This window comes from Vreelandella aquamarina, assembly GCF_020075495.1.
Taxonomy (GTDB): domain Bacteria; phylum Pseudomonadota; class Gammaproteobacteria; order Pseudomonadales; family Halomonadaceae; genus Vreelandella; species Vreelandella aquamarina_A.
The window spans coordinates 1-86,115 of the sequence record NZ_JABYQT010000012.1; the positions used below are offsets into that span (position 1 = coordinate 1).

The 86,115-nt window shown below is 60.8% G+C and carries 70 protein-coding genes, 1 tRNA gene, 1 CRISPR repeat array and 1 riboswitch; of the genes, 34 read left to right on the forward strand and 37 right to left on the reverse strand.

The features are described from left to right. A partial coding sequence (locus HW452_RS14985; RefSeq protein WP_224106903.1) for an SPOR domain-containing protein occupies nucleotides 1–432 on the forward strand: 432 nt, incomplete at its 5' end. 102 nt (nucleotides 433–534) lie between these two features. Here HW452_RS14985 and HW452_RS14990 read toward each other — a convergent pair. The 6 genes from HW452_RS14990 to HW452_RS15015 form a co-directional block, all read right to left on the reverse strand. Next, nucleotides 535–1,272, reverse strand: a complete 738-nt coding sequence (locus HW452_RS14990) for a DODA-type extradiol aromatic ring-opening family dioxygenase (protein WP_224106904.1) — start codon at nucleotides 1,270–1,272, stop codon at nucleotides 535–537. A 63-nt stretch (nucleotides 1,273–1,335) separates the two neighbouring features. Next, nucleotides 1,336–1,755 (reverse strand): DoxX family protein, encoded by a 420-nt coding sequence (locus HW452_RS14995; protein WP_224106905.1) that lies wholly within the window; start codon nucleotides 1,753–1,755, stop codon nucleotides 1,336–1,338. A gap of 86 nt (nucleotides 1,756–1,841) precedes the next feature. Beyond that, nucleotides 1,842–2,762, reverse strand: coding sequence for a LysR family transcriptional regulator (locus HW452_RS15000; protein WP_224106906.1), 921 nt, complete (start codon nucleotides 2,760–2,762; stop codon nucleotides 1,842–1,844). A gap of 11 nt (nucleotides 2,763–2,773) precedes the next feature. Beyond that, nucleotides 2,774–3,394 carry a thiamine phosphate synthase gene (gene thiE, locus HW452_RS15005; protein WP_224106907.1) on the reverse strand — a complete coding sequence of 207 codons (621 nt, stop codon included), beginning with the start codon at nucleotides 3,392–3,394 and terminating at the stop codon, nucleotides 2,774–2,776. Then, complete coding sequence (thiM, locus tag HW452_RS15010) at nucleotides 3,394–4,194, reverse strand: hydroxyethylthiazole kinase (RefSeq protein WP_224106908.1); 801 nt, start codon at nucleotides 4,192–4,194, stop codon at nucleotides 3,394–3,396. Before thiM ends, thiE begins: the two co-directional genes overlap by 1 nt. Before the next feature lie 26 nt (nucleotides 4,195–4,220). Continuing rightward, nucleotides 4,221–4,316: riboswitch (TPP riboswitch) on the reverse strand. An 89-nt stretch (nucleotides 4,317–4,405) separates the two neighbouring features. Beyond that, nucleotides 4,406–4,780, reverse strand: a complete 375-nt coding sequence (locus HW452_RS15015) for a DUF2237 family protein (protein ID WP_224106909.1) — start codon at nucleotides 4,778–4,780, stop codon at nucleotides 4,406–4,408. A gap of 174 nt (nucleotides 4,781–4,954) precedes the next feature. Between HW452_RS15015 and gloA the strand changes: the two genes are divergently transcribed. Together gloA and HW452_RS15025 are read left to right on the forward strand one after the other, a co-directional pair. Further along, nucleotides 4,955–5,488 (forward strand): lactoylglutathione lyase, encoded by a 534-nt coding sequence (gene gloA, locus HW452_RS15020; RefSeq protein WP_224106910.1) that lies wholly within the window; start codon nucleotides 4,955–4,957, stop codon nucleotides 5,486–5,488. Nucleotide 5,489: 1 nt separating this feature from the next. Further along, nucleotides 5,490–5,858, forward strand: a complete 369-nt coding sequence (locus HW452_RS15025; protein WP_224106911.1) for a DUF6164 family protein — start codon at nucleotides 5,490–5,492, stop codon at nucleotides 5,856–5,858. 9 nt (nucleotides 5,859–5,867) lie between these two features. Here HW452_RS15025 and HW452_RS15030 read toward each other — a convergent pair whose 3' ends face one another. The 8 genes from HW452_RS15030 to HW452_RS15065 all read right to left on the reverse strand — a co-directional run bounded on the left by HW452_RS15030 (nucleotide 5,868) and on the right by HW452_RS15065 (nucleotide 13,472). Beyond that, on the reverse strand, nucleotides 5,868–6,533 hold the full coding sequence (locus HW452_RS15030; protein WP_224106912.1) for a cupin domain-containing protein: 666 nt from the start codon (nucleotides 6,531–6,533) through the stop codon (nucleotides 5,868–5,870). Between the two features lie 73 nt (nucleotides 6,534–6,606). Next, entirely contained in the window at nucleotides 6,607–7,779 is a 1,173-nt protein-coding gene (gene ampC, locus HW452_RS15035) for a class C beta-lactamase (protein ID WP_224106913.1), read from the reverse strand. A gap of 157 nt (nucleotides 7,780–7,936) precedes the next feature. After that, complete coding sequence (locus HW452_RS15040; protein ID WP_224106914.1) at nucleotides 7,937–9,070, reverse strand: metal ABC transporter solute-binding protein, Zn/Mn family; 1,134 nt, start codon at nucleotides 9,068–9,070, stop codon at nucleotides 7,937–7,939. A 23-nt stretch (nucleotides 9,071–9,093) separates the two neighbouring features. After that, nucleotides 9,094–9,984 carry a metal ABC transporter permease gene (locus HW452_RS15045; RefSeq protein ID WP_224106915.1) on the reverse strand — a complete coding sequence of 297 codons (891 nt, stop codon included), beginning with the start codon at nucleotides 9,982–9,984 and terminating at the stop codon, nucleotides 9,094–9,096. Beyond that, on the reverse strand, nucleotides 9,968–10,702 hold the full coding sequence (locus tag HW452_RS15050) for a metal ABC transporter ATP-binding protein (RefSeq protein WP_224106916.1): 735 nt from the start codon (nucleotides 10,700–10,702) through the stop codon (nucleotides 9,968–9,970). Before HW452_RS15050 ends, HW452_RS15045 begins: the two co-directional genes overlap by 17 nt. Next, complete coding sequence (locus HW452_RS15055) at nucleotides 10,699–10,848, reverse strand: hypothetical protein (protein ID WP_224106917.1); 150 nt, start codon at nucleotides 10,846–10,848, stop codon at nucleotides 10,699–10,701. The genes HW452_RS15050 and HW452_RS15055 overlap by 4 nt, the downstream gene beginning before the upstream one ends. 130 nt (nucleotides 10,849–10,978) lie before the next feature. Next, nucleotides 10,979–12,700, reverse strand: coding sequence for an HD domain-containing phosphohydrolase (locus HW452_RS15060; protein ID WP_224106918.1), 1,722 nt, complete (start codon nucleotides 12,698–12,700; stop codon nucleotides 10,979–10,981). Between the two features lie 118 nt (nucleotides 12,701–12,818). Next, on the reverse strand, nucleotides 12,819–13,472 hold the full coding sequence (locus tag HW452_RS15065) for a hypothetical protein (protein WP_224106919.1): 654 nt from the start codon (nucleotides 13,470–13,472) through the stop codon (nucleotides 12,819–12,821). Between the two features lie 151 nt (nucleotides 13,473–13,623). Here HW452_RS15065 and cas1f point away from each other — a divergent pair, with 151 nt between their 5' ends. The 6 genes from cas1f to cas6f are packed head-to-tail and all read left to right on the forward strand — an operon-like array spanning nucleotide 13,624 to nucleotide 21,930. Further along, nucleotides 13,624–14,610, forward strand: coding sequence for a type I-F CRISPR-associated endonuclease Cas1f (gene cas1f / locus HW452_RS15070; RefSeq protein WP_224106920.1), 987 nt, complete (start codon nucleotides 13,624–13,626; stop codon nucleotides 14,608–14,610). After that, on the forward strand, nucleotides 14,607–17,936 hold the full coding sequence (gene cas3f / locus HW452_RS15075; protein ID WP_224106921.1) for a type I-F CRISPR-associated helicase Cas3f: 3,330 nt from the start codon (nucleotides 14,607–14,609) through the stop codon (nucleotides 17,934–17,936). Before cas1f ends, cas3f begins: the two co-directional genes overlap by 4 nt. A gap of 34 nt (nucleotides 17,937–17,970) precedes the next feature. Beyond that, the gene (gene csy1, locus HW452_RS15080) at nucleotides 17,971–19,317 is read left to right on the forward strand and encodes a type I-F CRISPR-associated protein Csy1 (protein WP_224106922.1); all 1,347 of its coding nucleotides are present in this window, start codon (nucleotides 17,971–17,973) and stop codon (nucleotides 19,315–19,317) included. Continuing rightward, on the forward strand, nucleotides 19,314–20,306 hold the full coding sequence (csy2, locus tag HW452_RS15085; protein WP_224106923.1) for a type I-F CRISPR-associated protein Csy2: 993 nt from the start codon (nucleotides 19,314–19,316) through the stop codon (nucleotides 20,304–20,306). Before csy1 ends, csy2 begins: the two co-directional genes overlap by 4 nt. A 16-nt stretch (nucleotides 20,307–20,322) precedes the next feature. After that, complete coding sequence (csy3, locus tag HW452_RS15090) at nucleotides 20,323–21,357, forward strand: type I-F CRISPR-associated protein Csy3 (RefSeq protein WP_224106924.1); 1,035 nt, start codon at nucleotides 20,323–20,325, stop codon at nucleotides 21,355–21,357. A gap of 3 nt (nucleotides 21,358–21,360) precedes the next feature. Beyond that, the gene (cas6f, locus tag HW452_RS15095) at nucleotides 21,361–21,930 is read left to right on the forward strand and encodes a type I-F CRISPR-associated endoribonuclease Cas6/Csy4 (protein ID WP_224106925.1); all 570 of its coding nucleotides are present in this window, start codon (nucleotides 21,361–21,363) and stop codon (nucleotides 21,928–21,930) included. A gap of 129 nt (nucleotides 21,931–22,059) precedes the next feature. Beyond that, a CRISPR array of direct repeats spans nucleotides 22,060–25,993; the repeat unit is 28 nt; unit sequence GTTCGCTGCCGCCCAGGCAGCTCAGAAA. Between the two features lie 239 nt (nucleotides 25,994–26,232). Here the strand turns inward: cas6f and HW452_RS15100 are convergent. Then, on the reverse strand, nucleotides 26,233–26,538 hold the full coding sequence (locus tag HW452_RS15100) for a hypothetical protein (RefSeq protein ID WP_224106926.1): 306 nt from the start codon (nucleotides 26,536–26,538) through the stop codon (nucleotides 26,233–26,235). A gap of 63 nt (nucleotides 26,539–26,601) precedes the next feature. Continuing rightward, nucleotides 26,602–27,495, reverse strand: coding sequence for an alpha/beta hydrolase (locus HW452_RS15105; protein ID WP_425348115.1), 894 nt, complete (start codon nucleotides 27,493–27,495; stop codon nucleotides 26,602–26,604). Nucleotides 27,496–27,642: 147 nt separating this feature from the next. Between HW452_RS15105 and HW452_RS15110 the strand changes: the two genes are divergently transcribed. The 4 genes from HW452_RS15110 to ntrC all read left to right on the forward strand — a co-directional run bounded on the left by HW452_RS15110 (nucleotide 27,643) and on the right by ntrC (nucleotide 33,314). Then, complete coding sequence (locus HW452_RS15110) at nucleotides 27,643–28,671, forward strand: acyltransferase family protein (protein ID WP_224106927.1); 1,029 nt, start codon at nucleotides 27,643–27,645, stop codon at nucleotides 28,669–28,671. 481 nt (nucleotides 28,672–29,152) lie between these two features. Next, complete coding sequence (gene glnA / locus HW452_RS15115) at nucleotides 29,153–30,559, forward strand: glutamate--ammonia ligase (RefSeq protein WP_224106928.1); 1,407 nt, start codon at nucleotides 29,153–29,155, stop codon at nucleotides 30,557–30,559. A 272-nt stretch (nucleotides 30,560–30,831) separates the two neighbouring features. Beyond that, nucleotides 30,832–31,890 carry a nitrogen regulation protein NR(II) gene (gene glnL / locus HW452_RS15120; RefSeq protein ID WP_224106929.1) on the forward strand — a complete coding sequence of 353 codons (1,059 nt, stop codon included), beginning with the start codon at nucleotides 30,832–30,834 and terminating at the stop codon, nucleotides 31,888–31,890. Then, entirely contained in the window at nucleotides 31,887–33,314 is a 1,428-nt protein-coding gene (ntrC, locus tag HW452_RS15125; RefSeq protein ID WP_224106930.1) for a nitrogen regulation protein NR(I), read from the forward strand. The genes glnL and ntrC overlap by 4 nt, the downstream gene beginning before the upstream one ends. A gap of 9 nt (nucleotides 33,315–33,323) precedes the next feature. Here ntrC and HW452_RS15130 read toward each other — a convergent pair whose 3' ends face one another. The 9 genes from HW452_RS15130 to fdhF all read right to left on the reverse strand — a co-directional run bounded on the left by HW452_RS15130 (nucleotide 33,324) and on the right by fdhF (nucleotide 44,119). Next, nucleotides 33,324–33,869, reverse strand: a complete 546-nt coding sequence (locus HW452_RS15130; RefSeq protein ID WP_224106931.1) for a YqiA/YcfP family alpha/beta fold hydrolase — start codon at nucleotides 33,867–33,869, stop codon at nucleotides 33,324–33,326. A 5-nt stretch (nucleotides 33,870–33,874) separates the two neighbouring features. Further along, the gene (locus tag HW452_RS15135; RefSeq protein WP_224106932.1) at nucleotides 33,875–34,009 is read right to left on the reverse strand and encodes an entericidin A/B family lipoprotein; all 135 of its coding nucleotides are present in this window, start codon (nucleotides 34,007–34,009) and stop codon (nucleotides 33,875–33,877) included. A gap of 232 nt (nucleotides 34,010–34,241) precedes the next feature. Then, entirely contained in the window at nucleotides 34,242–34,793 is a 552-nt protein-coding gene (locus HW452_RS15140; RefSeq protein ID WP_224106933.1) for a VOC family protein, read from the reverse strand. A 973-nt stretch (nucleotides 34,794–35,766) separates the two neighbouring features. After that, nucleotides 35,767–37,215, reverse strand: coding sequence for a sodium/glutamate symporter (locus HW452_RS15145; RefSeq protein ID WP_224106934.1), 1,449 nt, complete (start codon nucleotides 37,213–37,215; stop codon nucleotides 35,767–35,769). 107 nt (nucleotides 37,216–37,322) lie between these two features. Further along, a complete protein-coding gene (locus tag HW452_RS15150; protein ID WP_224106935.1) occupies nucleotides 37,323–37,862 on the reverse strand; it encodes a phosphatase PAP2 family protein in 540 nt (179 codons plus the stop codon). Next, nucleotides 37,825–38,988, reverse strand: a complete 1,164-nt coding sequence (locus tag HW452_RS15155) for a glycosyltransferase family 4 protein (protein WP_224106936.1) — start codon at nucleotides 38,986–38,988, stop codon at nucleotides 37,825–37,827. The genes HW452_RS15150 and HW452_RS15155 overlap by 38 nt, the downstream gene beginning before the upstream one ends. A 406-nt stretch (nucleotides 38,989–39,394) precedes the next feature. Further along, on the reverse strand, nucleotides 39,395–40,474 hold the full coding sequence (locus tag HW452_RS15160; protein ID WP_224106937.1) for an aldo/keto reductase: 1,080 nt from the start codon (nucleotides 40,472–40,474) through the stop codon (nucleotides 39,395–39,397). Between the two features lie 148 nt (nucleotides 40,475–40,622). Then, nucleotides 40,623–41,153 (reverse strand): DUF1641 domain-containing protein, encoded by a 531-nt coding sequence (locus tag HW452_RS15165; RefSeq protein ID WP_224106938.1) that lies wholly within the window; start codon nucleotides 41,151–41,153, stop codon nucleotides 40,623–40,625. Then, nucleotides 41,153–44,119, reverse strand: a complete 2,967-nt coding sequence (gene fdhF, locus HW452_RS15170) for a formate dehydrogenase subunit alpha (RefSeq protein WP_224106939.1) — start codon at nucleotides 44,117–44,119, stop codon at nucleotides 41,153–41,155. The genes HW452_RS15165 and fdhF overlap by 1 nt, the downstream gene beginning before the upstream one ends. Nucleotides 44,120–44,277: 158 nt before the next feature. On the opposite strand from fdhF, the gene HW452_RS15175 reads away from it, so the two are divergent. Then, nucleotides 44,278–45,921, forward strand: a complete 1,644-nt coding sequence (locus HW452_RS15175; RefSeq protein WP_224106940.1) for a bifunctional metallophosphatase/5'-nucleotidase — start codon at nucleotides 44,278–44,280, stop codon at nucleotides 45,919–45,921. Nucleotides 45,922–45,932: 11 nt separating this feature from the next. Here the strand turns inward: HW452_RS15175 and HW452_RS15180 are convergent, their stop codons facing one another. The 4 genes from HW452_RS15180 to ugpB all read right to left on the reverse strand — a co-directional run bounded on the left by HW452_RS15180 (nucleotide 45,933) and on the right by ugpB (nucleotide 50,200). After that, a complete protein-coding gene (locus HW452_RS15180; RefSeq protein ID WP_224106941.1) occupies nucleotides 45,933–46,985 on the reverse strand; it encodes a sn-glycerol-3-phosphate import ATP-binding protein UgpC in 1,053 nt (350 codons plus the stop codon). Between the two features lies 1 nt (nucleotide 46,986). Then, on the reverse strand, nucleotides 46,987–47,835 hold the full coding sequence (gene ugpE, locus HW452_RS15185; RefSeq protein WP_224106942.1) for a sn-glycerol-3-phosphate ABC transporter permease UgpE: 849 nt from the start codon (nucleotides 47,833–47,835) through the stop codon (nucleotides 46,987–46,989). Nucleotides 47,836–47,850: 15 nt separating this feature from the next. Continuing rightward, a complete protein-coding gene (gene ugpA / locus HW452_RS15190; RefSeq protein ID WP_224106943.1) occupies nucleotides 47,851–48,735 on the reverse strand; it encodes a sn-glycerol-3-phosphate ABC transporter permease UgpA in 885 nt (294 codons plus the stop codon). Between the two features lie 136 nt (nucleotides 48,736–48,871). Further along, nucleotides 48,872–50,200: a sn-glycerol-3-phosphate ABC transporter substrate-binding protein UgpB gene (ugpB, locus tag HW452_RS15195; RefSeq protein WP_224106944.1), complete on the reverse strand. Its 1,329-nt coding sequence runs from the start codon at nucleotides 50,198–50,200 to the stop codon at nucleotides 48,872–48,874. Nucleotides 50,201–50,415: 215 nt separating this feature from the next. Here ugpB and argE point away from each other — a divergent pair, with 215 nt between their 5' ends. Further along, nucleotides 50,416–51,585, forward strand: a complete 1,170-nt coding sequence (gene argE / locus HW452_RS15200; protein WP_224106972.1) for an acetylornithine deacetylase — start codon at nucleotides 50,416–50,418, stop codon at nucleotides 51,583–51,585. A 110-nt stretch (nucleotides 51,586–51,695) separates the two neighbouring features. Here the strand turns inward: argE and HW452_RS15205 are convergent, their stop codons facing one another. Continuing rightward, the gene (locus HW452_RS15205) at nucleotides 51,696–52,007 is read right to left on the reverse strand and encodes a hypothetical protein (RefSeq protein WP_224106945.1); all 312 of its coding nucleotides are present in this window, start codon (nucleotides 52,005–52,007) and stop codon (nucleotides 51,696–51,698) included. A 267-nt stretch (nucleotides 52,008–52,274) separates the two neighbouring features. On the opposite strand from HW452_RS15205, the gene HW452_RS15210 reads away from it, so the two are divergent. The 9 genes from HW452_RS15210 (at nucleotide 52,275) to HW452_RS15250 (ending at nucleotide 64,819) form a co-directional block, all read left to right on the forward strand. Next, on the forward strand, nucleotides 52,275–52,754 hold the full coding sequence (locus tag HW452_RS15210) for a YchJ family protein (RefSeq protein ID WP_224106946.1): 480 nt from the start codon (nucleotides 52,275–52,277) through the stop codon (nucleotides 52,752–52,754). A gap of 68 nt (nucleotides 52,755–52,822) precedes the next feature. Further along, nucleotides 52,823–53,776: a Bug family tripartite tricarboxylate transporter substrate binding protein gene (locus tag HW452_RS15215; RefSeq protein WP_224106947.1), complete on the forward strand. Its 954-nt coding sequence runs from the start codon at nucleotides 52,823–52,825 to the stop codon at nucleotides 53,774–53,776. 38 nt (nucleotides 53,777–53,814) lie between these two features. Next, nucleotides 53,815–57,786: a sensor domain-containing phosphodiesterase gene (locus HW452_RS15220; RefSeq protein WP_224106948.1), complete on the forward strand. Its 3,972-nt coding sequence runs from the start codon at nucleotides 53,815–53,817 to the stop codon at nucleotides 57,784–57,786. Nucleotides 57,787–57,809: 23 nt separating this feature from the next. Continuing rightward, the gene (locus HW452_RS15225; RefSeq protein WP_224106949.1) at nucleotides 57,810–58,091 is read left to right on the forward strand and encodes a GIY-YIG nuclease family protein; all 282 of its coding nucleotides are present in this window, start codon (nucleotides 57,810–57,812) and stop codon (nucleotides 58,089–58,091) included. Nucleotides 58,092–58,297: 206 nt separating this feature from the next. Continuing rightward, nucleotides 58,298–58,651: a hypothetical protein gene (locus HW452_RS15230; protein ID WP_224106950.1), complete on the forward strand. Its 354-nt coding sequence runs from the start codon at nucleotides 58,298–58,300 to the stop codon at nucleotides 58,649–58,651. A 63-nt stretch (nucleotides 58,652–58,714) separates the two neighbouring features. Next, nucleotides 58,715–60,400, forward strand: coding sequence for a VRR-NUC domain-containing protein (locus tag HW452_RS15235; protein ID WP_224106951.1), 1,686 nt, complete (start codon nucleotides 58,715–58,717; stop codon nucleotides 60,398–60,400). After that, nucleotides 60,397–62,712: an ATP-dependent DNA helicase gene (locus HW452_RS15240; RefSeq protein WP_224106952.1), complete on the forward strand. Its 2,316-nt coding sequence runs from the start codon at nucleotides 60,397–60,399 to the stop codon at nucleotides 62,710–62,712. Before HW452_RS15235 ends, HW452_RS15240 begins: the two co-directional genes overlap by 4 nt. Nucleotides 62,713–62,742: 30 nt before the next feature. Further along, nucleotides 62,743–63,519, forward strand: a complete 777-nt coding sequence (locus HW452_RS15245) for a sulfite exporter TauE/SafE family protein (RefSeq protein WP_224106953.1) — start codon at nucleotides 62,743–62,745, stop codon at nucleotides 63,517–63,519. Nucleotides 63,520–63,661: 142 nt separating this feature from the next. After that, the gene (locus tag HW452_RS15250; protein WP_224106954.1) at nucleotides 63,662–64,819 is read left to right on the forward strand and encodes a glycosyltransferase; all 1,158 of its coding nucleotides are present in this window, start codon (nucleotides 63,662–63,664) and stop codon (nucleotides 64,817–64,819) included. Nucleotides 64,820–64,853: 34 nt separating this feature from the next. Here the strand turns inward: HW452_RS15250 and HW452_RS15255 are convergent, their stop codons facing one another. Both HW452_RS15255 and HW452_RS15260 read right to left on the reverse strand, forming a co-directional pair. Further along, nucleotides 64,854–66,182: an ATP-binding protein gene (locus tag HW452_RS15255; RefSeq protein WP_224106955.1), complete on the reverse strand. Its 1,329-nt coding sequence runs from the start codon at nucleotides 66,180–66,182 to the stop codon at nucleotides 64,854–64,856. Beyond that, nucleotides 66,170–66,868 (reverse strand): response regulator transcription factor, encoded by a 699-nt coding sequence (locus HW452_RS15260; protein ID WP_224106956.1) that lies wholly within the window; start codon nucleotides 66,866–66,868, stop codon nucleotides 66,170–66,172. The genes HW452_RS15255 and HW452_RS15260 overlap by 13 nt, the downstream gene beginning before the upstream one ends. 210 nt (nucleotides 66,869–67,078) lie before the next feature. Between HW452_RS15260 and HW452_RS15265 the strand changes: the two genes are divergently transcribed. The 9 genes from HW452_RS15265 to arnF all read left to right on the forward strand — a co-directional run bounded on the left by HW452_RS15265 (nucleotide 67,079) and on the right by arnF (nucleotide 79,250). Beyond that, complete coding sequence (locus HW452_RS15265) at nucleotides 67,079–68,194, forward strand: efflux RND transporter periplasmic adaptor subunit (protein WP_224106957.1); 1,116 nt, start codon at nucleotides 67,079–67,081, stop codon at nucleotides 68,192–68,194. Next, nucleotides 68,194–71,304 carry an efflux RND transporter permease subunit gene (locus HW452_RS15270; RefSeq protein ID WP_224106958.1) on the forward strand — a complete coding sequence of 1,037 codons (3,111 nt, stop codon included), beginning with the start codon at nucleotides 68,194–68,196 and terminating at the stop codon, nucleotides 71,302–71,304. Before HW452_RS15265 ends, HW452_RS15270 begins: the two co-directional genes overlap by 1 nt. 422 nt (nucleotides 71,305–71,726) lie before the next feature. Next, the gene (locus HW452_RS15275; protein WP_224106959.1) at nucleotides 71,727–72,908 is read left to right on the forward strand and encodes an aminotransferase class I/II-fold pyridoxal phosphate-dependent enzyme; all 1,182 of its coding nucleotides are present in this window, start codon (nucleotides 71,727–71,729) and stop codon (nucleotides 72,906–72,908) included. Further along, the gene (locus tag HW452_RS15280) at nucleotides 72,898–73,908 is read left to right on the forward strand and encodes a glycosyltransferase (RefSeq protein ID WP_224106960.1); all 1,011 of its coding nucleotides are present in this window, start codon (nucleotides 72,898–72,900) and stop codon (nucleotides 73,906–73,908) included. Before HW452_RS15275 ends, HW452_RS15280 begins: the two co-directional genes overlap by 11 nt. A 13-nt stretch (nucleotides 73,909–73,921) precedes the next feature. Next, nucleotides 73,922–75,910 carry a bifunctional UDP-4-amino-4-deoxy-L-arabinose formyltransferase/UDP-glucuronic acid oxidase ArnA gene (arnA, locus tag HW452_RS15285; RefSeq protein WP_224106961.1) on the forward strand — a complete coding sequence of 663 codons (1,989 nt, stop codon included), beginning with the start codon at nucleotides 73,922–73,924 and terminating at the stop codon, nucleotides 75,908–75,910. Further along, complete coding sequence (gene arnD / locus HW452_RS15290) at nucleotides 75,903–76,814, forward strand: 4-deoxy-4-formamido-L-arabinose-phosphoundecaprenol deformylase (protein WP_224106962.1); 912 nt, start codon at nucleotides 75,903–75,905, stop codon at nucleotides 76,812–76,814. The genes arnA and arnD overlap by 8 nt, the downstream gene beginning before the upstream one ends. Nucleotides 76,815–76,816: 2 nt before the next feature. Beyond that, nucleotides 76,817–78,469: a phospholipid carrier-dependent glycosyltransferase gene (locus tag HW452_RS15295; RefSeq protein WP_224106963.1), complete on the forward strand. Its 1,653-nt coding sequence runs from the start codon at nucleotides 76,817–76,819 to the stop codon at nucleotides 78,467–78,469. Next, entirely contained in the window at nucleotides 78,466–78,819 is a 354-nt protein-coding gene (locus HW452_RS15300) for an EamA family transporter (RefSeq protein ID WP_224106964.1), read from the forward strand. Before HW452_RS15295 ends, HW452_RS15300 begins: the two co-directional genes overlap by 4 nt. After that, entirely contained in the window at nucleotides 78,816–79,250 is a 435-nt protein-coding gene (arnF, locus tag HW452_RS15305; RefSeq protein WP_224106965.1) for a 4-amino-4-deoxy-L-arabinose-phosphoundecaprenol flippase subunit ArnF, read from the forward strand. The genes HW452_RS15300 and arnF overlap by 4 nt, the downstream gene beginning before the upstream one ends. A 125-nt stretch (nucleotides 79,251–79,375) precedes the next feature. Here arnF and HW452_RS15310 read toward each other — a convergent pair whose 3' ends face one another. Both HW452_RS15310 and HW452_RS15315 read right to left on the reverse strand, forming a co-directional pair. Beyond that, nucleotides 79,376–80,251 carry a glycosyltransferase family 2 protein gene (locus HW452_RS15310; RefSeq protein ID WP_224106966.1) on the reverse strand — a complete coding sequence of 292 codons (876 nt, stop codon included), beginning with the start codon at nucleotides 80,249–80,251 and terminating at the stop codon, nucleotides 79,376–79,378. Continuing rightward, nucleotides 80,248–82,332: an HAD-IIB family hydrolase gene (locus HW452_RS15315; protein WP_224106967.1), complete on the reverse strand. Its 2,085-nt coding sequence runs from the start codon at nucleotides 82,330–82,332 to the stop codon at nucleotides 80,248–80,250. The genes HW452_RS15310 and HW452_RS15315 overlap by 4 nt, the downstream gene beginning before the upstream one ends. A gap of 40 nt (nucleotides 82,333–82,372) precedes the next feature. Between HW452_RS15315 and HW452_RS15320 the strand changes: the two genes are divergently transcribed. Beyond that, nucleotides 82,373–83,440 (forward strand): glycosyltransferase family 4 protein, encoded by a 1,068-nt coding sequence (locus HW452_RS15320; protein ID WP_224106968.1) that lies wholly within the window; start codon nucleotides 82,373–82,375, stop codon nucleotides 83,438–83,440. Here HW452_RS15320 and HW452_RS15325 read toward each other — a convergent pair. From HW452_RS15325 to ispB, 3 genes are all read right to left on the reverse strand, one after another. Then, the gene (locus HW452_RS15325) at nucleotides 83,435–84,622 is read right to left on the reverse strand and encodes an MFS transporter (RefSeq protein WP_224106969.1); all 1,188 of its coding nucleotides are present in this window, start codon (nucleotides 84,620–84,622) and stop codon (nucleotides 83,435–83,437) included. The genes HW452_RS15320 and HW452_RS15325 overlap by 6 nt on opposite strands. A gap of 225 nt (nucleotides 84,623–84,847) precedes the next feature. Next, a tRNA-Pro gene (locus tag HW452_RS15330) sits at nucleotides 84,848–84,924 on the reverse strand. Between the two features lie 88 nt (nucleotides 84,925–85,012). After that, entirely contained in the window at nucleotides 85,013–86,017 is a 1,005-nt protein-coding gene (gene ispB / locus HW452_RS15335) for an octaprenyl diphosphate synthase (protein WP_224106970.1), read from the reverse strand. Between the last annotated feature and the right edge of the window lie 98 nt (nucleotides 86,018–86,115).

Below are 86,115 nucleotides of genomic sequence, written 5' to 3' on the forward strand. Positions count from 1 at the left end.
GCATCTCCCAGCCAGATGATGGCCAGTGTGGATACCACGACTCTTTCGCCGGCCCCAGAAGCGAACATTGATGAGCGGCTGGCCAAGATAACCGTAGAAGGGCCGGCCGAGCCCGCGGTACGCTCCGCCGAGCCTGACCCGCTACAGGCTTTTATGCAGCATGAACAATTGATCGAAGCGCCGCCCACCCGTGGCTGGGGGATTCAGGTAGGTGCGTTCAGCCAGGAAGCCCAGGCCGAGCAGCTTGCTCATCAGGCGGCCCAGCGGCTGACCCGCAATCTGGCCGGCCGAGTGGCGGTGGATACCCTGGAAGGCCAGACGCCGGTCTACCGTGCGCGCCTGATCACGCTCGATGAGCAGCACGCCCGGGAGGCCTGCCGCGAGCTGGAAGTGCAAGGCATGGAGTGCATGGTGGTCAACGCCAGCCTGTAGCCGGTTCTTGAAAGCCCCCGCTGGCCGAGACGAGCGTCACGGCCAGCGGGGGCTTTTTATGAGCGCTAGTGAGCGCGATGGACTAGCAGCGTGCTGAACCGTCTAGGCAAAGGCATAGACATCCATCGCCAGCACGCCATGCTCGACGCTGTGGTGCAGCTGGCTCGACTTGCCGCCTGCCCCCATGGCGACCAGCAGCGGCTGGAAATGCTCAGGCGTTGGGTGATTTTCTCGTGCGTAGGGCGCTTTCTGCCAGTCGAGCAGCGCTTCGCGGTCATTGACCGCCAGCTTGCGGGTGACCCAGTCGGCAAAGTCGGTCACCCAGCTGGGCACCTGGCTGCCTTCCGGCATGGTTTCATACAGGTTATGGGTCAGGCTGCCTGAACAAACGACCAGAACACCCTCCTCCCGCAGCGCCGAGAGGCGCTCGCCCAGGTCCGCCAGTTCATCGTTGCTCCAGCGGATGGGCAGTGATACTGAAACGACCGGAATAGTCGCATCGGGAAACATCAGAGACAGCGGCACCCAGGCGCCATGGTCGAACCCGCGCTCCACACACTGGGCATCCAGCAGCGTTGCCACACGCCTGGCCAGTTCCGGCTCGCCTGGCGCCAGATACTGGCACTCGAACAGCGCACGGGGAAAGCCGCCGAAATCGTGAATGGTTTCCGGCCAGGCGCTGGTGCTTACCTTGGGCGACAGCGTCTCCCAATGGGCGGATACGACCACGACGGCTTTAGGACTCAGCGTCTGGCCCAGCTCACGCAGAAAGCGGTGGGCAGGCGTCGGGGTTAGTGCCAGCATCGGCGAGCCGTGAGAGATGAAAAGGCTGGGTAACATGGCGAATTCTCCTGACAGTAAGCCCCGGCAGAAGGCCGGGGCATGCAGCTAAGTGGGCGAGGGTTAGCGCAAGCGGCGGCTAAGGACGAAGCTTCCGCCGCCAAGACCCGCCTGAACCAGTAGCGCTACACTCCAGAACAGCGGGAATTCCCAGCCGCCACCGGCGTTGGAGAACATCCAGCCGTTACCCAGGTGTACCGAGGTAGCGCCCAGGAGAAGCGGTATCATGGCAAGGCTGACCCAGCGGGTATAGACACCCAGCAGCAGGGCCAGGCCGCCGCCCAGTTCGCCAAGGATAGTGAGGTAGGCCATGAAACCGGGCAGGCCCAGGGACTCGAAATAACCCACCGTGCCGGGCAGGGTGAAAACGAAGACCTTCAGCAGGCCGTGAGCCAGCGCCATCACGCCCAGCGAAACGCGCAGCAGCGCAATGGCATGGGGTTGAACAGCGGAAGTGGTAGCAGCAGTCGACGATACGTTCATGGGGTGCTCCATTGATCAGGGGAGGTGATCTCAATGAAGACACATTACGATGCTCGGGAAAGAAGATAATCCGCAATAGGCGAACATCACTGTTGCGTAATAGGCGACAATCCCATTTCACGCTCCCAGCTGGGCGGTGAGCCCCAGGCATCTGCCAGCAGCTGGGTAAAGCGCTCTACCTTGGCTGGCAGGAAGCGCCTTGCGGGGTAGAGGGCATGAATATCCAGCACCTTGGGAGCGATATGCTCCAGAACCGGTACCAGGCGCCCTTGAATAATACTTTCGGTGACCAGAAAGCTCGGCTGGTGAGCGATTCCCAGCCCCGCTTCGGCGGCATGGGTCAGCACATCACCGTTATTGCTCTCAAGCGGCCCCTGGGTCGTCAGCGTGGTGCTGCCCAGCTGCCAGTCGCCGTTGATAGAGCCGCTGCGATAGCGCAGGCATGGGTGCTGCTTGAGCGCTTCGAGGTTTTTGGGCGTACCATGGCGTGCCAGGTAATCGGGCGAGGCGCAGAACAGCATCCGACAGCGCGTCAAGCGCCGCGCCACCAGGCTCGAGTCCGGCAGGTTGCCGATACGAATGGCCACGTCGTAGCCCTCTTCGAGCAGATCCACACGGCGATCGTTCAGATCCAGGCGCACGTCCAGGCCCGGATGCTCGACCATGAAGCGCGCTACCAGCGGAGAAAGGTGGCGCGTGCCAAAGCTCATCGGCCCGTTGATACGTAACCGGCCGCGCATGTCGGTCACTCCGCTACCCACATCCGCGGCAGCTTCATCCAGCGCCTGCAGGATGCCCTGGGCATGGGCAAGGTAGCGCTCGCCCTCGGCAGTCAAGTGCAAGCGCCGCGTGGTGCGCTGAATCAGGCGCACGCCCAGTGAGGTCTCAAGCGCCATGACCAGCCGTGATACGCGGGTACGCGATAGCGACAGCGCCTCGGCCGCGCGGGTATAGCTCTTCAGTTCGGCAACGCGCACAAAGGCAATGATCGGTTCGAGCTGGGTCATGGCAGGCTCGCTTAGCGCTCAGGGCGCATGAACGCGCGGGCGGCAGCGCAGGGGGCCGGCTGCCCGCAAATGGCTGAAATGACCGCCAATCCGTCGGCGCCGGCCTGAAGGACGCGCTCGGCATGCTCGGCTTTCAGCCCGCCAATGGCGACACTTGGCAGTGGCGAAGCCGCTGCCAGTTGCGCCAGCCCTTCAAATCCCAGTGGCGCGGCGTGGTCATGCTTGCTCTGGGTGGCAAATACCGGGCCAAGGCCCAGGTAATCCAGCAGTGATATCGGCGCGCTGTGCAGCTGCTCGAGGGTATTGATCGAAAGGCCGATGATCGCCTCGGGTCCGAGAGCAGCGCGGGCCTTTTGCACGGCCGTATCGCTCTGGCCCACGTGCAGGCCGTCGGCTTCGCTTTGCAGGGCAACGTTCAGGCGATCATTGATCACCAGCGGTACGCCGCTACCGGCCAGGGCAGCCTTGAGGCGCCTGGCCTGGGTGATCATCTCGGCATCGCTTGCGTGCTTGTCGCGCAGTTGAACAAAGCGCACACCGCCTTCGACGGCTTCCATCACGGTACGCTCAAGGCCATGCGTCGCGCATAGTTCGGCATCCGTTACCAGGTAGAGTGACAGGTCAAAGCGCATCAAGCTGTCTCCAGGCCGGTAAACGATTCAAGGTCTTCAGGTGTCAGCTGATAAAGCGCATCCAGCAAGGCTACCTGAAAGCTGCCGGGCCCTGCAGCCTGCTCGCCGGCGCGGGCACCGGCCACGGCAAAGCTTGCCAGGGCGGCGGCCACCGCGGCTACCGGGCTGGCAGGTGATGCGGCCAGAAATGCCGCCACAGTCGCGCTCAGGGCGCAGCCCAGGGTGGTCACGCGCGGCATCAAGGCATGCCCGCCGGTAATGTACCAGTGCTGCTGGCCGCTGGTGATGAAGTCGCGCTCACCGGTCATGGCCACGATGCAGCCCTGGCGCTTGGCCAGGGCAATGGCTGCTGCACGCGCCTCATCGATAGACGCCGTGGCATCCACCCCGCGGCCTGCATGGGCCAGACCTGCCAGCGTCATGATCTCCGAGGTATTGCCGCGAATCGCGGTGGGAGCGTATGCCAGTAGTTTTTCAGAAAGCGTCTGGCGGTAGCCGGTGGCACCCACTGCCACCGGGTCGAATACCCAGGGTGTGCCGCTTGCCTGTGCAGCCGCGGCGGCCAGTTGCATGCCTTCCGCCCAGTCAGACGATGGCGTGCCGATATTGATCGAAAGCGCGCCGGCCAGGCGAGTAAACTCGGCCACCTCTTCCGGGGCGTGCAGCATCGCAGGCGATGCGCCGATCGCCAGCAGGCAGTTGGCCGTACTGTTCATGGCGACATAGTTGGTCATGCAGTGCACCAGCGGCGTGGTACGTTGTAAAGCGTAGAGCGCATCGCTCAGCGGGAGTGATGTCATGGCTACCTCGCAGCGTAGAGCGCGTATGCCGTAACATCGCGACTTCCTACGCCGGCATTATCCGGTTCAGGTTCAAAGGGTGCATCTCAGCCTGAGCGTGTCAGGCGCCCCTGTCGGTAGGGATACTATCCTTGCCTGGGGCAAGGGTGTAAAGCGCAGGCGGCGGGAAAACCGGTACTGGCTGGTACCGTGGTTGGCCAGGCAGGTGGTGCTAATGCACAAGGTCGAGCGCGTATTGGCGCAGGGTGCTCAGCGTTGTGAATTCAAGAGCACGCTCGTTGGTGCCGGAAAGTATGACCGGCGGTGCCACTCCGGCATCGGCGGCCTGCTGCCAGCGGCTGGCGCACAAACACCAGCGATCGCCGGGGCCAAGGCCGGGAAAGCCGAACTCGGGTCTTGGGGTCGCCAGATCGTTGCCCTGCGCTTTCGAAAAAGCCAGGAACTCCTCGGTCATGATGGCACACACGGCATGTATCCCGGTGTCTTCTGGTCCTACGCGGCAGAAACCGTCGCGGTAGAAGCCGGTTTTGGGTGAATGGCAGCAGGGTGTCAGGGGTTCACCCAGCACATTGAGATCGCGAGACATGTCGTCAACCTGTGATTGGGGCTGGAATAATCGTTACTCTGCCCGCATGGTGAGTTACCACGTATCATGCAAGCCGTGGTGCTATGTCATTACAGGCTTGTACATTGTATCAATTTTGTCAAAGTCAACCGCTCAAGCGATTCGCTGGGCGGCCAACAGCTCAAGGAGTCTACGATGAGTTTTTCAGGTGAGCAGCATCCCGGTGTCAGTGCAAGCGCCCCGCAGACCCAAGGATTCCGGTTGAATCACACCATGCTACGGGTCAAGGACCCTGAGCGCTCGCTGGCCTTCTACTCCCGAGTGTTCGGCATGCAGGTGCTGCGTCGGCTGGATTTCGAAGAGATGCGGTTTTCGCTCTACTTCCTGGCCAATCTCGACGCCGCCGACCAGGTGCCCGAGGAGACCGAGGCACGCACCGCCTGGACATTCAGTCAGAAAGGCCTGCTGGAGCTGACGCATAACTGGGGTACCGAGGAGCAGGAGGAGTTTGCCTATCACGATGGCAATGCCGAGCCGCAGGGGTTTGGGCATATCTGCTTTAGCGTGCCGGACTTGAATGCTGCCCAGGCGTGGTTTGACGAACACGCCGTGACGTTCGTCAAACGCGCCGATCAAGGCAAGATGAAAGACGTGATTTTCGTGAAGGACCCGGACGGTTACTGGATCGAAGTGATCCAGGCCGACCTGATGGCGGCGATGGGCGACTGATATGGCCCATCTGCTGTTTCGGCTGAGCCACGTCACCGACGAGGAGGCCCAGGAGGTGCGCGCGCTGCTCGATGAGCACGGCTTCGATGTGTATGAAACCCAGGCCGGTGTTTTTCGTTTGGGGGTAGATGCCATCTGGCTGCGCGATGAGCGCCAGCGCGAGGCCGCCGAAACGGTACTCGCCGCCTACCAGGCCGAGCGCTTCGATCAAGCCCGGCGCGAGCTGCAGGCAGCCCGGGCAGCAGGTAAGGCGCCTACGCTTGCGCGCCGCCTGCTTGAGCACCCGGTTCAGGTCGTGCTGGTGCTCGTGGCCATCGGCCTGATCGGGGCGCTTGCCCTGCTGCCGTTTCTAAGCCTGATCGATCGCTAAGGGAGCGGTTTACGCGGCCGGTAGATGGCCGCGTTTCAAGTACATCATCACGCCGTCACTCTCGGCGGTCAAAGAAGGCATGGACCCGCTAGGATAGCGGCACCAGCTGCCTGCCGGGTAGGAGCGCTCGCCATCGTTTAACGTGCCTTCCAGCACGAAAAGTTCCAGCCCACCCTTGAGGGTAGGGTAGGCGATCGACGTGCCCGCGGCCCAGCGCTCAAGGCTTACCCGCTCCTGACGGAACGTGTGCAGCATCTTGTAGGCAATGCGCGGGCGCCGGTCCGGCTGCCAGGGCAGACGATGGGCAGGAACGGCCAGGCGCAGCGTATCGGTCAGATCAAACTGGTGCAGCTTGACCAGAATCAGCGCGCCCTCATCGCCAATCTGAGGGGTATGCTGCGTGCCGACCGGATTGCGCAGATAGCTGCCCGCCGGGTAGCGGCCGTGCTCATCGGCAAACACGCCCTCGAGCACCAGAATCTCTTCGCCTCCGCCGTGGGTATGGGCCTCGAACCGGCTATTGGGCGCATAGCGCACAAGGCTCGTCGCCCGCGCTACTTCACCGCCAATGCGGTCCAGCATCATGCGCTCGACGCCTGCGCTGGGGGCATCTACCCACTGGTACTGGTCGGGGGTGACGCAGGCAAACTGCGAAAAATCGGCGTTCAGGTGCATGACGTTCGCTCATTAGCGTATATAAGCTGCCTAGTCTCGATAGATAGCCTGCCAATTGCAACCGCGTATTGGCTCACGGCACTTCGGCCAGGTGGGTCAGGATATGGTAGGCCGCTTCAATACGTGCCTGGTTGGGATAGTTGCGGTTCGCCAGCATGACGATACCTAACCGCTCGCCGGGAATGAACGCCACATAGCCACCAAAGCCATTGGTCGAGCCGGTCTTGTTGTAAAGCGCATCCTGGCGTGGCGGCAGCGGCGGGCTCAGGCGTTCGGCGCGGTTGGCCGCGAGTATCACGTCAAGCGAGTTGCCCGCCAGCAGTTGTTCAAGGGTGAGCGGGTAGGCGTAGCTTTCCCAGCCAAGCCCTTGAGCCATGTCGCCTACGCTGAAGTAGCCCGCGCGAGTATCGGCCAGCGCCTGACGAAGCGGCGCTTCAAGCGCGCTATCTTCCATATTGGCCTCCACCAGGGTGAGTACGTCCGCAGCGGTCGATTTCACACCATAGGCCTGGGCATCCAGCATGCCGGGGTTGACCCGGATAGGCGCATCCTCCTTGGAGTAGCCAAAGGCGTAGTCTGCCTGGTGTGCGTCGGGTACTTGAAAATAGCTGCTCTCAAGACCCAGCGGAGTAAATACGTACTCACTCATCAGCGCTTCAAAGGGCTGGCTCAAACGCTGGGCGGTCAAATAGCCAAGCAAACCAATGCTGGGATTGGAGTAGAGCCGCTGATGGCCGGGCGCGTACTCAGGCTGCCAGTTTCGGTAGTAGTCGATCATCGACGCCTCATCCTGCACCTCGTCGGGAAACTGCAAAGGCAGCCCGCCGGCGGTATAGGTGCCCAGTTCCAGCAGGCTGATGTCATCAAAGGCCGTGCCTTCAAGCGCTGTTAAATACTGGCTGGCGGGGGCATCAAGGGAAATGGCGCCGCTTGCCTGAAGTCTGGCGGCCAGCGTGGCGGTCAACAGCTTGCTGATCGAGCCCAGTTCAAACAGGGTGTGCGGGGTAACGGCCTGGCCGGTTGCCTGATCGGCAACGCCATAGCTGAACTCATGACGCTTTCCGTTCACGCTCAGTGCGACCGCCATGCCGGGAATGCGCTGCTCGGCCATCAGCGGGGCGATGGTGTCATTGACCAGCGCTTCGATGCGGGCGCGATCCATATCGTCAACCGCCCATACCGGGGCAGCGGCCAGCAGGGAAAGCACACTGCTGATACTTGCAGCTTTGAAGAGCACATTGATCATGTCGGCAACCAGTGAGTGATGGAGTGGCAAGGCAGTCAGTAATGTATGAAGCCTTGCACCACCGCACAAGTAACTTGTTGCAAGGCGCTGGACAATAAAAAAGCGCCCGCGTGGGGGCGCTCTCGAAAAGGCAATGATTATTGCCCTTTTCAGGTGCTTAGTGGCTATGCTCGCCGTGATCGTGATCGTGATCGTGATCGTGATCGTGATCGTGATCGTGGCCATGTTCATGACCGTGATCGGCGTGGCCGTGGTCATCGTGACCGGGCTCGGCCAGAGCGTCGTGCAGCATCTTGGCGTTGTGGTGCATCATGCCCAGATAGGTGCTGGCTTCGCCTTCAGAGGCCAGCGCATCGGCATACAGCGTGCCGGCAATCGGCAGGCCCGTCTCTTCGGAGAGCTGCTCGATGACCGCCGGGTTGGTCATGTTTTCATGAAACAGCGCCTGAACGTTCTGGTCGTTGATCACATCCACCAGCTCGGCCATGCTGGCGCCGCTCGGCTCCACTTCGGTAGAAAGCCCTACGGGGGAAAGAAAACGAATGCCGTAGGCGTTGGCGAAGTAGCCAAACGAATCATGGCCGGTGATCACGCTGGTCGAGGCCGGGATCTCGCTGACCAGCTCACGGATCTGAGCGTCCGTTTCAGCCATTTCCGCCAGGTAGCGCTCTGCATTGGCCCGGTACTCATCGGCATGGTCTTCATCGGCGGCTATCAGCCCATCGCGAATGTTGGCGATATAGACCCGCGCCTGGGCCATATCCTGCCAGGCGTGAGGATCGAACTCGCCATGAACATGATCGTGCCCGTGGTCATGTCCGTGGGCATGATCATGTTCGTGATGATGGTCATGCCCGTGATCGTGATCGTGGTCATGTCCATGGCCGTGATCATGCCCGTGGCCGTGGTCATGCCCGTGACCATGATCGTGGCTATGACCTGCATAGGAAAGCGTATCGATGCCGTCGGTCGCGGTGATCAGCGAGCCCCGGTAGTCGCTGGATTCGATCAAGCGCTCCATCCAGCCTTCAAACAGCAGGCCGTTGAACACCACCAGGTCAGCACCCGCCAGGGCACGGGCATCGCCAGGGCGAGGGGAGTAGACATGCGAGTCGCCATCGGGGCCGACCAGTGAGGTAACGTCCACATGCTCGCCGCCTACGTTCTCGACCATATCGGCCAGGATCGAAAAGCTCGTCACTACCTGGACGCGCTCGGCCGCCATGGCCGCCGGCAGTGCCAGCATTGCGGAAACGCCGACCAGCATGCGTGAAGATAACCGTAAAGACATACCTACTCCTGTGTGATGGTGTGCTACATGGACGTCTCGGCGCTGAGCGGGGCTGTCTTGCGCCGCAATCTGGCCGCCAGGCTGTGATAACGCCCGAACAGTGCCGAGAAGAAGTAACCCGCGCCGGCCAGCAAGATGATGCTCGGCCCCGAGGGGATATCGAGATGAAACGAGAGCAGCAGGCCCCCGGTGCTGGCGGTCATGGCGAGTACCACGGCAATCCCCATCAAGCCTTCCAGCCGCTTGCTCCAGAACCGCGCCGCGGTGGCCGGCAGCATCATCAGACCCACCGCCATCAGTGTCCCGAGTGTCTGGAAACCGGCGGTCAGGTTGAGCACCAGCAACCCCAGGAATACGCTGTGAACCCAGCCGTTGCGCCGGCTCTGGCCGCGCAGAAACAGCGGGTCCAGGCATTCCACCACCAGCGCGCGGAAAATCACCGCCAGAATGACCACGATCAACGTGCTGATGCCGGCAATCAGCGCCAGTGCCGTCGAGTTGACCGCCAGGATCGAGCCGAACAGCACGTGGGTCAGGTCAACGCTGCTGCCACCCACGGAGATCAGCATGACCCCCGCGGCCAGCGAAATAATGAAAAAACTCGCCATGGCGGCATCTTCACGCTGGCCGCCCATCTTCGAGACGGCCCCGGCCAGCAGGGCCACCATCAGCCCGAACATCACCCCGCCAATACTCATCACCGGCAGCGAAAAGCCCGCCAGCAGAAAGCCGATGGCGACCCCCGGCAGGATGGCGTGAGCCATGGCATCGCCAATCAGGCTCATGCCGCGCAGCACCAGAAACACCCCCAGCGGTGGCGCGGCCAGTGAAAGTGCCAGGCCGCCCACCACCGCGCGGCGCATGAAGCCATAATCGAAGGGGGCAACAAACCACGCGTTAAGCAATTCCAGCATGGTGGCCTCCCAGGGTAAAAGGCACCGCCTGGGCGGGCGCCTGCTGCTGGGTCAGCGCCGCGGGCGCCATCCAGCGGGCATGGCCGCCGTTCAGCATCAGCACTTCATCCGCCAGGCGCTGCAGGTGGTCCATATCGTGCAGCACCACGATGATGGTGGTGCCGTCATCGGCCATCTGGCGCAGGATGCGGATCAGGATATCCACCGTGTCGCTATCCACATTGGCGAACGGTTCATCCAGCAGCAAAAGCTCTGCTTCCTGCATCAGGGTGCGGCCAATCAACGCGCGCTGGCGCTGCCCCCCGGAAAGCTCGCCCAGCGGGCGGTGGGCCAGGTGTGAAATGCCCAGGCGCGCCATGATGTCTCGGCCCTTGCGGTAGTGCGCCGCGCAGTAACCTTTCAGCGCCCCGTGGCTTGGCCAACTGCCGGTCATGACCAACTCTTCCACGCTCATGGGGAAGGTGAGATCCAGCGCCAGCTGCTGGGGCAGCCAGGCGCGGCGCTCGGAAGGCACGCGGCAGGTCACCTTGCCGTTTACCGGGCGAAGCTCGCCCATGATGGCCTGAATCAGCGTGCTCTTGCCCGCCCCGTTGGCGCCAATCAAGGCAGTGATCGCGTGGGGCTTGATGTCGCCATCCACATGCTCCAGCACCGTACGATGCCCCTGCGCCAGATGCAGGTTTTCAAGCTGCAAGGGCGGTAGCTCGCGCGGATTCATGGCGTCCACCCGCTTGCCCAGGCCACCAGGGCCCAGAGTACTAAAAGCGGCAGTGCCACAAATACCAGCCGTTTGGTGGCCGACAAGGACATCAGGGAGAAGTGGCAAGGCCCTTCCCGGTTATGTCGGTGCGGGTGATGACTCACGGTGTATCCTCTCAACAATAGAATAAGTTATAACATAACATCTGGAGATGCCAAAAAATTGCTGAATATTTTACTCGCTTACTGGCGGGTGGCAATCGTAAGCGAGCTAATCACCTGGCGAAAGCGTTTTTCATAGCCCGTATTGCTCCGGCTGTACCGACTCGACCAGGCGGCCCAACTGATCAAAATCCACGCGGTTGATTTCGTCATCGTAAAATATGCCTTCGCGACGGGTATTGCGCACCACGCGCACCCGGCAGGGCTGGCCGCGCTCATCCAGTGCCAGCACCCAGGCCAGGTAACCATGGGAGAAGCGCACCAGGCTGCCCAACGGATAGAAACCGTGACGCTGCACGTAGCGAGTGACCCAGTGGCGGTCAAAACGCGTTGGGCGGTTATAGAGATAGCGGTACGCCTTCACGGCATTCAGCGCTGGCCGGTCGGCTCTGGAGCGCGTCATGGCATCAATCACATCAATCACCGCGGCCAGCCGGACTACTGGCGAGAGCGCCTCACCCGTCACGCCGCGTGGATAGCCGGAGCCATCCAGCCGTTCGTTAATACCGCCGATAATATCGTGCTCCAGCGTATCAAGCGGGTAGTTGGCTCGTTTAAGAGCGGCCAGCAGGACATCTACATGATTACGCAGACGAAGACGCTGAGCATCGCTCATCTCGCTTTCCAGCGAAGGCAGCGCCTCATCAATCAGCATCGCCTTGCCAAGATCATGAATCAGCGCTGCACGAACGGCGCGGTGAGTATCTGCGGCAAGCGCAGGTTCGGCCAGCATCAGGTCTGCCAGCCGGCCCGCCACGTTGAGCGAGTGCTGCATCCACTGAGGTTCATTGGACAGGCAGGCAAGATCGTAAAAGAAGGTTTGGCGCCCTTTTCCCAGTAGCTTTATCAACTGGTTGGCGTTGCGCTCCAGGCGCTCTATTGGCAAGGGGCGGTCGTTTTGCAGGGCCAGCAGGAACAGGTGCTGGTTGCGGGCAATGTTGCGCAGTGTTTTCAGCCCGCTGGCGATACGTTGTGGCTGCCGTTTGGCCGCCTTGCGGCGCGGGCGGCGGTCAGCGCTGGTATAAAGCGGCGTAGGCGCTGCCAGTCTCGACCCTTCCCCCGAACGCCAGGCGATCTCCCGCTCGGTGGAGGACACCAGGTGGGCCAGTTGGCGCTGGCGAGAGCGATCTAGATGACTAAAGGCAAGACCCACCGCCGCCTGATCGCTACGCGGCACCGGGGTGATATGGCACACCGAGGCCGCAATGCGAAAGCGCTCCCCGCTGGGAAAGGTAAGCGTCACCTCAGGCAGTGCCTGGGCTTCGCTCAGCGACGCGCAGTCGGCAAGTGGCAAACCCACCAGGCAGCCGCCGCTTGAAATATCACGCAAGGTGGCCGTCATGGGCGGCTGGTGTACATAGCGGGTTATCGCAACGCTGACCGCCATGTCCTTGCGCAGGGTGATACGCGCGCTCTGGCGCCGGGCGGCGGCCATCAGGCGCCGGGGGAGCGCGCAGCGCAACTGCAGGTCATCACCGAAGCGCTCGGCTTCCAGCACACGTATGGACTCGAAGCGCAGCGCCTGATCGTTCTCGGCACGCAGTACCAAGCGTTGATCGCCAAGCATAAGGGCATCCAGGCTGCCGGCATCGGTTACCACCAGCGAAAGCTCGCCCGCGGCCGGGTCGAGTCGGTCGAGATGCACCGGATAATCGAACGCTGCCTGGGGTATCTGATCATGAAGTGATACGGTCAGCGCATCGCAGCGATCATCCAGGTTGATCAATACATCGGTAATACGACGCGCGTCATCCACCACCACGCTGTCGTCCTTCGCTGATAGTAGCGTTTCCATCGACGCCTCGTTATTGATTATTTTATCCAGCCATTATCCGCAGCCCGCCTTGCCCTGCCAACGCGGCAGATTGGCGCAAATAGCGTGCCTTTCCCTGCATGAAGTGCAGGTGGACGTATCAGTAACGCCAGGTAGCGCCCAACTGCTGGGGTGACACCATCAGTGCGTATTCCCCCGGAATGGTGACCGGCCCCAGCGACAGGTTGGCGGGCTGGAAGCGGTTGATGGCGGACGAGGCCTGGTTCGGCTGAGTCCAGATCTGCAGCTCGTTGACCAGCATGCCGGTTGCAAAGTTGATCGCCGCATCATCACCACGTCCATCGGCGGCAATTACCGCCCCCGCTACTCCGTTCACCACCAGCGAGCCTACCCGAGCACCCAGGCCGCGGCGCTCGCGTTCGGCCTGGGCAAGCTCCAGCCCCAGCGCCTGCACACCGCTGATATCACCACTGGCCTTCAGGCGCTCATATTCCGCAAGCGCGGCCGGGTGTGGCTGGCGGTCCATCAGCATGCCGCCCAACGCCAGCGCCGATTTCACCACCCCTACCCGGGCATCAAAGCGGTCGTCGCGGTCGCTTGCCTCGCTCGACTGGTAGGCATTCACGGCAAGGCTCGTGCCATAAATCCCCGTCCAGCCCCACTGCCACACATTGGCCTGACGCGCCCCGCTCTCGAACACATCGTCGTATTTTGCCCACTCATTCCCGGTCTGGGCCTGGGCCGGCAGCACCACCGCGCACAGCAGTATGCACAGCAAAGGGTGTAAACGCATGAGCAACATCCTGTCATCAAGGGAAAGTGATGTTAAGCGTAGCATGCAAATGGAAGAGGGCTGCCCGGCAGGTGAAGATCTAAGTAGAACTAAGGTTGATGGTGTTCGAAGGGCAAGAATGATTAGATGAAGAAAAAAAGGGGAACAGGCAGTGGACGATTTTTCACCATCGGATTTAAAAACCATCCTGCACTCGAAACGCGCGAACCTTTACTACCTGCAGCACTGCCGCGTACTGGTCAACGGCGGACGGGTCGAGTACGTCACCGACGAAGGCAGCAAGTCGCGCTACTGGAATATCCCTATTGCCAATACCACCTCGCTGCTGTTGGGCACCGGCACCTCGATCACCCAGGCCGCCATGCGCGAGCTGGCAAAGGCGGGGGTACTGGTCGGGTTCTGCGGCGGAGGCGGCACGCCGCTGTTCGCCGCCAATGAGGTGGACGTGGACGTTGCCTGGCTGACCCCGCAAAGCGAATACCGCCCCACCGAGTATCTGCAGTACTGGGTACGTTTCTGGTTCGACGATAAAAAGCGCCTAGACGCCGCTCGAGCGTTTCAGCAGGCACGCCTTGCCCGTATAGAGGCACTCTGGACCAGCCGGGTAATGAAGGATACCGGCTTCATGATCAACAAGGAGCGCCTGCACGGTGCGCTGGCCCATCACCGCGACGCCATTCATCACGCACCCAGTACGGTGGACCTGCTGACGCTGGAAGCACGCCTGACCAAAACGCTTTTCAAGCTGGCGGTCGAGGCCACCGAGTACGGTGATTTCACGCGCGCCAAGCGGGGCGCGGGGATTGATCCCGCCAACCGTTTCCTTGATCACGGCAACTACCTGGCTTATGGGCTGGCCGCCACCGCCACCTGGGTGCTGGGCATTCCCCACGGCCTGGCGGTGCTGCACGGCAAGACCCGCCGGGGCGGGCTGGTGTTCGACGTGGCAGACCTGGTAAAGGATGCGGTAATCCTGCCCCAGGCGTTCATTTCCGCCATGCGCGGCGATGAAGAGCAGGAATTCCGCCAAGCCTGTATCGAGCGTCTGACGCGCTGTGAGGCGCTCGATTTCATGATCGATACGCTCAAGGACGTGGCGCAGGCACTGGGGCAAGAAGAGGGGAGCGATGCGTCATGAACGTGCTGCTGATCTCCCAGTGCAACAAGAATGCGCTGAAAGAGACCCGACGCATTCTCGATCAGTTCGCCGAGCGCCGGGGCAATCGCACCTGGCAGACCCCGATCACCCAGGCCGGGCTGGATACGCTGAGAAAGCTCTTGCGCAAGACCGCCCGCAAGAACACCGCCGTGGCCTGCCACTGGATTCGCGGCCACGACCACAGCGAGCTTATGTGGGTAGTAGGGGACGCCTCGCAGTTCAACATGAAAGGCGCCACACCGACCAATACCACCCGGCGCAATATCCTGCGTGCCGAGGACGAAAACGACTGGCACAGCGGCCGGTTGATTCACCTGCTGGCCTCGATGGCCGCGCTCTTTCACGACCTGGGCAAGGCAAGCGACGCCTTTCAGCGTCGACTGCAGGGCAAGCTGGAAGGGCGCAACCGCTACCGCCACGAGTGGGGTTCGCTGCGCCTGCTGGAAGCGTTCGTGGGTGACGATGACGATGCGACGTGGCTTGGGCGTCTCGAAACCCTTTCGGACAACGAGGATGCCGCATGGCTGGAAAAGCTGCGCTGCGACGGATTGGCGGACCTGGAACAAGAACGGCCCTTCGACCATTTACCGCCTCTGGCCGCGGCGATTGGCTGGCTGATCGTCAGCCACCACCGCCTGCCGGCACTACCCGCTTACGACGATGATGGTGTGACGCAAAAGTGGTCAGGTGCCAGGGCGCCACTTAATCACGCCAGCCTGCCCACGCTGCCCAGAGACATCACCGCTGCCTGGAACGAACGCGTCGAGGCGGCCCCGGAAAACGAAGTGGCGCCTTACTGGCGCTTTCCCCATGGCCTGCCGGTCAACGAAAAGCCCTGGCAGGAACGGGCGCAGCGCCTGGTGCGTCAGCTGGGGGCGCTGAAGAACCCGATCAAGCCGCTGGAATTCCCCTACGTGATGCACCTGGCCCGCATGGCGCTGATGCTGGCGGACCATCACTACTCCAGCCTGACCGGTGCGGGGCGGCTGGCGGGCCCCTGGAAGAAAACGCTGTATGCCAATACCGCCACGGTCAATAACAAGCGCCAGATGAGCCAGCCGCTGACGGAGCATCTGTTGGGCGTCACGCGCGCGGTCGGTGAAATCACTCATCGGCTGCCCGATATGGTCAAGGCGATGAGCGGTATCACCGGGCACAAAGGATTCAAGGCGCGCAGCAAGAATCCGCGTTTTCGCTGGCAGGACAAAGCCTTTGATCTCGCCGTAGGCGTGCGTGACAAAAGCCGCCGTCAGGGCTTTTTCGGTATCAACATGGCCTCCACCGGGTGTGGCAAGACGATTGCCAACGGGCGCATCTTCTATGGCCTGAGCGAGCCTGAACTTGGGGCTCGCTTTTCGATTGCGCTGGGGCTTCGCACGTTGACGCTGCAAACGGGGCAAGCCTACCGGGAGCGGCTGGGGCTCGGCAGCGACGATCTGGCGGTACGCGTGGGCGGGACCGCCAGCCGGGCACTGTTCGAGCATCAACAGGCGCAGGGCGGCTCGGACTCCCGTGCAGATTTGCTGGACGAACAGAGCCATGTCCACTTCGAAGGCAACGTCGATACGCATCCTCTCTTGAGCAAGGCGGTGGCTGACCCTCGTGCGCGCTCGCTGATCTGCGCGCCGATTCTAGTCACCACCATCGATCATCTGATGCCCGCCACCGAAAGTCTGCGCGGTGGGCATCAAATCGCCCCGATGCTGCGCCTGATGGGAAGCGACTTGGTGCTCGACGAGCCGGACGACTTCGATATCGACGACCTGCCCGCGCTCACCCGGCTGGTCTACTGGGCGGGCATGCTGGGTTCCCGCGTACTGCTTTCCTCCGCCACGTTACCGCCTGCGCTGGTGCGCGGCCTGTTCGACGCCTACTGTGAAGGCCGTGGCGAATATCAGCGCCACCGGGGCGAACCGGGTGTTCCCGTCGAGCCGGTCTGCGCCTGGTTCGACGAGCACGGCTGCGCGCAGGAAAGCTGCGCCGATGGGGTTCGCTTTGAGGCCGCGCATGCTGCGTTCGCCCGCAAGCGTGCCGGCAAACTCGCGGCGCAGCCAGCGCTGCGGCGTGGCTACGTCGTGCCCCTGGCGGCGCCTTCCTCGCCCGATGACATTGCCGAAGTATTGGCCAGAACGATCATCGATCAGGCCCAAGCGCTGCACGAGGGACACCACACCAGCGATCCACGAAGCGGCAAGCGGGTCAGTTTCGGCCTGGTGCGCATGGCCAACATTGCGCCGCTGGTCGCCGTGGCGCAGGCGCTTTACCGCTCGCAGATTCCCGAGGGAAAGCAGATTCATCTTTGCGTCTATCACTCGCAGTTTCCGCTGCTGCTGCGCTCGCGGCTGGAGGCGCGGCTTGATCGAACGCTGGACCGCCGTGACGCGCTGAGTGTTTTCGAGCGGCCCGACATTCGTGCGCGACTGAAGGGGGCGACGAACGATCACCTGTTCATCGTGCTGGGCTCGCCCGTGACCGAAGTAGGGCGCGACCACGATTACGACTGGGCCATCGTCGAGCCTTCCTCCATGCGTTCGATCATTCAGCTCGCCGGGCGCGTTCGCCGGCATCGGCCAGAGGCCATCGATCAACCCAACATCGCGCTGCTCGATACCAACGTGAAGCACCTGGAAGGAAGGCGGCCCGCCTTCAGCCACCCGGGCTTCGAGACCGAGCAGTTCTGGCCGCTGAAGGCACACAGGCTGACCGACGTGCTGCGTGAAGGGGAGATCGACCCTATCGACTCCCGCCCACGCCTGACACCCGCCGAGGTGCTTGAGCCAGCCGGCAAACTGGTCGATCTGGAACACGCGCGGTTGGCCTCGCTGATGGTCGAAGGCGCCGAGCCATCAGGCGCGCCCAGACGGCGCAAGCGTCGGGGAGAGGCTTCAAGAGTCGATCCTGGTGCATATCTTTTCTATCGCCCCGCCTCGATGACGCTTGGCGCCGCTGCCCAGCAGCACGCGCCATTTCGCGAAGACAACGCCCAGGAGAGCGAGTTCGTGCTGCTGCCCGACGAGGCGGAAGAGGATTACCTGTTTTACCGCGTGGAAAAAGACGGCCAGGAAGAAACGCTAACGCTGGTAGAACGGGAGCTGGATCGGCTGCCGAATACGCTGCTGGAAAACCCGCGCCTCACGCCCTGGAACGAGCCGGACTACATGGCGGCCCTCGCCGAGCAGGCCGAAGCCATGGACATGAGCCTGGAACGCTGCGCCAAACGTTTTGGCCGCATTCGACTGAAAACCGACTACGCCCCGTATGGATGGCATTTCCATCCGGCGTTGGGGTTTGTGAGAAGAAAGTAAGCTCAAACGATAAACAGGGAAATAAAGGAGCGTTATGACCGAACCACCGTATCAACCGCCATCGTTGAAAGCGCTTATTCATGGTTTCATTCAGAACCGCTTTGCCACCAAAACCGAGAAGGTGACGCCGGACGATCCCGTCTACCTCAAGCTGCAAGAGCAGTTCGCCCCGCCAACCTGGCTGGCCGATGCTGCGCGGCGGGTCAGCCAGCTGCAGGTCGTTACTCACTCGCTCAAGGCGGTCCACCCGGATGCCAAGGGCACCAATCTTTATGTCGAACCCGGATCGCTCGACCGTGGCAACCTGGTCGGTAGCCATTGTTTGCCGAGTGATTTTCAGGGTGATGTCGTCGGCAATGCCGCCGCGCTGGATGTCTACAAGTTTCTGAAGCTCGAATGGCAAGGCCGCTCGCTGTTGGAACGGGCGCTCGATCACGACAGTGAATTGATCGAAGCGCTCAGCGACAATCAGGACGAGGCGCAGGAGTGGACGCGTGCCTTTGCCAATATCGTGGAGCCAAAGGGAACGCCCAGTTCGCACGCGCGAGGTAAACAGGTGTACTGGCTGGTGGGCGATGAGCCTGCCGAGAACGACGGTTATCATCTTTTGGCGCCGCTTTACGCCACCGCCCTGACGCACCCCTTTCATGCACGCCTCAGCGAAGCACGCTTCGGTGAACATGCCAAAACTGGGCGCAAGGCCCGCCGAGAGGGCGCTGCTTTCGAGGGTGGCTACAGCGATTACCTCAACCTGGCCGTGCAGAAGCTGGGCGGCACCAAACCCCAGAATATCTCCCAGCTCAACAGCGAGCGGGGCGGGCAGAACTACCTGCTTGCCTCACTTCCGCCGAACTGGAAGTCGCGAGAAATCACCCCGCCCATGCGCGAAGCATTTCGTAGTTTCAAGCGCCGCCCGGACGTATGGAAAACGCTTGATGAGTTGAAGCGATTTCTGGAAACCGATCCCAACAGCAACATGCACACACGGGATTTACGTGATGACTACGTCACCGTTCTGATTGACGAGTTAATGCTGTTCACCTTCGATATGCACACGCTAGCACCCGGTTGGACTACTGATAAAAAATGCGAGTTGGTGGAAGAGGAGCAGTTTTGGCTCGACCCGGGGCGCGCCCATCAGGATGCCGACTTCGACCAGGCGCGCCGGCAATCCAACTGGCACGAAGTGATCAGTGATCGCGCGGCGAGCTGGTTCAATCGTGAGCTTGGCTACAAAAGCTCGCTGAGCATGGGCGACACCGAGCACGCCTACTGGGAAAAACAGGTCGGCGCTGTCGTTCAGAACTTCCGCCGGCAACTGGACGATCTGCAGGATGCCCTGCGCGACGATGACGACAACCTGCCAGGAGAACCCTCATGATCGACCATCTCCTGTTGCTTCCCCGGCTGCGCATCCAGAACGCCAATGCCATTTCCAGCCCGATGACCTGGGGCTTTCCGGCCATGAGCGCCTTCGTGGGCGTTCAGCAGGTGCTGGAGCGTAACCTGCCGGACGACATCAAGTTGGTCTTTAACGAGATTGGCGTGGTGTGTCACTACATCGAGCCGCAAGTGACCGAAGGCGGCTTCATCAAGGCGTTTCACCTGACGCGCAACCCGGTCGATAAATCCGGCGGCACGGCGGCCATCGTCGAAGAAGGGCGCGCGCACCTGGAGGTCAGCCTGCTGATCGGCGTGGAATCAAAAGGCGACGATCTCGGCAGCGCCGACCGCCGCCGCGCTATCGCGCAGGCGCTTTACGAGCAGATTCAGGGAATGCGTATCGCGGGCGGCAGCGTCATGCCGTCGCTCGATACCCAGAAGCGCCACCGTCCAGAGCTGGTCAGCTTCAGCGCCCTGGAATCGGACAGGAAGAAACAGTGGCAGCGTCTCAAACGGCGCCTTCTGCCCGGTTTTGCGTTGGTCCTGCGCGACGATCTTTTGGTCGAGCATACCGCCACGCTTAAAGCCCGGGATGAAAACGCCACGGCGCTGGATGCCTGGCTCGATCTGTCTCGGCTGAATCACGAATGCCATACCGAGCAGGTAAAAGCCGACAAGGGCGATAAGGACGGCAAGGAGAAGGAGGTCGTGCGATGGAACGTGCGCCGGCCGTACCCTGGCTGGCTGGTGCCGATCCCGGTCGGCTATGGCGCAATTTCGGATCTCTACTCACCCGGTGAGGTTGCCAATGCCCGCGACCCCGAGGTGCCCTTCCAGTTTGTGGAAAGCCTCTACTCCATCGGCGAGTGGGTCAGCCCGCATCGCCTTCAATCGCCTGATGACCTGATGTGGTTCGTGGACAACGATCTCGAACGCGGCATCTACCGCCTTCAAAACGACTACGCCAATACGCGGCAACAAGACTAATCAAAGGGGAAACGACATGGCCAAGAACGATACACTCAAAACCGCATCCGTCCTCGCCTTCGAGCGCAAACTCGATCCCTCCGATGCGCTATTTCGTGCCGGTAGCTGGGAAGACCGCGCCCAGGTGGCGCAGTGGGGCTTCATTCCGGTCCGCGAAAAATCGGTGCGCGGCACGATTTCCAATCGTTTGAAAGCGAAAGATCAGGACCCACTCAAACTCGATGCCGCGATCGAGAACCCTAACCTGCAAACGGTGGATGTCGCGACCTTGCCACACGATGCTGACACGCTGGCGGTGCGCTTCACGCTACGGGTACTGGCCGGTGCCGGTACGCCTTCTGCCTGCAACAACGCCGAGTACCAGAAGAAGCTTAAGCAGATGGTATCGGCCTACGTCAGCGAACACGGCTTTAGTGAGCTGGCCCACCGCTACGCCTGCAACCTCGCCAACGGACGCTTTTTGTGGCGCAACCGCATGGGCGCCGAGCAGGTCGAGGTCATCGTCAGCCAGATGAAAGACGGCCAGCCCGAAAAGAGCTGGACCTTCGACGCGCTGGCGCAATCGACCCGCAACTTCGACGGCGACGCGCAGACCCAAGAGCTGGGCGCCACCATCTCCCGGGCGCTGGCCGGCGAGCAGTACCTGTTGCTCGATGTCGTCGCGTTCGCCCGCATCGGCGCTGGCCAGGAAGTCTTTCCCTCCCAGGAGCTGATTCTCGACCGCTCCCGTGGCGACAAGAGCAAGACGCTCTACAGCATCGGTGATGACAAGCAGGCCGCCATCCACTCCCAGAAACTTGGCAACGCCCTGCGTACCATCGACACCTGGTACCCGGCACCGGAAGACGGCGGCGATCTTGGCCCCATCGCCGTCGAGCCCTACGGCTCGGTGACTACCCAGGGCACGGCTTACCGTCAACCCAAACAGAAAGTGGATTTCTACAACCTGCTGGATAACTGGCTGTTGAAAGATCAGGTACCTTCCACCGAGAACCAGCACTTCGTGATGGCCACCTTGATTCGCGGCGGCGTCTTCGGCGATGCGGGGTGAGTTATGGATCACTATATCGATATCCGCCTGAGGCCGGACCCGGATTTTTCCGAGCCCATGCTGATGGGCGCGCTTTATAACAAGCTGCACCGCGCACTTTTCGATCTGCAGGAAAACGGGATCGGCGTCAGCTTCCCGCTGTGTAAACACGGCATTCGCGCCCGCACGCTGGGCGGGCACCTGCGCCTGCATGGCACCCGCATGAGCCTCGAGCAGTTGATGGCCGCCAGCTGGCTAACCGGCATGCGTGATCACACAAATGTGAGCGAGGTTCAACCAGTGCCCGCGGATGCGAAGCACCGCAACGTAGCGCGCAGGCAGTTCAACACCGGCAGCCCCAGCCGCGCCAAGCGCTATGCCAAGCGGCACGACATCTCGGAAAGCGAGGCGCGCGAGATTTACGCCAACGTGGCGGAAAAGCGCATCGAGCTACCGTTCGTGCAAATCAATAGCCGCTCGACCCAGCAGCGCTTCGCTCTGTTCATCGAGCACGGAAAGCCGCAGGCAACGCCGGTCGCCGGGGCGTTCAACCATTACGGTTTAAGCCCCACCGCCACCGTGCCCTGGTTTTGACCCTTTTTTTGAACATGAAAAAGGGTAGCCATTAATCAACCACTTAGCGGTATCACTTTCGAAAGGGGGGCTACCGCTTTTTTGGCTAAAGCTCTTTAACAATCAGCACATTATTTTTGATAAGCTCTAGTTCGCTGCCGCCCAGGCAGCTCAGAAATTGATCTGCGTTTCGTCACGTCCGCCTATCAAGTTCGCTGCCGCCCAGGCAGCTCAGAAACAGCACGGAACGTACCGCACTTAGCTAATTTTGTTCGCTGCCGCCCAGGCAGCTCAGAAAAGGCAGCAACAGACGAATTCATCACCCAGTACGTTCGCTGCCGCCCAGGCAGCTCAGAAAGTAGCGCTGGGCAGCGAGGCCGAGCCCGATGGGTTCGCTGCCGCCCAGGCAGCTCAGAAATGCTCAGCCAGGAGGTGGTCGCGGTCGGCTGAGTTCGCTGCCGCCCAGGCAGCTCAGAAATATTGACGATTAAACAGTGGCTGGCGGTTTATGTTCGCTGCCGCCCAGGCAGCTCAGAAATCAATAGCCCGTTCGAGCGCATCGTGCCCGATGTTCGCTGCCGCCCAGGCAGCTCAGAAATCAACTGTTCGCTTCTGCCTTCCGTCTGAAGTGTTCGCTGCCGCCCAGGCAGCTCAGAAATGCGAGCCACAGCGGAAGCGGCAGACGCCTCGGTTCGCTGCCGCCCAGGCAGCTCAGAAACAAAGCCCTGGTTGTAGACCGTGCTTGCTGCCGTTCGCTGCCGCCCAGGCAGCTCAGAAATGACGTTTACACGTTCGATTAATCCAAACACGGTTCGCTGCCGCCCAGGCAGCTCAGAAAAAACGCAGCGCGACTTTGAGCGCAACGGCCCAGTTCGCTGCCGCCCAGGCAGCTCAGAAAAAGAGGGATGCCGTAGTAATCCGCCACCCACCGTTCGCTGCCGCCCAGGCAGCTCAGAAAGCTTCGAACTCGACGATGTTGCCGGGCACGGTGTTCGCTGCCGCCCAGGCAGCTCAGAAAATGCCGAAATCGGGATCTTGCTCGCTCGCCTCGTTCGCTGCCGCCCAGGCAGCTCAGAAATGCACAGGGCCAGCAGGCCAATACGGGCTTTGGTTCGCTGCCGCCCAGGCAGCTCAGAAATATATACCGGCGCACAGAGAATGCGCCTACCAGTTCGCTGCCGCCCAGGCAGCTCAGAAACTATAAATAAATAGCTTTTCAACAAATCAATAAGTTCGCTGCCGCCCAGGCAGCTCAGAAAGTCAGCGGCAAAGGGATTACCAACCTATTTGAGTTCGCTGCCGCCCAGGCAGCTCAGAAAGCCTTCAACACTGTCTAGGGGTGGGCCTGAGAGTTCGCTGCCGCCCAGGCAGCTCAGAAATTCTGATAAGGCAACCGCTGTGGCTATTGCCGGTTCGCTGCCGCCCAGGCAGCTCAGAAATGTCCTGGTGGCATAGGTACTTATATTTCCAGGTTCGCTGCCGCCCAGGCAGCTCAGAAAAAGTGGATTGCGACACAGAGTGATGCTAACCCGTTCGCTGCCGCCCAGGCAGCTCAGAAATCGCAGAACGCCTCCTACCCGGGGGCATTTTGGTTCGCTGCCGCCCAGGCAGCTCAGAAAAAACGCCCATTGCTAGAGAAGAGCGTGCGCAAGTTCGCTGCCGCCCAGGCAGCTCAGAAAGTAATGCCCTCGTCACTAAGCGTTAACGTTACGTTCGCTGCCGCCCAGGCAGCTCAGAAAAGGTAGCAACGCGGGCCGAGCTAACGCTGGTGGTTCGCTGCCGCCCAGGCAGCTCAGAAATTAAAAGGCCATGCGGAGCCATATTCCTCCTGGTTCGCTGCCGCCCAGGCAGCTCAGAAATTGCACACGCCGCCGTCGCAGTGGCGCGTTTTGTTCGCTGCCGCCCAGGCAGCTCAGAAATCGCTGGATGTTGCGTAGCTCGATCACCTCGGGTTCGCTGCCGCCCAGGCAGCTCAGAAAACGTCGTCCAGCACCTCAAGCAACTGGCCGCTGTTCGCTGCCGCCCAGGCAGCTCAGAAATCGCTAAAGAAATTTGGCGATTCGCTTAAAGTGTTCGCTGCCGCCCAGGCAGCTCAGAAAGCAAACATACCTGCGATAACGCCAGCGATGGGGTTCGCTGCCGCCCAGGCAGCTCAGAAATGATCAACTCCGGCTTTCGCACGGTGACGAATGTTCGCTGCCGCCCAGGCAGCTCAGAAAAGGGGCCCGAACCCGGTATGGGCGCGCACCCAGTTCGCTGCCGCCCAGGCAGCTCAGAAAGATAGGTTCGTCGACTGGGAGCGCGTCGGTACGTTCGCTGCCGCCCAGGCAGCTCAGAAAAACCAGTACATGCTGCAGCACTCGCCGGACTGGTTCGCTGCCGCCCAGGCAGCTCAGAAAGGGTTCGGCCCCCTGGTGATCAACGGGCAAACGTTCGCTGCCGCCCAGGCAGCTCAGAAAATCAGCGTGTGCGCCAAGCCCTTTACCGTCAGGTTCGCTGCCGCCCAGGCAGCTCAGAAAAGCTCACCGAAGTTACGGCCCGCCAGTGTTTCGTTCGCTGCCGCCCAGGCAGCTCAGAAAAATTGCAAGATAGCTGTAGCTAGCCGGTAAGCGTTCGCTGCCGCCCAGGCAGCTCAGAAAGTTGCTACATCGTTGCTACGTCTGCGCCCGACGTTCGCTGCCGCCCAGGCAGCTCAGAAACTCAAGCGCGGCGTCGGCGATACCCACCGCTAGTTCGCTGCCGCCCAGGCAGCTCAGAAACACCCGGTCCTTGGGCAACGTCAGTGCCTGCGGTTCGCTGCCGCCCAGGCAGCTCAGAAAAACTCAACGAGGTTACAGACGAGCTTGTACGCGTTCGCTGCCGCCCAGGCAGCTCAGAAAGGAATACTTAACGGTTATCGTGTCTTCGCTAAGTTCGCTGCCGCCCAGGCAGCTCAGAAAAGACTGGCAGGGAGAAGGCGAGCCCCCTTTAATGTTCGCTGCCGCCCAGGCAGCTCAGAAAATGCCTGCAAAGACGCTGTAGAACTCGTCCCAGTTCGCTGCCGCCCAGGCAGCTCAGAAAAGGTCAAAATGCAATTGGGCTGCCTGGTTAATGTTCGCTGCCGCCCAGGCAGCTCAGAAATGGATGACCCGCAAGCCGTCAATTTTCATTAAGTTCGCTGCCGCCCAGGCAGCTCAGAAAATTGCGATGGCACAGCCTGCTGCACCTGGGAAGTTCGCTGCCGCCCAGGCAGCTCAGAAATGTCAGCGGGCGACCGGCGTGCGTGTTGGAGTGTTCGCTGCCGCCCAGGCAGCTCAGAAAAGACACTGTGCGGGCATGGGTCGGTGCCATTTCGTTCGCTGCCGCCCAGGCAGCTCAGAAAGCCTGGATGTTGAGCTCGACGCCTTCGCGCGTGTTCGCTGCCGCCCAGGCAGCTCAGAAATTCCCTTGATCCAAAGTTAGAGCGCGGTTGAAGTTCGCTGCCGCCCAGGCAGCTCAGAAACGCTGCTCGGCGACCCGCTTCGCAGCATTGAAGTTCGCTGCCGCCCAGGCAGCTCAGAAAATCTTCATTTCCCCATTACCTCGCCTGTATCCAGTTCGCTGCCGCCCAGGCAGCTCAGAAATACTGCGCCTGGAGGAGTCGCTGTCCGCTGCAGTTCGCTGCCGCCCAGGCAGCTCAGAAATACCTGACGCGTTCCCAGGCGTGCAGGGTGAGTGTTCGCTGCCGCCCAGGCAGCTCAGAAAACCACCCGACAGGGTCCACTCGATCAGATCGCGTTCGCTGCCGCCCAGGCAGCTCAGAAAACCGCGGGCAGCTGTATAGCGGGCGTTGCTATTGTTCGCTGCCGCCCAGGCAGCTCAGAAAAGCGAGCCCACGCCGATGTAGGTCTGGCCATCGTTCGCTGCCGCCCAGGCAGCTCAGAAAAAGTGGCCGAGATACTCGTTTGCTTCCCCTGCGTTCGCTGCTGCCCAGGCAGCTCAGAAAATCTTGCGGATGGTGGCACGGTCAATGGAGGGGTTCGCTGCCGCCCAGGCAGCTCAGAAACACTGGCCGCCGGTGCTGTGATAGCGCATCAGGTTCGCTGCCGCCCAGGCAGATCAGAAATGACGCTCAGCTTCAGCGCGCACAAACTCCCGGTTCGCTGCCGCCCAGGCTCCCTTAGTCAGATGCAGTGTCTGTGCATGGGGCACCGCTGTGCGGTGCTTCGCGGGTGCGCTGGCGCTTACGCCGCGCTACGGTATGTGCCGTTATCTTAAACCAGTGTAGATACCAAAGGGCTCTATTTCACCAAACACAAAGAGCCCTTACGGGCTCTTTGTTTAAAACAGGGTAACGGGCTTGGCTCAGTCGTAATCTTCCCGCTTCTCGAACGCGCGCTTGTCGTCGGGCAGGCGGACGATGTCGCCGAGGTGGAGGTTGTCCATGCCTTTTAAGCGGTTGCCCTTGGTGTCCAGGATGGCGACGACCTTGGCGATGCTGACGGCGTCTTCTTCGCGGTAGGCTTCCACTTCCACGCGGACGATCTTGCCCTGGTAGCGGGCGGAAAGAATGTCGCCGTCGCCTATCTGGGCGTGGCCGTGATGATCGTTGGCAAACAGTTTGGATACGCTGGCGCTGCCCGGGTCGTCCCATTCAATGTGTCGATGCATCGTTATCTCCTTGTCGGTTGGCCGATACGCCAAGTGTAGTTTGCTTTTTGTTGATTTCACCAATTATTGCCCGGTAGGGGCGCTGCCAATGTGCTGAAACATAAAGGTTAACGCGGCGGGCAGGCTGGCACGCCATACGCGCCAGGTATGGCCGCCAGGGTAGAGATCAAGGCGCACGTCGTTAGGTTGAATGCGCTCCATGGCCTGGCGCAGCTGGCGGGCGTGGAACTCGGCATCGTACACGTCGCGGCGGCCGGCGCTGATGTAGAGCGGCACGGGCGGCACATCGCTCTGCTCGTCGCCGGGGCGTGGGGTTACCTTGATGCGGTAGGCTTCCAGGTAGGCGGTGTAGTTGTGCTGTTCCCACAGGGCGGTGTCGAAGTTGCCCTGCTCGTCCAGCAGCGCCGGGTGGCGGTGGGCGGAGGAGTTGGGCGGTGGGTAGGGCACGTAGCTTGCCGGGCTGAGCGCGGCCACGGCGGCGAACAGCTCGGGCTTTTCCAGGGCGAAGTTGAGCGCGCCGAATCCGCCGGCGGAAAGCCCGCCGACGCCGCGCAGCGCGCGTGTCTGGCCTACCCGGTAGGTGGCTTCCACGTGGGGAAGAAGGTCGTTGAAGAAGGCGCTGCGCGCGGCTTCGTTGTGGCCGTCGATCCACCAGCTGCGGCTGCCCGGCATGATGAAGACCGCCGGTGGAATATGCCCGGCGCGAATCAATCGGTCGGCGGTTTGCGCCAGGTTGCCCTTGGCCACCCAGTCGCGCTCGTTGCCGAACGAGCCGTGCAGCATATACACCACCGGGTAGGGGGTGCTTGCCTGGGCGTCATACCCATCGGGTAAATAGACGGTATAAGGGTAGGAGTGGCCGAGCGTGGGGGAGTCGAAGGTGTGGTGCTGCACCTCGCCGGCAATGGCCGTATTGAACAGGCCCCAGAGGCCAAGTAATGCGGCAAGCTTGATCACAACAGGGAAGCGTGAGCAGCGTCGGCTGCGGAAAAAGGCAAGCAATGACAAGACGCCTCCGGGAATTATTGCCATGGTATAAAGTCGGACCCGCCATCATCATGAGTGTTCAGCGCAAGCCAAGCCTGCGCATGCAGCGGAGTGGGTATGCATAAAAGAATAGAAGAAATTTACTGGTTGCGGGCCTATGGCTGCGTGGCGGTGTTTCTGTTTCATTTGCTGGACCACGTCAATCAGCGTCTGGATAACCTGGCCACCGACCTGATGCGTCTGCCACTGGTGCTGGGTACACCGATCTTTCTGTTCATCTCGGTGTTCGTGTTCGCCATGCGCTACGACAAGGCCGTGCCGCCGGGTTTTCTGGCCCAGCGGGTGAAATACGTCATGCTGCCCTACCTGGTGTACGGCACTATCTACTCTACTGCCGAATGGGTGCGCCTGGGTATGGCCGGGCAGCCGGTAGGCTTTGTGGACAACGCGGTGGAGTATTTCGTGTTTGCCGGCTGGCACGGCTATTTTCTGATCATCGCCATGCAGTTCTACGCGGCTTACTGGCTGTTTACCCGCTGGCGGCTATGGCGCTTCAACCCGGTGCCGTGGCTGTGGCTTGGCTGTCTGGTCAGCATGGTGTACTGGGGCACGGCCTACTGGCTCGAGGTCGAACTGCCCGGGTATCTGCTGTGGATTGCGCCGCTTGGCTGGGTGTATCTGTTCTTCCTGGCCCTGGTACTGGTGCGCTACTACCCCTTCGATTCCTTGACCAGGGCGCCGGCACGGCCTGCGTGGATGCAGCGGCTTTCCCAGCCTGTGTGGCTTGGCCTGTGGGTCGCGCTGCTGGTGGCGGCAAGCGTGGCGGGCTGGCTGCGCTTCTCTTCCAAGGAGGTATGGGTCGTGCCGCTGTTCGTGCTGTTCACGCTGGTGGCCATGCGCTATTTGAAAGATCGCCCGGCGCCCGGCTGGGTGCGCTATATCAATGTCTACTCCTTCGGCATCTACCTGGCCCATCCGATGTTCTTTTCCATCACCGATGTGGTCGTGGCACGCATGACGCTGCCGGTGGCGGTGTATGCCGTCTTGCTGGGCGTGGTGGGCGCAGTAGGGTCGATCCTTCTGAACCGGCTTGCCAATACCACGACTACCGGTGCCATGATGTTCGGCAAGCGCTTGAAGGCGTAGCTCATCAGAGCATCGAGCGAGGCGCCGGCTTCAATTGATTTCCCTTTCTTGCACCAAAGCGTTTCATTTTGAGCGCTTATTGCACTATTTTGGTTCATTGGGGCGGCGTTATGAGAGTTAACACGCCGCCGACCGGCTGCCATGCGACCTTTAAAGGCACGCGCAGGGTGGTTTTATATTATCCATAACAATGGCTTAGTTGTTTATAGGCTATGTTGGTGCAAGATTGGCACGGTCTCTGCATTATATTTGTCAGCGGCTAGCGAGTCGTAGGCAGGCGCCTTGCGGCGTGCTACAACGATAGCCGGTTTACAATGATCGCTGGACGGTTCGTTACCCAAATCAGGCAATCGTTGAGCGAACAACAATGACAAACGCGCCCCTGGCACGTTACCTGTCCAATGACAGCGTTTGTCTAATAACATTTTTATCGATCGCTTACTGTTTTACGCTTTAAGCCACGCTCATACCGGAGGACACAATGTCAGCCAAGACGCTCGCGCTAATCGAAGAACATGATGTTAAGTGGGTGGACCTGCGTTTCACCGATACTCGCGGCAAAGAGCAGCACGTCACCGTGCCGGCCCGCGATGTAGACGAAGAGTTTTTCGAAAACGGCCAGATGTTCGACGGCTCCTCCATCGAGGGCTGGAAAGGCATCAACGAATCCGACATGATTCTGCGCCCGGAAGATGGCACCGCGTTCCTCGACCCCTTCACCGAAGACGCAACCATCATTCTGCGCTGCGACATCATCGAGCCGGCCACCATGCAGGGCTACGACCGCGACCCGCGGTCCATCGCCAAGCGCGCCGAGGCCTATCTCGAGTCTACCGGCCTTGGTGACACTGCCTTCTTCGGTCCGGAACCCGAGTTCTTCATCTTCGATCAGGTTCACTGGAAAACCGACATCCAGGGCTCCATGTTCAAGATCTCCTCGGAAGAGGGCGCCTGGGCGACCGATAGCGAAGTGGAAGGCGGCAACCTTGGCCACCGTCCGCGCGTGAAAGGCGGCTACTTCCCGGTTCCGCCGGTCGATAGCTTCCACGATATCCGTGGCGCGATGTGTAACACCCTGGAAGCGATCGGCCAGACCGTCGAAGTTCACCACCACGAAGTGGCGAACGCCGGTCAGAACGAAATCGGCGTCAAGTTCAACACCCTGGTGAAGAAGGCCGACGAAGTTCAGGAAATGAAGTACGTGATCCACAACGTGGCCCACGCCTACGGCAAGACCGCGACCTTCATGCCCAAGCCCTTGGTTGGCGACAATGGCTCCGGTATGCACGTGCACCAGTCGTTCTGGAAAGATGGCCAGAACCAGTTCGCCGGTGACGAGTACGCGGGTCTTTCCGAGATGGCGCTTTACTATATCGGCGGTGTGATCAAGCACGCCCGCGCCCTGAACGCCTTCACCAACGCTTCTACCAACTCCTACAAGCGTCTGGTACCGGGCTTCGAAGCGCCGGTCATGCTCGCCTACAGCGCGCGTAACCGCTCCGCCTCCATCCGTATTCCGTACACCGCAAGCCCGAAAGGCAAGCGTGTCGAGACGCGCTTCCCCGACCCGACCGCCAACCCCTACCTGGCGTTCGCGGCCATGCTGATGGCGGGTATCGACGGCATCAAGAACAAGATCCACCCGGGCGACGCGATGGACAAGAACCTGTACGACCTGCCGCCGGAAGAGGGCAAGGCCGTACCGACCGTCGCCAACAGCCTGGATCAGGCGCTGGAAGCGCTCGACGCGGACCGCGCGTTTTTGACCGAAGGCGGCGTGTTCACCGACGACATGATCGACGCCTACATCGAGCTCAAGATGGAAGAAGTGACGCGCATGCGCATGGCCACACACCCCATCGAGTTCGACATGTACTACAGCTGCTGATCACTGTGCCGTGACTGCACTCAAACCCCGCCTCGGCGGGGTTTTTTTATTGCACTCAAGCGGGGAGCGTGCAGTGCCTGAATGCGCCTTTATGCACTAAAATGGTGCGCTTGCGTGCTGAAGCTGACGATTCACGCGCCAAGTGCGTTCGGCCAGACAGCGCCTGATGCCCACATGCTGTGCACGGTGCCGAATCGTGAACGACTTGGCGCGCTTTTTGCAGTTTTCCTTGCACGATGAGTGATTTCACCCGCGATACCTCAGGACACGTCATGTATCAGCGTCTACTAGAACATCTTTCCATGGCGGTACTGCTGCTCGACGGCGAGCTGCGCGTGCGCTGGATGAATCCGGCCGCTGAAGCATTGCTGGCGGTCAGCTTGAGCCGTGTGGAGGGGATCAGCCTGGATACGCTGCTGGGGGGCGATGAAAGTATCGACCAGGTGCTGGCCAAGGCGCGTGATGCCTTTCATCCCTATACCCGGCGCGAGGCGCGCCTCACCCCGGTCAGTGGCGAAGCGCTGACGGTGGACTACACCGTTACGCCGCTTTCGGAAAACGAGCTGCTGCTGGAGATGGAGCCTCGTGATCGCTTGATGCAGATCTCCCGCGAGGAGGCGCTGACCACGCGCCAGGAAACCATCAAGGTACTGGCCCGGGGGCTGGCCCATGAGGTCAAGAATCCGCTGGGCGGTATTCGTGGTGCCGCACAGCTTCTGGAGCGTGACTTGAGCGATCCGGCGCTGCGTGAGTTTACCCATATCATCGTCGAAGAGGTCGATCGCCTGCGCGATCTCGTCGATTCGATGCTCGGCCCCAACCATATCGTCAAGCACGAGCCGGTCAATATCCACAAGGTGCTGGAGCGGGTTCGTTCACTGCTGATGGCCGAGCATCCGGACGTTGCCATCAGCCGCGACTACGACCCCAGCCTGCCGGATCTCTCCGGCGACGAATCGCAGATGATCCAGGCCGTGCTCAACGTGGCCAGAAACGCGGTACAGGCGATGAGCGATGCCGGCACCCCGGCACCGGAACTGACGCTGCGCACCCGTGCCCGGCGCCAGTTCACGCTTGGCGCCGAACGTCATCGGCTGGTCAGCGAGGTGGGGGTGATCGATAACGGCCCGGGGGTCCCCGAAGGGCTCGAGGAAACGCTCTTCTACCCGATGGTATCCGGGCGCGCCGAAGGCAGTGGGCTGGGGCTTTCCATTGCCCAGTCGATCTTGCACCAACATCAAGGATTGATCGAATGCGATTCACAACCCGGACATACCGAATTTCGTCTACTGATTCCCATGGTTATTAACTGCACCGGAGAAGCGTCATGACTGAGGCAACACGTAACGAGGTGGCGCGCGTGGTCGTGGTGGACGACGACCGTGCTATCCGCTGGGTGCTCGAACGCGCACTGGCACAGCCGGATCTCGATATCGAGTGCATCGAGCGGGCTGATACGGCGCTGTCCAGGCTGCTCGAGGATCCGCCGGACGTGCTGGTCACCGATATCCGCATGCCGGGCATCGACGGGCTGGATCTGATGGCCCGGATTCGCGAAGCCCACCCGGATCTGCCGGTGATCGTGATGACCGCGCATTCGGACCTGGATAGCGCCGTGGCCTCCTATCAGGGCGGAGCGTTCGAATACCTGCCCAAGCCGTTCGATGTGGACGAGGCGCTGGCGCTGGTACGCCGAGCAGTGGCCCACGCCCGCGAGCGGCAACGTCCGGTGAGTGTACCCGAAGGATTGAATGCAGAAATCATCGGTGAAGCGCCGGCCATGCAGGAGGTGTTTCGTGCCATCGGGCGGCTCTCTCACTCGCATATCACGGTGCTGATCAATGGCGAGTCCGGCACCGGCAAGGAGCGCGTCGCCCAGGCGCTTCACCAGCATAGCCCGCGAGCGGGCAAGCCGTTCATTGCACTGAACATGGCGGCGATTCCGCGCGATCTTATCGAGTCCGAGCTGTTCGGCCACGAGAAGGGGGCGTTTACCGGTGCGGCGGCCCAGCGTCAGGGGCGCTTCGAGCAGGCCAACGGCGGCACGCTGTTTCTCGATGAAATCGGCGACATGCCGTCGGAAACCCAGACCCGCCTGCTGCGCGTGCTGGCCGATGGGGAGTTCTACCGGGTAGGCGGGCATACGCCAGTCAAGGTGGATGTACGCATCATCGCCGCAACCCACCAGAATCTTGAATCGCTGGTCGATGAGGGGCGCTTTCGCGAAGACCTTTTCCACCGCCTGAACGTCATCCGCATTCACCTGCCGCGCCTAGCCGAGCGGCGCGAGGATATCCCCCGGTTGACGCGGCACTTCCTGGCCGAAGCCGCCAAGGAGCTGGCCACGGATATCAAGGTGCTGACCGCGGACACCGAGGCGCACCTGACCCGCCTGCCGTGGCCGGGCAACGTGCGCCAGCTCGAGAACATCTGCCGCTGGCTGACCGTCATGGCCTCCGGGCGAGAGATTCTGATCGAGGATCTGCCGCCGGAACTGCGTTCGATTGCAAGCGTAGAGAGCGGCGGCCACGGTGACTGGCGCACGGCGTTTCGGGAGTGGGCCGACCACGCCCTGGCCGAGGGCCATACGCACCTGCTGGAAGAGGCAGTGCCGGACTTCGAGCGTATCCTGATCGAAACGGCGTTGAAGCATACCGGCGGGCGCAAGGGCGAAGCCGCCGAGCTGCTGGGCTGGGGCCGCAATACGCTGACGCGCAAGCTCAAGACCCTGCTGCCGGCGCTCGCCGACGAGTAGCCGAAAGCCCTACGGACAGCTGGCCTGAACCGCCTGCTGGTCGAGCGCGTGGCACTGGGCGAGAAAACGCTCGAAATCGCCAAGAATGGTTTCGAGGCTCGCGTGCAGGCGGTGGTCGTCATCCACCATGCGTAGCGAGAGCCGCTGCCGCTCGGCGTGGTCGATCACCGGGCCAGGTGGCACCACGTCGTCCTGCCAGCCATGAATGATATGGGTAAGCCTTGCGCCGATGGTGGGCGAGGTCTGCGGATACTCGGGCAGCCCCAGCGCCGGGGCCAACAGGAAACAGCCGAGCACGGAGTGCTTCGCGCTGGCCGCGGCGCTTAGCCAGCCTCCCAGGCTCGAACCTGCCAGCACACACTCCTCAGGCTTGTCATTGCGCTTGGCAATGGTCGCCAGCAGATGCTCCAGGCGTCTTGAGGGTTCTGCCATGCCCCGGTAATCCATGACGACCGCCTCGCAGTCATCCAGTTTTTCCGCAATGCCTTTCAGGGCCTGAATCTTCAGGGCGCCCGGCCCGCTTTCCAAGCCGTGTGAGAGATAGACGGTCATCATGGAGATCAGCTCGCTGCGGACTGTTGAATGGCCTTGCCGCCTTGCTCGATATCTTCACCGGCGCCGTGAATGGTGTTGCAGCCGCTCAAGACAAGCAGCGTCGTCAGTAGCCCTACACCCAGTATTACCCTGCGTTTCATGGAACCATTTCCTCAAGTGTCATTGGTGAACGAGACAGTAGCGCTTGTTCAGCGAAGGCACTTGAGTGGGCAAGCAGTGAGGTTCGCCATCGCGCGGCCTGTCTGTTTTCTATAGTAGCCAGCAATAGCGCAATAGGTAAGAAAAACTCGCCGTGTCAGATAAGCCCCCAGCACCACGCGTAAGCGGTCATCTTCACGAGGCGCTGCGAGCTTGTGCGGCCGGTTAGCCAGGTCACCGGGAAGAAGGCGTGTTGGCGTCTTGTTCACTGGCCGGCGGAATATAGCGTGTCTTGGTCGCGCCTTCCCGGTAGGTCATCTCTGAGGGCAGTTGCAGGATCTCGATGAGGCTTTTCCAGGGAGTATGGCAAAACCAGAGCTGGTTGCCTGGCCCGCTTTCGGCTCCAGAGCACTCCTGCGGCCCGTCGAACATGGTGCCACCGGCTTGCCTGATGGCGCGCCCTGCAGCTTGGATATCGTCAACCACGATGGAGAAGTGAGTGGGACCGAGGGTGCTGATATTGGCCGGTTCACCGGTGGGGCTTGCCACCTCGATCAGCTCCAGATTGGCGCCTGTGCCCATACGCAGCATGGAAATGGCACGCTGCGCATTGTCGTGGGGCATACCGTTGATGGGTCCTACCTGCTCACCGGACTGGTCATCTGCGCTCTTGGGAAGCGTCCGATAAAGTACCTCTGCGTCAAACGCCTGGATGAAAAACGCTTCGGCTTCTTCAATGTTGGGAACCGTTAGGGCGATATGCTCGATACCACGTACAAAACTCATGCGTTACTCCTTGAAGGTGGCGGTGGCAATGTCAGTCAGCTGTTGTTCAAGCGGCTTGGAAACCTCGCGTATGCCACGCGATCGTTACTCGCCTAACGAGTGTAGGACAGCACGCCAGGGTAATCCCAATAAGCAGTACAAATATTGTATGAAAGGCGCCAAACGTTACATGCTGTGGAGTATTTTTTTGTCGCATGTGCCTTTTTTAACCACTTTTGTGGTCGCGTCAGGTGGGGATGAGAGTGAGCGGTTTATTTATAAGGTATTGTTTTTAATAATAAATAATTCAAATTGGCATGATATGGCCCAGCGTGTGCAATACTTAGGTAGCAACAACGTGAGCAAGATGACAGACGATAAGGGAAGGCAGGAGCCATACGTAGAAGAATAGGGAAGCTCAAGGACACTCATCTTGCTCACTTGTATTAGCGTAAGGACACGCTAATCGTCGAGGCCAGGGAGTGGCGCAGATGCAAAACGACCATTTCGCACCAGCGGAATGGTTTTTTTGCGTTTTTATTTTTTCGCAAGCTATTGATAGTTATAATAATTTTGTGCCGTCGCAATAATATGCAAAGCCTTTGTACAGATGAAGCCAGCGATTTAGTCTATCCTTTCGGCATACTAAATCTAAGCGGTTAGAAAACGACAACGCACAGCCGCGTATTTTCAGGGACAAGCGTAATGGCGATGGTACTGATGTTATGCATGTTTGTACTGTTCTTGGGGTTTTCTGCCATCGGTCTGTACATGATGTTCAAGACCCCTTTTATAGTAGCCACCGAAGAGAGGGAAGATTTGCCACCTGATATTTGACCCGTCTCACCGCCAGCCTGCTCCAAGGCAGGGTTCAACGCACATCTGCTGCTATTTCTTGTCTACCGTACTCTTTTCTGCCCTACCCCATGAAGCCCCATGCCTGCCAGTGCACGCATGGGGCTTCATGTCAGGGGGCTTCATGTCAGGGCTTGTGTCATGACGACTGCTTCCAGCGGCCCTTGCCCCGCCCGGGGATCATGCGGCCAAAGTAAAGCAGCCCGAAGGCCAGCCAGCCAAGGGTCAGCACCGCGGTGAATATCAGTACGGCCAGGGCGCCGAACTCGGCGATCAGCGGCAGCGCCGCGGCGGTAAACAAGCCGCCGCCTACCACCGGCTCGAACATGAGCTGCTTGTAGCCAAAGCTCTCGAAGGCACCGGACTCGTTTTTCGGGTCTGCCATGCGCATCAATAAAAGGCCGGTAACCGTAACGCCCATGGACTGGCCGAAATCGCCGATGCCCCGTTCGAACCAGTTCTCCGGAATGACCCGTGGGGCGATCACGACCAGCACGAAAAGCCCCCAGGCGATGCCCGCCACGGAAAGCAGCAAAAACGGCAGGAAGTAGTCGCCCAGCGTGGTCAGCGATAGCGTGGCGAGAGCCGCCACGATGGTGAAGTCCAAAGCCGTGCCGGCAATCCTTGCCATGGTGCGGGTAGAAACGTGGTGCTCGAGACCGAACCGGGTGATCACCAGTTGAACGATGACGCCCCCTATCATGGCAATGGGGAACAGCGGAACGTGCGCCAGTATTTCCAGCCCATCGTTGCGTGCCCAGGTCATCTGCTCGACCCACTGCAGACCGGACAGGATCAGCCAGCCGAGCAAGATGGCGATACCCACCAGGCCAATATGCAGGCTCAGCGGGTCCGTGGTGCCGGCTTCATGGGTCAGGTCTTTCTTGAACTCGCTGAACTCGTCGGTTGAGGGGCGCTCATCCTCGCGCATCAAGTCATCCGGGTCGTCGCTCTCCTTGCTGGGGGTAATCAAGCCCCGGCGTGCGGCGATATTGATCATCAGCGTACCGATCAGCACGCCGGACACGATCCCGACCGTGGCGAGCCCCAGCGCAAGGTCGGCGCCTTCCTCAAAGCCCAAGTCGGCAAAGGTATCAGCCATGCCGGCTGCCGTACCGTGGCCGCCTTCAAAGCCGATCTCGATCAGCGCTCCTACCATCGGGTTCATGTTGAACAAGGGAGCCAGTACCAGCAGCGCCAGGGTAAGTCCCACCACGTACTGCCCCCAGGCCATGGTCTGGCCCACCACCACCTGAGGCCCGGCGCGCATCCAGATCGTCCTGGGCCCGGGGATGGCCTTGCCGATGAACAGCGCGGCAAATACCACATTGATCAATAGCCCTGGAAGCGCCGACCAGCTCTCCTGCACGTAGGCGGGAAACAGGCCTGGGCTATCATCGAACAGGGTGGGGATCAAACGGCCGATGACATCCGGGCCCAGCAGCAAGAGGATAAGTCCGGCAATCACCGAGCTTGGCATGAAGAGCCTGCGCAGCCAGGCAAGTTTCAGGCGCAGTGCATTGCTGGCCACCAGGGCCAGCGCAATGATCACCAGCGCCACGAAGAGTTCGCCAACCGTCATGGTCATTACATCGCTCCTTAATGAATGCCAGGGCCATGAACCTTGGCAAGACCTGAAATGACTTGGTTGGTTTAAATCTAGCGCTTAATGCTTGAATTGGCGAAGTGTTCAGGTCACCCCATCCAGTAGAGGCTAAGAAAGGCAAAGCCATAACCGATGGCACCGCCGGCGATGACATCACTGATGTAGTGCAGGCCAAGGCCCACGCGAGAAATGGCAATCAACAGTGCCAACGGCAGTACGATAGGCAGCAGCCAGGGCGTATGGGCGGCCACCAGCACGCTGAACAGCACGGCGTGCATGGTGTGTCCGCTTGGGAAGCTGTAGCGGTCACGGGCGGGTTCGCCGCAGTGAACGCCACCAAGGTACGTGATGAACGGCCGTTCGCGGCACAGGCGCGTCTTGATCAGCCGATATACCACCATGGCCAGCAGCGCGATGCTGGCGTACTGCATCATGCGCCAGGTACCGTCGGGCTGAAGCCAGGGCTGGGCGGCGATCAACAGTACCCACACCGGCCAGTCGCCCAAGCGGCTCGCCGTCTGCAGGGTGATTCGCCAGGGACGAAACAGGTTCAGTCGGGTAACGCGCTGGCAAAGCTGCCACTCCAGCAGATCAAGACGATCGAACACGACAAGCGGGCGTGGGCGCATGGTAAGCCTCCTGGGCCTGGTGAAGGTACTGCAGGAACTGGTCGGCAATACCTGCCCAGCTCTGCTCGAGCGCACGCAGGCGCGCAACGCGGCCAAGCCTTGCGTAGTCGGCCGGATGCTGGCAAAGCTCGACGGCCGCCTGCTGAAAGGCGTCGCTATCTTCCGGGGCGACGGTAATACCGTTCTGGCCGCTTTCGATCAACTCGGCGCTCGCCGCATGACGATACGCCACGACCGCCAGCCCGCTTGCCATGGCCTCGGCTACCACGTTGCCCCAGGTTTCAGAGAGCGAAGGGAAGATGAACAGGTCGGCGCTGGCGTAGTAGCGGGCAAGTTCTTCTTTTTCCACGAAGCCGGTAAAGTGCGCCTCGGGAAGCGCCTTTTCGAGCTGCGCACGGGCCGGGCCATCGCCCACGATCACCTGGGCCATGTCCGGGCGCACCTCGCGCATGGCCTGCAGGGTTTCCTGCAGCAAGGTGAGGTTTTTCTCCAGCGCCAGGCGGCCCACATAAATCGCGACAGGTTGATGCAGGCTGACTCCCCACTGCTGGCGCAAGGCCATGTCGCGGTGGTCGGGTGAAAAGCGCTCGCCCTCGATCCCTCGCGCCATCACGTGGACATTGTGAATACCCTGCTCGCGCAGGGTCTGTGCCTGAAGGTGAGTCGGTACCAGCGTCAGCTCGCAGCCGTTATGGAAGTAGCGCAAATAGCGCCGGGTGGCCGCGGCAAGCCAGGGCACGCCGTAGTCGTGGCAGTAGTGGTCGAAATTGGTGTGCCAACCGGCCACCAGCGGAATGTTCAGCCGCCGGGCAGCCTGACGCGCTGCCCAGCCGAGCGGGCCCTGAGTGGCAAGATAAACCACGTTCGGACGATGCTCGCGCCAGAAGCGCCGAAGGGTAGAAGGGCGTGTCAAGCCGACCTGAACATCCGTGTAGCCGGGCATGGCGCAGCGATTGACCTGCAGTTCCTGGCCGACGTTTACGGCCTGCGCCGTGGTGCGTGGCCGGGGACGAATCACGTCCACGCAGACCTCTTGGCGAAAGAGCTCCTGATGCAGTCGGCTCAACGTATGCGCAACCCCGTTGATCTCCGGCGCCCAGGTTTCGCTGACAATGCAAAGCCGCATAAGCGATCCGTCCCTTAATCACATTTTAATGCAGTGTGGTCAGAGACGGTGACACTGCCAAGTCAGGCGAGTGAACAAGCGATGACAAAATGGCGAGCAATACTTAGCTTTTTTGCTCGGTTTGTTATTAACACTCGCTTGTTAAGCCCACATGGCGTTTATGTGAAATCTTGAAGGTATAATGTAAGTCTTTGACTAATAATTGTTTTAAAGAAGTGAGACAGGTTTTCTCCGCGAACCTCGCCACCAGGGCAAGCAACGAGCGCAGTCTGCGAGGGGCTGAAAAACGATGGCCAAAAAAATTAATTATTTTTACCGCATGCAGGGGCACAGCAGCAGTTTCATTAATGGTTGATGCTCACCAGGCAACGCCCGAAAGCCGGGAAGGCTTTCGGGCGTGTCAGTATCAACGCTCGTCGTCGCGCTTATCGATGGTCTTGCGGTAGTTGTCGATAAACGGTTTCTCGGCCTTGTCGATACGGTCCATGCCTGCCACGACCCGGTGCCAGTAGGGGTACTGCGGGGCTGGACGCGTGGCGGCTTCGATACGCTCGATCTCTTCATCGCTCAGCGCAAGCTCGGCGGCGGCCAGGTCGTCCTTCAAATGCTCTTCGTTACGTGCGCCCACGATCAGCGACGTCACGCCCGGACGATCCTTCAGCCAGGCAAGGCAGGTGCGCGGGATGGACGTATTGTGCGTCTCGGCGATCTCGGCTAAAAGCTCGATGATGTCGTAAGCGCGCTCCATGTCATGCACGTAGGGTTCGGGCCAGCCGTTGCCCTGGCGGGTGCCTTCCGGGGCTTTCTGGCCGCGGCGCACCTTGCCGTTGAACAGGCCTTCGCCCAGCGGCCCCCATACCAGCGTGCCGATGTTCTGGTCGATGGCCAGCGGCATCAGCTCGTACTCCGCCTCGCGGGCTTCCGGCGTGTAGTAGATCTGCTGGCTGATGGGGCCTGTCAGATTGTGAAGCTCGGCCTTGCCGATGGCCTTCATCATCTGCCAGCCGGTAAAGTTGGAGGTGCCGTAATAGCGGATCTTGCCGCTTTGCACCAGGTGATCCAGCGCATACAGCATCTCTTCGATAGGCGTCACGCCGTCCCAGTTGTGTATCTGGTACAGGTCGATGTGGTCGGTGCCCAGGCGCTTCAAGCTTGCCTCGCAGGCGTTGATCAGGTGATAACGCGAGAAACCGCTGTGGTTGGGGTTGTCACCCAAGGGGCTTCGCGCCTTGGAGGCCAGAATGATATCGTTACGCTTTTCACCCAAGGCCTTTCCGACGATCTCCTCGGATTCGCCCATGGAGTAAAGATCGGCGGTGTCGATCAGATTGACCCCGGCATCGATGGCCAGGTCGATCTGGCGCTTCGCGCCTGCTACATCGACGCTGGCCGCCTTCTCGAAGCCACCGCTGCCGCCAAATGGCACGGTGCCCAGCACGATTTCAGATACCAGCAGCCCTGACTTGCCCAGAGGACGATATTTCATCTCGATAGCTTCCCTGTTGATCGAAGGTGTCGTTAATCTAAAGTCTTAGATTGCGCGTGCCTCTAAGCCTAGAAACTCAGCTGGATATGTCAAAGGGTGGGCTTTGCGCTGGTCGCCTCCCTGCCGGAGCGCCAAGGGGTTACCCATCTCATGGGCCTTCGGTGGGTTTGCCGGTAACGTCGGTGACCGGCTTGTCCACGGGTCTGTCGAGCCGCTCCGAAAAAGCACGCAGCCCTGCCAGGATCGGCTTGATGGCATACCACAGCTCGTCATCATGGAGCATGCGGTAGAGGCCGGTGATGCCGGGAGCACTGTCCTTTTCTGGATCCTTCTGCGGGCTTCTGGCGCTGGGGGCATGCCCCTGCGCTTCGTCGTGGCGGTGGTTGCCGACCTGCTCGATGCCTTCTCCAAGGGCAGACATCACTTGGTAAAAGCGCTCCGGCGGTAGTGCAGACAGCGTCATGGCGATCACTGACAGGTTTTGAATGGCGTTGAGCGAGCCTTGCTTGTTCAGCCCGCCGACCAGAATGCGCAGCAACTCCTGGTTGGACGCCACCACATCGTTGGCAAACCGCAGTACGCCGTGTTCATGAAGCGTCTGCACGAGTCTGTCCAGCTCTTCCTGGGCATCCGGGCCGATCTTGGGCGGCGTCACGTCATGGGAAATTCGTTCGGCCATTACATTTTCCTCGGATTCGTTTGGTGGGCAGGGGGCAGCCGATAATCATCATTGGCCCACTTGACCTCGACGGCCACGCCTTCGTTGGGCGTGCGCTTGCCAAAGCGGTAATTGGTGCTGGGCAGGGGCGGGGCGCCACGCTTGTCGAGCACCTCGAGCTTGACGGCCGTCTCCTTGTAGGCGGGGGTGTGAACGACCGGGTCGGTATGCTCGCCGGTCAACCCGTTGACCCCGGGCTTGCCAAAGTGAATCGGTAGATAGAGCGTCTTGCCCGCCACTCGATCGGTGACCAGTGCGGGAAATTCATGGCTATCCCGCCGGGAGGTGATGCGTACCCAGGTGCCGTCCTGGATGTCGTACTCGGCCGCCAGCTCAGGGCTTACCTCGACAAAGCTGCCGGGTACCTGGTCCCAGATGCCCTGCGATTTTCCGGTCTGGTTGGTACCTTGAAAGTGTTCCAGCAGGCGGCCGTTGTTGAGCATGAACGCGTATTCGTCATCTGCAGCCTCGAGAGGCTCCTGCCATTCAAGAACGAACAGGCTGGCCTTGGCATCTTCGGTCGGAAAACCGTCGGTATACAGCCGTGGCGTATCAGTACCATCGGCGGCAACCGGCCAGAGCAGCGATTTCCAGCCTTCCAGGCGCTCGTAGCTGACCCCGGCGAACAGCGGTGAGATCGACGCGCACTCTGCCATGATTTCGCTGGGGTGGGTGTAGCCCCAGTCATGGCCCATGCGCGCGGCAAGATCCGTCAGGATACGCCAGTCCGGGCGGCTGTCGCCCAGTGACTCCAGCGCCTGGTAAAAGCGCTGTATACGCCGCTCGGTGTTCACAAAGGTGCCCTCTTTTTCGACGCTGGGGCAGGCCGGCAGCACCACATCGGCAAACTGAGCGGTGCGGCTCAAGAACATGTCCTGCACCACCATGAAATCCAGGCTTTCGAACGCGGAGTGGACGTTATGGGTATTGGCGTCGGAGAACGCCGTCTCCTCGCCGATGATGACCATCGCCTTGAGCTTGTCTTCAGACGCCGCCTGCACCATCAGGAAGTTACCCCACCCCTCGTTCAGTGAGAGCTGGTCTGGTTCGACACCCCAGCCTTTTGCCCACCGCTTGCGGACGTCTTCATCGGTGACCTTCTCATAGCCCGGGTACATGTTGCGCAGACAGCCAAAGTCGCTGGCGCCTTGAACATTGTTATGCCCGCGCATCGGATAGCCGCCGGTGCCGGGCTTGCCGTAGTTGCCAGTGACCAGCAGCAGGTTGGAGAGCGCGGTGCTGGTGTCCGAGCCGTGGCTATGCTGGGTAATGCCCATGGCCCACAGAAGACAGACGCTCTTGGCGCGACCGATCAGCTCGGCGGCGTCGATCAGTTGCTGCTTGGGAATGCCGGTTTTCTGTTCGGCGAACTCGAGCGTAAAGGGCGCCAGGGATGCGCGGTAGGCCTCGACATTGTTCACCCAGCGGCTCAGAAACTCCTCATCTGCCAACCCGTTATCGAACATGTAGCGCGACAGCGCCGAGGCCCAGATCAAATCGGTACTGCTGTTGGGGCGCAGAAACAGATTCGCGCGTTCGGCCATTTCATGCTTGCGCGGGTCGAAGACCACCAGCTTCTGGCCGCGCAGCTTCTGCGCGGCCTTGATGCGCGAGGCGATGACCGGATGGTTCTCCGCCGTATTGCTGCCCACCAGCACGACCACCTCGGCCTGTTCGATATCCTGGATGGTGCCGGCGTCGCCACCATAGCCCACGGTACGAAACAGCCCCTTGGTCGCCGGGTTCTGGCAGTAGCGCGAGGAGTTGTCGACGCTGTTGGTGCCGATGATCAGCCGGGCGATCTTCTGGGTGAGATACGCCTCTTCGTTGCTCGCCTTGCTGGAGCCGATAAAGCCCAGGCTTTGCGGGCCGTGGGTGTCACGCACCTCTAGAAGCCGGCTGGCGACGAGATCGAGCGCCTCATCCCAGCTCGCCTCGCGAAAGCGGCCGTTCTCGCGAATCAAGGGCGTGGTCAGGCGCTCTTTACTGTTGACGAAATCCCAGGCGAACTTGCCCTTCAAGCAGGTAGAAATGCCGTTGGCGGGGGCGCTCTCGGTGGGCTGTACCTTCAGAATGTGCCGGTCACGGGTCCACATCTCGAACGAGCAGCCCACCCCGCAGTAGGTACACACGGTCTTGGTGCGCTTGATGCCCGGCTGGCGCCAGGTGGCGTCCAGTTCGGAAACCCCCGTAATGGGTTTGGCGCTGATGGTCTTCTCGACCTCCTTGACCATCTCGATCATGGGGCGCTTGAGCGACCAGGGCAGCGCCGTAAAGGGGCCTGTCTGGCCAAACATGCTGTTTTCCTGCAGCGCGTTGCACGGGCATACCGTGACGCAGTGGCCGCAGTGTACGCAGCTCGAGTCATTGATCGCTTTGCCGCCATCCCATAAAACGCGCGGGTGTTCGCTCGAGTAGTCGATGCTCAGGGTTTCGTTGACCTCGACGTTCTGGCACGCCTCGACACACTGGCCGCAGAGAATGCACTGGTCCGGGTCGTAGGTATAAAACGGGCTGGAGGTATCCTTGGGGTGGGGCTTGGGCTTGAACTCGTAGCGCTGGATGGGGATGTCCATCTCGACCACGGCGTTATGCACGCGGCAATCGCCGTTATTGTTTTCGCACACGGTGCAGTAAAGCTCATGCTTGGCCAGCAGGCGGTCCATGCCCTCGTGGCGGGCGGCGGTGGCCTGGGTATCACGGCTCGAGATGGCCAGGCCTTCAAAAGTGCGCAGCGTACAGCCGCGCGTCAATTCACCCTCTACCTCGACCCAGCAGGCGTCGCAGGTTTCAAGTGCGCCTAGCGCCGGGTGATAGCACACGCTGGGAAGCGCAATACCGTGCCCTTCGAGAAAATCGATAAGCGGCTCATCCGCGTTACCCGTCAAGCGCTTACCATCAAACGTAATCGTGCACGGTCGATTCATCTGGGCATTCCTCCATGGAACCCTTATTTTTTATCCTGTCATCAAACCTCGTTACTGCGCAGGTTGTACTGATCAAAAGGTAGTCAAGGGAGCAGAGCGTGTCCAAACTGGACGCCGGCCCGTGCCACCGTTTTACTGACAAAAAAGGAACCATACGGATGCGTTTTATTACCCAGCGAGTAGTGCTAGGCGTGGCGGTAGGGCTGCTTGGCTCCTCGGCCTACGCGGCCCCCTATACACTGACCATTTTCCACACCAACGACCTGCACGGGCGCACCGACCAGTACCCGCCGCTCGTCACCGCGCTGGCCGAGGCGCGGGAGCGCTTTGGTGACGGCCTGCTGCTCGATGCCGGCGACATCTTCTCCGGCACGCTCTATTTCAACGAGTTCAAGGGGCAGGACGCCGTCGAATTCATGAACCTGATGGGCTACGACGCCTTCGTGCCCGGCAATCACGAGTTCGACCTGAACGATCCCGAGCACGGCCATCAGGCGCTGGCCGCGCTGTTCGAGGCGGCGGATTTTCCCATTCTGGGCGCGAATCTGGACTTCTCGAGCGCCCCCGAATTTGGTGAATTGCTGGGAGATTCGATCAACGGCGAGCCTGAACTTGAACCCAGGGCGGGGCACCTGTACGACGGCATCGTCGTTGAGCAGAACGGCGAGCGTATCGGTATCTTCGGGCTCAGCACGCCATCGAGCGACACCGTCTCGAGTCCCGGCAACGTCACCATCGGTGACTACCGCGAAGCGGCCGAGGCGATGGTCGAAGCGTTTCAGGCGCAAGGGATCGACAAGATCGTCGCGCTCACCCACCTGGGCTACGACAGCGACCCGGCGGTAGGTAACGATATCCTGCTTGCCCAGCACGTGGAAGGCATCGACGTGATCATCGGTGGGCACAGCCACACCCGGCTCGATGCGCCGGTACTCATTGCCGAGAACGACCTGGGCGAACCCAAAAGCCCCACCGTGATCGGCCAGGCGAACGAGTACGGCAAGTATCTCGGCGTGATGCAGGTCACCTTCGACGACGACGGCGTGGTAACGGAGGCCACGGGTGAGCTGCTCGCCGCCGAGGATTTCGAACCGGACGCCGAGGCGGCCGCCATGCTTGCCCCCTACACCGCGCGCATCGAAGCGCTGCGCGATGCTCGGGTGGGCGTACACCTGGCCGAGGCGCTTGCCAACCCGCGCCACGGCGCTGGTGACGAACGTAGCGTGCGCGCCGATGAAACGGCGCTGGGTAACCTGATTGCCGACGGCCAGCTCAAGGCCGCCCGCCGGGTGAATCCGGAGGTGGTGCTGGCGCTGCAAAACGGCGGCGGCATTCGCGAGCCGATCGCGGCGGGGGAGGTGACCGTGGGCGAGCTGATCGCCGTGCAGCCCTTCGGCAACCGCCTGACGCTGATGGACGTCACCGGCGCCGAGCTTTGGGAAACCTTCGAGATTGCGCTGGCAAGCGCTCCAGAGGAGAGCGGTGCCTTCCTGCAGGTCTCCGGCGGCACCGAGATCCAGTATGACAGCCGCCGACCCGCCGGCGAGCGGCTGGTGAGCCTGAAGGTGACCCAGGGCGGCGAGCTCGTGGATATCGATCTTGAGCGCACCTACGTCATCGCCACCAATAACTTCACCGCCAGCGGCGGCGACAACCACGAAGCACTCGAAGCGGCGTATGACGACGACCGCAGCCACATCGTCGGCAACACCGACTGGGAGATGCTGCGGGACTACCTGGTGGCGAAAGGTGAGGTCGCGCCCCGGGTGGAAGGGCGCCTCAAGGATATCGCCCGCCAGTAGGCGGGCGGGCGCTAACCCGTGCGCTTGCCGGTGTCGCCGTTGAAGGGGTGGAGCGCTTCGCGCGCGACGTAAAAGCGCAGCGTTTCGCCCTCCTTCACCGGCGGCTGGCCGCTCACGCGGATCACCGTCGGCTGGTCGCTTTCGGACAAGCGCACGTAGAGGTGGCTTTCGGCCCCGGCGGCTTCATAAAGCTCGAGGGTGGATTCCACCACCAGGTGCGGGGTCGCCGGCGGGGTCAGGCGCATGTCGTCCGGGCGGATGCCGATAATATCGGTCCGGGCCGGCAAATCCGCCAGCAGCTCCCCGGCGCCGTGGCTCGAGAGGTACTCGATGGGCACCATGTTCATCGCCGGCGAGCCGATGAACCCGGCCACGAACATCGAGGCGGGGCGGGCATAGATCTCCATGGGCGTGCCCACCTGCTCGATCCGACCGCCGTTGAGCACCACCAGCCGGTCGCCCAGTGTCATGGCTTCCAACTGATCGTGGGTGACGTAGAGGCTCGTGGTCTTGAGCCGCCGCTGAAGCTGCTTGATCTCGACGCGCATCTGCACACGCAGCTTGGCGTCCAGGTTCGAAAGCGGCTCGTCGAACAGAAACGCCGCCGGCTCGCGCACCAGCGCCCGGCCCATGGCCACCCGCTGGCGCTGGCCGCCGGAAAGATTGCGCGGCTTGCGGGAAAGATACTCCTCGATCTCGAGCATCTTCGCGGCCTTGCGCACCCGCTCCTCGATCGCCGCCTTCTTGAAGCCGCGGTTTTTCAACCCGTAGGCGAGGTTGTTGTACACCGTCATGTGCGGGTAGAGCGCGTAGTTCTGGAACACCATGGCGATATCGCGCTCGGCGGGCTCGAGGTTATTGACCACCCGGTCGCCGATCTTCAGCGTACCGTCGGTGATCGTCTCCAGGCCCGCCACCATGCGCAGAAGCGTGGATTTGCCGCAGCCGGACGGGCCCACCAGCACCACGAACTCGCCGTCTTCGATGGCAAGATCGATGCCCTTTACCGCCTGCACATCGCCGGAGTAGGTTTTCTTCAGCCCTTCGAGGGTAATACTGGCCATGCTATTTCTCCGTCTCGGTCAGGCCTTTCACGAACAGTTTCTGCATCAACAGCACCACCAGCACCGGCGGCACCATGGCAAGCGTCACCGTGGCCATGATCAGGTTCCAGGCCGGCACCCGGTCCGAGGAGGCCATCAGGCGCTTGATGCCGAGCACGATGGTGTAGAAGTCCTCGTCGGTGGTGACCAAAAGCGGCCACAGGTACTGCACCCAGCCGTAGATGAACATGATCACGAACAGAGCGGCGATATTGGTGATCGAGACGGGCAGCAGTATGTCCTTGAAGAACTTCATCGGCCCCGCGCCGTCGACGCGGCTCGCTTCCATCAGCTCTTCGGGGACGGTCATGAAGAACTGGCGAAACAGGAACGTGGCGGTGGCCGAGGCGATCAGCGGAAGCGTGAGCCCGGCGTAGGAGTTGAGCATGCCCAGATCCGCCACCACGGCGTAGGTGGGGATGATGCGCACCTCCACCGGCAGCATCAGGGTGATGAAGATGATCCAGAACGCCAGCATGCGAAACGGAAAGCGGAAGTAGACGATCGCAAACGCGGAGAGAATCGAGATCGCGATCTTGCCGATGGCAATCGTCAGCGCCATGATCGTCGAGTTAGCCAGCATCAGCCACACCGGCGGCGCCCCCGCCACCTGCCAGCCGGAACCCAGCATTTGCGAGTAGGTGGCCCACATGTTCTCGCCGGGTAGCAGCGGCATCACCCCGCGCACGAAGGCGCCGGGTTCGTGGGTCGAGGCGATGAACGCCACGTAGACCGGAAATGCCACCACCAGCACCCCTAGAATCAATACCAGGTGGGTCAGAATGTTCAGAAAGGGTCTGTTCTCGACCATGTTGAATCCCTGGGGTTAGTAGTTGACCCGACGTTCCACGTAGCGGAACTGGATGAAGGTGAGCACGATGACGATAGCCATCAGAAGTACCGACTGCGCCGACGAGGAGCCGATGTTGAGCCCCGCCACGCCGTCGGTGTAGACCTTGTAGACCAGGGTCATGGTCGCCTGGCCCGGCCCGCCGCCGGTGGTGGCGTCGATCACCCCGAAGGTGTCGAACATCACGTAGTTGATGTTGATGATCAGCAGAAAGAACGTGGTCGGCGAGAGAAGCGGAAAGACGATGCTCCAGAAGCGCTTGAAGGGCGTGGCGCCATCGATGGCGGCGGCCTCGATCAGCGAGTGCGGCACCGACTGCAGCCCGGCGAGAAAGAACAGAAAGTTGTAGGAGATCTGCTTCCAGGCCGCGGCGATGGTGATCAAGATCATCGCCTGGCTGCCGGAGACGCGGTGGTTCCAGTGGATGCCGAACCAGTCGAGCAGGTGCGGCAGAAGCCCGATGGTCGGGTTGAACAGAAACCACCACAGCACCCCGGCCACCACCGGCGCGACGGCGTAGGGCCAGACCAGCAGGGTGGTGTAGAACTTCGCGCTTTTCAGCACCCGGTTGACGCACACCGCCATCAACAGCGCCAGGCTCATGGAGAGCAGCGTCACCGAGACAGAAAAGATCGCGGTGCGTCCGAGCGCGTTCAGGTAGCTGGGGTCGGCCAGCACGCGGGTGTAGTTGGCAAGGCCCACGAAGGTGGTGTTGAAGCCGAAGGCGTCGGTGCGCTCGAAGCTCGATTTCACCGCCTGGCTCGCCGGCCAGATGAAGAATACCAGCGTGATGATGAGCTGCGGGGCGAGCAGGAAGAAGGGAAGCCACCGGTTCTGGTAGGTGGAGCGTTTGGTCTGCATGGTGTGTCCTGTTCAACGCAGGTTCGAAGCGCTTGGGGAAACGCCCTCCCATGGGCCCGGCGCGCCGGGCCCATGGGAGGGCCTCCACGACGAACCCCGGCCGCGAAGGCCGGGGTCGGGTGGACGCCGTCAGGGTCTAGTTATTGGCCGATTCGAAGTCGCGCAGGATCTCGTTGCCGCGGCGCACCGCGTCGTCCAGCGCCTGCTGACCGCTTTTCGAGCCTGCCAGTACCGCCTGGAACTCCTCGTCGAGCACCATGCGCACCTGGGGGTAGTTGCCAAAGCGCAGGCCCTTGGAGTTCTCCGTCGGCTCGTTCAGGTTGATCTGCTCGATGGCGATGTCCGCGCCCGGGTTCTCGTCGTAGTAGCCCTGCTCCTGGCTCAGCTCATAAGCGGCGGTGGTGATCGGCAGGTAACCGGTCTCCTGGTGCCACTCGGCCTGCACCTCGGGAAGCGAGAGGTACTCGAGGAACTCGGCCACACCGGCGTACTCGTCTTCGTCGTGGCCGGAGAGCACCCAGAGCGTCGCCCCGCCGATGATCGAGTTCTGCGGCGCGCCGTCGACGTCGTCGTAATAGGGCAGCATGCCGAAACCGACCTCGAAGTCCGAGTTGGCCAACACGTCAGCGCGGGACGCCGAGGAGTTCATGTACATGGCGCAGTCGCCGGAGTAGAACGAGGGCGCCGCATCCGGCCCATTGGCCGGGCCGCCGTAGCTATAGACGCCGCTGTCGTTCCACTCCTTCAACTGATCCCAGAAGCGCGCCTGCACCTCGCCGTTGAATTCGAACTCGGTATCGAGGCCGCCAAAGCCGTTCTCTTCGGTGCCGATCGGCTGGTTGTGCAGCGCCGAGAAGTTCTCGAGGCCGATCCAGTTGGCGGCATACGCCATGGTGAAGCCGCAGGACGCCGCGCCCTCGTCGACGATCTGTTGGCCCATTTCGCCCATCTCCGCCCAGGTGGTCGGCGGCGCTTGTGGGTCGAGGCCGGCGGCCTCGAAGGCGTCCTTGTTGTAGTAGAGGATCGGCGTGGAGGAGTTGAACGGCAGGGAGAGCAGATTGCCGTCGGTGTCGGTGTAGTAGCCGGTCACCACGGGCAGGTAGTCGTCCGGGTTAAACGTGTTGCCGTGCGCTTCCATCAGCTCATAAACCGGGTAGATCGCGCCGCGAGCGGCCATCATGGTGCCGGTGCCCACCTCGTAAATCTGCACGATATGGGGCTGCTGGCCAGCGCGGAAGGCGGCGATGGTGTTGACCATCGTCGCTTCGTACTCGCCGCGATAAGAAGGATTGACCCGGTACTCGTCCTGGGTGGCGTTGAAGTCGCTGGCAAGCTCGCTCAGGCGCTCGCCCAGTTCCCCGCCCATGGAGTGCCACCAGGTGATCTCGGTGGCGGCCTGGGCGGAAACGCTCAAGGTGGCCGCCGCGATACCGGCCGATAACGCGCGCAACGTAAAACGAGACATAAAAGCTCCTTTTTTGACCTGGGGCGCCCATGGCGCAGTGCATTTATTGATTCTTGAAAGCGCACTGAACGGTAGTACGTCTTTATGACGTTTTGATGAAGGCTAGCCGGGGTGGGGAAGGGCTCCATTGAACTTTGGCAGTAGGCGTCGCCCAAAGGCGGTGATAGGGTGATGAAGATAGGGTGATGAAAAAGTCGATACGCAAGGGCCACGACATGACAGATGCACAATCGCTACTCGGCCAACTGGTCGCCTTCGATACCACCTCGCGTGGCTCCAACCTGGCGCTGATCGAGTTCGTCGAAGGGTATCTCGAGCGCCACGGCGTCGTCTCGGAGCGGGTGATGAGCCCCTGCGGTACCAAGGCGAATCTGATCGCGCGCATCGGCCCGGACGCGCCGGGCGGGGTGATGCTCTCCGGCCACACCGACGTCGTGCCGGTCGAAGGCCAGCCCTGGTCGACAGACCCCTTCACGCTACATGATGGCGGTGACGGTCGACTCTACGGGCGTGGTACCTGCGACATGAAAGGCTTTATCGCCTGCGCCCTGGCCATGGTGCCTGAGTGGGTAAACGCCCCGCTCGCCCAGCCCATCTACGTTGGCTTCTCCTATGATGAAGAGATCGGCTGCGTGGGCGCCCCCGCGCTGATCAAACGTTTCGTCGAGCACTACTCGACCACCGCCCACGTGATCGTCGGCGAGCCCACCAACATGCAGCCGGTAGTGGCGCAAAAGGGCGCGACCAACCTGCGCACCACGGTCACGGGCGTCGAGGCGCACAGCAGCCAGGTCAACCAGGGCACCTCGGCGATCCATGTGGCCGCGCGGCTCGTTACCTTCATCGAGGACACCATGGCCACGCTGGTGGAAGAGGGCAAGGTGGATGACGCCTTCAACGTGCCCCACACCAGCCTGCACGTGGGCAAAATCCAGGGCGGCACGGCGATCAATATCATGGCCCGGGAGTGCACCTTCGAGTGGGAGATCCGCCATCTTCCTACCGAAACGTTCGAAGAGGTCTTTGCCCGCTTCGAGGCCTATGCTGAAACGCTGAAAGCCGAGCTCGAGGCGCGCGGCAAGACGGTCAAGATCACGACCGAAGCGCTGAACGTGACGGTGCCGGGGCTTGCCGATCAGGGGAACGAAAACGTGCTGCGCCTGGCCAAGGACCACCTGCCCGCCGCCTGCTGCAACCACGCGGTAGCCTACGCCACCGAAGCAGGGCAGTTTCAGGGCCAGGGGCTGCAGACGATCATCCTGGGCCCGGGCAGCATCGCCCAGGCCCACCAGCCGGACGAGTACATTGAGAAAAGCGAACTTGCCGCCTGCGTGGACTTCATGACCCGGATGGGGCGGGCGCTGGAAGTGCCGTTCGAGGAGTAGTCGAGTCAAGGCGCCTCTGATGCGGTGCCGGGCAGCCCTGCATGGGAGTGCCGCAAACGAAGACACCCGCCTGAGCGGGTGTCTGCAGATCTTCTTGTATGCGCAAGAGCCTAGAGTGAAGAGCGCTCCTCGAAAAGCTCGCCCTTGGCATTACGCATGACGTCTTCGCAGGCCTGTTGATGGGCCAGTTGCGTCAATAGCTGCTGGGTTACTTCAAAGCCTTTGCCCAGGCAGGTATCGACCTCCTCGCGGCTTACCTGAGGGGTCACATTGCAATCGATCTTGAGCGTGCGACCGACGCCGTCCAGGCGGTCGGCCATGGCGCGAAGCCGCCAGGCGACTCGCTCTTTCCAGTTAGCTGATTCTTCTGCGCCTTCGCTTACGCTGAACGTGCACTGCCATTCCGGTCTGTAAACCTTCATGAGAACCTCCGCTGCCTTTGGAAAGAATGATGGGGTCGTGTTTCGTGCTCCGTTATCTGACGTGCTGATATATTCTTGAGTGCGCCAGGCGTCGATGTGCCGAGCGCTGTCTTCCAGGCACCAACGTGCCAAACGGCCTTTTAAATACTGCGCCAACCACTATACGCCTAACAACGCATGAATATCGAACTAAAAGCAGACGTGCAGCAAGACGCTCTCCAAGTGATCGGTTAGTCTTATCCTGACCAAATTTACCGAGCCAGGATCATGACGTTGCAAGACACATCCAGCTGCCCGTGCGGCACGGGCCTGTCCACGCCTCAGTGCTGTGGGCGCTACCATCAGGGCGAGCCTGCACCAACGCCTGAGGCCTTGATGCGCTCGCGCTACACGGCCTTTGTGCTTGAGCTGCACGACTACCTGCTGACGACCTGGCACAGCAGCACGCGGCCCCGAACGCTGGCGCCCGATCCCCAGACCCAGTGGAAAGGCTTATCAATTGTCAAAAGCGAGCTTGATAGCCCAAAGGCGTCTTCTCAAACCGAGGGCGGCAGTGTTCACTTTCGTGCCTATTTCAAGGAGCGTGAGCGTTGGCACATGCTGGAGGAGAACTCGCGTTTCGTGAAGGAGGGCGGCCGCTGGTGGTACGTGAACGGAACGCCTGTTGTCGTGCGCCTCAAACCGCGCCGCAACGACCCATGCTTTTGTGGTAGCGGCCGAAAATTGAAGCTATGTTGCAAAGAGTAGCTATACGTTACTAAATAAAACGAGGGACAGGGGGCATGGCGTGTAGTGGCAGAGGTGCGTTACGTTACTTGAAGATAGCGATAGCAAGCGGATTACTGTTGATTGCCAACTGGGCCATTGCCAGCGATAGCTTTCCACAAGAAGAGATTAGCGTCGTGATTCCCTACATGGCAGGGGGGCCAAGCGATGTGCTGTTGCGCGATATCTTCAAGGCAGCGCAACCTTATCTGGGCCAGTCCGTGTCAGTGGAATACATGCCGGGCAGTGGGGCCATCCTTGGGGCGCGACGCGTTCTGGAGGCCGCTCCGGATGGCTATACGCTGCTGGTCTGCCATCAGTCGCTCGACCTTGCCTATCTGGCCGGACAGGCGTCGTTTAATCACACACATTTTGCACCCGTTGCGATGTTGATCCGTACGGTCAGCATACCCACGACCTATGCCGGGCACCGTGCCCAAAGGGCCAGTGATATTGCAGCGCTGGTCAACCAGCGCTCGACTCCCCTCGCCTTTGGCGTTACCCGTCACTCCAACGATCACCTCTTCTGGCTGCAGTTTTTTGAGCAAAGCGGTATTTCACCTGCCGATGTATTGGTGGTGCACTTTCCCAGCATGAGCTCCCAGGTGGAGGCGTTGCTCGCTCATGAGATCGATTTTGCCCTGCTGGACATGCCCTCGACGGGGCAGCTGTACGCCTCTCATGCCTTGACGCCGCTCGGTGTGGCCGCAAGCGAGCGTCTGCCGGGACTGCCCCGAATAGAGACCCTGAGCGAGCAGGGGATCGATCTGGTGAATACGGCGGATCGAGGACTTCTTGCTCCGCTGGACACGCCGCCGGAGAGGCTGGCCACGTTGGCCAACGCACTGGCGCAGGCATTGAATGATACGTCCCTACGCTACCGTCTGGCCCACGACTACGGCTCATTGATCGACTACCGACCGCTGGCCGCGTATGGCGACTATCTGAACGAGCAGTTTTACAAACTGGCGCCGCTGGCTGAACACGTACACTTCAGACGCTGATCCACTCTACGCCGCCCAGGTTTCAAGAGACGCCGACCATGCCGATTAATACGCGTAACCTAGCGCTGGAAACCCTCTTGCTGATGATCCTGGCAACGCTGGTATGCATGGGGGCGATAGGGTTGGTCGTTGGATTCAGCGCACCTGCCAATCCCTTGTTTGCCACTCTGGTGCCGGATGGTGCACTGGTCGTGCTGCTGGTCGGTGTCGGGCTTCTGGCCGCCTTGCAGGGGTGGAACAAGGCACGCCTGACGTGCGCCTGTGCCTTGTTGCTGGTCGTGAGCTACACCATCGTGCACAACACCCTGGCGGGTGGCGCGGAAGGCTCACTGTTGACCGGCGGGCGGCGTATCACCAGCCTGTCCGGGGCGTTTCTTGCCTTGATCGGGGCCTGCCTGCTGGCTGGTCTTTCCGCGCCCTGGCGGCGCTGGCTGTGGATACTGGCCGGCGTCTGCTTGTGGGGGCTTGCGCTGCTGATCATCAGCCAGCTGTGGAATGGCCCTGGCGATGGTGACGTGCTCTTCTCCTCTTCACCGATGGTGGCGCTGGTCGTTGCCTGGCTTTCAGGTACCGCCATGCTCATCATCGGCAGGCGCCGTACGCCAGAGCGCCTGAGCCCTGGGCGGGTCACGGTGGCGGCCTCGCTTTGGGGGGTCATCGTCAGCTGTTTCATATGGTTGCTGCTCAACAGCTATCAGCAGATGGCGACCCAGCAGCAGGCGGCATATCTGCTGGACAACGTACAGCTGAAAATCGAGCAGGCGACGCAGACCCGCCTGCGCCTCATGCAGCGTATGGCCGAGCGCCTCGACGCCATGGGACCGCGCTGGGATGTCGTGCTGCTTGAAAGCGACGCGCGAAACTATCTGCGCGATACACCCAGTATCGGCGCCATCGCGCTGGTCGACCAGCAACGGCTGACCTGGAGCTGGAGCGTAAGCCGTTCGCCGGACAGGGAGGCGTGGCTGCGCCAGCGCCTGGACGATGAGTTCACGCGCAACTGGATGCAGATACCCCTGGCCCGGCCACGGCTATTGATAGCCGATGATGACCAGCCCCGTGAAGCGCTCTTCCTCATGCCCGTATCGGCCAGCGGACATTATCTGCTGGCCAGTGTCGATCTTGCCATCATGCTCGAAAACGAGCTTCGCCTCGAGGTAGGGCCTTTCCAGGTCAGTGTCAATCGCGACGACACGACGCTTGTCCGGCTGCACCCGGCCGGGTTTGCTGCCGATGTGATGGAAACCCCGGCGCTTGCGCTGGCAACACGGCACATTGGCCTGCCCGGCGGCATCAACATAGAGCTATACGCCTACCCGGGCAGCCACCATAACTGGTATCAGTTGAACCTGCTGCCGTTTGCCATCGCGTTTGGCAGCCTGCTGCTGAGCGGGTTGCTGGCGTTCAGCCTGGGCGTGGTGAGCATGAGCGTACAGCGCGCCCGCGAGCTTGCCCTGACGCGCCGCTCGCTTGAAGACCAGCAGATGGTCCAGCGCATGATCGCTCAGGAGCAGCCGCTCGACGAGATACTCGAAAGCCTGTGCCTCATGCTCGAGCGAGAGCTTCCCCATGCCCTCTGTTCGGTCATGCTGGTGAACGACGCCGGCACGCATCTGGAGTTTGCGGCGGGCAGCCGCCTGCCCGTCGCGTACCGCAGCGCCATTGCGCGTATCCTGATCAGCGCCAACAATGGCGCCTGCGGCAGCGCGGCGTTTCAGCGGGCCTCGGTGATCTGCGCCAACATTGCCGAAGACGAGCGCTGGCGCGGCTACCATGGCGTGGCCCGCCAGGCGGGGCTTGCTTCCTGCTGGTCGAGTCCGGTGTTCGGGGGCGAGGGGCAGCTGCTTGGCACGGTGGCGGTCTATTATTCGCGCCCCAGTACGCCAAGCGGTGCCGATACCGAACAGATCGAAAAAGCCACCGGGTTGATGGCGCTGGCCGTCGAGCGCTTTCAGGTGCGGCGTTCGCTGGAAGAGAGTGAGCAGCGCTACCGCTCGCTGTTTACCCATCATCCTGATGCGGTGTTTACCCTGGATGAAAAGAGCTGCTTCGTGACGGCCAACGCCACGTGCGCTGCGCTGACCGGCTACTCGGTCGACGAGATCCTCGGCAAGCCGTTCACCTTCTTCATTGCCGAGCAGGATGTGATGCGCGTCCAGGCGTATATCGAGACGGCCATGCGCGGCGGCATCGACCGCTACGAGCTGTCCCTCAAGGACCGTACCGGACGCCTGCACCTGCTGGACATCATTCACCTGCCGATGATGGTCAATGACACGGTCAAGGGCGTGCATGCCATTGCCCAGGAGGTCACCGCTGCCCGCGAGCAGGAGTCTCGCCTGCGCACCCTTGAGCGCAGCGTGGAAGCCAGCGTCAACGGCATCCTGATTGCCGATGCCGAGCGGCCCGATTTGCCGATCATCTACGCCAACAAGGCGTGTACCCTGATGACCGGCTATAGCCAGCAGGAGATCATCGGCAAGAACTGCCGTTTTCTGCAGGGCCCCGAAAGCTCGCCCGAGGTGGTCCAGCGAATCCGCAATGCGATTCAGGCACAGCATGAAGTGAACGTGACGATCTGCAACTACCGCAAGGATGGCACGCCGTTCTGGAATGATCTTTATATCGCTCCCGTGCGCGATCATGAAGGCCGGGTGACGCACTACGTGGGCGTACAGCACGATATTACCGAGCACAAGGCCTACGAGGCACAGCTGGCCTACCATGCTTCTCACGATGACCTCACCCGACTGCCCAATCGCATGTTCTTCGAGGATGCCCTGCTCAAGCAGTTCGTAACGCTTGGCCAGCGCAACCAGCGCATGGCCGTGCTGTTCGTGGACCTGGACGACTTCAAGCCGATCAATGACAACCTCGGCCATGCGGTGGGCGATCAGGTGCTGGTGGAAGTGGCCCGCCGGCTGGTCAACGTGGTGGGGAGCGAGGACATCGTGGCGCGCATGGGTGGCGATGAGTTCGTGATTCTGCAGGTCGGGATCGATCACGACGCAGAAGTGATCGACCTGGTGGAGCGGCTTCTGCCCACGCTGGCACGTCCTTACCGTATCGACACCCACGAGCTCTACCTGACGGCGAGTATCGGCATCGCGATCAGTCAGGAGGATACCCTGCAGCCGCAGACGCTGATTCAGCAGGCCGACATGGCCATGTACAAGGCCAAGCAGCAGGGGCGTAACGCCTACGAGTGGTTTACCCACGCCTTTACCGATACGGTGAGCGAGCGCATGGTGCTGCGCAACGACCTGCAGGAGGCCATCGAGCGTGAAGAGTTTGCGCTGCACTACCAGCCGCTGATCAACCGGGAAGGAATGCTTTCCGGCGTGGAGGCGCTGCTGCGCTGGGAGCATCCGGAGAAAGGCTTCATTTCACCGGCGCGCTTTATTCCCCTGGCCGAAGCGACCGGCCAGATCATCCCGATCAGCGAGTGGGTGCTCAAGCGCGCCTGCCTGGACATGCAGCTGCTGGCCCACAAGGGGCTGGGGGCCATTCGAGTGGCGGTAAACCTGTCGCCCCTGCAGTTCCAGCGGTCGAGCTTTCTCGCCACGCTGCGCCAGACCCTGCTGACCACCGGTCTGCCTGCCTCCCAGTTGAGTCTGGAGTTGACCGAGGGCATCCTGATGGACAACGCCGAAGACGCCATCGATACGCTTCACGCGCTGCGTAGCATGAACGTTGGCGTCTCCATCGATGATTTTGGCACGGGCTACTCGAGTCTGAGCTATCTCAAGCACCTGCCGATCAGTACGGTAAAGATCGACCGCAGTTTCATCAATGAGCTGACCCATAGCGAGGATGACTCGGCCATCGTGCAGGGTATCATCTCCATGGCCCACCACCTGGGGCTGGCGGTCGTGGCTGAAGGCGTGGAAACCGAAGAGCAGTATCAGCGCCTGAAGGAGTATCATTGCGACATCTTCCAGGGATACTTGCTGGCCCGACCGATGCCGCTCGAGGCCCTGGAGGCGTTCGTTGCCGATTTATCTCCATGAACCGATCCCGTCAAGGAGCAGGGATGTCGTCATCTTCATCAAGCCCTTGGTATGTCTATCTGCTGGAGTGCCGACGCGGCACCTACGTGGGCATCACCAACGACATCGCCAGGCGCTACCGTGCCCACTGCGCGGGTAAGGGGGCGCGTTACACGAGAGCCAACCCGCCGGTCGCGCTGCTGGGCGCCCAGCCGTTTGCCGACCGGGGCGCCGCCAGCCGGGCCGAGTACCAGCTGAAACAGCAAAGTGCCGATCAGAAACGCCGCTGGGCAAGGGGGTGGCCGCCACCGCTCGACGTCAAGTGACATGCCCCACGATGCCCAGAGCCGCGGCTTTCGCAGGCGAGCTGGCCCACCGTCTTTTTGATGCAGGGGACTATGCGGTAGCGGAAATAGGTGTCAACGTAGTCGATGTATGACAGGGTTTTGAGCGGGAGAGCCCGCAGCAAAGATGACAGCCGCCGGTTATTCGGGCAGGCTAATGCCCCACTTGACGGGCAGGGAGCGCAGGCGTGGCAGTTTATGGCGGTATTCAGGCACATGAAGTGGAGCGTTGGCTTAATGCCTTGACCAACGCGGCCTATGACCGGCGCTGCCCGCTTTCCGGGGTGCATGGCGGCACGGCGCGTGCACGAACCGCCCGTCAGGATCTTCTGTATCTGGCCCACGGCTTTCGCGGCGGCGAGCGTAGCCGGGAAGCGGTGGCCGATGGCCTGAGCCGCTGGTGCCAGCGCTATCTGACCGAGGCCGAGTGGTACGTGCTGGTGGGCGGTGGGCGGAAAACGGCTCCTGCCAGCCCGGTGGAAACCGCTCGAAAAGAGCCGGATCAAGCACTTGAGATATTGATGCAGCACCGCGTGGGCTAGGTCCTGGCATCAGACCCGTCGCAACGCTGGTAGCGCCGGGTAGCGCCCTGATACAATGGATGGATGAACAGTGCTCCTGTTGTTACCGCCTCCCTGGATGATCCCTTCTACTACCTGACGAACTTTCGTTTCGTGCTGGCCTGGGTAGGCGCGCGCCATGCCGATCTGTTGAATCCACCCGAACGCGCCTTTCTGCGTCATTTTGATACGCTGCCGCAGCCTTCCCAGGCGCTGCTTGTGCGCATGGTCATGCGCAAGGGCGAGCTTTTCCGGCTCGGCAAGCTGCGCTATGACGAAATAGGTGATACCGCCGAGGCACTTGCCCCGCTGACGCTGCTTGGCTGGGTAGACGACGTCCCGGCACTCAGCGCAGAAGAGCTTTTCAGCCAGCTGCGTCTCGAAGAGCTGCGCGCCGCACTAAGAACGCCCATGCGCGCGGCGGGGCTTTCAGCCTCGACCGGCAAGGCGGTACTAAAAGCCACGTTGGGCCCCCAGCTCACCGACACTCAGCCGCTGACCCAGTGGTGGCCAGAGGCGCCGGACAGGGTCGTGCGCCTTGAGGTGATGGACATCTGCGACCGGCTTAGGCTGATGTTCTTTGGCAATCTGCGCCAGGACTGGGCGGAGTTCGTGCTCACCGAGCTGGGCCTGCAGCAATTTGAAAACGTTGCCTTCACCGATGCCTCACGGGCTTTTCACACGCGTGAGGAGGTGGATGCCTACCTGGCGCTGCATCACCTGCGCCAGCGGCTGGAGAAGGGTGAGTCCGTTGAACGGTTGAGTCTTGAGCTTCCGCCCAAACCCGATAACGCCTGGCTGGCGACGCGGCGCGCTCGGCTACTGTTGCAACTTGGACGTGAAGCGGAGCGTAGCGGGCAGCCAGAGCAGGCCGTTTTACTTTATGCACAGGCAGGCAGTAGCGAAGCCCGTGTGCGCCAGCTGCGGGTCATGGAGCGTTTGGGCCAATACGCAGCCGCGTTCGAGCTGGCAATGGAGGCACAAAACCTGACGCCCAATGAAACCGAGGCTCAGGCGCTTTCCCGGTTGATCCCCCGCCTGCGCAAAAAGCTGAACATGGCACCAGAACCCGCCCAGCGCGAACCCGCCCACACGCGCTGGGATGTGAGGCTTCCCGGCCCCCAACCCGTCGAGCGCGGCGTGGCGCTGCACGTTGGCACGCCCGACGCCCCGGTGTACTACAGCGAAAATACCCTGATGACCGGGCTTTTCGGGCTGCTCTGCTGGCCGGCGATCTTTGCCCCCCTGCCCGGCGCGTTCTTTCATCCGTTTCACAGCGGCCCGGCGGATCTTTACCGAGATGACTTCGTTTCCCGCCGGCGCGCGCTGTTCGACGAGTGCCTGGCGCCGCTGGAAAGCGGGCACTACCGGCAGGTGATTCATGCTACCTGGCAGGCCAAGCACGGCCTGGCATCTCCCTTCGTGCACTGGCCGCTGCTGGATGAAACGCTGCTGGCGCTGGCGCTCGAATGCATTCCCGCGGCGCATCTGCGCGCCTGCTTTGAACGGTTGTTGAAGGATTTGAAAGCCAACCGCGCGGGCCTGCCGGATCTGATCCAGTTCTTCCCCGACGCCTCGCCGGGCGAGCCGCGCTATCGACTGATCGAGGTCAAAGGCCCCGGCGACCGGCTTCAGGACAACCAGCGCCGCTGGCTGAGCTTTTTCCACCAGCACGCTATCCCGGTGGCGGTGTGCTACGTACGCTGGCAAGAAGCGTCTGAGACGCCATGAGCGAGCAGGCAAGCTACCGGGTAGCGGTACGCGCGCTGTGTGACTTCACCGCCCGGGAAGGCGACCTGGACCACCGTTTTACGCCGTCGCCCAGCGCCCAGGAAGGTATCGCCGGCCACGCCCTGGTCGCCAGCCGCCGGGGAGCGGAGTACGTGGCCGAGATGCCGCTGTCCGGCACGTATAAAAGCCTCACCGTATCCGGGCGTGCCGATGGCTATGACCCTGCGGAACATCGCCTCGAAGAGGTCAAGACCTACCGCGGCCAGCTCGAGCGCATGGCCGACAACCAGCGCGCCCTGCACTGGGCGCAGGTCAAGATCTACGGCGCGCTGCTGTGCCGGGAGCGCGGGCTTGGCGAGGTTACGTTGACGCTGGTGTATCTGGACATCACCAGCGAAAAGGAAACCCTGCTCAGCCAGAAGGCGAGCGCCGCCGAACTCGAGGCGTTCTTCACCACCCAGTGCGAGCGCTTCATTGCCTGGGCCGAGCAGGAGGCCGCGCACCGAGCGGCGCGGGATGCATCGCTTGGCGCGCTTGCCTTTCCCCACCCGGCGTTTCGCCCCGGCCAGCGCGAGCTTGCCGAGGACGTCTACCGCGCCGCCAGCACCGGGCGCTGCCTGCTGGCCCAGGCGCCCACCGGCATCGGCAAGACGCTGGGCACGCTGTTCCCCATGCTCACCGCCATGCCTCGAAAGCGCCTTGACCGTATTGCCTTTCTGACCATGAAGACCCCGGGGCGGCGCCTGGCGCTGGATGCCCTGGCGCAGCTGCGTCCGGATAAACCGGATGCCGCAAGGGCAGAGCAGAAGGCGCCCCGAGTGCTCGAACTGGTCGCTCGCGACAAGGCCTGTGAATACCCGGGGACCGCCTGCCATGGCGATGCCTGCCCGCTGGCGGCGGGCTTCTACGACCGCCTGCCCGCTGCGCGCCAGGCCGCCGTGGCACGCAGCTGGTGGGATCGCGAGGCGCTGCGTGACATCGCGCTTGCCCACAACGTTTGTCCCTACTACCTGGGCCAGGAGCTGGCGCGCTGGGCGGATGTGGTGGTGGGGGATGTGAACCACTGGTTCGATCGCCACGCGCTGCTTCACGGTCTGGCCCAGGCCAACGAGTGGCGCGTGGGGCTATTGGTGGATGAAGCGCATAACCTGGTCGAGCGGGCGCGCGGCATGTACAGCGCCGAGCTTGACCAGCAGCGCTTCAACCGCGTAAAGCGCAGCGCCCCGAAAGCGCTGAGTCGTCCACTGGCAAGCCTTGGCCGCCAGTGGCAGGCGGTCGTGAAAGAGGTTGTTGAAAATGCGACGGAGGCGTCAGAGGGGGCAGGCTATCACCTGCTGGAATCGTTGCCCGATAAACTGGCGGGCGCCCTGCAGAACGCCGCGGCGTCGATCACCAATCATCTGGGTGAACATCCGGAAGATATCTCCTTCGAACTTCAGGAGCTGCTGTTCGAGGCGCTGGCGTTCTGCCGATTGGCGGATAATGTTGGTGATCACTCGCTGTGTGATGTGACCTTGAAGGGACGAGGAAAGGCGCTGATCGGCCTGCGTAACTTGATCCCGACGGATTTTCTGGCCCCGCGCTTCAAGGCCGCCCAGAGCGTCGTGCTGTTTTCCGCCACACTCACGCCCGCGCACTATTACCGCGATCTGCTGGGGCTGCCGGCCAATACGGTATGGCGCGAGGTAACTTCGCCCTTCGCGGCCCGTCAGCTCGAGGTGCGTATCCGTCGGGACATCTCGACCCGCTTTCGCGATCGGCAAGCCTCGCTTGCGCCCATAGTCGCCGAGATGTCCCATCAGTACCAGCAGGCGCCGGGCCACTATCTGGCCTTTTTCAGCAGCTTCACCTACCTCGACGCCGCCCTCGAGCGGTTTTGCGCACAGCACCCTGATATCCCGGCGCTTGCCCAGACGCCGGGCATGCGCGAAGCCGAGCGGGAAGCGTTCCTGCAGCGCTTCACCCCAGGTGGGCGGGGCATCGGGTTTGCGGTGCTTGGCGGTGCCTTTGCCGAAGGCGTCGACCTGCCTGGCGACCGGTTGATCGGCGCCTTTATCGCCACCCTCGGCCTGCCGCCGTTCAATACCTTCAACGAAGCGCTCAAGGCGCGCCTTTCGGCAAGGTTTGGCCAGGGTGATGACTACACTTACCGAATTCCCGGCATGATCAAGGTGATACAGGCCGCCGGGCGAGTGATCCGTAGCCCCACTGATGAAGGGGTTGTGGTATTAATGGATGATCGCTTTGCCCAGCCCGGCGTGCAGGCGCTGTTACCCAGCTGGTGGGCCATGGGCGGGCGATACCTTTCTTGATAATCAGCTTGATGACCGGGGCGTGGGTGAATGGCGGATCTGTTGTGGTATCAGTATGCGTTGATTGGGTTGATCTTTGCCTGGAGCGGTTTTGTCAGAACCAGCCTGGGGTTTGGCGGCGCGGTGCTGGCGCTGCCCTTCTTGTTGCTGGTCGTCAACGATCCACTGCTTTTTCTGCCCATCATCGCCGTGCATCTACTGATCTTCTCCAGCTTGATTGCCTGGCAGGGCAATCGGCAGATCAAGCGGGAGAACGGCGCTTCTGCCGAGAGCAATATCGATTGGGGCTATTTGGGCAAAGCCCTGAAAATCATGATCATCCCCAAGCTGATTGGTGTGGTGGGCTTGTTGACGCTGCCCGCCAACATCATGACCAGCATCATTTTCGCTATCGTGCTGGTCTACGCCGTCGGCTACCTGCTCAATAAACCGTTTAAAAGCAACAACAGATATGTGGATTATGCGCTGCTCGGCCTGGGCGGCTACGTCAGCGGAACTTCCCTGATTGGCGCGCCGCTGATCGTGGCCGTGTTTGCCTCGCACGTCGCCAAGGAGCAGCTGCGCGATACCATGTTCGTGCTGTGGTTCATTCTGGTGGTGATCAAGATGATCTCGTTTTTGTTTGCCGGGGTGGATCTTCAGCTCATCCATCAGCTGTGGCTGTTGCCCTGCGCGTTTGCCGGACACCTGCTGGGCGAGCGGGCGCACCGCTATATCGTCAAGGCCGATACCGGTGTGTTCTTCCGAGTGCTTGGGGGCGTGCTGATTTTCGTCAGCATCATCGGGCTGATCTTTACCCCTTCCTGAACAGCGCTTTTTCATGGCAGCGGGCATTTTATCGGGTGGCAGCTATGCTTAGCGTCATGCAGCGACTCGAATCATTCAGGCCACGGAAGCGGCCACGGTAGCCGGGCAGGCCCGGCACCGCTCGAGACAGGGAGTGTACGCCATGAAGAAACCCATCAGCTTTTTTGTCCACCATCAGGGGCGCGGCCATGCGCGGCGTACCATGGCGATCATCCGCCAGTTCTCGCCAGACCGTCCGGTCAGCGTGATGACCGCAGACACCTCGCTGTTCGACGGCTTCGAGCGCGACATCGAGTTGATTGCGCTGCCGGACATGATCGGCGCGGACGTGCCTACCCAGGCGCTGTTCGATCAGCCCACGCCGTCGGTCATGCACTGCGTGCCCATGGGCGTAGTCGAGATGCGCCAGACCATGCGCCGCATTCTGGACCACCTGGATGACCGCGACGCCGGGCTGTTCGTGATCGACGTTTCCGCCGAGCTTGCCCTGCTCTCGCGTATTGCCAGCGTCCCGGCGGTCAAGATTCGCATGCATGGCGACCGCAACGACCCCGGGCACCTGGGCGCCTATGAAGCGTGCGTGGGTATGCTGGCGCCTTTCGACGAGCGCCTTGAGCAGGAAGACTACCCCGCGCATCTACGCCAGAAGACGTTCTACACCGGCGGGCTGTGCACCACCGCTGCCGACATGCCCGAGCAGGCCGAGGCACGCCGTCGCCTGGGGCTCGACCCGGATCGCGAGATCGTGCTGGTGCTGACCGGCGGCGGTGGCGCGGGTACCCCCTACGCGCCGCTGACCGTGGCCGCCCGTGCCGCCCCCGATACGCTGTTCGTGACCATCGGCCCGCTGCATCTGGAAGGCCACGAGACCGACTTTGCCAACCTGATCAACGCCGGCTGGGTGGATAACGTGGTGGATTATCTCGCCGCCAGCGATATCGTGCTGGCGTCTGCCGGTGACAACACCGTCCACGAGATCGCCATGCTCAAGCGCCCTTATATCGTGGCCCCGGAGTGGCGCTACTTCGGCGAGCAGACCCGCAAGGCCGAAAGGCTTGAAGAGCTGGGCGCGGCGGTCAACATGGCCGCCTGGCCCGGCGACTTTGCCGGCTGGCAGGCCGTGCTGGAAGACGCGCGAAAGCTGGATGTCAGCACGCTGAGCGAGCTTTACAGTGCAGATGCAGCCCAGCGCGCGGCCAGGTGGCTTGAAGAGTGCGTCGATGCGCTCTGGGCGGGAGCGCCCGCGTCGTCCAAGGAAGAGGATACACCGGTGGCCGCTTCCCGAGCCTACCTGGCGTAGCGCTTAACCATGCAGCGACTAAAATGCTGATCATTCACCCTGGTTGGGGTAGCCTGATATGAAAGCCTGCACCCCCCAGTGTTGCGTCTTCAAGGGTCAGGCTGCCATCCTGGGCCGTAATGGCTTCGCGACTGATGGCGAGCCCCAGCCCGAAGCCGCCCGTTGCCCGGTCGCGACTTCTGTCGAGCCGATAGAAGGGCGTAAAGATATTGGTTTTTTCTTCATCAGGAATGCCGATACCATCGTCTTCCACGCTGATATGCAGCATGCCACGGGTGTAAGTGGCGGTCACCAGAATCTGCTGCTGGCAGTAGCGCATGGCGTTACTTACTAGGTTCTGTAGCGCTCTGGCGGTCAATCGAGGCTCCAGGGTGACTAGCGAGGTGGCCTCCACACGGATATCGAGCCTGATATTGCGCTCTTCAAGCACTTCGGCAAAGGCGCCAAGGACACTGTCCAGATACTCTTCTAGGGGTAGCGTGGTCTTTTCCAGCACCTGGCGTGGCGACTGCAGGCGTGTATAAGAGAGAAGCTCCAGCACTAGCGCATTGAGTTCACTGACATGCGACTTCATCTCTTCGATACGCTTTTCTGCGCTGGCGGTCATGGGAGTTTCCGAGATGAGCGCCAGGCCAAATTCGAGCCGGGACAAAGGGGTGCGCAGCTCATGGGATACGGCATTGATCAAATCCCGCTGCCTTGCCAGCAGCCCTTCAAGCTCATCGGCCATGCCATCGAATACAAAGGCCAATTCTCCCAGATTCGAATGAACGGGTATCTGGGTGCGGGCATCGAGGTGCCCTTGGCCCAGCCGGTGGGCGGTTGCCTTTAGACGCTCAAGATCCTGCCAGTGAGGGCGCCACCAGAGAAACACCCCGCCCATCAAGACGGCACCGATCAGCAGGTTCGTGAGCCAGTAGATCAGGTCGATGTCCAGCGGCAGCGCATCAGCGGAGATTTCGAGCAGTTGGCCGTCGCCAATGTAAAGACGCACTTTTTCGGGCAACCCATCGCTATCCAGGTAGGCAATCGGTTTGCCCTGCATGAGCCGGTGGCGCTCCCGTTCATCGGTATCTACCTGATCGATGGGCAGCATATGAAGCTGCTCTGCTGAAAACTTGGCCGCAAGCTCGGGCATCTGTTCGCTGCGCTCGTCTGGCGTCAGGCCCGCGAGTCGATCTTCGAGCAGATAAAGGATTCCCTGGTACTGCTCGATGCCATAGCTTTCGAGCCGATGCTTGAATAAATGAATGACCAGATAGGGCGCGGCATAGGAGGCAGCGGCGTAGCTGATCAGCAAGATGAGAAACAGGCGAATCAGTATTCTAGGCATGGGGGGCGTCAGCACGATCAGGCTTCCCATTCGGTGCGGCTCATCAGATAGCCACGCCCCCAGACGGTCTTGATCCGGCGGGGGTCATTACCCACATCCTCAAAGCGGCGCCTGAGCTTGGAAATAGCGACGTCGACCGTGCGGTCAACGCCGTTGAATTCGATGCCGCGTACCTGCTGAAGCAACTGATCGCGGCTTTGCACTTCACCGGCGTGCCTGGCCAGTGCCACCAGTACGTTGAACTCGGCGCTGGACATGTCGATTTCACGCCCCTGCCAGTGGACCAGGCGTTCACTCATGTCGATGTGCAGTTGCCCGATGACAATACGATCCTCCGGCGTGGTATCCGGCATGACACTGCGGCGTAGCAAGGTGCGGATGCGCGCCAGCAGCAGACGCGGCTCACAGGGCTTGGGGATATAGTCATCGGCGCCCATCTCCAGCCCCAGCACCTGGTCATAGGTGTCGTCACGCGCGGTCAGCATCAGGATCGGCAGACCCGGATAGTCGTGGCGCAACTGCTGGCAGACCTTGAGCCCATCCATGCCTGGCAGCATGATATCCAGAATGACCAGCACTGGCTTCAAACGGCGAACATGCGCACAGGCCGTATCCCCGCGCGCGGTGGTATGCACCTTGTAGCCATGCTGGCCCAGGTAGGCCGCGATCAGTTCTGCAAGCGGCGTATCGTCTTCTACAAGCAGCAGATCGCTCATCGATGGACTCCTGTTCAGAAAGGCCAAGCATACCCCAGGCGCACGGCGAAACGTCCAGTTGCCAACACTTTTTAACAACTGCAGTGATGTCTTTTACATCCCCAAATGGGCGCATCGGTAGTATGCCGATGACATTCACAGGGGAAACCTATGCCTGCACTGTCTCGTAAGATACCTGCCTTATCTATTTTTCTTGTAGCCAGTGCCTGCGTGCTGCTTTCTGCGTGCAGTGAACCCGCTGCTCAAGACGAAGCTGACCCCATTCCCAGCGTGACGGTTGAAGTGCTCAAGGCAGCTCCTTTGCTGGTCACCACTGACCTGAGCGGTCGCTTGACCGCATCGCGTGTGGCAGAGGTTCGCGCGCGCGTCTCCGGTATCGTGCTGGAGCGTACCTATCAGGAAGGAAGCTTCATTGAAAAAGGCGATACACTTTTTAAGATTGACCCGGAGCCACTGCAGGTGGCGGTGGATAGCGCTCGCGCTGCACTGAACAAGGCGGAAGCCAACCGGGTGGAAGCCTCTCAAAAGGAGCAGCGCTTGCAGAGGTTGCTCGGCAATAACTCCGTCAGTCGTCAGGATTATGACAGTGCCAGGGCGCTCTCTCAGCAGGCAGCGGCGGATGTGGCCTCCGCCGAAGCCGAGCTGGCGCGCGCACGGCTTGATCTGGGGTATGCCACGGTCACGGCCCCCATCAGTGGTCGGATAGGCCGGGCGCAGGTGAGTGAAGGAGCGCTGGTCGGTCATAACGAGGCCACGCTACTGGCGACCATACAGCAGCTCGACCCTATCTATGCAGATATCTCGCAGGCAGCCGATCAGTACACGGCAATGCGCGATGCCAATGATACCGATAGTGCGGCTGACGATACCGAAGTGGCCTTGATGCAATCTGATGATACGCACCTGACAGGACGGCTGCTGTTCGCGGAACCATTCGTCGATCAGGGCACCGGGCAGATCATGCTGCGTAGCGAGTTTCCCAATCCGGGACTGGATCTGTTGCCGGGTGCCTTCGTGCAGGTCCGTGTACCTGTCAGGCATCTTGAAAAGGGAATTACGGTCGCTCAACGGGCAGTGCAGTTGGATGGGGCTGGCAAGCCGATGGCCATGGTGGTCAATGACGCAGGTCAGGTGGTCAGGCGCCTGCTCACGTTAGGGGGCGTCCATGACGGACGCTGGATCGTGCTTGAAGGGCTCGAGGCGGGTGAGCGTGTCATCGTGTCAGGGCTGCAGCAGATTGCGCCTGGCATGGATGTCACGGTCGAGCCGCCTTCCGATGCCACGCCGTCTTACGATGCCGCTTCCCTTGCTGGGGAGACGCTTTAATGTCGCGTTTTTTTATCGAGCGCCCCGTGTTTGCCTGGGTAATTGCGCTGTTCATTATCCTTGCAGGGCTTCTCGCCCTGCCGCGTTTGCCGGTGGCCCAGTACCCAGCGGTTGCCCCGCCACAGATTGAGCTTTCATTGACTTATCCAGGCGCCTCTGCTGAAGCCATTGATGCAGGCGTGGTCAGCCTTATCGAAGAAGAGCTCAATGGCGTTAACCACATGCTGTACTTTTCTTCCGAAAGCAGCCAAGGCATGGCGACGGTGTCGGTGACCTTCGAGCCAGGTACAAACTCGGAGCTTGCTCGGGTCGATATACAAAATCGTATCAAAGGTGTGGAATCACGCCTGCCCGAAGCGGTGCGTCAGCAGGGCATTCAGGTGGAGGAGCTTTCGGCAGGCTTTTTGATGATGGTCACCCTCAGCTCGCCGGATGAATCCATGGATGAAACCGCCCTGAGCGATTATATGGTGCGTAATGTAGTCAACGAGCTCAGGCGTGTGCCGGGAGTAGGCAAGGCCCAGGTCTTCGGTGCCGAGCGCGCGATGCGTATCTGGCTCGATCTAAAGCAGTTGGCGGCTTATAACCTGACCCCCGCCGATGTCAATCAGGCGATTGCTGAACAGAATATTCAAATACCGGCAGGCAGCCTCGGGGATCTGCCCTCGGGCAGTGAGCAGGAGATCACCGCGCCGGTCGTGCTCGACGGCCAGCTTGACTCGCCTGAAGCGTTTGCTGCCATTATCCTGAAAGATGCGGGAAACGGGGCAAGTGTGACCGTGGGGGATGTCGCTCGCGTCGAAATCGGCAGTCAGAGCTATCAATTCGGCACGCGGCTGAATGGTAAACCAGCCGTCGCGGGGGGGATTCAACTGGCACCGGGTGCCAATGCCATGAGCACGGCAACGCAGATACGCGAACGTATGGCCGAGCTTGCCAAGCAGTTTCCTGACGGTATCGAGTACCAGATTCCGTATGATACGTCGCCGTTCGTCAAGGCCTCCATTACGCAGGTAGTCCATACGCTGCTAGAGGCGATGGTACTGGTATTTGCTGTCATGTTTCTGTTCTTGCAGAACATACGCTATACGCTAATTCCCGCGCTGGTAGTGCCGGTGGCACTGCTGGGCACCATGGGGTGCATGCTGGTCTTTGGTTATTCGGTCAATGTGCTGACCATGTTCGCCATGGTACTGGCCATCGGTATTCTGGTGGATGACGCCATTGTGGTGGTGGAAAACGTGGAACGGCTGATGGCAGAGCAGGGGCTTTCACCCAGGCAGGCAACCCGTCAGGCGATGAGCGAAATTTCAGGCGCCATTATCGGCATCACCCTGGTGCTGTGTGCCGTGTTCATTCCCATGGCGTTCATGTCGGGCTCGGTCGGCGTGATCTATCGTCAGTTCTCGATGGCCATGGCGGTTTCCATCTTGTTCTCGGCGTTTCTGGCGTTGACGCTTACGCCGGCGCTGTGTGCCTCCTTGCTCAAGCCCCTGAAACCGGGCGAAGAACATCGACGCAAATATTTCTTTGACTGGTTCAACCGGCAATTCGAACGCGTGACGCGGGGCTACACTACTTGGGTTGGCCATGCCATTGGTCGCATTGGGCGGTATATGATCGTTTATGTCGTTCTGCTGCTGGTACTGGGCTTTCTGTTCCTGCGACTCCCGTCCGCCTTCCTGCCGGTAGAGGACCAGGGTTATATCATGACGGATATTCAGCTCCCGGCAGGGGCGTCTGAAAAGCGTACCACCGACGTGGCTCGCCAGATCGAGGCGTATGGTCTCGAAGACTCGGATATCGACAGTACGCTGATCCTGCTCGGGTTCAGCTTTTCAGGATCAGGGCAGAATGCCGCCCTTGGATTTACTACGCTCAATGACTGGCAAGCGCGCAGTCGCAATGGTAGCGCCGATGCCGTTGCCGAGCGTGCCAATGGTGTGTTTGCACGCATTCGGGAAGCCGCTGTCTTTACGCTGCTACCACCTTCCATCGATGGGTTGGGCACCTCCAGTGGCTTTGAATTCCAGCTGCAGGATCGCGGTGGCCACGGCCAGGCGGCCTTGGTGGCCGCGCAGAACCAACTGCTCGAGGCGGCGGCTTCAAGCCCGATGGTCACCAACGTTCGCGAAGCCGCCCTACCACAGACTCCCCAGGTGCGTATGGAAATCGATAGACGCAAGGCCAGCGCGTTGGGGCTTTCCTACCAGGATATCGGTACGACGCTTTCGACCGCGCTGGGGTCGTCCTATATCAATGACTTTCCCAATCATGGGCGTATGCAGCAGGTGATCGTACAGGCGGAAGGATCGCAGCGTGAGCAGGTTGAAAACCTGATGGCTTTCGAGGTGCGTAACCGTCAGGGCGATATGGTTCCTCTGTCTACCTTCACCACGGCCACGTGGGAAAATGGGCCGGGGCAAATGACGCGCTATAACGGCTATCCTTCGGTCAACATATCGGGCGAACCCGGGAGGGGCAAGAGTTCGGGGGAGGCGATGCAGGAGATCGAGCGCATGGTAGCCGCGTTGCCCGATGGCTTCGCGCTGGAATGGACCGGATCGTCGCTTCAGGAGCGTCTTTCCGGCAATCAGGCGCCAGTGCTTCTCATGCTTTCGCTGCTGGTCGTGTTTTTATGCCTGGCCGCGCTCTATGAAAGCTGGGCAATTCCCATGTCGGTCATTCTGGTCGTCCCTCTGGGTATTGTCGGGGCCGTGCTCATGGTGAGCCTGCGAGGTATGCCTAACGATGTCTTTTTCAAGGTGGGAATGGTCACCATCATCGGACTTTCTGCCAAGAACGCGATCCTGATCATCGAGTTCGCAAGGGCATTGCACGAACAGGGACTTTCACTTGGAGATGCATGTATCAAGGCAGCCCGTCAGCGATTTCGCCCCATTATCATGACCTCCCTGGCCTTTATTCTTGGCGTGCTTCCGCTGGCCATCTCTACCGGGGTAAGTTCTGCCAGTCAGCGGGCTATCGGTACGGGCGTGGTCGGCGGCATGCTGAGTGCCACGTTAGCCATCGTGTTTGTTCCGGTATTTTTCATGCTGGTAATGGGCAGCATTGCGCGCTGGCGTCAGTCCGGGGTTGACGCGAACTAGCGAGCCCTTGAACACACAGCCTCTTCATTGATGGCAAAGCCGCTACCTGCTGCCAGCAGGTAGCGGCTTTTTTATGCGGCTTGAAACTCTCATGCAGCTTGAAAATATGCCTCGCAAGACACGTCTTGATATTGCCTGCCTGTTCAAGCCATCGAGACACACGCTTGATAGTTAATACTTTTTAACAACTTGCTCCGACTCTTTTACACCTGTCTTTATGGCAACCGCTAGTATTGCCTGACCCATGATTATCGATAGCCGCTTCATCATATTGGCTGATTATTTTTATGCCGCCTGATAGCTGACGTTCGAAAAGCTCGACGGCCATGAAGATAAATTAAGAGCGCTAATGCCTGATCAGGGCTGCTTTCCATGCTGTATCAGTGCCTGTATCAGCCCATCACTTGAGTAGTGAGTACGCGATGACGCCCATGCAGAACTCCTTTTTACCCTTGTGTCGACCGGCGCTGAATGACGCTGATATTGACGCCGCCGTGGCAGTGCTTCGCTCTGGATGGATCACGACCGGTGCCAAGAATGCGCAGCTTGAGCAGGATATCTGTCGACTGACCGGGGCCTCTCATGCCATTGCTCTCAGCAGTGCCACGGCCGGTATGCATCTGGCACTGCTGGCTCTGGGCATTGGGCCCGGTGATGAAGTCATTACGCCGTCCCTGACCTGGGTCTCCACCATCAACATGATCGCCCTGACCGGGGCTACGCCGGTATTCGTGGAGGTCGATCCGGCGACGTTGATGACCACGGCCGAGCAGATCGAGGCGCTGATCACGCCCAGAACCCGACTGATCATTCCGGTGCATTTTGCGGGCGCCTCGCTGGATCTGGATCCCATTTATGCCCTGGCAGAGCGCCACGGCATTACCGTGATCGAAGACGCAGCGCATGCGCTGGGGGCGCAGTACAAGGGCCAGCCAGTAGGGTATCGGGGGCACTGCATCTTTTCCCTTCACGCCATCAAGAACGTTACAACGGCGGAGGGTGGGGTGTTCATCACTTCCGATCAGGCGTTGGCCGACAGGATTCGGCGTCTGAAATTCCACGGGCTTGCCGTGGATGCCTTTGATCGTGAAACCCACGGGCGCACCCCACAGGCAGAAGTGGTTGAGCCGGGATTCAAATATAACCTTCCCGACATCAGCGCTGTTCTGGCATTGGGCCAGCTGGAAAGGCTTGAGGAAATTACCGCTGCAAGACAGGCACTGGCTGATGACTACATCGAGAAATTAAGGGATATCCCCGGTATCACTCCGCTTCAAGACCCTGCCCATGATCACGAACATTGCCGGCATCTGATGGTGGTTCGTGTGGTTCCCGAAAAGGCGGGGCTTGACCGCAACCAGCTGATTGAGGCGCTCAAGGCAAGACAGATTGGCGCCGGCATTCATTTCCTGCCTGCGCATCTGCAGAAATATTACCACGATCATTACACCGCCCTTTATGCAAGGGACATGCCTTCATTGCCCCATACAACGCTGGCCGGGGGGCAGATCTGTTCGCTGCCGTTGTTTCCTGCCATGACGTCGGATGATGTGGATCGTGTGATTGGCGCGTTAAAAACGATAGTGACTCAACATGAAAAATAAGCAGCCCATCAACCGGGTCTCCATTGTCATCCCGGTATTCAACGAGGAGAGGACGCTCCCCGAGCTGGTTCGACGTACCACCATGGCCTGCCAGACACTCAAACAGCCCTATGAGCTGGTACTGGTCGATGACGGTAGTCAGGACCGCAGTGCGGCCATTATCGAGACGATGTCGGCCGAGGAAGACAGCCGCATTATCGGGGTCATCCTCAATCGCAACTACGGACAGCACAATGCCATCATCGCGGGCTTTGAGCAGACCCGTGGTGACGTTGTCATCACACTCGACGCTGATCTGCAAAATCCGCCCGAAGAGATCCCACGGCTGGTGGCCAAAATCGAGGAAGGCTTTGATTCAGTCGGAACGGTACGCAAAAAGCGTCGCGACACGCTGCTGCGTCGGCTGCCGTCAAGGCTGGTCAATCGGGCTGTCAAGATGGCTACCGGGGTCGAGATGACCGACTACGGCTGCATGCTGCGAGCATATCGGCGCCACGTGGTCGACGCCATGCTCAACTGCCATGAAAGAAGCACCTTCATTCCCATTCTGGCCAACAACTTTTCCCGGCATACCACCGAGATCGACGTTCATCACGACGAACGCGCCGACGGCCATTCGAAATACAGTCCCATGAAGCTGATCAGTCTGATGTTTGATCTGTTGACCAGCATGACGACCGCACCGCTTCGCATGCTCAGCCTGCTGGGCGGCGCCATGGCGGTGTTTGGCGTGATCTTCGGCCTTTTCTTGATGGCCCTGCGATTGATGCTGGGCGCCGAGTGGGCCGGCGATGGCCTCTTTACGCTCTTTGCCATTCTCTTCGTGCTGATCGGAGCCCAGTTTATTGGCCTGGGTCTGCTGGGCGAATACATCGGCCGAATTTACTCAGACGTGCGCGCCAGACCCCGCTTTTTCGTTCAGGACCTGCTGATCGGCAAGGCCGTGCATGGCCGATCGCATGACGCTGTAACAGAAACGACCCGCCAGACGGCACATTGAAGAAGACGACGATATGAAAGCCATCATTTTTGCGTATCACAATTTCGGCTGCGTGGGCCTCCAGAGTGTACTGGACAGCGGTATCGAAATCGCCGCCATTTTTACCCATGTGGACGATGCCAGCGAAAACGTCTTTTTTGGCTCGGTCGCCAAACTGGCCGCCCAGCACGGTATCCCTGTGCATGCGCCGGAAAACGTCAATCATCCGATCTGGATCGACAAGATCCGCATGATGCAGCCGGACATCATCTTCTCCTTTTATTATCGCCATCTGATCTGTCAGGAAATACTTGATATCGCCGAACGTGGAGGCTTCAACCTGCACGGCTCGCTGCTGCCGGCCTATCGTGGGCGCGCGCCGATCAACTGGGCGCTCGTCAATGGCGAAAAGGAAACCGGCCTGACGCTGCATCGCATGACCCGCCAGGCCGATGCTGGCGACATCTTTTATCAAAAACGCCTTGCCATCAGCGACGCCGATGACGCCGCGACGCTGCACCAGCGCATGGTCGTTCTGGCACGGGAGATGCTCAATGAAGCGCTGCCGGAACTGATCAATCACCGGCTGGTGCCGGTGGCGCAGGATGAAGCAAAAGCCAGCACCTTCCCGCGGCGTACGCCTGAAGATGGCGAGCTTGACTGGTCACGTGATGCTCGCAGCCTTTTCGACCTGGTGCGTGCGGTGACTGAACCCTATCCAGGGGCGTTTACCTTCATGGGTGAGCGCAAGATCACGATCTGGAAGGCAAGACCAAACCAGCAGCAGCATGACGTGAAGCCCGGTACCATCGTCTCCCTTTCTCCCCTGACGATTGCCTGCGGTCAGGGGGCACTGATCGTGGATGCCGCGCAGAGCGAGCAGGGGCTTTATTTGAGCGGTGAGCGGTTGGTCGCCGAACTTCATTTGGCTCTCGGCATGCGCTTTGGGCCGTCTGCCAGTAGTCTGCTGGTCAAGAAGAAACATACCCGGGTACTGATTCTGGGGGCCAATGGCTTCATCGGCACTCATCTGACGCGACGTTTGCTCAAGGAAGACACGTACTCCGTATACGCCATGGACGTCAGCGCCAGTCAGATTGCAGAGTTCCTTCCCCATCCCAATTTCCACTTCGTGGAAGGGGATATCACCATTCATAACGAATGGATCGAGTATCAGATCAAGAAGTGCGATGTGGTGCTGCCGCTGGTGGCCATCGCCACGCCGATTGAATACACGCGTAATCCGCTGCGGGTGTTTGAGCTCGATTTCGAAGAAAACCTTAAGATTGTGCGCAGCTGTGTGAAGTACAAAAAACGGGTCATCTTCCCCTCGACGTCCGAGGTGTACGGCATGTGCACCGATGAAGCCTTTGACGAGGATACTTCACCGCTGATCGTGGGCCCCATTAACCGCCAGCGCTGGATCTATTCGGTCTCCAAGCAACTGCTGGATCGGGTGATCTGGGCCTATGGCATCAAGGAGGGGCTGAAATTCACCCTGTTTCGTCCCTTCAACTGGATGGGGTCTCACCTGGATAGCCTGGGCTCTGCCCGAATCGGTTCCAGTCGCGCCATCACGCAGCTCATTCTCAACCTGGTGGAAGGAACGCCCATCAATCTTATCGATGGTGGCGAGCAAAAGCGCTGCTTTACCGATATATCCGATGCCATCGAGGCCCTCTTTCGCATCGTGGAAAACACCGACGGTGTCTGCGATGGGCAGATCATCAATATCGGGGCACCGGAGAACGAAGCCAGCATCAAGGAGTTGGCCGAAAGCCTGGTCGCTCGGTTTGAACGGCATCCGCTGCGCGATCAGTTTCCGCCCTTTGCCGGCTACAACCTCATGGAAAGCAGCGCCTATTATGGCGATGGCTATCAGGACGTTCAGCACCGTCAGCCCTGCATTCGCAATGCAAAGAGGATACTTGACTGGGAGCCGTCCACCCATTTCGAGACAACCATCGAACAAACACTGGATTTCTTTCTGAAAGAAGCATTGGAAGAACACGCTCATGGTTAAGCAGCCTATACCGGTAGGTCTGCGTATCGACGTGGACACCTACCGAGGTACCTTGAAAGGCGTTCCCCGGCTGCTGGACATGCTGGCGCGCCATGACATTACCGCCTCCTTTTTCTTTACGGTAGGCCCTGACAACATGGGGCGCCATCTGTGGCGGTTATTGCGTCCGGCCTTTCTCAAAAAGATGCTGCGTTCCAATGCCAGAAGCCTCTACGGCTACGACATTCTGTTCAAGGGAACGTTGCCTTGGCCGGGGCCGGATATCGGCCAGAAGCTTGGTCATCTGATTCAGCAGGCTCATTATCTGCAGCACGAAATTGGCCTGCATGCCTGGGATCATCACAAGTGGCAGACCCGGATCGACAGGATGTCAGCCGACGAGCTGCACCGAGAGATCGAGCGGGGCTATCGGCGTCTCGAGATGCTGTTGGGTGAACGCGTGAGTTGCAGTGCCGTGGCGGGCTGGCGCTGCAATCCGGCAACGCTTGCCCAAAAGGAAACGTTTGATTTTCGCTATAACAGTGATTGCCGGGGCGATGCCATCTTCATGCCGAAGGGCAAAAGGACGCCCCAGATTCCCGTTACCCTGCCGACCTATGACGAAGTAATCGGCCAGAACGGCATCACCGACGAGAATTACAACCAGTATATTCTTGACGCTATCAACCCCAATGGGCTGAACGTTTATACGATCCATGCCGAGGCAGAAGGCATTGCCTGTGCGTCCCTGTTCGAAAAATTCCTGTTGATGGCTGCCGAGCGTCATATCAAGTTCGTCCCGCTAGGGGCGCTGTTGCCGCAGGATAGCGAGCATCTTCCCACAGGCACGATAGAAGCGGTCGAGATACCCGGCCGTGAAGGTTGGGTTGCCCGCCACTCCTCTCTCTCTTCGAGGAGCCGGTAAACATGAACAAGTTGCAAAAGCCTGCCGGGTGGGCACTGATAATAAGCTACTTCGTGTTGACGTACCTGTTGACGCTCCATGTGCCGGCCCTGTGGTCTCCTGATGAGCTGCGCTACGCTGAGATATCTCGAGAGCTCCTGGCCACCCGTGACTGGGTCGTGCCGCATTTCAACGGGCTTTTCTACTTTGAAAAGCCGATCATGGGCTACTGGCTCAATGCCATCGCTCAGATGATATTTGGCCAGACCAATTTTGCGGTCAGGTTCATGTCATCGCTTTCCGTCCTGGGAAGCGCGCTCTGTATCATGTTCATGGTGAGGCGTGTATTTGGCCGGACGCAAGCGTACCTGTCGGTCGGTGTCTATCTCAGCTTTTTCATCGTGATTGCAGTCGGCACCTTCAGTGTCCTCGACAGTTTCCTGACCTTTTGGCTTACGCTCACTTTCGTGGCGTTTTACATGGCGTTGGAGGCCGTTTCCCAGCGCCAGCGGTGTCTTTTCTATCTGCTGGCCGGCATGGGTTGCGGTGGCGCCTTTTTGACCAAGGGCTTTCTGGCACTGGCATTGCCTTTTATGGTGGTCGTGGCTTACGCCATCCTGCAGCACCAGTTCAGGCAGTTGATGGTGTATGGTTGGCTAAGCGTGGCGAGTGCGCTCACCGTAACGCTCCCCTGGGCGATAGCCGTCCACCTGCGAGCGCCGGACTTCTGGCACTATTTCTTCTGGGTCGAGCATATTCATCGGTTCTTCTCGAACGAAGCCCAGCATGTCTCTCCGGTGTGGTTCTTCGTGCCGGTCATGCTGCTGGCATTGATGCCCTGGACGTTTCTGACGCTACCGGCCTTTCGTCATCTGCGCACCTCATTGGCGCTACCCGCAGTGCGCTATACGCTGCTATGGGCGGTGTTACCCTTCATCTTCTTTTCACTGTCACGGGGCAAGCTTGCCACCTATATCCTGCCGTGCATGGCGCCGTTGGCCATTTTGATAACCCATGGCTTGATCTGGGCCTTTGAGCATAAGAAAGAGACGTTAAGGCACCTTTGCCTCATGCATGCTGGCCTGATGATGGCCATTGCACTGGTCGCGCTTATCGCCTTTTTGCTGGGTTTTTTGCCCTTTGGGCCCGGCGAAGGCTACAAGCTGGGATTGTTGGTGGTGTCGATGCTTCTTTGGAGTGGCTGTATCGTTCTGGCCGGCCGGTGTACTCACATAGGGGCATTTTTCGTAGGGCATATGCTGGCGCCGGTTGCCTTATTTACGGTAATTGGCTTTGTTCTTCCGGATCGCGTGACCGATGCCAAACAGCCCCAGTGGCTCATCGAGAAAGTGGCTCCCCATGTAGACGACGATACGGTTCTGGTGGCGGATTATCCCACCATCATGTCGGCGTTTAACTGGTACCTGAGAAGAGACGATGTGTACTTGCTGGGGCAAAAGGGCGAGGTGTCCTACGGTCTGGGTTATGCCGATTCCCAACATCGATTTATTGAATACGAAGCGCTCGGCGCCTTTATCCTCGAAAAGCGCCAACACCACGCTATCGCGGTCGAGTTTCGTACATCGACGACGTTTGAAACGCCGCTTCCCCCACATGATCGAATCATCGAGCTGGGGCCTTACAAGGTACTGTTTTTCGATAGGAAAACCTCTTGAATACCGCCATTGTCTTCAGTATTTCGCTGCTCGCAAGCGCATGCAGCCATTACTGGCAAAAGCGGTCGGCGCTTCATTTCGCCCGTTACCCTGACCATTCGCTAGGGAGAAAGTTGGTCTGTCAGCCGTTGATGCTGGCGATCTTCTTTCTTCTGTTGAGTGCCATCGCCTGGCTTTACGTGCTGCGGGACTGGAGCGTGTCGGTGGCCTATCCGATGCTGAGTCTCAACCTGATCATCATGCTGTTGATATCACGCTTCAGCTTTGGCGAACCGGTATCATCTCACCACTGGGTTGGCTGCGTACTCATCGGGCTGGGGATTTTACTGGTGGCGGTGTCTGCAACATGAACAGACAAAGAGGAGCAGGCAGCATTGCACTCATATTGATGAGCGTGTGTCTGGTATCGGTGGCCCAGCTTGCCATGAAGTGGGGTATGAGCACGCTGGCACTGGAGGGCTTCCACCCGAGTGATACGGTTACCTGGGACGCGGTCTTGCGCCACGGCTGGCCCTCTCTTGTATCTGTGGTGGCCGGGCTTGGCTGCTATGCCCTGTCGATGCTGTGCTGGGGGATGGCGCTCAAAAAGGTGCCGCTGAGCATGGCTTACCCCTTCTTGAGCCTGAGCTATGTACTGGTCTATATCGGCTCTCTGTTTCTACCGGGTATTGCCGAGCACTTTTCCTGGCTGAAGCTCTGGGGAATTGCGTTGATCCTGGCCGGGGTGGCCGTTACCTTTCATGGCGGTCTTCGGTCTACCCGCCAGACAGCCGGCATGTAACAAGCGCACGTCATGACGATCATGAGCCAATGAGCAAGCAACGAAACGGGCTTGCCGAACCCAGGCTGGCTGAAAAGGGCATGATAGTAATGCAATACCGATGAGTACCGTTGGCACTGCGAGGCTCAACCGTAGCGAGCGCTGCCCGGCAGGCGTGCCGCGGCAATTTCTGCATGAGTGGGGTGCCTGATGATCTCGACCCTTGTTGATGTCGGCGACCAGCGAATGGCGCCGGCTTGCTGGAACTGATCAAGCCAATACTCCATGCACCACTGCTTCCAGCGCCCATGAAAGCGCCGCGCGTTGGCAATGATGGCTTCGAAATGGGGCCAGGGCGGGGCGTACATGGCGTGATGCTGATGCCAGGCAAGGGCGCCGCCCACCCAGTAGAGCGGCACCTGGGCCGCTGCCAGGCGCCAGGCGTAGTCGGTCTCTTCGCCGCCATAGCCCTGGTAGCCTTCGTCCATGCCGCCGGCGCGCTGGTGGTCCCGGCGCATCAGGGCAAAGGAGAGTCCCCAGAGGTTGCCGTGGTCGGGCTCGCCACGTATCTCGTCTTCCTCCAAGGCCGGGCGCGCCGGGTGGCGCTCGCCAAGCGTGGCCAGGCGCGCGAGATCCAGCGTGCCGTCTTCGTGGCGGCGCACCGCGTCGGCGGGCAGGTAGTGGACTTCGCCGATATACAGCGCGGGCCTGGCGGCAAGCGCGTCATGGTAGCGGGCCACCAGCCTGGGGGAGGCGATGCAGTCGACGTCCAGAAAGACCAGCGCCTCAAACGCCGCGGCATTGACCGCGGCGTTGCGCGCCTTGGCCAGCGGCAGGGCCTCGCCTTCCACCATGACATGACGGACGGGAAAGCGCGTTTCGGGAAGCCCGGTTTCCGGTTCTTCCTGCATCCAGGCGATGACCAGCTCGTCCGGGCAGTGCGTCTGGGCATCGAGGCTCAGCATCAGATTGACCAGATGGTCGCGGCGGTGTCTGACCAGCGTCAGGGCGCTTACCTTCATGCCACGCCTCCCATCTTCCGGCGCTGTTGAAAGTGCTGCACGCCTTCGATGATGCCCTGGGCGTGGCACGCTCGCGCGGTGTAGACATGCGCCATGTCCGGGCCATCCAGTAGGCCATCGCAGTGGTTGGCAACCGCGATGGAGCAGGGCACCGAGCGCAGCATGTCCAGGTCGTTGCCGGAGTCACCTGCCGCGTAGAGCGACTGGCGGTCAATCTCGAGGCGCTGGCGCACGTACTCGACAGCCTGTCCCTTGGAGGCTTCCACGGGCAGAACATCCACATAGCGCTCATGGCTTTGAATCACCGTGGCTGCCAGGCCGCATTTCTTCAGGTGCGCCTGGATGCGCGCCATCAGCGTCGGGTCGCCATCGCTGAAGTAGCTGAGCTTGTGGCGGCGCTGCTCGAGCGGGCCCTGGGGTGTCAGTTCGGGCATATCACTCAAGGCTTGCGCGACGGCCTCCTTCTGCCAGCGGCAGTCGATGCGCGCCGACCAGGCGGTGTCCTGCTGGTAGGTCACGCCGTTGGCGGTGCGGTAGTAGATCTCCGAGCCGACCGAAGAAATGATCACCTGAGGGTAGGGGATGCCGGCCTGCTCGAGAATCGACAGCGCGCTGTGAAAACTGCGCCCGGTGGCCACGCCGAAGCCGAGGGTGGGCTGGGCTTCATACCACCGGGTAAAGGCGCGAATGCCGTCGGGCGAGCCGGTCAGGGTGTTGTCGATATCGCAGATCAGCAGCGCCTGGGGCTGTAGGGGGGGCTGTTCAGGCTGGCTCAATCGAGCAAGAAGGTCGTGGTAGTACTCGGCATGGCGCTGCCAGTCGTAGGCCTTGACGGCCTCGCGGCCGTTGGCGGCCATGCGCTGCCAGCGCTCGGGATTCTGGAACAGATCAAGCGCCTGGTGAATGATGGCATCGGTGTGGCGTGGGTTGATGAGTACGCCGTTGCCGCACTGCTCGATGATGTCGCTGGGGCCGCCGCTGTCGGTGGCAATCAGGGGCAGGCCCGCGGCCGAAGCCTCCAGCAGGGTCAGCCCGAAGGGTTCGTTGAGCGCCGGGTTGATGAATACCCCGCCCCGCTCGCGGGCCCAGGCGTAAAGCGCGGGAATATCGTCAGGCGCGTGGTGCTTGGGGTAGGCCACGTGGCCGTAAAGGTTGTAGTCATCGATCAGCGTCAAGAGCTCGTGAAGGTTGTCGGCAAGCTCGGGTTCCAGCGCGTCAATCTGATCGCGTACGCCCGCCACGACCACCAGGTTGGCACACTGCTGCAGCGCCTTGCTCTGCCCGTAGGCGGTCACCAGCGCCGCCAGGTTCTTGCGCGTCACCGGACGGGCGATGGCCAGCAGTACGGGCTTGTCGAGGTCCTGCAGGAAGGGCCGCATCATGGCGTCCACGGCAGGTGTGGAGGTGGCGCGGGTAAAATCCTCCAGGTGGCTGCCGGGCGGAATCACGCGGATACGGCCAGTATCGTAGTGCAGGTAGTCGGCGTACTGCACCTCGGCTTCATCGCGGGAGCTTGCGATGATCAGCGTGGCATCGCGAATAGCGCGCTCTTCAAAGGCGATGCGGCGCTGCAGAGTCTGTTGCGTTTCCGCGTCCAGGCTTGATTGACCGTCGGCCAGGCACTTCAGCTTGCAGCGCCCCAGCGAATGGGCCGTGAACACGAACGCAATACCGTGGCGGGCGCCGATCTCCGCGGCTACCTCGCCGGCATCGGCATAGTGGGCATGCAGGGCATCGGGCAGCCTGGGCAAATGTGCCAGCCACTGCTCGAAAGCCGTGATGAACGAGGGCAATTCCTGCCACAGCGCTTCCTTGGCAAGGTAGTCGGGGTTATCGGTCGGCAGGCGCACCAGGGTGATCTTGGGGCTGATTACCTCGACCGGGCAGGTATAGTCTACCTTGCTAAACTCACACTTAAAGGCACGGGTCACCAGGGTGATCCGCTCGATGGCCGGGTCCTGCTCGGAGGCTTCGACCAGTTCCAGCAGGTAGCGGATATGCCCGCCGGTATCCGCCGTGATGCCGTATTCGATATCGCTGCCACGCAGGCAGCCCTGTAAGGCCAGATGTACGATATGCATGTCGTGAATTCCTTTTCACCGGATAGGGTGCACCCAATCTATGCCCCAGAAAAAGCGTATACGCATTGCCCAGGTTGCGCCCGTTATCTTTCCAACGCCGCCGGTCGATAATGGCGGCACCGAGCGCATCGTGTTCGATCTCACCGAAGCGTTGGTGGCCATGGGCCACGAGGTCACGCTGATTGCCCCTTCTGACAGCCAGACGCGCGCGCGCCATCTGGCAACCTCGCCAAGCCTTTACCGCTGGCAGCAAGTGCATGACAACGTGCCGCCGGGCGTGCCGGGCGTGCTCGAAGCGCTGGTACTTGAGCGTTTGCGCCAGCATCTCGACGAGTTCGACATCATTCACTGCCACGGCGAGTTCTGCCATGCGGCGGTGCTGGGCGAGCGGCGCCACCACAGTGTGACCACCGTTCACTGGCGGGTGGACGAGCTTGACCGTCAGCTTTTTTTCGAAGGCTTTCCCGACCTGCCGGTGGCCTCCATCTCGAACGCTCAAGGCGCTGCACTGCCTGAACGCAATCACCTGGGTACGGTTTACCATGGCCTGGACGCGCAACGCTTTAACTTAAGTAAAGGTTCCGGTGGTTATCTGGCCTTCATTGGCCGCATGACCGACCAGAAACGCCCTGATCGGGCCATCGAGGTGGCGCGCGCCACGGGCTATCCGCTGCGCCTGGCCGGCGGTATCGATGTGGGTAACCCTGGCTGGTTCGACCACCACGTAGCACCGCAACTCGATGAGCGCATCCAGCACGTGGGGGTGGTCAACGACCATCAGAAGCAGAGTTTTCTGGGCGAGGCGGCGGCGCTGCTGTTTCCCATCGACTGGCCGGAACCCTTTGGGCTGGTGATGATCGAGGCGATGGCCTGCGGCACGCCGGTCATCGCCTGGCGTAACGGCTCGGTGGAGGAAATCATCGAGGAGGGCGTCAGCGGTTTTGTGGTCGACTCCCACGAAGAGGCGGTGGCGGCGGTCAAACGCCTGCCAACGCTTGACCGCCAGCGCGTTCGCCAGGCGTTTCTGGAGCGCTTCACCGCCACGCGCATGGCCGAGGATTATGTCGCGCTTTACGAGCAGCTGCTGGCGAATACGGCCGCGTCATAGCCGGCTATCTGCCTTGAGGTACGTCTTCCCCAGAATGGCCATGAGGATGGCGAGCAGGCTACAGAGCACGGCCATGCCCAGATAGACGTTGCGCAGCGATTCCAGCCAGACCACGGCGGGGGCGACCGCAATGGGCGAGATAAACTGGCCGAAAAAGAAGGTCGCGGTAAAACCGCCAAATACCCGGCCACGTACTCGCTGCGGCGTAATGCGCATCAGCCAGGCGGTGGTATTGGGCATGAAGGCGCCCAGACCCAGCCCGGAAATCGCGGCGCCGATGATGGCCATGGTATAGCCGTGGGTCGTGCCTACCACGAAAAAACCTGCCCCCGCGAGCACGAAGCCCATCACGTAGATGGTCATGACGGATAAAAACGGCTTGTAGTAGCCATAGCAGAACGACACGATGCTGGCGGTAAAGGCCGCGGTGGAAAGCGCAATGCCGATGGCCAGGCCGCTGATCTCGCCCTGCTCGGAGAGCAGAAAGGGCAGTTGGGCAGGAAACAGATAGAACAGCATCATGGCCAGCATGCCGGCGAAATAGGCCAGCGCCGTGCGCCCGATATCGACCTTTGCCGGTTCCTCTGCAGAGGTGGCGTGCGCACTGGCCTGGGCGTGGGGGGGCTTGAGCATGGCCCAGGCGTAGGGCAGAAGCAGCACGCCGGTCAGGTAGAGCAGAAAAGGCCCGCGCCAGCTCCAGTCCGACAGCAGCCCGCCGAGGTTGATGAAGACCACCCCGCCAAGCGCCATGCAGCTACTCTGCAGGCCCAGAAAGCGCACGCGCTCGCTACCCTCGAAATAATCGCCCACCAGTGTCGTGCTGATGCTCAGGATGCCCGCCACGGCGATGCCCATCAGCGCTCTGGAGGCCAGCAAGAGCTCGACGCTGTCGATCAGAAAGCCCGCGCCACCCGCCAGCCCGTAGATGCTCAGCATCAACAGCAGCAAGGGCTTGCGCCCGAAGCGGTCGGCCAGATAGCCCATCAGCGGGCTGAACAGCGTGATCATCAGCGCCGGCAGCGTCAGGATGAGCTGGATCATCACCTGGGGCTGATCGGAAAAATGGCGGCTGATGCCGGGAAGCGCAGGCGCAATGATCGCCCCTGACATCACAGTCATGGTGCTGGCAAACAGCAGCACGGCTTTGGTGTGCGTTGAACGGTTGATGGTCGGTTTCCCCACGTCATTGTTATTGCTGGTACAAAGCCCCGCAGGCTCGAGAAGGCGCTGATGGTAGCACAGTTATTAGCAGGCTATTTAGAGGGGCAGGCAGATACCGAAGCGGGAAGTGGCCGACCAAGAGATCTGCCGCAGGGTGTGAGGAGGGCAAATCGCCGGGGAAAGAAACGCGGCGCAGGCCACAAAAAAACCGCCAGCTGGTGATCCAGCTGGCGGTTCTTGAATTCTTGGTCGGAATAGCAGGATTCGAACCTACGACCTCTGCCTCCCGAAGGCAGCGCTCTACCAAGCTGAGCTATATTCCGAAGGTTGTGAGACGTGCTCTACAACGGAGCTGAATCTTACACAGGCGGGCAGGATTTTTCAAGCCCCCGCGCCACCTGCGCATGAAATTTATGCCTGCCGGTCGACGGCCATGCGGGCGATCTGGGCCATGCTGTCGCGGTAGGCGCTGGGCGGCAGCAGCTCCAGCTGGGCAAGCGCCTTGTCGGCCATTTCATCGGCGCGCTGGCGGGTGTACTCAAGGGCGCCGGTTTCGTGAACGATGGCCAGCACCTCGTCGAGCTGCTCGAGCCCGCCCTTGCGGATCACCTGGCGGACCAGCTTGGCCTGCTCCGGCGTGCCCTGCTCCATGGCGTGAATCAGCGGCAGCGTGGGCTTGCCTTCGGCCAGGTCGTCGCCGACGTTCTTGCCCATGGCATCGGCATCGCCCTGATAATCGAGAAGGTCATCGATCAGCTGGAAGGCAAGCCCCAGGTAGCGGCCGTAAAGTTTGAGTGCCTCGGCCTGTTCGGCAGTGGCGCCGGCCAGTACCGCGCCGCTGTGGGTGGCGGCTTCGAACAGCATGGCGGTCTTGCCCTGGATGGTCTCGAAGTAGTCCGCCTCGGAAATGCTCGGGTTGCCGATATTGGTCAGCTGCAGCACTTCGCCTTCGGCAATGGTGCAGGTGGCGCTGGAGAGAATCGCCATGATCTCCATCGAGCCCACGTCCACCATCAGCTGGAACGAGCGCGAGTAGAGAAAATCGCCGACCAGCACCGAAGGCGCGTTGCCCCAGGCGTCGTTGGCGGTCTTCTTGCCGCGACGCAGGTGCGATTCATCGACCACGTCGTCGTGCAGCAATGTCGAGGTGTGCATGAACTCGATCAGCGTGGCGAGCGTCACGTGCTTGTCGCCTGCATAGCCCAGCGAGCGGGCCGCCAGCAGTACCAGCAGCGGGCGCAGGCGCTTGCCGCCGCTTTCGATGATGTACTGGCTGATGGTCTCGACGAGCGGGACTTTCGAGGTGAGCTGCTCAATGATCGTCCGGTTGACGGCTTCAAAGTCATCGGCCACCACGGCGTGCAGCGGTGAAGGCGTTGGGCTGGCAGTCGGGGTTGAGGAGACGTTGGCAGTCATGGGTTCCGTTCATCGCGGCAGGTGAAGGGGCATGCCCCGTAAGTTGGGGTCATGCTATGGGGCTGCCGGTAAGGCGTCAAGGCGCATTGGGCCAGGGC

Bases quoted from the DNA above. Each gene is read 5' to 3' on its own strand.
- HW452_RS14990 (WP_224106904.1), bottom strand. From the start codon at position 1,272: ATGTTACCCAGCCTTTTCATCTCTCACGGCTCGCCGATGCTGGCACTA.
- HW452_RS14995 (WP_224106905.1), bottom strand. From the start codon at position 1,755: ATGAACGTATCGTCGACTGCTGCTACCACTTCCGCTGTTCAACCCCAT.
- HW452_RS15000 (WP_224106906.1), bottom strand. From the start codon at position 2,762: ATGACCCAGCTCGAACCGATCATTGCCTTTGTGCGCGTTGCCGAACTG.
- thiE (WP_224106907.1), bottom strand. From the start codon at position 3,394: ATGCGCTTTGACCTGTCACTCTACCTGGTAACGGATGCCGAACTATGC.
- thiM (WP_224106908.1), bottom strand. From the start codon at position 4,194: ATGACATCACTCCCGCTGAGCGATGCGCTCTACGCTTTACAACGTACC.
- HW452_RS15015 (WP_224106909.1), bottom strand. From the start codon at position 4,780: ATGTCTCGCGATCTCAATGTGCTGGGTGAACCCCTGACACCCTGCTGC.
- gloA (WP_224106910.1), top strand. From the start codon at position 4,955: ATGAGTTTTTCAGGTGAGCAGCATCCCGGTGTCAGTGCAAGCGCCCCG.
- HW452_RS15025 (WP_224106911.1), top strand. From the start codon at position 5,490: ATGGCCCATCTGCTGTTTCGGCTGAGCCACGTCACCGACGAGGAGGCC.
- HW452_RS15030 (WP_224106912.1), bottom strand. From the start codon at position 6,533: ATGCACCTGAACGCCGATTTTTCGCAGTTTGCCTGCGTCACCCCCGAC.
- ampC (WP_224106913.1), bottom strand. From the start codon at position 7,779: ATGATCAATGTGCTCTTCAAAGCTGCAAGTATCAGCAGTGTGCTTTCC.
- HW452_RS15040 (WP_224106914.1), bottom strand. From the start codon at position 9,070: ATGTCTTTACGGTTATCTTCACGCATGCTGGTCGGCGTTTCCGCAATG.
- HW452_RS15045 (WP_224106915.1), bottom strand. From the start codon at position 9,984: ATGCTGGAATTGCTTAACGCGTGGTTTGTTGCCCCCTTCGATTATGGC.
- HW452_RS15050 (WP_224106916.1), bottom strand. From the start codon at position 10,702: ATGAATCCGCGCGAGCTACCGCCCTTGCAGCTTGAAAACCTGCATCTG.
- HW452_RS15060 (WP_224106918.1), bottom strand. From the start codon at position 12,700: ATGGAAACGCTACTATCAGCGAAGGACGACAGCGTGGTGGTGGATGAC.
- HW452_RS15065 (WP_224106919.1), bottom strand. From the start codon at position 13,472: ATGCGTTTACACCCTTTGCTGTGCATACTGCTGTGCGCGGTGGTGCTG.
- cas3f (WP_224106921.1), top strand. From the start codon at position 14,607: ATGAACGTGCTGCTGATCTCCCAGTGCAACAAGAATGCGCTGAAAGAG.
- csy1 (WP_224106922.1), top strand. From the start codon at position 17,971: ATGACCGAACCACCGTATCAACCGCCATCGTTGAAAGCGCTTATTCAT.
- csy2 (WP_224106923.1), top strand. From the start codon at position 19,314: ATGATCGACCATCTCCTGTTGCTTCCCCGGCTGCGCATCCAGAACGCC.
- csy3 (WP_224106924.1), top strand. From the start codon at position 20,323: ATGGCCAAGAACGATACACTCAAAACCGCATCCGTCCTCGCCTTCGAG.
- cas6f (WP_224106925.1), top strand. From the start codon at position 21,361: ATGGATCACTATATCGATATCCGCCTGAGGCCGGACCCGGATTTTTCC.
- HW452_RS15100 (WP_224106926.1), bottom strand. From the start codon at position 26,538: ATGCATCGACACATTGAATGGGACGACCCGGGCAGCGCCAGCGTATCC.
- HW452_RS15110 (WP_224106927.1), top strand. From the start codon at position 27,643: ATGCATAAAAGAATAGAAGAAATTTACTGGTTGCGGGCCTATGGCTGC.
- glnA (WP_224106928.1), top strand. From the start codon at position 29,153: ATGTCAGCCAAGACGCTCGCGCTAATCGAAGAACATGATGTTAAGTGG.
- glnL (WP_224106929.1), top strand. From the start codon at position 30,832: ATGTATCAGCGTCTACTAGAACATCTTTCCATGGCGGTACTGCTGCTC.
- ntrC (WP_224106930.1), top strand. From the start codon at position 31,887: ATGACTGAGGCAACACGTAACGAGGTGGCGCGCGTGGTCGTGGTGGAC.
- HW452_RS15130 (WP_224106931.1), bottom strand. From the start codon at position 33,869: ATGATGACCGTCTATCTCTCACACGGCTTGGAAAGCGGGCCGGGCGCC.
- HW452_RS15135 (WP_224106932.1), bottom strand. From the start codon at position 34,009: ATGAAACGCAGGGTAATACTGGGTGTAGGGCTACTGACGACGCTGCTT.
- HW452_RS15140 (WP_224106933.1), bottom strand. From the start codon at position 34,793: ATGAGTTTTGTACGTGGTATCGAGCATATCGCCCTAACGGTTCCCAAC.
- HW452_RS15145 (WP_224106934.1), bottom strand. From the start codon at position 37,215: ATGACCATGACGGTTGGCGAACTCTTCGTGGCGCTGGTGATCATTGCG.
- HW452_RS15150 (WP_224106935.1), bottom strand. From the start codon at position 37,862: ATGCGCCCACGCCCGCTTGTCGTGTTCGATCGTCTTGATCTGCTGGAG.
- HW452_RS15155 (WP_224106936.1), bottom strand. From the start codon at position 38,988: ATGCGGCTTTGCATTGTCAGCGAAACCTGGGCGCCGGAGATCAACGGG.
- HW452_RS15160 (WP_224106937.1), bottom strand. From the start codon at position 40,474: ATGAAATATCGTCCTCTGGGCAAGTCAGGGCTGCTGGTATCTGAAATC.
- HW452_RS15165 (WP_224106938.1), bottom strand. From the start codon at position 41,153: ATGGCCGAACGAATTTCCCATGACGTGACGCCGCCCAAGATCGGCCCG.
- fdhF (WP_224106939.1), bottom strand. From the start codon at position 44,119: ATGAATCGACCGTGCACGATTACGTTTGATGGTAAGCGCTTGACGGGT.
- HW452_RS15175 (WP_224106940.1), top strand. From the start codon at position 44,278: ATGCGTTTTATTACCCAGCGAGTAGTGCTAGGCGTGGCGGTAGGGCTG.
- HW452_RS15180 (WP_224106941.1), bottom strand. From the start codon at position 46,985: ATGGCCAGTATTACCCTCGAAGGGCTGAAGAAAACCTACTCCGGCGAT.
- ugpE (WP_224106942.1), bottom strand. From the start codon at position 47,835: ATGGTCGAGAACAGACCCTTTCTGAACATTCTGACCCACCTGGTATTG.
- ugpA (WP_224106943.1), bottom strand. From the start codon at position 48,735: ATGCAGACCAAACGCTCCACCTACCAGAACCGGTGGCTTCCCTTCTTC.
- ugpB (WP_224106944.1), bottom strand. From the start codon at position 50,200: ATGTCTCGTTTTACGTTGCGCGCGTTATCGGCCGGTATCGCGGCGGCC.
- argE (WP_224106972.1), top strand. From the start codon at position 50,416: ATGACAGATGCACAATCGCTACTCGGCCAACTGGTCGCCTTCGATACC.
- HW452_RS15205 (WP_224106945.1), bottom strand. From the start codon at position 52,007: ATGAAGGTTTACAGACCGGAATGGCAGTGCACGTTCAGCGTAAGCGAA.
- HW452_RS15210 (WP_224106946.1), top strand. From the start codon at position 52,275: ATGACGTTGCAAGACACATCCAGCTGCCCGTGCGGCACGGGCCTGTCC.
- HW452_RS15220 (WP_224106948.1), top strand. From the start codon at position 53,815: ATGCCGATTAATACGCGTAACCTAGCGCTGGAAACCCTCTTGCTGATG.
- HW452_RS15225 (WP_224106949.1), top strand. From the start codon at position 57,810: ATGTCGTCATCTTCATCAAGCCCTTGGTATGTCTATCTGCTGGAGTGC.
- HW452_RS15235 (WP_224106951.1), top strand. From the start codon at position 58,715: ATGAACAGTGCTCCTGTTGTTACCGCCTCCCTGGATGATCCCTTCTAC.
- HW452_RS15240 (WP_224106952.1), top strand. From the start codon at position 60,397: ATGAGCGAGCAGGCAAGCTACCGGGTAGCGGTACGCGCGCTGTGTGAC.
- HW452_RS15245 (WP_224106953.1), top strand. From the start codon at position 62,743: ATGGCGGATCTGTTGTGGTATCAGTATGCGTTGATTGGGTTGATCTTT.
- HW452_RS15250 (WP_224106954.1), top strand. From the start codon at position 63,662: ATGAAGAAACCCATCAGCTTTTTTGTCCACCATCAGGGGCGCGGCCAT.
- HW452_RS15255 (WP_224106955.1), bottom strand. From the start codon at position 66,182: ATGGGAAGCCTGATCGTGCTGACGCCCCCCATGCCTAGAATACTGATT.
- HW452_RS15260 (WP_224106956.1), bottom strand. From the start codon at position 66,868: ATGAGCGATCTGCTGCTTGTAGAAGACGATACGCCGCTTGCAGAACTG.
- HW452_RS15270 (WP_224106958.1), top strand. From the start codon at position 68,194: ATGTCGCGTTTTTTTATCGAGCGCCCCGTGTTTGCCTGGGTAATTGCG.
- HW452_RS15275 (WP_224106959.1), top strand. From the start codon at position 71,727: ATGACGCCCATGCAGAACTCCTTTTTACCCTTGTGTCGACCGGCGCTG.
- HW452_RS15280 (WP_224106960.1), top strand. From the start codon at position 72,898: ATGAAAAATAAGCAGCCCATCAACCGGGTCTCCATTGTCATCCCGGTA.
- arnA (WP_224106961.1), top strand. From the start codon at position 73,922: ATGAAAGCCATCATTTTTGCGTATCACAATTTCGGCTGCGTGGGCCTC.
- arnD (WP_224106962.1), top strand. From the start codon at position 75,903: ATGGTTAAGCAGCCTATACCGGTAGGTCTGCGTATCGACGTGGACACC.
- HW452_RS15295 (WP_224106963.1), top strand. From the start codon at position 76,817: ATGAACAAGTTGCAAAAGCCTGCCGGGTGGGCACTGATAATAAGCTAC.
- arnF (WP_224106965.1), top strand. From the start codon at position 78,816: ATGAACAGACAAAGAGGAGCAGGCAGCATTGCACTCATATTGATGAGC.
- HW452_RS15310 (WP_224106966.1), bottom strand. From the start codon at position 80,251: ATGAAGGTAAGCGCCCTGACGCTGGTCAGACACCGCCGCGACCATCTG.
- HW452_RS15315 (WP_224106967.1), bottom strand. From the start codon at position 82,332: ATGCATATCGTACATCTGGCCTTACAGGGCTGCCTGCGTGGCAGCGAT.
- HW452_RS15320 (WP_224106968.1), top strand. From the start codon at position 82,373: ATGCCCCAGAAAAAGCGTATACGCATTGCCCAGGTTGCGCCCGTTATC.
- ispB (WP_224106970.1), bottom strand. From the start codon at position 86,017: ATGACTGCCAACGTCTCCTCAACCCCGACTGCCAGCCCAACGCCTTCA.